This window comes from Aliiroseovarius sp. B-4, from assembly GCF_056857795.1.
Map to the genome: position 1 here is coordinate 110409 of NZ_JBSXNV010000042.1, position 113544 is coordinate 223952.

Sequence of the window (113544 nt, forward strand, 5' to 3'; positions counted from 1 at the left end):
CCTCGTGCGAAAAGACACCGACCACTGCCAGCCCCTTTTTGTGAACCGTTAACATAAGCTCGAACGCCTGCGCGTGGTTCATGCCGAAAAACCGTTCAAGGACCATGACGACAAACTCCATCGGGGTGAAATCGTCATTCAAAATCAGCACTTTATACATCGGCGGCCGTTTGGTTTTCGGCTTTGTGACCACCGCAAGGCCTGCATCGCCATCATCGGCGCCGTCGCCTTGTGACAAGATGAAGGGCAGTTTGGCCATTTGGGCGTTGCTCCGATTGCTATGATTGGGTCGCTTGGCTCACAGAATATATTGCCGATGCCGCCAAATAAAAGGGGCAAGGTGCAGGGTCTTGTTCAAGCCACATACAAAATGGAGGGCAAAGTCACAACAATTGGTTTCGACGCCGATGATGCCCGGTGACATAACGCAGCGTTGCGAAAAAGCGCGCAGGCGTTTCAGTCGGGATTGGGCAATGCAATTCAAGATATAGACCCGAAATCGGCGACCGCCACAACACTTGCGATCCGTGTCCCACGAGCCACGAATTAGCGCATTGAAAATAAGGTGTTTTCTCGCGCGCAATCTTCGTGTTACGCTGAAAAAAACAAATCAGCCGGACAACAAGATCCAGGCGATTGAGGCAGAAAAGGTGGACGACGTGCAATTACGTCCGTGGCAGTGCGCCCGTATTGGGCTATTTCTTGCAGTGATTATCTGTGTCGTGCAATTCGCGCCAAGCCGTGCGCAAGCCGCGCCCTATGCGGCGATGGTGATGGACGCGCGCACCGGCGAGGTGCTGCATTCCCGCAACGCCGATACGCAGCTTCATCCAGCGTCCCTGACCAAGATGATGACGCTTTACATCGCGTTCGAAGCGATCAAGCGTGGTGAGATATCCCCCGATACGGTGGTGACAATCACCAGTAAGGCAGCCGCAGAGCCACCGTCGAAGCTGGGATTGCGCGCCGGGCAGAAAATCAAGTTCCGTTACCTGATCCGGGCGGCTGCCGTGAAGTCAGCCAATGACGCGGCAACTGCCATCGGTATCGCAATTTCCGGGTCCGAGGCGGCGTTTGCCCGCAGGATGAACCGGACCGCGAAAGCACTGGGTATGACACGGACGCAGTTTAAGAACGCACATGGTTTGACCGAGAACGGGCACCTGTCCACCGCGCGTGACATGACGACTTTGGGGCGTCACCTGTTTTTCGACCATCCGCAGTATTACAACCTGTTTTCACGCATTACGACGGATGCAGGGGTGCGCGCGGTCTCCAATACGAACCGCCGTTTTCTGAACAGTTACAAAGGTGCTGACGGGATCAAGACCGGTTACACCCGTGCGGCTGGGTTCAACCTTGTTGCCTCTGCCGAACGTGGGGGCGAACGGATCATCACAACGGTGTTTGGCGGCCAGTCCACTGCGTCCCGCAATGCAAAGGTTGCCGAGCTGATGGACCTTGGCTTCCGCCGTGCGCCAAGCCGTGCGCCGATACGCAAACCGGCCTTGCCTGTCTATGCCAATGTTGATGCCGAACCCGCTCAACCCGGTGCGGCGGGCAAGACCATTCGCCTGGTCGGCGCAGTCAAACTAAGTCCGCGCCCCACCCCGCGTCCGATCGCTCAGGAACCGGCAGCGCAGGCTCAACTTGCAGCTCTGACCGAAAGCATCAAGGACGCGGTTATAACTGCGATCGCGGAACCAGAGGATGAACCTTCGGTGGTGGCGGAAGCGGCACCCGAGTCGCAAGCCGCGACCAAGACAGCAGAATCCGTTGCCGAAATCGTCATGGCAGCGGCGCCTGCGCCCGCCGCAAAACCAATCGCGCAACCTCTCGTTGGCACGACGGCAGCGCCTGCAAGCGCTGCACCGGAAACTGTCGCAGCACCGCGTTCGCGTCCGGCGGCGATTGTCTTGACCTCGCTGCAACCACAGACCGAAACAGTGGCCGAACCAGAAGTCGTCACTCGCATGTCGACCTCGGGCGGTCGTCACTGGGCGATCAATGTGGGTGTGCTTGGATCCCGTTATCAGGCCGAGCGTGTTCTGCTGAAAACCGCGTTGAAAGAGATTGACACGCTGGATGAAGCCTTGCGCAAGGTTGTGCGCCAGTCGAATGGCTGGCACGCAAATTTCGTTGGCATGTCCGAGGCACAGGCTGATCTGGCGTGTCGCCGGTTGAACGCCCGCAACACGCGCTGCAAGGTTCTGGGACCGGCCAAAGTCGCGGACTTGAACTAGTCTGACACACCCTCAACTGCTTCGATGTCGAAGGCTGCGGCCATCAGGGCGCGCGTGTAGTCGGTTTGCGGATCGTCAAAGATTTGATCTGCGGGACCGCTTTCCACCACATCGCCCGCGCGCATGACCAACACCTTGTGCGACAAGGCGCGCACCACGCGCAGGTCATGCGAGATAAACAGATAGGCCAGCCCGTGTTTCTTTTGCAGTTCGCGTAACAGATCGACGATCTGCACCTGCACTGTCATGTCGAGAGCCGAAGTTGGTTCATCCAGAACCAGAAGTTTGGGCCGCAGGATCATCGCCCGCGCAATCGCGATACGCTGACGTTGTCCACCCGAAAACTCATGCGGATAGCGGTCCATGGTGGTGGGGTTCAACCCGACCTCTTCCATGATCTCAGCCACCATTTCACGCCGGTCGCGGCCGGGTTCCAATCCGTGAACCGACAGACCTTCGGCAATGATTTCTTCAGCTGTCATACGGGGTGACAATGAACCATAGGGGTCTTGAAAGACGATCTGCATATCACGGCGCAAGGGTTGCAACTGGCGCGATCTGCGTCCTTGGATATTTTCGCCCAGGAACACCACCGGCCCGTCTGAACTGATCAGTCGCATCACCGCCAGCGCCAACGTCGTCTTGCCGGACCCGCTTTCGCCGACGATCCCGACGGTTTCCCCCGCCCGGACCGCGAAGCTGGCGGCGTTCACCGCCTTCACGTGCCCGACGGTGCGGCGCAACAGGCCGCGCTGGATTGGGAACCAGATTCGCAAGTCCTTGGTGTGGGCGATTTCGGGTGCGTCTTCGGGGACGGGATCGGGGCGGCCCTGTGCCTCGGCATTGATCAGGGTACGGGTGTAATCGTGGCGCGGATTGGCAAACAACGCGGCGGTCAGCCCTTCTTCGACAATCACGCCGTCTTTCATCACGCAGACCCGGTCCGCAATCTTGCGCACAATGCCCAGGTCATGGGTGATGAACAGAAGGCTCATTCCCTCGCTGTCTTTCAACTCGGCCAGCAGGTCGAGGATCTGTGCCTGAATGGTCACGTCCAGCGCCGTGGTGGGTTCGTCTGCGATCAACAGTTCCGGCCCGTTGGCCAGGGCCATGGCGATCATCACCCGCTGCCGCTGTCCGCCCGACAATTGGTGCGGATAATGGGCCAGCCGGGTTTCGGCGTCTCGAATGCCAACCTTGTTCAGAAGCTCAAGAATACGCGCGCGCACGGCGTCGCCTTTCAGCCCCTGATGCAGCTCAATCGACTCGGTCAACTGCTTTTCGATGGTGTGCAACGGGTTCAGCGATGTCATCGGTTCCTGGAAGATGAAGCTGATGTCATTGCCACGCACGTCGCGCAGCGCCGAGGTCGTGGCGCCGATCATCTCGCGCCCGTCATAGGTGATCGACCCGCTGATCTGTGCGCTGTCTGGCAGAAGCGAGACGGTGGACAGGGCGGTGACGGATTTGCCCGACCCGCTTTCGCCGACAATGGCGACAGTTTCGCCTTTGCCGACCTCGAAACTGACACCGCGCACGGCGGGGTGAAGCTGGCCATCCTGACGGAAGCCGACATGCAGGTCTTTGACGTGAAGCACGCTCATTGGAAGGTCTTTCGCGGGTCGAACGCGTCGCGCACGCCTTCGAAGATGAAGACAAGCAGGGACAGCAGGATCGAAAAAGTCAGGAACGCTGTGAACCCCAGCCACGGCGCTTGCAGGTTGGCCTTGGCTTGCCGGGTCAATTCGCCCAGCGATGGGGCCGATGAGGGCAGGCCGAAGCCCAGAAAATCCAGAGTGGCAAGGGTTGATATTGTGCCGGTGATGATGAAGGGCAACATGGTCAGAGTGGCAACCATGGCGTTGGGCAGCACATGTCGGAACATGATCACCCGGTTCGCCACTCCAAGCGCGCGGGCGGCGCGAACATATTCGAAATTGCGCGCGCGCAGGAACTCGGCCCGCACGACACCCACCAGGGCGGGCCAGCCAAACAGCACGGTCACAAAGACCAAAAGCCAGAAACTTCGCCCCAATATGGCGAACAGGATGATGATGACGTAAAGGGAGGGGGTCGAACTCCAGATCTCCAGAATGCGCTGGAACACGAGGTCCACCCAGCCACCGAAATAGCCTTGGATGGCCCCGGCACTGATGCCGACGACCGAAGTCAGAACCGTCACGATTATGGTGAAAAACACAGATAGTCGGAAGCCATAGATCACGCGCGCCGCTACATCGCGCGACGTATCATCAGTGCCAAGGATGTTTTGGCTGGTGGGGGGCGACGGAACCGCGCCGCCCGTGTCCACGATGGTCGTGTAGCTATAGGGGATCGGCGGCCAGAGGAGCCAGCCCGATTGAATATCGGACCCGGCCACCATTCCGGTCTCGGCCTGCGCAATGGTGTCTTCGGGGTCATCCCAGCAGGCTTCAGAGCCACCGGATTTGATCAGGCATTGAACTTCGATATCGCCGTAATTCGCCTCGGTTCTGAAATCGCCTCCGAAGGTGGTTTCGGGATAAAACTTGAAGATCGGCGCGTAAAGCTCGCCCTGATAGCTGACCAGAATGGGTTTGTCGTTGGCGATGAATTCGGCCAGCAGCGACAGGCCAAACAGGAAACAGAACAGGATCAGCGACCAGAAGGCGCGACTGTTGCGGCGGAAGTTGCGCCAGCGGCGTTTGTTCAGGGGGGACAACGCCATAATCAGACCTCGCGCCCTTCAAAGTCGATGCGCGGATCGACAAAGACATACATGAGGTCGGACAGGATGCCGACCAGAAGGCCGATCAGGCCAAAGACAAAGAGCGTTCCGAAAATCACCGGATAGTCGCGCTGCAAGGCCGCTTCGAACCCCAGACGGCCAAGCCCATCCAGCGAGAACAGCGTTTCGATGATCACCGAGCCGCCGAAAAAGACGCCAAGAAACACGGCAGGGAAGCCCGCGATCACGATCAGCATGGCATTACGGAAAACGTGCCCATACAACACCCGGTGTTCGGTCAACCCCTTGGCGCGAGCGGTGACGACATACTGCTTCTTGATCTCGTCCAGAAAGCTGTTCTTGGTCAGAAGTGTCAGCGTCGCAAAGCTGGCGATGGTAGAGGCAAAAACCGGCAGGGTGATGTGCCAGAAGTAATCGACGATCTTACCCCAAAGGCTAAGCTCGCTCCAGTTATCGGATGTCAAACCCCGCAAAGGGAACCATTGCAGGTATGAACCACCTGCAAAGACCACCAGCAGAAGAATGGCGAACAGAAAGCCGGGGATGGCATAGGCAACGATGATCACGCCGGACGTCCAAGTGTCGAACCGCGACCCGTCCCGCACCGCTTTGCGCACACCCAGCGGGATCGAGATGAGATAGGCGATCACGGTGGACCACAGCCCGAGCGTGATCGACACCGGCAGCTTTTCGGCGACCAGTTCGAACACGCCTATTGACCTGAAATAGCTTTCACCGAAATCCAGCCGGATATAATTCCAAAGCATATTGAAGAACCGTTCGACCGGCGGCTTGTCGAAGCCAAACTCTTTCTCCAACTCTGCAATGAATTCAGGCGGCAGGCCCCGCGCACCCAGGTAGCGTTCATCGCCACCGCCGCCTGCCCCCCCGGCATCCCCGCCACCGCCTGCAATTGTGGCGAACACATCGCCTTCGCCCTCCATCTGGGCGATGATCTGTTCAATCGGTCCACCGGGGACGAACTGGGTCAGGGTGAAGTTGATCACCATGATCCCAAGCAGGGTGGGGATAATCAGAAGAAGCCTGCGCAGAATATATGCGCCCATTTGGGTCTCGCTCTCTTATTCGTGCCTTGGTCGTGCGGTGCGGGTCAGCGCAGCACGCCGTCTGCCTTCAGTTTTTCTGCTTTTTCTGCGTTAAACCACCAAAAGTCCAGATAGCCCAGATCATAAGGAGGCATCGGATCGGGGTGTTCGAACTGGTCATAGTAAGCGACGGTATGCTTGTTCTTGTACCATTGCGGAACCATGATCCGCATTGCGCGCATAACCCGGTCCAGGGCTTTGGTTGCAGTTTCAAGCTCTTCTTTGGTATCGGCGTTACGAACAACCTCGATCAGACCGTCCACAACCGGGTCCGCGACGCCGGGCGAGTTGAAAACGGAAACCGCAGCCTCTTTCGAGCCGAAAGCCTGCGCCAGGTTGCTGCCGGGTTCAGAGCCGAATGCCAGGCTGTCGGTAATGATGTCATAGTCGAACGCGTAGCGGCGATCGACGAATTGCGACGTATCCACCCGGTTCAGAACCGCATCAACGCCGATCTTGCGCAGATTTTCGACATAGGGCGTGATGACCCGGTCGAAGGTTGGCGAAAAGGTCAGAAACTCGACCCGCAGCGTTTTGCCTTCAGCGTTGCGGCGCATTCCGTCGTTGCCGACGGTCCAGCCTGCATCCTCAAGCAAACGTGACGCTTCACGGGCATTTCGCCGGTCAAACTGTTTGTCACCCGACGTCGGGGCCATGATTGCCTCGCCCAGAGCGCCCTCGGGCAGCTTGTCGCCAAACGGCTCCAACAAGGCCAGTTCTTCAGACGAGGGCATGCCGGTGGCTTCCAGATAGGAGTTTTCGGCGAAGCTGTTCACCCGCTCGTAGAGGCCATAGAAAAGAGCTTCATTGGACCATGTGAAGTTGAACATAAGGCCAATCGCTTCGCGCACTCGAACGTCCTGAAACTTCTCGCGGCGCAGATTGAACACGAAACCCTGACCCGAGGCCTGATTGCCGTCATCCAGCTCTGCCTTGATCACCTGTCCGTTCTTCACCGCAGGAAAATCGTAGGACGTCGCCCATTCCTTCGAGCTGTTTTCGACACGGAACGTATAGCTACCGGATGAAAATCCTTCGAGCGCGGCGTTGCTATCTGCAAAATACTCAACCCGGATCGTGTCAAAGTTCCAGCGCCCGATATTGATTGGCAAATCCGCCCCCCAATAATCCGGGTTGCGTTTGTAAACGATGCGCTGGTTGATCTGATAGCTGTCCAGCATATAGGGGCCGGTGGCCATCGCTTGTTCCAGCCGGCTTTCATCCAACCGCGCACCGGTCTTTTCAAACCACGCTTTTGACAGGACCGGTGTTGAACCGGCCTGTCCAATACGGTCACGGACCGAACTGTCAGGATGAAAAGTGAATTTGACGCGGCGTGCATCAAGGGCTTCGGCATTGGCAATTATCCTGCTGACACCTTCGCGGAAGCTGACCAACCCTTGTTCCATGAACAGATCATGAGTGAACACAACATCTTCGGCGGTGACAGGGGTTCCGTCGGCAAAGCGGGCTTCGGGCCGCAGGGTGAAGATCACCCAGCTTTCGTCCTCGGGATATTCCAGGCTTTCAGCGAGCAGCCCATAGGATGTGCCGATCTCGTCCGCTGTGCTGGTCATCAGCCGTTCAATATTGCTGGAGGCCAGCGCCCCCGGCACCCCCTTGCGTGCGAAGGGGTTGAAGCTGTCAAATGTGCCGTTCTCGGACGATATGACGATCTCGCCACCCTTGGGCGCGTCTGGGTTCACATAGTCAAGATGGGGGAAGTCCGGTCCATATTTAGGCGTGCCGAAATACGAGTAGGCATGGGATTTAACAGTCGTCTCGGCCTGCGCAAGAACCGGTGTGAGCAGCAGCACCAGTCCGACGAGCAAGCCCCACGAAGCCTGCACAAGAGGATTGGATTTGGCGGCGATGGTGCGTGTCCGGACTTGCTTCATCAGGGTCTCCTTCAGCGGATCGACGAAAATCGTTTTTTCCAAGCTAAAGGGGCAGCTGGATAAACTGCAAGGCGCGATTTGGTGATCGGAGTAAGATCAGGCCAAATCGGTGATGGGAACGCAAAGAAAAAGGCCGCCCCGGCAAGGAGCGACCCAGAAACACGGATAGGTCAGCGTTCAGCCGCCAATGGATTGAAGATAGGCAATCAGATCGGCGCGATCGGATTCTTTTTTCAAACCGGCAAAGGTCATCTTGTTGCCCGGCGCATAGGCTTTCGGGTTGGCCAGCCATTCGTTCAACTCGTCCGGTCCCCAACTGCCGCCATGCTCGACCAGAGCATCGGAATAATTGAACCCGTCAACACTGGCCACTTCGCGACCGACAACACCGTAAAGGTGCGGCCCGGTGCCGCTGGCGCCATCTTCCAACTTGTGGCAAGCTTTGCATTTGCCCCAGACTTTTTCACCTTTGGCAGGATCAGCCGCAGCCAGCAGGTCTGCGAATGGCACGGCCTCTTCTTCTTCCTCAGCCTCGCCACCTCCAGTGTCGGTTGCGATCATGTAGCCGGTTTCGGCAACACCGTCTTCGCCGACGTGGTCAGCGGATTCGGTCGAATACAGGCTGTCTGCTGCCCAAGAGCCCAGCAGGAAGAACAGGAGGGCACCGATTACAGCGGCCCCGGCTTTTGTCGTTGTCATTGTGTCGAACATGTCGCGTTCCGTCTCATCCAAAGTCAAAAGCCTTCTAGCCGCTTCCATTGCCATGTTTCAAGCGATATGAGGCGCGACAAGGTGCACTTTAACACAATCCGCCAAAAAGAGGGCCGCGAAATGACCAGCCGTATCGCCTTTCAGGGGGAACCTGGTGCTTATTCGCATGAGGCCTGTATCGCCGCCCGTCCCGACCTTGAACCGATGCCCTGCGAGTCCTTTGAAGAGGTGATCGCGGCGGTGCGCAGCGGCAGTGCAGATCAAGCGATGTTGCCGATTGAGAACACCACATATGGCCGGGTTGCCGATATTCACCGTTTGCTGCCAGAAAGCGGGCTGCGCATTCTGGACGAGGCCTTCGTGCGTGTGCGTATCAGTCTGCTGGGCCTGCCGGGCGCAAAGATTGACGACATCAAGACTGTGCGGGCTCATTTGGTGCTGATCCCGCAATCGTCGGCTTTCCTGAAAAGCCACGGCATTCGCGGGGTCTCTGCGGCCGATAGCGCCGGGGCCGCGGCGAAGCTCGCCCAGTCAAAAGCTGAAGGCGAGGGCGTTCTTGCTTCGGCCCTCGCTGCCGAGATCTATGGGCTGGATGTGCTGGCCGAGGACGTGGAAGATCACGGTCATAACACCACGCGCTTCGTGATCATGGGGCGCGAAGCCGATCATACGCGTCGTGGCGATCACGGCATGATGACCACTTTTGTCTTCGAAGTGCGCAATATTCCTGCCGCGCTTTACAAGGCGATGGGTGGATTTGCGACCAATGGCGTCAACATGACCAAGCTGGAAAGCTATATGGTGGACGGATCATTCACTGCGACCAGGTTTTATGCCGATATTGAAGGCCATCCCGACGATCGCCCTGTCCAGCTTGCACTGGAAGAACTGGCCTATTTCACATCGACGCTTGAAATTCTTGGGGTCTATCCACGCGATCCGGCTCGCGACTGATTGCTGACAGTTCAGCGAATCGGGTGAACGGTGGTGCGATACCGGTTTTCGATGGATTGCGCGTAATTCGCTACTCGCTTGCGATAACGCCGCACCAATGACGCGCGTGCCAGCTTCATGGATTGCAAAAGCAGTCTGGCGGGAATGGTCTTGGGCCGCATGTCGATACTCATTGTCATGCGGGTGCGGTTGCGCGACAGCGACAGAAGTTCGACTTCAACCGTTGCTTCGATCCCGGACACTTTCGAGAACAGCTCGATCTGATGCGGTGCATCATAGGTTTTCAACAGCATGTCGGCTGTTCGCGTGCGATTGCGAAACGGGAACGCGGCGTGCCAGGTCATACCTTGTCCCGGTGATGTCAGGTTGTCGGTGCGTGTGACTTCGGCCCCGCGGCGCAGGGCGGCCCGTTCCATCCCGTCGAAGTCCGACACAGCTTCGAACACCTGCTCCAACGTGGCCTCAATGTCTTCGCGGGTCTTGAACTTCATGCGGGGTCTCTTTGGTTTCCGACGCTCTTTGGCAGGTTGTGGTCTTAATCAAGCCGGTCTGCAAGCCAGTTTGACAGCAGAAAATGTGCAATTGATCCCTTTCTGGCAGGCAGCATATCAGGCTTTTGGCCGGCGAACACCTCCAGCATCTGCTCACGTGTGACCCACTGCGCCTGCTCCAACTCGTTGGGGTCGATGGTGATTTCCGTCGTGGTCGCCAATCCACGGGTGCCGATCATCAGGGAGGATGGATAGGGCCAAGGTTGGGACGCCAGATACCCGACAGTGCCAACACGCACGCCGGTTTCTTCAAAGACCTCCCGCCGGGTGGCGGCTTCGATGGTTTCTCCCGGTTCCATAAATCCCGCCAACAGCGAGTACATGCCCGTCGGCCACAGGACGTTGCGCCCGATCAGAACCGCGTTGCCGTGGGTGATCAGCATGATGACTACCGGATCGGTGCGCGGAAAATGTGGCCGCGCGCAAGCCGGGCAATCACGTTGCCAGCCTGCTTGCACGGGAACGCTCTTCGTCCCGCAATTGGCACAGAAACCGTGGATGCGATGCCATTCCAGAATGCTGCGCGCGGTGGCGGCGACCTCCGCCTCCGACGGGGTAAGCTGCGTCATGACACCACGCAGTTCGGCAAATCCCTGCGTGTCGGGCGTGTCGGGGAAATGTTGCCATGTCTGATCGACGAAGGCGCTTGGGTCAGGGGCGTTCCCTTTGGCCGTCCAGTCCGAGACATCCACCGCAAATATCGGGCCGTGGTCGTCGCGGCCCAGAAATACCAAAAGGTCTTGCCGCAAGAGCAGTTGGGGATGGTCCAGCGTCAGGTAAGCCAGTGTGGTATGGTGTTCGGTTCCCCGGTCAAACATCGGCTTGCCGCGCCAGACAGGAAGAATGCGTGCCATCCGGGCCGAGTGTAGCAACCCTTTGCTGTCTGTGCGCAAGTTTGCCGCACGGTCCAGAAGACCGGTGCCGAAAGTGACCTGTTCGGCGATTTTCATACGCACCTCGTCTTTGCTGGTCGCTTTTTGGACACGCTAGCAGGACATCCGGGGTTTGGCACCCGCATTCGAAGTATTCGGATTTAAGCACGCTAAAGTTGCAAATGATCTCTTTCAAATTACCTTTGAATGTTTTTCAATGGCTCGAACGCGAATCCCGAAGAGAACGCGCCGCAAATGGGCAGGAGGGTCATTGGTGTTGACGCAATTTGAGCAAACCACCGGTTGCGAGGACACGATCCGCGCTCGCTTGCGCATTCTTGCGACCACGGACCTGCATATGCACATCCTCCCCTATGACTACTTGTCCGACAGGCCCGTGGATGGCTGGGGCTTGACCAATACGGCACAACTGATCGCTGACGCACGTGCCGAAGAACCGAATACGATCCTTCTGGACAATGGGGATTTCCTGCACGGCACCGCGATGGGCGATCTGGTCGTCGAACAGTATCGCGCCGCAAGTGGGGCAGACGCCCCGACCGTGCATCCGATGATCGCCGCGATGGACCATCTGGGGTATGACGCGGCCACTCTGGGCAATCACGATTTCGACCGCGGGATCGAGGTCTTGTTCGACGCCATCGAGCAGGCAGAATTTCCAGTCGTATCCGCCAATACCATCGTGCGACGGGCTGCGACGCCTTTGCAGGACGCCACCCTCGTGCCGCCCTTCACGGTTCTGAACCGCAAAATCACCGACTCAACGGGTGTAGAGCGCTGCATTCGTATCGGCGTGATCGGGTTTCTGCCTCCCGGCTCTCTGAAATTTGGGCATAACTCAGGGACTGCTCCGCAGATACGTGACATCATCCAGACCGCGCGGTCTTTTGTGCCCTATCTGAAGGCGCGGGGGGCGGATATCGTCGTTGCGCTGGCGCATTCTGGATTGGGTGACGACACCCATGTCGAAGGGATGGAAAATGCGCTGCTTCCGCTGTCGCGCGTAGCGGGGATCGACGCGATCGTCGGCGGCCATTCGCATCAGGTATTTCCAGAGCCGGGCGCGTCCATGGTCGGGCCGGACGGGCTGAGTGACCACCTGAACCAGGTGCCAACCATCGTGCCGGGGTTCTGGGGGTCGCATCTTGGAGTGATCGACCTTGATCTGGCGCATGATGGGGTCCGGTGGTTCGTCGCGTCGGGCCGGGCCACATTAAGAAAAGTAACGAGGGCTGAAGATTCGGGTGTCGCGCCCAAAGCGCCAAAGCAGTTTCCGAACTGGGTTCAGCAACTGCATGAAAGTACGCTCAACCATATGCGCACACCGATTGCCCGCTGCGCAAAAGATCTGGACAACTATTTCGCGCTTGTTGGGGGTGACCGTGCGACCCGCCTTGTGCAAGAGGCAATGATGGCGCACGCCCAGCAATTTCAGGCCGACAAACCGGGATTGGTTCTGCCGGTTCTGGCTGCAAGCGCGCCGTTCAAGTCTGGGGGGCTGGCTGGGCCAAACTATTATTCCAGCGTGCGTGCGGGGCAGATGACCCTGCGGTGCCTGTCCGATCTGTATGTGTTCCCGAACGAGCTAGTGTTGGTTCGCGCAACCGGTGCTTATCTGAAGAACTGGTTGGAGCGGTCCGCGAGCCTGTTCAATCAGGTGTTGCCGGGGGAACGGGCAGTTGCGTTGAAAGACGATGGAACGCCGGGCTATCTGCTCGAATCCGTTCTGGGACTGACCTATAAGATTGACCTGAGCCAACCGGCACGGTTCACGCCGGATGGCGCGGCGTCGGGGTCAAGCGGTGGACGTATTGTCGATCTGCGGCACAAGGGAAAACCGGTTCGGGACGAGGATGAATTCCTTCTGGCCACTAGCGATTTCAGGGCTTGCGGAGGCGGCGGCTATCCGCCCGTCCCGGAGGACCGGATCGTCGCCATTCCTCCACTGGCCATCCGGGATGTTCTGAAAGGATATGTGCAGAGGGTGGGATCCGTCGATGTCCCCGCCGATCCGGTCTGGCGGTTCGCCGAGGTGGCCGGGGCCAGCGTCCGGTTCAAGTCGTCGCCTGCGGCCTGTATATCGCGTGCGCACTATCCTTGGTTGCCCATCCGTTGTGTAGATATGTGTGACCACCAAGGGTTTGCACATTACGAGATGGAACTCTGAGGCTTGCATCGGTCAAAGCTGCCTCATATATGAGGGGCGAGAGGTTGGCGCGGGCAGGCGCCTCGCCAATCTGGTCAGGTCCGGAAGGAAGCAGCCACAACGAGCCCCGCTTGGGTCGTGTTCAGCCTCTCACCCGGTTTCAGTTGCAAGGCAATTGAAGCACCGACAGGCAGAACAGCTTTTTTGTCGAACCGGGATACTGAATACGGTTTGCGCCAGCGCGGATCAATGAACGGAGGGCTTTCATGATTGTCGTCACCACCCTTCGGGCAGGAATTTGCTAAGCGGGACTATCCCCTTTCTGCCTGAGCACGCACATCCCAAGCCGCATTTGCGCGCGGGGTGAAATGCCATGCTGAGACAGGCAAACCAATGACAAATCTTTTGACGGACCTTGGATGGTCTTCTTTTTATCAAGCCCAATGCGACGACGCAGCGGGGCTGACCCCCTATCGACTTACGGAAATTCATCGAAGTCAAATGAGCGCGCTGGGCGAAGCGGGAGAGGTTAGTCTGACCTCACCCAAACTGGCGGCGGGCGAACTGGCGGTGGGCGACTGGGTTCTTGCAGACCCCGAAATGCGCATACAACGGGTGTTGGAGCGGAAATCGCTGTTGCAACGGCGCGCGGCCGGGACGGATGCGCAGACGCAGTTGATCGCGGCGAATGTGGACACGTTGTTTATCGTGACCTCGTGCAATGACGATTTCAACATTGCGCGGATCGAGCGATTTCTGGCCCTTGCGCACGAGGCCGGGTGTTATCCCGTGTTGGTGCTGACCAAGGCCGATCTATGCGATGATACCCGCGCCTATGAGGCCGAAGCGCAGGCGCTGGACCCGATGCTGACAATCCTGACCGTGAACGCGCGCGATCCCGAAGCGGCCAAAGCCGTAGCTGCGTGGTGCAAACCGCCACAGACGGCGGCGTTCATCGGGTCGTCTGGCGTGGGAAAGACCACTCTGACCAACGGGCTGACCGGGGGCGACGCCGCGACGGGCGGCGTTCGTGAGGATGACGCCAAGGGGCGACATGTGACCACGGCGCGCAGTATGCACCCAATGCAGCACGGCGGCTGGATCATCGACATGCCAGGGATGCGGGCCTTGCGCCTTTTGGACACACGCGAAGGGATCGACAGCGTTTTTGACGATCTGGCCGAGTTGGAAACGCAATGTCGGTTTTCTGACTGCGCCCATGAGACAGAACCGGGTTGCGCGGTGCGCGCGGCTATTGAGGCCGGAGAGTTGGATCTGGAAAGGTTGCAACGCTGGCGCAAGCTGCGGGCGGGCGAGGCGAAGAACACCGAGACTGTGGCAGAAAGCCGGGCGCGGGAGAGAAGGTTCTCGAAGATGGTGAAAGGTGTCACAAAAGGCGCGGGAAAGCGGAAAGGTCGCTAAGGGAAGGGGCGTTGCCCCTCTGCGCGTTGCGCATTCACCCCAGGATATTTTGGGCCAGAAGAAACACGGATGACGGTGCAGTCAGCGCGCTGGCTGGGTCGCCCAGAGCATCTGCGCCTCGGTTTCGACCGCGCAGGGGCGCGCGTGGCGCAGGCGGGCCAGGGCTTTGTCCGGGTCTTCTCCCATCTCGACCATCAAGCGCAAGAGCATCATGCCAGAGCGTCCGCACCCGCCTTTACAATGGGCCAGCACTTTGCCACCTTGGGATAAAGCATGCTGAGCGAGGGATGATACCTCGGTCCAACGAGCGACTGTCTCTGCATCTGGTGCACCGAAGTCGCGAATGGGCAGGTGATGCCAAGCGATGCTGCCTGAGGCCAGATCAGCCTTTAGGCTGGATGCCCCATGTGCGGCCATTTCGCCGGCAGTGGTCATGGACAGAACAAGCGATGGGCGCCATTTCTGTATTGTAGCAAGGTCATCAGAATATCTGCCCCAGCGCCCCGGAAGCGGGCAGATGCCCAGGTGTCCGCTTCCCAGCGCAAGGTCGGATATGGTGAAGCTGTTTGGCATATTGCGCGTTTATCATATGGGCAGGCCAGCTCCAACCCAGAGTTCGGTGGACGCCGTGTGATGCCCGGCTTAATCTGGCCCGGATACGAATCCGGCACCGAAGGGTCACATGTCAGACGCAGCTTCCTCAGATACGCCAAAGGCAAAGCCCTATCAGGTTCTCGCCCGGAAATACCGTCCCGAAACATTCGCCGATCTGATCGGGCAAGAGGCGATGGTGCGCACGCTGAAAAACGCCTTCGAAGCAGACCGGATTGCGCAGGCCTTCGTGATGACGGGTATTCGGGGGGTCGGCAAGACCACGACTGCACGGATCATCGCCAAGGGCATGAATTGCATTGGCCTGGATGGTCAGGGCGGCCCGACGGTCGAACCATGCGGTCAGTGCGAGCATTGCGTCGCCATTGCCGAAGGGCGGCACGTGGACGTGATGGAGATGGACGCGGCCTCGCGCACCGGGGTGGACGACATTCGCGAGATCATTGAAAGCGTGCATTATCGTGCGGCTTCGGCGCGGTACAAGATATACATCATCGACGAGGTGCACATGCTGTCGAAGAACGCGTTCAACGCGCTTCTTAAGACGCTGGAAGAACCGCCGCAGCATGTGAAGTTCATCTTTGCGACGACCGAAATTCGCAAGGTGCCGGTCACGGTTCTGAGCCGGTGCCAGCGGTTTGACCTGCGCCGGATCGAGCCCGAGGACATGCTGACCATGCTGCGTCGGATCGCCGATGCAGAAGGGGCTGCGATTGCCGATGATGCGCTGGCCTTGATCACACGTGCGGCGGAAGGGTCGGCGCGGGATGCGCAATCGCTTCTGGATCAGGCGATCAGCCATGGGGCGGGTGAAACGACTGCTGAGCAGGTGCGCGCCATGTTGGGGCTTGCTGACCGTGGTCGGGTGCTGGACCTGATGGATTTCATTATGAAAGGCGATGCCGCTGGGGCGCTGGTCGAACTTGGTGGCCAATACGCCGATGGTGCTGACCCCATGGCGGTACTGCGCGATCTGGCCGAGGTGTCTCATTGGGTCAGCGTGATCAAGATCACGCCCGAGGCCGTCGAAGACCCCACCGTGTCGTCGGACGAGCGCCGCCGTGGTCAGACCATGGCGGAAGCGCTGCCAATGCGGGTCTTGTCGCGGATGTGGCAAATGCTGCTGAAAGCAATTGAAGAGGTGTCGGTGGCGCCCAACGCGATGATGGCGGCCGAGATGGCTGTTATTCGATTGACCCATGTCGCGGATTTGCCGTCGCCCGAGGAACTGGTGCGCAAGTTGAAAGATCAGCCGGTGCCGCCCGCAGGCCCGTCGGGTGGCGCACCCGCACCGTCCGGGGATGGCAGCGGAGCAGGCAGCGGAGCAATGGAGAAGTTGACGGCTGCGCCTCGGATATCAGGCGGGTCGCCTCGATCGGGACCAGGCGCGACGGCGTTGGCCGTGTCGCAGGCGCCGGAAAACGCCTTGGCGCGCTTTGCTCGCTTCGAGGATGTGATCGAACTGATCCGGGCCAACCGGGACGTGAAGCTGCTGGTCGAGGTTGAAGGAGGCATTCGGCTGGCCTCTTATGCGCCGGGGCGGATTGAATTTACGCCCAGTGTCGATGCCCCGTCCGATCTTGCCGCCCGTCTGGCCCAGCGACTGCAAGGCTGGACCGGGGTGCGCTGGGGTGTGACGCTGGTCAACGGGTGTGAGGCGGCAACCATCACTGAAACACGGGATGGTGAGAAACTTGCTTTGGAGCAGGAAGCGGCGACCCATCCCTTGGTTCAGGCGGTGATTGCCAGCTTCCCGAAAGCGCGGATCACCGAGATACGCACTGCGGACGATATGGCGGGCGAAGCCGCAACCGAAGCGTTGCCCGAGGTGGAAGACGAATGGGATCCGTTTGAGGAAGAGTAGATGCCGAAATCGACGCGTTCCGAGATTGCAATACTTGAAGAGGTCAAATCCCTTGCCGTTGAATACTATCAACTGACCGGCAAGCCTCTTGGTGTAACGGGCGAAATTGCCGAGATGGAAGCCGCCAGATTGCTTGGCCTGGAACTTGCAGAAGCCCGCACAGCCGGTTTTGACGCGTATCGCACAAGAAAAGACGGAAAGGAGAATATTCAGATAAAGGGACGCTGGAAGAAGGATGGGACGTCCTGGGGCAGAGTTTCGCAGATAAACACGGATCAGGAGTCCGATGCCGTTCAGCTTGTGTTAATGTACGGAAACTACGACGTCTTTGAAATCTGGGAAGCCTCGCGGAGCGATATTGTCGAAAGGCTTGATGCTCCTGGTTCCAGGGCGCGCAATGAACGCCGGTCCATGGGGGTTTCACAGTTCAAGACCATCGCGGATCTCGTCTGGTCCAGCCACGCCTTGTAAGCCCCGCCCGCTGACCGTATCTAAGACGGGAGCGATGAGATTTTTTCGAGGAGCATGAAATGCTGAAGGGACTGGGTGGTCTTGGCGATATGGCCAAGATGATGAAAGCCGCACAAGAGATGCAGACCAAGATGTCGGACCTGCAAGACAGCCTGTCCACGATGACCGTGGTGGGTGAAAGCGGCGCTGGTCTGGTGCGCGCCACCGCCACTGCCAAGGGGGTGTTGACGGGGCTGGACATCGACCCCTCGATCTTCAATCCCGACGAAAAGGAAGTGGTTGAGGATTTGATCCTGGCCGCGATCAAGGATGCGCAAGCCAAGGCACAGGACCGCAGCGAAACCGAGATGTCGCGCCTGACAGAAGAGCTTGGTCTGCCCAAGGACATGAACCTGCCGTTCTAAGGCAGATCTCCGCATGTCAGAAGCCCCGCGAGATATCGAGCACCTGATCGAGCTGATGGCGAAGTTGCCGGGGCTGGGTCCACGTTCGGCTCGGCGTGCGGTGCTGTATCTGATCCGCAAGCGGGCGCTGGTGCTGATACCGTTGGCGGATGCAATGCAAGCCGTGGCGGAAACCGCGCGTGAATGCGTAACCTGCGGCAATGTCTCGACTGCGGATCGTTGCGATATCTGCCTGTCGGAAAAGCGCGCGGTGGGTGAAATTTGTGTGGTCGAAGATGTTGCCGATCTGTGGGCGATGGAGCGGGCGGGTCGGTTCAAGGGCCGGTATCACGTGTTGGGTGGCACCTTGTCGGCACTGGACGCGGTTGGCCCTGACGATCTTGGCATCCCGCGCCTGATCCAGCGCGTTCGGGATGAGGGCATCACCGAAGTGATCCTGGCGCTGAACGCCACTGTCGATGGTCAGACCACGGCGCATTATATTGCTGAAGAACTGGAAGGGCGGTGCGAGGTTTCATCGCTGGCACAAGGCGTTCCCATTGGGGGCGAGTTGGATTATCTGGACGAAGGCACGATTTCGGCGGCTTTGGCGGCGCGCAAGCGGTTCTGAGCATGTCGCGAACCGGGGTTGATCAGAACTGATCCAGCAGGCGTTTCAAATAGTCGCGTTCCAGATCCGGGCGGTCGCCCTCGCCTGACCGGCGGCGCAATTCTTCCATCAATTCCTGTGCGCGGCGATAGACGTCTTCCCCGTCTTCCAGTGGGCTGTCTGTCGCGGTTGCGCCGTTCTGACCGTCCGGGCTGCGACCAAGCGGGTCGCGCTGGCTTGACCGTCGACCTTCGCCCGGATTGCTGCCCTGTTCACCTTGCCGCTGCGCTTGCTGGTTCGCCATCGCTTCGTCGAACTGGCGCATTCCTTCGCGCAAGGCTTCCATGGCGTCGGCTTGGCGGTCCAGCGCCTCGGGCAGATCGTCTTGTTCCAACGCGTCTGCGGCGTCCCCCATTGCGCGCCCGGCCTCGTCCAGCGCGTCGCGGGCGGCTTGTCCGGCTTCGTCGCTGGCACCGGGCAGGTTGCGGCGTTGGGCGTCCAATTGTCTTTGCAACTCGCTTTGGCGTTGGGCCAGGTCACTGCCTTGGCTGCCGCTGCCTTGTTCCGGGCCAGCGCCTTGGCCGTCCTGCCCCTGCTGACCGTCTGCGCCATCATGGCTTTGCCCACGTCCCTGACCGCCATCGCGGCCTTCATTACCTTCTGACTCGCCCGCCTGCGAGCCCTGACCTTGTTCCTGAAGATCACGGAACGCCTGATCCGACAGGCCTTGTTGCTGGCGCAGCGTTTCCTGAAGACCTTCGCGGGCGCTTTCGCCAGGTTGGTTCGACGGTCCGGTCTGCGCCATCTGCATATTTTCCATCATCTGGCGCAATTGGTCGAGCATCTGCATCGCCTCGTCTTCGCGTCCCTCACGCATCAACTCTTCGATGCGGTCCATCATGTCTTCGATGTCGGCCATGCTCATCTCGATCCCGTTCTCGGCCGGGGGCTGATCGGATTGCGGGCCGTTTTGCTGGTTTTCGGCCAGTTGTTCCAGATAGTCGCGCATTGCTTCGCGCACTTCGTCCATCAGTTCGGCCAGTTCTTCTTCGCTGGCCCCGTCGCGCATGGCTTGTTCCAGCCGGTCCTGCGCTTGTTGCATCCTGGCCAGCGCGTCGGCCAGGCGACCGTCATCAAGTTCAACCGCAACATCCCACAACACCCTGGCGACCTCGTCCCGCAATTCTTCCGGCAGGCCCGAGGGCAGGTTGGAAAACGCCAGACCGCTTTCCAACCGCCGAATGGAGCTGCGCAGGCGCAGATAGACGCCTTCGGGCAGGCCCAGATCATCCGGGCGGTTCAACACGGCACGCAGGATTTGCGCCACACGGCGTCCATTGTCGCGCGACCATAACAGATCACGCCGCTGTTCGATAAGCGCCTTGGCGACCGGGTGCAAAAACCGGCGTGCGGGCAGGACCATGTTGAGGGGCGGGGTGGTGCCGGACTGTTCGGCGCCGTCCTCAACCCTCAGTATCAGGTCAATCGGCAGCCCTGCCCATGGATGTTCAATCAGGTTTTCTTCCAGCAGACCGTCGATTTGCGTTCGTGCGCCGCGATAGGGCAAAGGCAGGTCAACGATCAGCGGCGGACGTTCCTCGGGAGCCGTCGCAAGCCCGTGGCGGCGGTCGACACGCTCCAACCCAAGATTCGCTGTGGCGTTGCCTTGGGTGACGGCGTAGTCATCCGTTGCCGTGAACGGCAGCGAGAAATCGCCAGCGAGGCGGCGGGTTAACTCACCCTCGATGTTGACCGTCGGCGGGGTGTCGCCAATCGCGGTGATCTGCCAACGCGCCGCACCCGGTCCGGTGATGTCCAACGGGCCGCTTTTGGTGATGACTTGCAGATAACTTTGCTGGGTCGGTCCGGTGATCGGCGCATCTGACAGATCAGCCGTCACCGCGAGCGTGTCAAGATCGCCGTAAAGCCGCAATGTCAGACGGCTGCCTTCAGGCACCGCCAATGGGCCCGGCGGCTGGTCGGCCAGATACAGGCTGGGACGTCCGGTATAGCCGGGCGGTTCGATCCAGCCTTCCCAACTCGCGCTGGCAACGGGCTGTGCGCTGGCGTCACCGCTGGTCGCAGTTGGTGCGCCGATGCGGTCCAGCCAGGGTGTAAATCCGATGGCCAGCGCCGCCCCTGTCGCCGCGATCAGACGCAGGGCGTAGGGGTCGTTGCGGGCCACGCGCAGGTTGGGTGAAATAGGGCGAACACCCTTAAGACGTTGGGCCATGCGCGCAAGGTGCGCCTGCCAGAGACGGCGCGATGCCATATCGTCGCGCCCGGTTGCCTGGTCGTCCATCAAGGCGGCAATCGGGTGGCCGGGCAGGCTGTCATCCAGCCGGGCAAGTTGCTCTGATTGGCTGGGCCACGAAAATTTGCGCGCACCCCAGACCAACGCGCTCAGCATGGCGATGATGCCCAGAGCCATCACGCCAGTCCCCACGCCTGACGAGCCAATGGTCCAGAAGCTCCACACTGCGAATGCTGTCAGAAGGACCGAGGCAAGCGGCCAGAAGGCACCCCAGAATCGTTCCAAAACCATACCCGCCCCTGTCAGTCGCAAGGGCCATTTGAGGTGCGGCTGCACCTCGTCGGGTAAGGTGGGGCGAGTCATTGGACTCGCGATGGGTTCACAGCCATGAAGGTATGGTATCGCGTCCCAGCATATCTTCATAGGTCGGGCGGGCGCGAATGACTTCAAATTGATCGCCCATCACCAGAACCTCGGGGATCAAGGGCCGGGAATTGTATTCCGACGCCATAACCGCGCCGTAAGCCCCCGCCGAACGGAAGGCGATCAGATCATCGGCTTCAAGGCTGTCCAGATCACGGCGTTTGGCAAATGTATCACCTGTTTCGCAGATCGGTCCGACAATGTCATAGCGCGCTTTCTCCTGACCCGGCGTGGCCTCGATCACCGGGATGATATCGTGATGGGCTTCATACATGGCAGGGCGCACAAGATCATTCATCCCCGCATCGACGATCAGGAAATCCTGACCTTCGCCCTTTTTCACATAGATGACGGATGTGACCATCAGGCCAGCGTTGCCAGACACCAGGCGCCCCGGTTCAATCTCGATCTCACACCCCAAATGTCCCACGGTTTCACGGACCATCTGCCCGTATTCGAGGGGCAGGGGCGGGGCGAAGTTTGAGCGTTCATAGGGAATACCAAGCCCACCGCCGAGATCAAGCCGCGTGATGTCGTGGCCATCCGCCCGCAGGGCTTCGGTCAGTTCCGCGACCTTCTGATAGGCTTGGCGGAACGGTTCCAGTTCGGTCAGTTGGCTGCCGATATGCACGTCGATGCCGACGGCTTTCAGGCCGGGCAGGGTGGCAATCTCGGCATACACATCGCGGGCGCGGGCAATCGGGATGCCGAACTTGTTTTCCGACTTTCCGGTCGAGATCTTGGCGTGGGTTTTCGCATCCACATTCGGGTTCACGCGCACCGTGACGGGGGCAATCACGCCCATCTCGGTTGCGACATGTGACAATGCCCGCATCTCGGGCTCGCTTTCCAGATTGAACTGACGGATGCCGTGGGTCAGCGCCAGACGCATCTCATCGCGCGTCTTGCCAACACCGGAAAAGACGATCCGATCGCCGGGCACGCCGGCGGCAAGGGCGCGGCGATATTCACCTTCGGACACCACGTCCATGCCCGCACCCATATCCCCCAGCAGCTTCAGAACCGCAAGGTTCGAGTTCGATTTGACCGCGAAGCAGACCAGATGTTCGGCCCAGTCCAGCGCCTCGGCAAACAATCCAATATGACGTCTCAGCGTGGCGGCGGAATAGACATAGAAGGGCGTGCCGACCCGGCGGGCGATTTGGGGAATGGCCACGTCTTCGGCATGCAGGATGCCATCGCGATACAGAAAATGATCCATGGGCGAGCCTTTCTGCCGGCGGGTCTACTGCCGGGCCTGTTGTTCGGCGATATCTTCGGGGCTGCCGGGGCGCAGGGGTTCGCCATCTGCGCCGCAGGCGGCCAGACCAAGAACGGCAAGGATCAGGGTGACGCGGATCATGACAAGGCCTCTTTCCAACGAGTGATTTGTTTGCGGACCTCGGACGGGGCAGTGCCGCCGTAAGATGTGCGGCTGGCGACCGAGTTATGCACGCCCAATATGCCAAACACTTCGTCGGTGATGGCGGCATGAACCGATTGCATGTCTTCCAGTGACAGGTTGGGCAGGTCGCAGTCGCGTGCTTCGGCCATGGCGACCAGCGATCCGGTGACATGATGGGCATCGCGGAACGGCATGTTCAATGCGCGCACCAGCCAGTCGGCAAGATCGGTCGCGGTCGAGAAGCCGGACGAGGCCGCAGCCTCCAGCGCATCGGTGTTGGCTGCCATGTCCGACACCATGCCGGTCATCGCAGCCAGTGCCAGCATCAGGTTGTCCGCGGCATCAAACACCTGTTCCTTGTCTTCCTGCATGTCCTTGGAATAGGCCAGCGGCAGCCCCTTCATCACGGTCATCAAGCCGATATTGGCGCCCATGATCCGCCCGATCTTGGCGCGGATCAGTTCGGCGGCATCGGGGTTGCGCTTTTGCGGCATGATCGACGAACCTGTCGACCATTTGTCCGACATGCGCACGAACCGGAACTGGGCCGAGGACCAGATCACCAGTTCTTCGGCAAACCGGCTGAGGTGCATGGCGCAGATCGTGGCAGACGAGAGAAACTCCAGCGCGAAATCACGGTCCGCGACAGCGTCCAACGAATTGGCGGTGGGTCGGTCAAAGCCCAGAGCTTCGGCCGTCATGTGCCGGTCGATGGGGAAGGACGTGCCGGCCAGAGCGGCGGACCCAAGCGGGCATTCGTTCATCCGGGTGCGCGCGTCGCGAAAGCGCGACATGTCGCGGGCGAACATCTCGACATAGGCCATCATGTGGTGGCCCCATGTCACAGGTTGCGCGGTTTGCAGATGGGTGAAGCCGGGCATGACCCAATCGGCACCCGCCTCGGCCTGCCCCAACAACGCGCGCATCAGTGCCTCCAGCCCGTCAATTGCGGCGTCCATCTGGTCGCGGACCCAAAGGCGGAAATCGGTAGCGACCTGATCGTTGCGCGACCGGGCTGTGTGCAGGCGGCCCGCCGGTTCGCCCACGATCTCTTTTAGCCGGGCTTCGACATTCATATGAATGTCTTCAAGCGTGGTCGAGAAGGCGAAGCTGCCGCCCTCGATTTCGGTCAACACTTGCGACAGTCCTTCGCGGATCGCTTCGGCATCCTTATCGGTGATGACGCCAACCGCCGCCAGCATCGAGGCATGCGCGCGCGAGCCGTCAATATCCTGCTGCGCCATGCGTTGGTCATAGCCGATCGAGGCATTGATCGCCTCCATAATCGCGTCGGGGCCTGCTGAAAAGCGGCCGCCCCACATGGCGTTGGCTGATTTGCTGTCGTCACTCATGGTCGGCCTTTCGGGACTTGGGTCTTGTTTTGCCTGCTATACGCGGCGCGGGACAAAGGCGCAATTGGGCAGCGTTGTTTGGCCTGCGCCGCTGTTGCGATAAACACGGTTTTCGCTGCGTCAGCGTCAGATTGCCGATCCGAACCGTGCCGCTTTGTGGTGCGCTTAAACAAGCGTATTGTGCGCCACCGATGCACAGTGAGGGTGCGCGGATGAGGCTGCGATGACAGGGGTGTCGAAAGACATGCACACAGGAACATACACTCGGCGGCAAGCAGCGGGGCTGCTTTTGGCCGCGAGCTTTACGCCCAAGGCGGTGATGGCCAATGCAGGGTTTGACGCATGGCGCGCTGATTTCCGTGCCCGCGCTGCGGCGGCGGGTGTGCCCTCTGACACATTGCGGGCGCTGGACGAGGTGCGGTTCCTGCCCAAGGTCGTCGCATCGGATAATGCCCCCGCAGAAACCACCAGAACATTAGGCGATTATGTTGCGTCGGCGGCCTCGCCGCAGCGAATCAAGGCCGGGCAGGTCATGATGACGCGCTATCCGACCCTTCTGGGACGGATCGAACGGGAATACGGCGTGGCGCGCGAAATCATTGTTGCTATCTGGGGGATGGAAAGCAGCTTTGGTGCCGTGCGCGGGTCGGCACCGGTTTTGTCGACCTTGGCATCACTGGCTTTTGAAGGACGCCGTCGCGCCTTGTTCGAAAACGAACTTCTGGCCGCCTTGCAGATCCTTGCGGATGGCGATACCTCGCCTTCACGGTTGACCGGTTCCTATGCCGGGGCCATGGGACATACCCAATTCATGCCAACTTCGTTTTTGCGCTATGCCGTAGATTTCAACCGTGATGGGCGGCGCGACATCTGGGCCGATGATCCGACGGATGCGTTGGCGTCGACTGCGGCTTATCTGCGGATGAAAGGATGGCAAGAGGGTCAGCCATGGGCATACGAGGTGCACCTGCCGAAAGGGTTTGATCTGGCCCGCACGGGGCGTGTGTATGCGCGACGCCTGCGCGAATGGGCGCAGCTTGGTGTAACACATGCCTCGGGCAAGAAACTCGGCGGGGCGGCCATGGGGGCGCTGATCCTGCCTGCCGGTCCCACTGGTCCCGTGTTCATGGTTTTCGACAATTTCCATGTGTTGAAAACCTATAATTACGCTGACAGCTATGCGATCGGCGTGGGCCATCTGTCTGACCGTTTGGCGGGTGGCGCGCCGATAGTTGCAAAATTTCCCGGCAACCCCTGGGGCATGACCACCGCCGAACGGCAGGAGCTTCAGAAGCGTCTGAACGCGCTGGGCTTCAAGGCCGGGCGCCCCGATGGCGTGATCGGCGAGATGGGTCGCGCGGCGATAAGGTCTTATGAATCCGCGCGTGGTGTGCCGGTTACAGGCGTTCCCAGCCGGGACTTGTTGGTGGCACTTCGCTAGCGACCTGATCGAACCGAAAACACCCGGTGACATGGTCGTTGAACAACCCACAGGCCTGCATCCACGCATAAACGATGGTGGGGCCACAAAATTTGAACCCGGCTTTCTTCAGGTCTTTCGAGATCTGCGTGGTCAAAGGGGTCGAGGCGGGGATATCGGCCAGGCTGGCATAGTGCCCAACCACCGGCGTTCCATCGACATATCCCCATATCCAATCTGCGAAGGCCTGTGATCCGCCAAGATCAAGATAGGCTTGCGCATTACCAATGGTCGCCACGATCTTGCCGCGATGACGGACGATACCGGGATTGCCCAGCAGACGGGCCACATCATCATCGTCCCACCGGGCAATCTTTTCAGGGTCAAACCCCTGAAAGGCATCGCGAAACGCATCGCGCTTGCGCAGGATGGTGATCCAGCTCAGCCCGGCCTGAAACCCGTCAAGGATCAACTTCTCCCACAGCGCCCGCCCGTCAAATTCCGGCACCCCCCATTCGGTATCGTGATAGGCGACATAAAGCGGATCGTCTCCGCACCACGTGCAGCGTTGGGTCATGGCAGCTCCTGTCTGATCATCAGTAAAATTATCCACAAATCCGGGATTTTACAGCTTGTTAGCATATGTGACGCATCAATGTCCCATCGCTGCGACGGAGATTCAATGATGCAACACCTGAAACGGGACGAGATGCCAGTATCGGCACCGATGAGCGATCCACTGTCCGTCGCGGTCGATTTGCGCGATAGCGAGGCATTGGACCTTGTGCGCCACGCATTGCGCCACAAACAGGTCAAACTGGCCTATCAGCCTGTGGTGCAGACGGCCAATCCCGACCGAATGGCGTTCTATGAAGGCTTGCTGCGCGTGCATGACGCCTCGGGCCGGGTGATTCCCGCCAAAAGTTTCATAGATGCCGTCGAAGACACCGAGATGGGGCGCATTCTGGACGCGCTGGCTCTGGAAAAGGGGCTGGAGGTTCTGGCGGCCGAACCGGGATTGCGGCTGGCCATCAATATGTCGGCCCGTTCCATCGCCTATCCGGGCTGGACACGCGTTCTGGAACGCGGTTTGCAGGACAATTCGACGGTGGGCGAACGGTTGATCCTTGAAATCACCGAACGCACTGCGATCACCATGCCCGATCTGGTGCAGGTATTCATGGCCGACCTGCAAAAAAAGGGGATCAGCTTCGCGCTGGACGACTTCGGCGCTGGGTTCACTTCTTTCCGGTATCTCAAAGACTTCTATTTTGACATCCTTAAGATTGACGGCGAGTTCATCCGCGGCATTCACCAAAACGCGGACAATCAAATCCTGACCGAAGCTATGCTGTCGCTGGCCAGGCATTTCGACATGTTCACCGTGGCGGAAAGCGTCGAAAACCATCTGGATGCCGCCTATCTGGCCTCGATCGGTGTGGATTGCATGCAGGGGTATTATTTCGGTGCCCCGACGATAAATCCCTATTGGCAAAAGGTGGCCTGATCCAAGGGCGCAATTGGTCCTTACGGTCGCAACCCGCGCGTGCGACTTGATTTCCTCTGCGATGCAGCACAGGATACGTCCAACATCGGTTTCCCGCTTGAAAACCGTCCCTTGGCGACGACTTGAAAGCATGGAACCGTCAGTTCGGAGGAAAAGGACCCATCATGACCAACGTTGTAATCGTATCCGCCGCGCGGACTGCCGTCGGCAGCTTCTCGGGCTCATTTGCCAACACACCTGCCCACGATCTTGGTGCCGCTGTGCTTGAGGCCATCGTCGCCCGCGCCGGAATCGACAAGTCCGAAGTCAGCGAGACCATTTTGGGCCAGGTGCTGCAAGCCGGTCAGGGTCAGAACCCCGCGCGTCAGGCACATATCAATGCAGGGCTTCCCAAGGAAAGCTCGGCCTGGGGGATCAACCAGGTTTGCGGGTCTGGTCTGCGCACCGTGGCCCTTGGTGCCCAGCATGTGATGCTTGGGGATGCGGCCATCGTCGCCGCTGGAGGACAGGAAAACATGTCGCTCAGCCCCCACGTGGCGCACTTGCGTTCCGGTCACAAGATGGGCGATATGAAATTCATCGATTGCATGATCAAAGACGGTCTGTGGGATGCCTTCAACGGCTATCACATGGGTCAAACCGCCGAGAATGTTGCCCAGCAATGGCAAATCACCCGCGATATGCAGGATGAATTTGCGGTTGCATCGCAAAACAAGGCGGAAGCCGCCCAGAAGGCGGGCAAGTTCGCCGATGAAATCATTCCGTTCACAGTGAAGACCCGCAAGGGAGAGACCGTTGTCGATCAGGACGAATACATCCGTCATGGCGCAACAATGGAAGCCATGCAGAAACTGCGCCCAGCCTTTACCAAGGACGGATCGGTGACCGCCGCGAACGCGTCGGGCATCAACGATGGTGCGGCAGCTGTGCTGCTGATGACCGCCGATGAAGCCGAAAAGCGCGGGTTGGAGCCGTTGGCGCGCATTGCCTCCTATGCGACCGCCGGGCTGGACCCGTCGATCATGGGTGTCGGCCCGATCCACGCCTCGACCAAGGCGTTGGAAAAGGCGGGCTGGAAAGCGCAGGATCTTGACCTTGTGGAAGCGAACGAGGCATTTGCGGCTCAGGCCTGCGCCGTTAACAAGGAAATGGACTGGGATACTTCCATCGTGAACGTGAACGGCGGCGCGATTGCCATCGGCCACCCGATTGGCGCGTCTGGCTGCCGCATCTTGAATACACTTCTGTTCGAGACGAAGCGCCGCGATGCCAAGAAAGGTCTGGCGACCCTGTGTATCGGTGGCGGTATGGGTGTGGCCATGTGCCTTGAGCGCCCGTAAAACATCGGAACAAATTGAAGAAAAGGCGCCTTCGGGCGTCTTTTTTGTCAGATTGCGGTTATGCCGGAAAATATATCTGCATTGCGGCAAAATGTTTGCGCAACAATATTGCGCAGCGGGTATGTAAAAGGTAACAGTGTTTCCATACCTAGATTCTATAACGGAGGATTACATGGCTCGAGTTGCACTGGTCACAGGTGGGTCGCGCGGCATTGGCGCGGCAATTTCCAAAGCCCTGAAAGCAGACGGCTACGACGTGGCTGCCACTTATGCAGGCAACGACGAAAAGGCCGCGGCCTTCACCAAAGAAACTGGCATCAAGACATATAAATGGAACGTCGGCGACTACGAAGCCTCCAAGAACGGGTTGGCGCAGGTCGAAGCGGAGGTCGGGCCGATTGATGTCGTGGTCGCCAACGCGGGCATCACGCGGGACGCTCCGTTTCACAAGATGACGCCCGAACAGTGGCAAGAGGTGATCGACACCAACCTGACGGGTGTGTTCAATACGGTTCACCCCGTTTGGCCCGGTATGCGCGAACGCAAGTTTGGCCGGATCATCGTGATCAGCTCGATCAATGGGCAGAAAGGTCAGTTTGGTCAGGTGAATTATGCCGCGACCAAGGCGGGCGATCTGGGGATCGTTAAGTCGCTGGCCCAGGAAGGTGCGCGCGCGGGCATCACGGCCAACGCAATTTGCCCCGGCTACATCGCCACCGAAATGGTGATGGCTGTGCCGGAAAAAGTGCGCGAGTCTATCATCTCGGGCATCCCGGCGGGGCGGCTTGGCGAGCCCGAAGAAATCGCGCGCTGCGTGACCTTCCTGGCATCAGATGATGCGCAATTCATAAACGGGTCGACCATCTCGGCCAATGGCGCGCAATTCTTCGTCTGATCACGCCGGACAATCGCAATTCAGGGGCTGGCTGAGTTGGCTGGCCCCGTTTGCATTTGGCCAAGGCCGCCACAAAACCGCGTGCATCCGTCGAAGGGCTGCTGTGACATATTCTGCACGTTGTGCATGTGCGCGATCATAGGCACGGCGAAGGTTCGGATCGTTTGTGGCTGTCTCTAACATGGCCTTGTCCTTGATAAGCTATTTTGACTTGACCAAGTATCTGGTGCTTGAAAGAAATGCACAAATGAGACTTTCGATGCTTTCGCATAAGTGATACTTAACTGAATGACTGATCGACTGCCACCACTGACCGCCTTGCGCGCCTTTGATGCGGCTGCGCGCCACATGTCGTTTCAACGTGCGGCGGCTGAATTGAACGTGACCCCGGCAGCGTTGTCGTTCCAGATCAAATCACTTGAAGAGCATTTTGGTGCACCGCTGTTCAACCGGTTGAATCGCGCAGTCGAACTGACCGAAGCAGGACGCATCCTGGCCCCCGGTGCAGCCGAGGGGTTTGGGGCGCTGACAGCGGCATGGCGTGCGGCCCGCCGCAGCGTAGAAGCTGATGTTCTGACGGTGACGGCTGGACCGGCCTTCACGGCCAAATGGCTTGCGCCGCGCATGTTTGCCTTCGCCCAAGCCCACCCGGACATTGAGCTAAGGTTCACCGCCGGTTTGCGAATGATGGATCTGAACACGGACGAAGTGGATGTGGCCATCCGTTTCGGGTATGGCCCTGACGATGGACTTTTTTCGCAACCTCTTGAGCCGGAGTGGTTGGCGCCGGTCATGCTGCCCGAATTTGCCAAACGGTTCACGACACCGCAAGAATTGCTGCAAGCGCCGTTGATCCACAACAGCTCAGATGATTTTCTAAATCCCGCGTGCGACTGGCAGGCTTGGTTCAAGGCGGTTGGTATCGAAGGAGTGCCGCGAATTTCGTCGAGTTTTTCACAGTTCGATCACGCTCTGGACGCTGCTTTGTCCGGCGCTGGTGTGGTGCTGGGACGCCGGGCATTTGTCGTAAAATATCTTGCGGATGGGCGACTGGTGGCACCTTTCAAGATAGCGTTGGGGACAGCAGCGAAATTTCGATTCCTATGCCGTCTTGGGCAGGAGAGCCGACCAGACATTGCAGCCTTCCGAGATTGGATCCTGGCTGAGATGACCAAGACGGCCTCCTGCGCGACGGATATGACGGTCATTCCGGTCGAGGACCTGGCATGACAAAAGGAAAGGCGACTGCGATCGGGTTTGTGGCTGTGCTGCTGTGGTCGCTGCTGGCCTTGTTCACCGTGGGAACCGTGCCGGTGCCGCCGTTCCAACTGGCCGCGATGACGTTTCTGGTTGGCAGCGCGGTCGGGCTGGTTTGGATCGGTTGGGCGGGTGAGTTTCGCGTGTTGCGCCAGATCAGTTGGCGCGTCTATCTGTTCGGCACGCTGGGCCTGTTTGGCTATCACGCGCTGTATTTCTCGGCGTTGCGCATGGCGCCCGCGGCCGAGGCTGGGCTGATTGCCTATCTGTGGCCGTTGTTGATCGTGTTGTTCTCGGGCCTCTTACCAGGGGAGCGGCTCGAACCTCTGCACATTTTAGGCGCAGTGATCTCGTTCATCGGCGCGGCGATCCTCGTGCTTGGTGGTGCCACCGGGTTTGCCACCGACGCGCTTCCGGGGTTTGGTTTGGCCTTTCTAGGTGCGCTAACGTGGTCTGGCTATTCCGTCTTGTCGCGCCGGTTGGGCAACACACCGACAGCCTCTGTCACTGTGTTTTGTCTTATGACGGCGGTTCTTTCGACGGGCGCGCATTTGCTTTGGGAAACAACGGTATGGCCGCCCAATGCACTGGGATGGACTGCCGTTCTGGGGCTTGGGCTGGGCCCGGTTGGGCTGGCGTTCTATGTGTGGGATGTTGGGGTAAAGCAGGGCGACATCCAACTATTGGGCGTCGCCAGCTATGGCGCGCCCTTGTTGTCGACGCTCGTCCTTATCGTTGCCGGTGTGGCAGACCCCCGACCGTCATTGATTCTTGCCGGTGTTCTTATCACATTCGGCGCGGCGATGGCCGCGCGGGCCAGTTCGGCACGAAGCGCAGGCAACTGACCCGGTCTGATTGGCCTTAGGCGGTTGCGAGACGCTCAATTTCCTCTTTGAGCAGGAGTTTCTGCTTCTTAAGCTCAGTAATCTCGTGGTCGCTGCTGCCGGGCGACCGTTGTATCGCCTCGACCTTTTCAGAGAGAACCTCGTGTTTTCTCCGCAGCTCTTCAAGATGCGAACTCATGCTCATGGCGCTCCTCCTCTGATGTGTATGGACAAGTTAAGTGCACCATATATTTGGTGGCTTGTCACTAAGAGTGAAGGGGTGTTGGTGAAAAAACATTCAGCAAGCGGCGCAAAATCGCGTGTTTATCAAAGAGGCAAGGCGCCACCCTTGCGCAAAATCGCAGCGACTTCCGGCGTGTAGTGCTCGTGATCCTCCGTGTGATGAGATCCTTCGTGCACGACAAGAGGCGCTGCCAGACGAAACGCTCCGCGCGCACCCTTGCGCGCCTGCACGATCACCAGCGATGCTGCGCGTCCGATCCGGGGACACAGGGGTTTCACCACGATTGACCCCAGCCTGCTGTCCATCGCGCACAGAACCTCGGGCAAACGCTCAGCGTTCTGGATCAGCGTCATGTAACCTCCGGGCAGCAAGCGGCGGGTGGCGTGATCAAGCCACGCGGTCAGCGGTGTAACCTCGCCCAATGCGCCTTCGCGGATCCCGTCGGGCGATGACGTGCCGCGGTCGCGCCGAAAATAAGGGGGGTTCATGATGACATGATCGAACCGGTCCTGCCGAAGGTCCGCGGGCATGTTTTCCAGATCACCTTGATAGATGGTCAGTGGAATGGCATTCTGTAGTGCATTGCGCTGGGCCAGATCGGCATAGATTGCTTGCCGCTCAAGCCCTACAATGCGCAGCCCAGCCACGCGTCGTCCAAGGCAAAGACTTGCCGCACCCGCCCCGCAACCCAGTTCCAAAACCGATTGTCCGGATCGAGCGGGAGCGGCAGCGGCCAGAAACACCGGATCAACGCCGGCACGATAACCGGACGCAGGCTGCGTCAATGTCAGTTGTCCGCCCAGAAACGCGTCATTCGTCAGATCTGAGGTGGCAGAGGTCATGGGTCAGCCCTCGAAGTCCACACCGTTGTCGCGCAAAACGGCACGTGCCCGGAACAGATCCCGCTCAAGAACCATCAGGCGCCGCGGCAGTATTCCGATCGAACCTTCCAGCGCGCTCATATGGACGTCCATCGTAAAGCAGTCTATATCCTCGCCATCAAGCAGGGCTGTGACAAAAGGGATCAATGTTGGGTCTGTTGTCCGAAGAAGCTCTCTCATAGATATGGACTTAATGACAGGGCCACGGATTTGTCGAGCCGGTTGTCGGGCAAGTTGACGGGAAGGTGATCATGCTGATCGAAGCTGCACATAAACCGCACGAACGTTTGGGCGCGTATCTCAAGGACGAGATGGCAGCAGTGAATGCCCTGATCAGTCAGCGTATGGCATCGAAAAACGCGCCACGCATTCCCGAGGTGACAGCACATCTGGTGGACGCGGGCGGCAAACGGCTGCGCCCCATGCTGACATTGGCGGCGGCGAAGTTGTGTGGCTATAGGGGGCCTTATCACATTCATCTGGCCGCAACGGTCGAGTTTATTCACACCGCCACGCTGTTGCATGACGATGTTGTGGACGAAAGCGGCCAGCGTCGCGGACGACCCACCGCCAATCTGTTGTGGGACAACAAGTCCAGCGTTCTGGTTGGCGACTATCTGTTCTCGCGTAGTTTCCAATTGATGGTCGAGACAGGTAATTTGCGGGTGCTGGATATTCTGGCCAACGCTTCGGCCACGATTGCCGAAGGTGAAGTGCTGCAACTGACCGCCGCACAGGATCTGGCCACGGACGAGGCGATTTATCTGCAAGTGGTGCGCGGCAAGACCGCCGCGCTGTTTTCCGCAGCAACCGAGGTGGGCGGCGTGATTGCCGGCGCAGGCGAGGCGCAGGTCAAGGCGCTGTTCGGTTATGGCGATGCGCTGGGGGTGTCATTCCAGATCGTCGATGACTTGCTGGATTTCACCGGCGGCGATGCGATTGGCAAGAACATCGGTGACGATTTCCGCGAACGCAAGCTGACGCTTCCCTTGATCAAGGCCATTGCCAAGGCGGATGCAGAGGAACGTGCGTTCTGGACCCGGACCATCGAAAAAGGCCGACAGCAAGATGGCGATCTGGATCATGCGCTGGCACTGATGCACCAGCATGGCGCTTTGGAAGACACGCGCGCAGATGCGATGGTCTGGGCTGACAAGGCAAAGGCGGCGTTGGCGGTGCTACCGGATGATCCCATTCGCGACATGCTGCACGACATCGCGGACTATGTGGTGGCGCGGATCAGCTGAGGCGGGCGGGTTCGATCCACCAGGCTGGCTGTTGATCCGAAAGCAATTGGGCCGCGCCTTTTGCGGCCTTGTCAGTTTCAAACAAGGCAAAACAGGTTGCCCCTGACCCGGACATGCGGGCAAGTCGAGCCTCGGGCAGCGACGCAAGCGCTTGCAATACGTCAGCGATCACCGGGGCTGTCGAAAGAGCCGGAGGCTCCAGGTCGTTGCGTTGGCTGGCCAACCAATCGATGAACTCGCGTGTCTTAATGCCGTGCGGCAGGCGCTTGGGCATGGGTGGGTTTGCCTTGTTTGAAAGCGCCTTGAAGACCGCAGGCGTCGGCACCTCGATGCCGGGATTGGCAAGGACGGCGAAGAGCGGCGGCAGACCGGGGCAGGGTATCACATCCTCGCCAATGCCGCGCATCCGCGCCGCCTGCCGCATCAGACATACCCGCACATCTGCTCCCAAATCGGTGACGCCTTCGGGCAAACAGGTGTCGCCAGTGATTTCGGACAGCGCGAGGATGGTCGCAGCGGCGTCTGAGCTGCCGCCCCCGATCCCGGCAGAGGCGGGAAGGTATTTGGACAGGATGATGTGAGCCGGGATGTCGAACAGCGCGGCGGCACGCACCACAAGATTGGTGTCATCCGTCGGTACACCTGTGGCGCGTGGTCCTGTGACCTCGAACAATGGTTTCGGTGCGGACATGACCGTCACCCGGTCGCCGACATCGGCGAACATCACCAGACTGTCCAGCAAGTGATAGCCATCCTTGCGCTGACCCGTCACATGCAGCGTCAGGTTCACCTTCGCGGGGGCGAAAACCTTGGTGATCGTCATTCGGCGGCGTTAAGGGGGGGCGCCCCTTCTTCTTCCAACACTACGTCCAACCCGACCTCAAGCTTGCGGCGGACTCGATCGGGGTTCATTTCTTCCAGATCCGTATCGTCGGTGACAAAGCTCAAGGCGCGGCTCCACTGGAACTCGGCTTCGCGTTGGCGCCCCACCGCCCAATAGGTGTCGCCCAGATGGTCATTCAGGATCGGATCAACGGGAATAAGTTCGACCGCACGTTCCATCTGTTCGACGGCTTCGTCATAGCGCCCCAAACGGAAAAACACCCACCCCAGGCTGTCAACGATATAGCCGCTGTCGGGGCGTGCGGCGACGGCGCGTTCGATCATGTCCAACGCCTCGTCCAGATTTTCTTGTCGCTCAACATAGGTGTAGCCAAGATAGTTCAGGACATTCGGCTCGTCGGGGCTAAGTTCCAGTGCCTTGCGGAAATCAGCCTCGGCAGCCGGCCATTCGTCAAGTTTGGACAGCGCTATCGCGCGCTGGAAATAGGTGGCCCACTGACCAGGCAAGTCTTCCGAGAATTCGGCGATGGCCTGATCATAGGCCGCACGCGCCTCTTTGAAACGGTCCAGTTGCATCAGCGTATCACCCAAGGCAACCCTGAACCGTAACGTCTCGGGATAGGCATCGGCCAGGGCGCTTAGCTCTTCGATGGCTTCATCAAATTTCTCGGATCGGCGCAGGACATCGGTGCGCCCCAATGCGGCCTCCTGATACAGAAGACTGTCCTTCGGGACGCGACCGTAAGCCTCGACCGCGAGGTCGTGACGCTCCAACTGCTCCAACAGTCGTGCAGACAGCAAGGTGGCCGTGGCGTTTTTCGGATTCAGGTGTTCTGCAAGGCGGCTGAAGATCAGCGCGATGGTCGGGTCGCTGTCGACACTGCGACTTTCGGCCACCGCGAAAAACAGTTCCGCAACCCCGTCATTCGGCGAGGTGATTCCGGTGAATGGCAATACTTCGCCCGCTTCCAGCCGGGCGATGATGTCGTCGACCTCCGGGTCGACCAGCGGAGAGGCATTGGCCTTCAAAAGCTCCAAGGCATCGGCGTGGCGATCAAGCTGGCTCAACACCTGTGCATAAGCCAGAATACCGCCGCGGTTCAGTTGCAATGCACCTTGATCACCTCCAAGAATGCTTGCGGCGCCTTCAAAATCGCCGACATGAGCCAGCGCGAGCGCCTTCTGGAATTGGGCGAAAGAACGGCTGTTGGGATCTTGCGACAAGGCGTCGAACACCTCAAGCGCCTGTGACATCTGGCCTTGGCCCAGATTGGCCCAGGCCGTGATCATCTGGTCGACCACGCCGGCCACTGAAATACCGCTTTCCAGCAGAGCAATTGCTTCTGCCCATTTTTCGCTGGCCAGTGCATCGCCCAGAAGAACAAGGCCCGCCAGTTGATTGTCGGGATTGATCGAGGCCAAGCGGTGTGCATACGGCAAGGCCTTGTCAACTTCGCCCAAGGCCGTATGCGAGACAACCAACCCTTCCAACACATCTGCGCGGTCCGGGTTTTCCACCAGCGCGCGCGTTCCATATTCGACCACTTTGGCGAAATCGCCGGACAGGTCGGCCTGCCGCGCCGCCAGATAGGGCCCCGCCGCATTGGCCTGCGCCATGAGGGGCGTGAAACCGGAAAGATAGATTGCTGCCGCCATGGCGGCGACAAGTTGGCGAGAGGCGGAAAATCTAAGGGGCACCACGGACAACTTTCATATTAGATGGCTTCGCAGGTCGAAGCATTGAGTTGGAACCTAATCGGCAAGCACGGCGAAAACAATGAGGGGTGGCACATGGCCACCCCTCACTTTTGCGTTTTTTCGGAACAGGGTGTTACATGTTCGGATAGTTCGGCCCATCGCCACCCTGCGGAACAGTCCAGGTGATGTTCTGGCTTGGGTCTTTGATGTCACAGGTTTTGCAGTGCACGCAGTTCTGAAAGTTGATGACGAAGCGAGGGTCTTTGCCGTCTTCCTCGACCACTTCGTACACGCCTGCCGGGCAATATCGCTGCGCAGGTTCGGCGTATTCGGGCAGGTTGACCTTGATTGGCAGATCGGGGTCGGTCAGCTTCAGGTGACAGGGCTGGCTTTCTTCGTGGTTGGTCGCCGAAAAGGAAACGTTGGTCAGGCGATCAAATGACAGTTTGCCGTCAGGTTTCGGATAGTCGATGATCGGAAAATCGGCCGCCTTACCGGTGGCCTGTGCGTCGTTCTTGCCGTGCTTGACCGTGCCGAAGGGCGAGAAGCCCAAAAGCGACTGAACCCACATGTCAAACCCGCCCAGCACCAGCGATGCGGTCAGACCAAATTTCGACCAGAGCGGTTTGACGTTACGCACCTTTTTCAAGTCTTTGGCAACGTCACCTGTGCGCAGTTCGTCTTCGTATTCGGCAAGCTCGTCGCCTGAACGGCCGGCAGCAATGGCTTTCAGGGCAGCATCCGCAGCAGCAATCCCCGACAACATGGCGTTGTGGTTGCCCTTGATGCGCGGCACGTTCACCAGCCCGACCGAACAGCCCAGCAGAGCACCGCCGGGGAACGAGGCTTTGGGCATCGACTGATAACCACCTTCGGATATTGCGCGCGCGCCGTATGCCACGCGTTTGCCGCCCTCAAGCAGCTTTGCGATCTCGGGGTGATGCTTGAAACGCTGGAATTCCATATAGGGATACAAATGCGGGTTCTTGTAGTTCAAGTGAACCACGAAGCCCACGAACACCTGATTGTTCTCAAGGTGATAGATGAACGAACCGCCACCGGCATTCTTACCCAATGGCCAGCCCATTGTATGAGTCACGGTGCCTTCGTGGTGCTTTTCTGGATCGATCTCCCAGATCTCTTTCATGCCAAGGCCGAATTTCGGCGCGTCGCGCCCCGCTTGCAGGTCATACTTGGCAATAATCTCTTTCGCCAACGACCCACGCACGCCTTCCGAGATGAAGACATATTTGCCGTGCAGTTCCATCCCCGGTTCGGTGTTGGGGCCATAGCTGCCGTCTTCTTCCAGCCCGAAGACACCGGCGACAACGCCTTTGACCTCGCCGTTGTCGCCGAAGACCAGATCAGAGCAAGCCATGCCGGGAAAGATCTCGACACCCAGTTCTTCGGCTTGCCCGGCCATCCAGCGGCAGACATTCGCCATTGAGACGATATAGTTGCCGTGGTTGTTCATCAGGGGCGGCATTGGCCAGTTGGGCACGCGCAGGTGGCCTGCCGGGCCAAGCACAAGGAAATTGTCTTTCTTAACCGGCACATTGATCGGTGCGCCCTTGTCTTTCCAATCCGGGATCAGCTTGTCCAACCCACAGGTATCCAGCACCGCGCCAGACAGGATGTGCGCCCCGACCTCGGACCCTTTTTCCAGCACAACCACATTCAGATCGGCGTTTTGTTGCTTCAGGCGTATGGCCGCTGACAGGCCAGCCGGGCCTGCGCCCACGATGACCACATCGTATTCCATGCTTTCGCGTTCAATGTCGCTCATTTTCTGTTCCCCGGATGGTCCGTTTCGCAAGATCGTTAGCTTGGCCCACCCGGCGGGTCAATCGGGACACTGCGTTACAACCGCATCCAAGGAGTGTTTTGCACCGATTTTCCACCTGTTTGCGCTGACATTCCCATTCGGCAATGTCGTGCCCATTTGCGACCACTTTGCTGAATAATGCCGTTGCAAATCGCGCGTGTTTGCTAGATTTTCGGCACAACCGGGTCGATTGCCCGCCAGAATGATCAAGACGATCCGATAATAACACTGTCAATGTGTCTATACGCATTGGCCACGGCAGAACGATAGGTCTCATGGATAAGATACCGCTGACGCGCGCGGGTCACACTGCGCTGAACGATGAATTGAAGCAGCTCAAATCCGAGGAACGCCCGGCCATCATCCGCGCGATTGCGGAAGCGCGCGAGCATGGTGATTTATCCGAGAACGCAGAATACCATTCCGCCCGCGAAAAACAGAGCTTCATTGAAGGTCGGATCAAGGAATTGGAAGGCGTCTTGTCGCTGGCCGAGGTGATTGACCCTGCGACCTTGTCAGGCGCGGTGAAGTTTTCGGCCACCGTGACGATCGTCGACGAAGACACGGACGAAGAAAAGACCTATCAGATCGTGGGCGAACCGGAAGCCGACATCGAGAACGGAAAGCTGAACATCAAGTCCCCGCTGGCGCGTGGATTGATCGGCAAGGAAGAAGGCGACAGCGTTGAAGTGCGCACACCCGGTGGCGAAAAGGCTTATGAGATCCTGAAGATCGAATGGATCTGACGCCGCGCGTTGCGGACACGAGGGACAGGATGAACGACAAGACGAAAAGCGGATCCGGAAGTCTGGGAACGGGACGTATGAGTGCGCTGAACGCACAGGTTCCGTCGCTCAGCGGGGGCGAGGTCATCGGCCTTTTGCTGTCCGGCCTGTGGCTGGCCGGGTGCATCCTGTTCTTTCTGGTTCTGGGATTCGGCAGCAGTGATGGCGAAGGCTTGTCCCAACCGTTGCAATTTCTGATGACGCTGGTGGCGGTGATTATGCCTGTTGCCGTGATCTGGGTCGCGGTTGCCGCGCTGCGGTCGGCACGGATCATGCGCGAGGAAAGCGTCCGCCTGAGCGCCGCGATTGACGCAATGCGCACGGCCTATATCCAGCAACAGCAGGGTTTCACAGGCACGCCTGCTCAGGCGTCTAAGGTCGAACAAAAGCTGGAAGAGATTGCAAAGGTCAGCCGCAAGACCGAAAGCGCGCTTGCGACTTTTACCTCGATCCGGCCCGGCATGCCGACGCTGGCCAACCCAACGCCTGTCAATCCAAGCCCGGCCATTGCATCCGATGCGGTGGGTCAGACCACTGCCGACCAAACAAGCCTTGCGCTGGGCACCCCGGTCGAAGACCTGAACCCACCCTTGTCGATCGAGGATTTTATCCGCGCGCTGCATTTCCCCGAAACCGCTGAAGATGCGGATGGGTTCCGGGCATTGCGCCGCGCACTGGATGACCGACAGGTCGCCGGGCTGGTGCAAGCTTCGCAAGATGTGCTGACCCTGTTGTCGCAGGATGGGATATATATGGACGACCTGCGCCCCGACCGTGCGCGCCCCGAAATCTGGCGCAAGTTTGCGGCGGGGGAACGTGGGCGCAGTGTGGCCGCGCTGGGTGGCGTTCGAGACAGGTCTTCTTTGGCCCTGACCGCCGGGCGCATGAAGCAAGACCCGATCTTCCGCGATGCGGCTCACCATTTTCTGCGTCGGTTCGATCAGACCTTTGCGGGCTTTGAAAAGAATGCCTCTGACGCGGATATTGCGGCTTTGGCCGACACACGCACAGCGCGGGCCTTCATGTTGCTGGGGCGCGTGACCGGGACGTTCGACTAAGCCCGGTTTGACTAGGCCCGGTTTGACTAGGCCCTGCGTCCACGCAACGCGACCGCACCGGCCAGATAACCCAGAACCGCGATACCTGCACTGATCAGCACGAAACCCGCGATGCTTTGCGCGCTTAGCCCCCAGATCATCACTGCCAGCGCGAAGGCGGCCAGCATCGCCAGTGCTGCACCAGCGACCAGCAAGGTTGCCGGTTTCAGCCCCTTGCGTGCACGCCCCCGCCACACCCGTTTCAGGGCATGAACCATTCTGCTCATATCTGCCTGTATGGCCACCAGCGCGGGCACCACCAGCAGCACAAGCACCATGCCAAAGCCCAGCCCATAGGTCAGCGTGATCACAGTGGGTTTCAGGAATTGAGCTTGTCGCGATGTTTCATAAAGCAACGGCCCAAGCCCCAGCACTGTCGTCATCGTGGTCAGCATCACAGGCCGCAACCGGTCTGCCGCCCCGTCAATGATGGCAGGCACCAATCCGCGTTCACGTGCGTATTCATCTATGGTCGTCACCAACACGATTGAATCGTTGATGATGATGCCCGTCATGCCAATCAACCCGACGACCGAGAACATGGACAAGGGCACCCCCCATTGCACGTGGCCGAAAATGGCACCGACCAGACCGAAGGGGATGATCGCCATGACCACCAATGGCCGCGTCCAGCTGGAAAAAATCCACGCCAGTGTCAGAAATATACCCAACAGCACCAGGATCAGGCCGGATTTCGCGTCCGACAGGAATTCCTGCTGTTGCTCGGCCAAGCCGCCCAGTTGGAAGGCGATGCCAAAATCCTCGGCCAGTTCTGGCAGGATTTCGGTTTCAATGGTGCGTTGGATTTCCTCGGCGCGGGCGGCGTTGTTTTCGTCGATATCGCCGGTCACATTGACCAGACGGATGCCGTTTTCGCGCTGAACGCTGGCAAACCCGGTGCGTGATCGGACCGAGACGAGATCAGCCAGGTTCACATAGGTGCCGCTGTCCGTGCGCAGCTGTGTGCGTTCCAGGAAGTCCGACGTCTGTTCGGTTTCGGGCAATTGCACCCGGATCTCAGCCGACCGGGTGCCATCGGGATAGCTGGCCGCCTCGATCCCGTTCAGGCGGTTGCGCAGCACGCGCCCCAGACCGTCGATGGTAAAGCCAAGCGCCTGCCCCTGCGCCGTCAGATCAAGGATCAACTCCTCTTTGTCATAAGACAGGCTGTCCTCCAGCGCCGAGACTTCGGGAAAGGCCGACATACGGGTGATAAACGCCTCGGATGCGGCTTTCAGCTGGTCAGATGTCGCGCCGTAAAACTCGACATCCAGACTATCGCCACCTGGGCCATGGCGGTTGCCACGGAATGACAACACCTCAAGCAGAGGGTGGCTTGCAACCGCTTCTTGCAGCGCGCCGACAAAGGCAAACGCACTATAGGGGCGCAGGTCCGCATCAATCAGTTCGACCGACACGGATCCAAGCAGATCGGTATCTTTGCCATCCACGCCGGACAGTCCGCGCCCGGCATTGCCGCCAATTTGTGCCAAAGCATGCACCACCGGGTTACGGCCGTATTTGCTTTCAAACTCGGCTGCCGTATTCTCGACCGCGTCCTGAACAAGCCGCATCATGTCGAGCGTGTCATCCTTCGTCGCGCCGGACACCATCGCAAAGTTCCCCGTGACAGATGACTGTTCAGGGGCGTTGAAGAAGCGGAACGCCAGATCACCGCGGATAAAGATCGACGTCTGGCTGGCAAGGATCATCAGTGCCATGGCAATTACCGGATAGCGGGCCTTGATCACCCAGCCCATCAAACGCCGGAATGCGTGATCACGCACCCACCGAAACCCTTTGTTCACCTGACGCGACGGCCAGTCGTACCAATGTTCCTTCACGGTGTGGGTCAGGGCGTGCGCCATGTGGTGTGGCAGGATCAGGAAACATTCGACCAGCGACGCCACCAGCACCACGATCACGGTAAAGGGAATATCGGCGATCATATCGCCAAACCGTCCGCCAATGGCGGTCAGGCCAAAAAATGCGATCACCGTGGTCAGAGTTGCAGAAAACACCGGCGGAAACATGCGTTTGGCTGCATTTTCCGCCGCCTCGATCGGGCCTTCACCCAGCCTGCGGGCGCGAAAATCTGCGTGTTCGCCTACCACGATGGCATCATCGACCACGATCCCCAGCGTGATGATCAGCGCGAACAGCGAGATCATGTTCAGCGTCAACCCCGACATATACATCAGGAAGATCGCGGTGGTCATCGCGACAGGAATACCCGCTGCCACCCAAAACGCGGTGCGGGCGTTCAGAAACAGGAACAGCAGCAAAAGCACAAGGGCCAGCCCCTGCAAGCCGTTTTTCATCAAGATGTTGATCCGGGCCGTGATCAAATCGGACCGGGTGCGCACCAGCGAGATTTTCACCCCATCGGGCAGCGTGGGCAGCAGTTTGGCGCGGACCTCTTCGACAATTTCCTGCATTCGGATGGCATCGCCTTGGGCCGAGCGGGACACGTTCAGCGCAATCGCCGCATCGTCGCCGACGAAATAGGATCGGTTGCGGTCAACACCTTCAACATTCACCTGAGCCACGTCACCAACGGTCAGTTTCGATCCGTCGGGGTTTGACCTTAGAACAATCGCCTCGATCTGGTCGGCGCTGCGTTTGGCGACGCCTGTGCGCACACGCGCAGCACCGGACGCCACGTCGCCCGCCGGGGCGGCGCTCACTTCGCCCGCGATGGCCTCGGCGATTTGGGCCATGGTAACGTCGTGCTCGATCAGCGACAATGAAGTCACTTCGACTACCGTTCGTGGCGCTTCGAACCCGCGAATACCGGTCCGTGTGACGCCACGTTCGAACAGGCGGATGATCATCTCATCGGCGAAACGCCCAAGTTGTTCGATCCCGACAGGGCCGGAAATGACAACATCCGTCACACTGTCGCGCCACGCGCCGCGCCTGACCTGCGGTGTGTCGGCATCTTCCGGCAAGTCTGACAGTTCATCCACGGCGGTTTGCACATCATCGGCCGCACGGGCGACATCCCAGCCGGGTTCAAACTCCAGCGTGATACTGGCGCTGCCTTCGAAGGATCGTGAGCTGACGCTTTCCACGCCTTCGACCGCCAGAAGGGCGGGTTCCATGACCTGCACAATCGCCTCGTCCACGTCTTCGGCACCGGCGCCCTGCCACGTGGTCTGCACCGAGACGCTTTCGATCACCACATCGGGAAAGAACTGCGCCCGCATCCGGGGGTAGGCGAACAGGCCAAGGGCGATCAGCACCACCAGAAGAAGGTTCGCCACTGTGGCGTGGCGCGTGAAATAAGACAGAAGGTTCAGATCGCGCCCCATTATCTAGTGTCCCATCCGCTGTTCCAGCCGCGCAAGCGTGTCTGCGGGCAGGATGCCAGTATCCAATTGGGCCAGAATGCGTTCCCGTGCATCTTCGGGCATCCGGTCATTGCTTTCCACAAAGCTGCGCAGAAGTGCGACCCGTTCGGGGGCAAGCGTGACCATCTCGGCCTGAGGCTCGGGTGCAATGCCTTCGCCTGAACGGACGGGACGGACACGGATGCCAGCCCCCAACGCGGGGGTGCGTTCGACCACGATTTCCTGCCCCTCAAGCGCCGTCGCGCGCACGATGACGTCATTGTCCTGACGGCGCAAAAGCTCGACCTTCGCGCTGCTCAGGCGATCCTCTGGCCCCAATACCAGAACCTCGTTCTGGGCGCTCAGCGCCGATGCCGGCATCAGGACAGTGTCCGGCAAGGCAGGTTCGGCCACGATAACGGTGACAAAGTCGCCCGGTCGCATACCGGGCGAGGGTTCAAGCGTGGCAAATATCTGGCGTCCGGTCTGGCCATCGCCGACATCCGCGCTTTCGCGGTCAATCCGTCCGGTTGCGGTCAGGTTCAGGCCAGCGGCCGCCAGCCGGACGGTTACATCAGTGTTTGCCAACCGACCATCGGCCCCAAGCAGGCGCGCATACTGGGCCGCCGAGACACGGAACCGAACCTCAAGTGCTGAAGGGTCAATGATGCGCCCGATCTTTTCGTTCGCGGCTACGACTCCGCCGCGCAACACTGTGACGTCCGTCAGAATGCCGCTGATTTCTGCCGTAATCTGTGTTTCTTCAAGACGCCGCTCGGCTTCGTCCAGCTGGATTTCGCTGCGTCGCAAGGCCGCCTCTGCGGTCGAGACGCGGGCCTGCGCCGTGATCACCGATTGACGCTTGCCCAGCACCGCCTGCTGTGCAGCCGATGCCGCAAGTGCTGCCGTTTCAACCGCCGCTTCAGTGCCCACGCCACGTTCGACCAGATCGCGCTGTCGGGTCAGGGCGGCTTCGCGCAGATCGGCCTGCCGTGTGGCATTGTCCAGATCGTCCCGCGCCAGTTCCAGTGCCGCGCGTGCGTCCCGCAGCTCTGCTTCGGCCTGTGACACGTCGGTTTTTGCCAGTTCCAGCGCAAATTCGAAATCCGTCGGATCAATCCGCAGAAGCGGATCGCCTTCGCGCACCGCCCCGCCGGTTTCGAAATTCGGTGCGATCTCGGTCACGGTGCCCCCGGTCAGGGCGCGCACGTCCAGTGCGCGCCGCGATGACAGCTCGCCATAGGCGGTTAACTTTGGCGCTATGGTTTGCGCCGTGACCGTCATGACATTGGCCGAAAACACCCGCTCGCTCGCGCTCGGTTCTGCGCTGTCGCGTTCAGCCCGAGCCTTGAAGGCTGAAGTTACCATGCCGGCAGCCAACGCAAGCAACCCGACGGTTAAGGCCAGAAGGAACAATCCGGTCAGGCTGCGGCCCAAAAATCGCATGTTACTACTCCACTGATCGCCAAAACATCCTGTCCTGCTCTGCCTTTACAGGCAAGTGGCGCGTAGTCACAGTTTCGGCACGTCGACGGTGTGCATATCTAGTAAGCTTCAAACGAACGAGAAGATCATTTCCGTCGCTTATGTTCGTCCAATCGCGGAAAAATTTCGACGAAATTGCACGGCATGTGACGATAATCCAGCTGATGCACCAAAATGTCGTCCCACGCGTCCTTGCAGGCACCGGTGCTTCCGGGCAGTGCAAACAGGTAAGTTCCATTGGCAACGCCACCTGTGGCGCGGCTTTGCACCGCAGATGTTCCGATCTTGTTCATCGAGATGATTGTGAACACAGTCGAAAACGCCTCGATTTCCTTTTCATAGACATCGCGATGCGCCTCAACCGAGACATCGCGCCCCGTCAGCCCGGTGCCACCGGTCGAGATGACTACATCAATGTCAGGGTCCAGTGACCAGGCGCGCAGTTGATCCGCGATCTGGTCGCGTTCATCGGGGCAGATCTTACGGTCCGCCAGAATGTGGCCCGCTTGTTCCAAACGCGTTGCCAGCGCGTCGCCAGATCGATCCTGCTCCATCTTGCGGGTATCGGAAACCGTCAGGATGGCGATCCGCACCGGAATGAAATCACGCGTGGCGGCTTGGGCGGGTGTGATGTGGGACATGGGATGATCCTAGTTGAGTGTAATCCAGTTGGGCGTCGGGCCGAGGTTCATGACCTTCGATGCCCCGATCTGGCCGCGCGCGCCCCACGCATCGTGAATGTGACCGCACAGCACCCATTTGGGTGCCAGTCGCGTCACCGCCTCCAGCACGGCGTGCGAACCAAGCGACCCCAGTTCGGAATGCTGATCCGCCACACCTTTGGGTGGCGAGTGCGAGATCAGGATATCGGCACCTGTGATGGGTGTCAGCATCGACCGGGCTTCGTCCTCGGTCAGGTCGAACGAACGCCAGGGGATCGCGGGCGGTGGTGGGATGGCCGCGCCGATACCAGCGATGGTCAAACCGCCAATCGTTGCGGTTTCGCCGTGCAATATCGTCACGTCGCTTCCCGTGAATGCGGCGCGAAGCTCGGTTTCCGTTTCGTTGTTGCCGGGCACGAACACGGCACGTGTGCCCCAATCGGCGAATGGGGCGACATAGTCCACCAGCCCGTCGCGCCGATGCGCATAATCGCCGACGCCAAGGATCAGATCGGCGTCGCTTGCGGCATCCAACAGGTTTCTTGCCGCAAGGTTGCTCAGGTGCAGGTCTGAAAAGGCGAGGATTTTCATGCCAGGTCTTTCATGCCAGGTCCCGGAGTTTTGCCTGAATGGACAAAAGATCGGCCCACGCTTCACGTTTGGCGGCGGGCGTGCGCAACAGATAGGCGGGGTGGGTCATTGGCATTACGGGTTTGCTCCATGCCTCCTCCCACCTGCCGCGCATACGCATGATACCTTTACGCCCCAACACTGCCTGACACGGTGTGTTGCCCATCAAGACAAGCACATCAGGGGCCACCAGTTGGACGTGGCGTTCCACAAATGGGACCATCATCGCAATTTCGTCAGGGCTGGGGTCACGGTTGTTGGGCGGGCGCCATGGCATCACGTTGGTGATGTAAATCGCGTCTTTCGACAGCGGCGCGTCGCGCCCCATACCGATGGCGGCGAACATCTTGTCCAGAAGCTGGCCTGCGCGCCCGACAAAGGGTTTTCCTGCAATGTCCTCGTCCCGTCCGGGGGCCTCGCCGATGATCATCACACGCGCGGCGGGGTTTCCATCGGCAATCACCGTGTTCCGTGCGCCGCGTTTCATCTCGCAGCCATCGAACGCTTCGATGGCGCCCCGCAGCGCGTCCAGATCTTTGACCGCTGCCGCCGCTTGTTTCGCCGACGCGACATGGTCGCGCCGCGGGGCGGCGGGCGGTTTTGCCGCGGTGACGGGGGTCGATCCGTCCGGTGCTGCCATGCGGGGTTTCGGCAAGGTCGGTTCAAGCGCGTAGCGGTCCACAGGCGTATCGCTGATCGCGTCCACCGCACCCAGTTCGATATACCATTCCAGAAGCGCTTTTGCGCTGTGCCAGTCTTGTGCCGATTCCATGGCTCACAGCCTATGTCCGGGCGCGGGGAAGGTAAACGGGGCGATATGCATTCCGGCGCGCAGGGGATGGACGCGACGCCCGCCCGATCCTATAAGCGCATGGAAACAGGACGGAGGCCCGTATGACATTCCGCCAGCGCCATCTTCTGGGCATCGAACAGCTTCGCCCGGAAGAGATAAAAACCGTTCTCGATCTGGCCGACAGCTATGTGGATCTGAACCGCTCGACGCAGAAACGCTCGGACGTTTTGGCGGGTCTTACCCAGATCAACATGTTCTTCGAAAACTCGACCCGCACACAGGCCTCGTTCGAGATAGCGGGCAAGCGTCTGGGCGCGGATGTGATGAACATGGCAATGCAGGCGTCGTCGATCAAAAAGGGCGAGACGTTGATTGATACGGCGCTGACGCTGAACGCGATGCACCCCGACCTGCTGGTCGTGCGTCACCCCCATTCGGGTGCGGTGAACCTGTTGGCTGACAAGGTGAATTGCGCAGTCTTGAACGCAGGTGACGGCAAGCACGAACACCCGACGCAGGCGTTGCTGGATGCGCTGACGATCCGGCGCGAAAAGGGACGGCTGCATCGCCTGACCATTGCAATCTGTGGCGACATCGCCCACAGCCGGGTGGCGCGATCCAACCTTATCCTTCTGGGCAAGATGGAGAACCGCGTGCGCCTTGTCGGTCCGCCCACGCTGATGCCCTCGCAAATCGACCAGTTCGGGGTCGAGGTTTATGGCGACATGGAGGAAGGTCTGAGAGACGCCGACGTGGTCATGATGTTGCGCCTACAGCGTGAACGGATGGACGGCGGCTTCATCCCGTCCGAGCGTGAATACTATCACCGCTTTGGTCTGGACGCCGAGAAGCTGGCCCATGCCAGGCCCGATGCGATTGTCATGCATCCCGGCCCCATGAACCGGGGGGTCGAAATTGACGGCACAATCGCCGACGACATCAACCGGTCTGTCATTCAGGAACAGGTCGAAATGGGGGTTGCCGTGCGCATGGCGGCCATGGACCTTCTGGCCCGGAACCTGCGTGCCGAACGTGCCGCCCAACCCGAGGATGTCTATGTCTGATCATGACTTCGAATTGGAACCCCGTTTGGAAAATCAGACCGGCCCCGAGCTTGAGCCGGGCGAGCGCCTGATCGAAAGTTTTTCCGGCAACCTGACCACCTATGTCAAAGAACATGTTCTGCTGGCTGCGCTGGGGTCGGTGCTGATGTCAGGCATCCTGATCTATCTGGGCAATCCCCATGCCTGGACCGGTGTTGTCGGGGCCGTCGCAGCCATCGCTGTGCGGGGGCTCTATGTCGCCCGCGAGCAGTTGGGATTTACGTGGTATCTGACCAACCGGCGGTTGATCGGGCCGGGCAATCGGACGATCCTTCTGGGCAATGTTCAAAAGGTGAATGTCATCTTCTCGGCCGCTCAGGTGGTGACGCGGACCGGCGACAAGTACATGTTGAAATATCAGGCCGACACCAAGGCCACTCAAGCCGCGATTGACCGCGCACGCGGGGTGATGGGGGACACTGCATGACAACGACTTTCACCAATGCGCGCCTGATTGATCCTGATACTGGCACTGACGCGCTGGGCTGTCTGACCATCGAGGATGGCTTGATCACCGGTGTAAATGATGGGGAAAACGGCGAGGTGTTCGACTGTGGCGGAAAATGTCTTGCCCCCGGCATTGTCGATATCGGCGTAAAGATCGGTGAGCCGGGGGAACGCCACAAGGAGAGTTTTCGCAGTGCGGGGCTGGCGGCGGCGGCGGGCGGAGTCACGACAATGGTCATTCGCCCGGATACGACACCGGCCGTGGACACCCCTGAAGCGCTGGCATTCGTGGCGCGGCGGGCTTCGCAGGCTGCACCCGTCAACGTGCATTCCATGGCCGCACTGACCAAGGGACGCGCAGGCCGCGAGATGGTTGAAATGGGCTTCATGCTGGACGCCGGTGCTGTCGCCTTCACCGATTGCGATCATGTCGTCACCGACAACAAGGTGTATTCCCGCGCCATGACTTATGCGCGCAGTCTTGGCGCATTGATCATCGGCCACCCCCAAGACCCGAACATGTCCAAGGGGGCCGCTGTGACCTCGGGCAAGTTCGCGTCGTTGCGCGGTTTGCCCGCCGTCAACCCCATGGCCGAGCGGATGGGGCTGGAACGTGATCTGGCCTTGGTCGAAATGACCGGCGTCTCCTACCACGCCGATAACCTGTCCACCGCCCATGCGCTGCCTGCTTTGGAGCGTGCCAAAGCCGCCGGGCTGGACGTGACCGCCGGTGTCAACATCCACCACCTGACGCTGAACGAGTTGGACGTGGGCGACTATCGCACCTTCTTCAAGGTCAAACCACCTCTGCGATCCGAAGAAGACCGGCTGGCGATGGCCGAAGCCGTGGCGATGGGTCTGATTGACGTCATCTCGTCCATGCACACGCCGCAGGACGAGGAAAGCAAACGCCTGCCGTTTGAAGAAGCGGCCTCGGGCGCAGTGGCCTTGGAAACGCTTCTGCCCGCAGCCATGCGGTTGGTCCATGCTGGATTGATTGACCTGCCGACACTCTGGTGTGCGCTGTCCCTGAACCCTGCGCGTCGTTTCAGCCTGCCGGGTGGCGAGCTGTCCGTGGGTGCCCCTGCTGATCTGGTTCTCTTTGACCCCGATGCGCCCTTCGTGCTGGACAGGTTCAAGCTGAACTCGAAATCCAAGAACACGCCATTTGACGGCGCGCGGATGGAGGGGCGGGTGCTTGGCACATGGGTCGGTGGCGAACGCGTATTTGGGGGCGTCGATGCCTGAGTTGCTCACCCAACTGCCCGTGCTCGTGGCGGTCGCGGCCGTGGGCTATCTTCTCGGCTCGATCCCTTTCGGCATCGTCATGGCGCGTCTGTTTGGACTGGGCGATCTGCGTCAAATCGGATCAGGCAACATCGGCGCAACCAACGTGCTGCGCACCGGGAATAAGCCTGCTGCCTTGCTTACCTTGCTGGGTGATGCTGGAAAAGGGGCGGCGGCGGTGTTGATTGCACGGGCGCTGTTTGCGGATGACGCTGCCCAAATCGCCGGGTTCGCGGCCTTTCTGGGCCATTGTTTCCCCATATTTCTGGGTTTCAACGGTGGCAAGGGGGTTGCCACTTGGCTTGGTACGATGTTGGCGCTGGCCTGGCCGGTCGGGCTGACCGCCTGTATCACTTGGCTTGTGGTCGCCCTGTTGTTCCGCGTCTCGTCGCTTGCCGCCTTGGCGGCGGCTGCCTTGTCGCCGATTTGGGCGATGTTGCTGGGCTTTCCGAGTTACGTGGTTCTGTCGATCGCGCTTGCGTTGTTGATTTTCCTGCGTCATCGCGCAAACATCGAACGACTGATCGCCGGGGACGAACCCCGTATCGGCGGCAAGAAGTAACCTGCACAGGGGACAGATCATGAGCTTTATGGAATCAATTCGGGCGTGTTTTTCGAAATACGTTACATTCAGCGGGCGCGCCCAAAGGTCAGAGTTCTGGTTCTTTGCGCTTTTTGTTTTTGCCGGGCAGATCATTCTTGGCATTTTTGACAGCTTCCTGTTCGGAACCGTGACAACCATGGAAGGCGGATTCGAAGCGCAAACCTCCACCCCGATATTGTCCGGGCTGTTTGGCTTGGCGACCTTGCTGCCCATGATCTCGGTGGCGGTGCGCAGGCTGCATGACACAGATCGCAGCGGTTGGTGGTATTGGCTGGCCCTGATCCCGCTGATCGGTATCATCATCCTTATCGTCTGGTATGCCAGCAAGGGCACGAATGGCGCCAACAAATATGGCCCCGATCCGTTGGGTGGGGGTGGCTATGATGACCCAAACGAGGGATCTTATGCCGCGTCGTCCATTCCGCGTGTGGGTGATCAGGGTTAATCAATCCGAAACACTTTGTCCCGGGATCTCGCGCCTTGGATCAGAACAAGGCGCGATGTCGCGATCCCCAGCACCTGTGCCAACAGCTTGATGACGGCTTTCGTCGCCTTGCCATCCTCTGGGACGGTTGTGACCGAGACGCGAATCTGACCGTCCCGTTCTTCAACTTGATTGCGCGCGGCCTTGGGTGTGACACGCACCGACAGCAGCGCGCCCGGTTTGGCCAGATATGACAGGTCGCCTTTCTTCATGGCGTAATCCTGTCGTGTGGGGCTGGACGATGCAAGCACACTGGGTCACTCTGCTTCAAGTAAGGGAGACTGGCATGGCGAAAACCGGCTTTTTCTGGGACGAGAAATGCTTTTGGCATTCTGGCGGCAACTATGCGGGCAATCTGCCCGTGGGCGGGCTGGTGCAGCCCCTTGCGGCAGGTGGACTGCCCGAAAACCCCGAAACCAAACGACGCTTGAAGAACCTGATGGATGTAACCGGCCTGACCGCTGCGCTTCACGCCCAATCAGCACCCGAAGCTACGCGCGAGATGTTGGCGCGGGTCCATCCGACCTTGTTTCTGGACAAGTTCAAGCGGGTGTCTGATGCGGGCGGCGGCGAACTTGGCCTGCGCACACCGTTCGGGCAGGGTGGCTATGAAATCGCATGCCTGTCCGCAGGATTGTCCGTTGCGGCGCTTGAGGCCGTTCTGCGGGGTGAAGTGGACAACGCTTATGCTCTGTCGCGCCCGCCAGGGCATCATTGCCTGCCGGAGTTTCCCAACGGTTTCTGCCTGCTTGCCAACCTTGCTGTTGCGATCCGCAGCGCGCGGGCCAACGGGTTGGCCAGACGTTTCGTGGTGCTGGATTGGGACGTGCATCACGGCAACGGGACCGAAGCGATCTTTATCGAAGACCCCGAAGTCCTTACCATCTCGATCCATCAGGAACGCAACTATCCGACTGACACGGGCGATGCTGATATGCGCGGTGAGGGGGATGGGCTGGGCGCGAACATGAACATTCCACTGCCGCCGGGGGCAGGGCACGCCACTTATCTTGAAGCGATGGAGCGGCTGGTGATACCTGCCATCCGTGCCCATGAACCGGAGGTAATTGTGATCGCGTGTGGCTATGACGCGGCGCTGATTGATCCGCTGTCCTGCATGCTTGCGACGGCGGACACGTTCCGGCGAATGACCCGCATGGTCATGGATTTGGCAAATGATCTGTGTAATGGACGCCTGATGATGGCGCATGAGGGCGGATATTCCGAGGTCTACGTGCCCTTCTGCGGTCACGCGGTGCTTGAAGAAATGTCCGGCGCGAAGATCCACGCCCCCGATCCGCTGGCAGAAACATTCGCTGCCCGCCAGCCCAACACGCATATGCTGGGCGTGTATTCCGATCTGATTGCCGGGTTGCAAGATTTTTTTGATGTTAAGTGATGTAACATCTTGACGGGAACCACCCGACACCCGACATGTGCACCAAGCCAGCCGCGTTCGCGGCCAAGCCTGCCTTTTGCCAGACCGAGGACAGAACCATGCCTGACCGCAATCAAGCTGCGCTGGATTTCCTGCTGACCCGCCGTTCGCGTCCCGCCAAGACCCTGACCGGACCGGCCCCTGATCGCACTGCGCTTGACCCTGTTTTGACCGCTGCGGCGCGCAGTCCGGACCATGGAAAACTGGAGCCATGGCGGTTTATCGTGCTGGAACGCGGGGCCATGGCTCGGCTGGCGGAATTGGTCGGCGAACGGGGTGTGGCGCTGGGTGAGCCACCGGAACAGATCACCAAAGCGCAATCGGCGTTCGCCGACAGCCCGCTGGCTGTGGTGGTGGTGTCATCACCCGTCGACTCGCCCAAAGTTCCACAGATCGAACAGACCCTGTCCGCCGGAGCGGTCTGTCTGTCGCTGTTAAATGCCGCGTTGGCCTCGGGCTGGGGGGCAAATTGGCTGACCGGTTGGGCCAGCCATGATCGGCAATTCATGCGTGACGGATTGGGGCTGGGGGATCACGAAATGGTGGCGGGAATCATCCATATCGGCACCGAAACAAGCGCGCCGCCTGAACGGCCCCGCCCGGATGTTGCAGCGATCACAACGTGGGTTGAAACATGATCCTGGACGATTTTTTCCGCTCGGTCGGACAGATGAGCGATCCGCGGTTTCGCAGCGTTCTGATGAAAGGTCTGGCGCTGACCATCGGCCTTTTGATTGCTGTAACGGTCGCGATGACATGGCTTGTCGGTTTTTTGGTGCCTGATACGCTGTCGCTCCCCTTTATCGGCGATGTGTCCTGGGTGGACGGCCTTGCGTGGTGGGCGTCGTTTTTGCTTATGATCGTCCTGTCGGTTGTGTTGATGGTGCCCGTGGCGGGTGCCTTCACCGGCATCTTTCTGGACGATGTGGCCGACGCGGTCGAGGCGCGGCATTATCCCGAATTGCCGCCTGCGCCAGATGTCCCGATGGTCGAAACCATCCGCGACAGCCTTGGCTTTCTGGGCGTCATTCTCGGGGTTAACCTGATTGCCCTGATCTTGTTTTTCTTTGTCGGTCCGCTTGCGCCCATTTTGTTCTGGGCGGTGAATGGCTATCTTCTGGGGCGCGAGTATTTCCAGCTTGCGGCCATGCGCCGTGTGGGGCGGGCGGAAGCAAACCGTTTGCGGTCGCGCAACAACCTGCAAATCTGGCTGGCGGGCACACTGATGGCAATACCGCTGTCGATCCCATTGGTGAACTTACTGATCCCCATTCTGGGGGCGGCCACCTTTACCCATCTGTTCCATCGGGTGTCGCGTCGATAGGGAAAAAACGGGCGGCGAAAAATGTCGTTCGAAGTGATCCAGTTTACAAAGCGCCTCGTATTGAGGTTATGTTGACACTGACCCTTGACCACCCGAGCACCCGGCCCCCTGCGCCACCAGTGCGTCGTCTTGAAGGAAAACCGGTGCCGCATACCAAGACCGAAATTTCAGAGCAAACCATCTGGATGCTCGCCGTTCGGGACAAGCAGGATCGAGACGCGTTTTGCGCGCTATTTGATCACTTCGCACCGCGTCTGAAAGGGTTCATCATGCGGACGGGGTGTTCGGCACCGCAAGCCGAAGAGATCGTGCAAGATGTCATGCTGACTGTTTGGCGCAAGGCGTCGATGTTCGATCCCCACCGGGCGCAGGTGTCGGCCTGGATCTATCAGATCGCCCGCAACCGGCACATCGACATCATGCGCAAGGAAAGTCGCCCGGTGCCGGACGAACTGGCTGAAGACCCCGGAGCCGAACCAGATGCCAGCCAGATCCTTGCGGTCGAGCAGGAGGCTGGAAAACTGAAAATTGCTCTGTCATCGCTGCGGCCAGAGCAGCGAGAAATGATCGAAAAGGCCTATCTGGGCGAGTTGACCCATCAAGAGATCAGCGACCAGACCGGCCTGCCACTTGGAACAATCAAATCCCGCATCCGACTTGGCTTGGAGCGGTTGAGACACGAACTGAAGGGACTGCGCGAATGACCGCAATCACCCATCATATCCCCGATGCCATTCTGGCCGCCTATGCCTCGGGCAGCTTGCAGCATCACTATGCGGTGGCCGTTGCCAGCCATGTGTCACTGTGCGTGCAGTGCCGCGCATCGCTGGAAGCCCATCAGACCATGGGTGGAGCGTTGCTGGAAGTGACCGAGCGTGTGGCAGTCTCGGGAAATATGAAGGCCGATCTTATGGCGCAACTGGATGCGCCGGTAAAATCCGAGCCGGTATATACCCGCCGCGGGATTTATCCTGGCCCGGTGGTCGCGGCATTGAAAGGGCAGGAGCCGAAGTGGAAATCCCTTGGCATGGGGGTGCGCCAGTCGATCTTGTCGCAAGACAAGCAAGGATCGGTCCGCTTGCTTTACATCCCCGGCGGGCAGGCCGTGCCCGATCACGGGCATAACGGGCTTGAAATGACGCTGGTGCTTCAGGGCAGTTTCAGTGACGACACGGGTCGCTTCGGCGTTGGTGACATCGAGATCGCGAATGAAGATCTTGAACATACGCCAATTGCCGATCCCGGCGACCCATGTATCTGCCTTGCCGCCACAGATGCACCGTTACGGTTCAACGCTTTCGTGCCACGCCTGTTGCAGCCGCTGTTTCGGATTTAAGTCACCTCACCACCACCAGTTTGACGAAACGGAACCAGCATTGATCCTCTGGATCCTTTTTTTATCAAGCGGTTGGAGGAATATTGCTGACGTTTGTGTGATCTTCCAAAATACGGTGAACCGCAGGTGCAGGCCACCCGTAATCCTGTCATAGGTACGAGTTAACCAACGGACATTTTGCCAGCCAACAAAGAGATCAACTTAAGAAATCGTTGTTCATAACCACCGCTGCTGCGCTTGCAATGACCCTTGCCGCAAACGCCGCACACGCGGATACTATCGTCGAAATTGCTGCCGCAGACGATCGCTTCTCGACCCTCGTCGCGGTCGTCACGGTCGAAACCCTGCTAAAGCCTGAGAACAGGGGTAGGCTGACGGATATTCTGCTGTATCACGTTGATGACCGCAAACTGACGGCCGGCATGATCCACGTGATCGGCAAACTCCTGTTGCCGGGTGCGCGTCCTGCCTGCAACCAGTCGGTAAGCCTCAAAAAAACACGTTACCGACGAAAATGTTACCCGGTTTGGGCGGCACTACCTTCTTGGTCAGGCCGATGTGGCGCGCAACTATTTCCCGCGATAGACGACGAGGTCGGGAAGATACTCCAACAGACGAATGCCCCAGGAAAAAGGGGCTGGGAAATCGGTGCGGAACCGCGTTGTCCGCATTGCTTTCAGCACATGTTTCGCAGCTTCCTCGGGCGTCATCAGCATCGGCATCTTGAACGTGTTCTTCTGCGTCAGGCGGGTCTCGATGAAACCCGGATTGACGACCCTGACCACGACGCCGGTGTCTTTCAGATCAAACCGCAAGGTCTCGGCCAGGCTGACAAGGGCGGCTTTGCTAGCGCTGTATCCGACGGACGCAGGCAGGCCGCGATAGCCTGCCAGCGATCCGATCAGGGTGATGTCCCCCCGTCCTTTCGCGACCAGCGCAGGCACCATATGCCCCAGCACATGCATCGCGCCGATGAAGTTGACGTTGCACATCATCATCGCAGATTTGCTGTCCCATTCGGTGGCGCGCACCGGGTCATAAGCGCCTGCGATATAGACAACGCCATCAACCTCACCGACCTGTTCGACCGCGCTCTGCACCATTTTCGGGTCCGTCACGTCGATCGGAACAACACGGGCGTCGGTCAACTCATCGGCCAGCTGTTGCAGGCGATCTTGGCTGCGCGCGGACAACACCAGCCTGGCCCCGTCCGTGTCCAGATCATGCGCCAATGCGCGGCCAAGACCTTCGCTCGCGCCGATCAACCAATAGGTTTTACCCTTGAAATCAATCATCACTCGGTGCCTCGATACGTCTTGCTGTCAGAGATCAGAGGCTCGGGCGGGGCGGGTTTGCGCAGGAAGGGAGCGCACTTGAGATACAGGATCAAGGCCTGCCAATAGATCAGTGCCACAACGCGCAGCGCGCCAAACGGGCGACGCACAGCAGCCCAAGCCAGCGATCGGTTGGTGGCTGGCCTCCGGTCGCCGGCCAGCGTGGCCAATACACCGTCATCCCCGTTTTCATACAGAATACGGATGTCGAATTGCCCCTCGGTCATGCCAAAGTTAAACCGATACTGGCCCTCGACCTTCTGGAAGGGGGATACGTGCATCAGCTTTTCGGCAAAGATCGCATCACGCTTTTCGATGGGCCGGAAATCATCATGGGCGCAGAAATAGCAGTGACGGTGCCCGAAAGTGTTGTTCACCTCGGCGATGAATGCGCGGGGCGTGCCGTTCTTGGTGGCGATCCAGAAACTGACCGGGTTGAAGTGAAAACCAAGAAAGCTTGGTTGTGTCAGCAGGCACAGGTCCAGACCATCGTCTGGCAAACCGCGCGCGCTCAATTCGTCGCGAAACCATGCCACACCGCGCCCATCGCCGCGCGGGCCGCCATGGTGTTTGTCCCAAAGCGACCAGAGGTTGAAGTGATTGCGCGAGAGCAGGGTTGGCGCTTGGTCCTTTTCCAGATCACACAACACATAATCAACGCCGTAAGTGAAGGCGTTCTTCAGCTTGCCACGTCTTGCGTGCAGCGTGTGGGCTTGGACATGTTCGACCATTTGTTTCGATTACGCACCATCGTTGCTTCTGGATCACGATTATTGTCTTGGCGGCACAAAAAACTGAACGGCTTAATCATGTTAAGCACATTTTCTGTCGTTCTTACTGATCCAAGTCGTTCCGCGCTCCGTAATCCATTCATGTGGTTTGGAAAAAAGAGGCGTCAATGCTTGATCAACAGCTCGGCCCGCGTAGGAAGATTGCGATTGTCGGCGGAGGTATTTCCGGCCTGTCCGCGGCCTATTACCTGTCACCGCACCATGACGTGACGATCTATGAGGCTGCACCCCGTCTGGGTGGGCACGCCCGCACGGTCATGGCGGGCAAGCATGGCGATCAGCCAGTCGATACCGGTTTCATTGTGTTCAATTACGTCACCTACCCAAATCTCACGCGCCTGTTTAGAGAGCTGGATGTGCCGGTTATCAAAAGCGAGATGAGTTTTGGAGCGAGCATCGACGATGGCTGGTTGGAATATGGTTTGAGTAATCTGAGATGTATTACGGCGCAAAAACGCAACCTTCTGCGCCCCCAGTTCTACAAGATGATCGCGGATATCCTGCGGTTCGGAAAACATGCCGAGGCAGCCGCGAACGACGACGACAAGACCATCGCCGAGTTGGTGGACGAGTTGGGCCTTGGAGAGTGGTTTCGCAACAATTATCTGATGCCGATGTGTGGTGCGATCTGGTCGACGCCCCTGAAGGAGGTTGATCAGTTTCCAGCCCGGTCGCTTGTGCAGTTCTTCCGCAACCACGCGCTTCTGGCGGGGTTGGGCGAGCACCAATGGTGGACCGTCAAAGGCGGCAGCATCGAATATGTGAACCGGCTGGAGGCTGCGCTGCGGACGCGTGAGGTCGATATTCGTCTTGGTGCCCCAGTCATCCGCGTCGCGCGGATGCCATACGGTGTCACAGTGCGAACCGCCGAGCCCCAGGATAAGGGTTATGATGACATCATCCTTGCCTGCCACTCCGATCAGGCACTTGCGATGCTGGGCGATGGCGCGACCGAACTTGAAGCCAGCGCACTGGGCCACATCCGATATCAACCGAACAAGGCAGTGTTGCATTGCGACGCTGGCCAGATGCCGAAGCGGCGTGCGGCGTGGTCCAGTTGGGCCTATCGGTCCCAGGACGGAGCGATTGGCGTCACCTATTGGATGAACAAGCTGCAAAACATCCCCGATGATGATCCGCTTTTCGTCACGCTGAATCCCTCTACTCCCATAGCGGCGGACAAAATTTATGACGAGGTAGAGTTTGCCCACCCTGTCTTCGACAACGCTGCCCTGCGCGCGCAGCAAGAGTTGCGTGCGATGCAGGGTATGAACCGTACATGGTTTGCCGGCGCTTATCACCGGCACGGGTTTCATGAGGACGGCATCGCCAGCGCGATGCGGATCGTGCGGATGATCAAACAAGACCACTTAGTGAAAGGATCGGACATTGTATTTGACGAACAAAGCCCTGAAGTCGGAATTCCTGTCCACCTGTGAGCGACTGCGCGACGGGCAGTTGACCCTGCACACGCCAGAGGGAGCGACCTACCACTTTGGCTCCACAGGCCAGGCGGCAGAAATGCAGATCAATGATTGGGCCGCTGTGTCGGCCATGGCTGCGCATGGGCAGGTCGGTTTGGGTGAAACCTATGTGCAGGGCATGTGGGACACCCCGTCAATTGAAACACTGATGTCGGTTGCCATGCGCAATCGGGATTACCTTGGCAGCTATGATCAGGCCAGCGTGTTCAACAGGGCAAAGTTTCGTCTGGTCGATACGATGTTGCGCGCCAATTCCCGTCGCGGGTCGCGCAAGAACATCCGGTCGCACTATGATGTCGGCAACGAGTTTTATCAGCTATGGCTGGACGAGGGCATGACCTATTCCTCGGGCCTGTTTGCCCATGGAAGTGATGACCTGAGTGATGCGCAGACGCGCAAAAACGCGCGCGCCCTGTCCCGGCTGGGTGGCGGCGAACGCGTGTTGGAAATCGGCTGTGGCTGGGGCGGGTTTGCAGAACATGCAACCCATCAAGGGCGCGATGTGACTGGTGTCACGATCTCGCGCAACCAGCACAGCTATGCGGAATGCCGTTTGGATGGGCGGGCTGATATTCAACTGCGCGACTATCGCGACATCAACGGCAAATACGACAATATCGTCTCGATCGAAATGATCGAGGCCGTGGGTGCGCGATACTGGCCGAGCTATTTCTCGGTCCTTAAGGATAATCTTGCGGAAGGCGGACGCGTTTTATTGCAGGCGATTACGGTCAAGGACAGCTTCTTTGAAACCTATAAAGCTTCGTCTGACTATATCCGACAGTATGTCTTCCCCGGCGGGATGCTGTTGTCGGACAGCGTGATCGACGACCAAGCGCGCCAGGCGGGTTTGCAGGTGCAGGACAACTTCGCCTTTGGTCATGATTACGCCAAGACCTGCCGCATCTGGGCTGAACGATTCACCGCGCAGAAGCGCAAGATCGCCGAAATGGGTTATGGCGAAACGTTCCTGCGCAACTGGCAATACTATCTAGAGATATGCGCCGCGTCCTTCGCTATCGGACACACCAACGTCGTGCAGGTGGAACTGGCCCATGCACGCGCTTAACGTTCTTCTGACGCTGACCAGTATGGCCGCGACACCCGCTTTGGCGCAGAGCAATGTTGCCGCCGCTGCTCTTCCGGGGGCAGAAGTGCGCGGCACGGCGACGCTCCGCTTTCTTGGCCTGCCCCTGTATCAAGCCCGTCTTTTCACTGTTGGTGGTGCGGCGCTGGATTGGAGGCAGGATTTTGGGATCGAACTGACCTATCTGCGCGATCTGACGCAATATGATCTGGTCGAAGCCACGATGCGCGAATTCAAACGCACCGGCGGGGCATTGCCGCTTGAGGTGCAGTTGAGCGGCTGTTTCGACGCTGTGACCAAAGGCGATCGTTATCTGGCCATCTCTGACGGGGCCGACAAAATCGGGTTCTGGCGCAATGGACAACGCAGCTGCACATTGGCTTATCCGCAAATCAAAACCCGCTTCATGGGGATATTTGTGGGTGATAACACGCGTTCTAGATCGTTCACACGAAGGCTGACGGGGGACTAGATGGTCTATCCGCGCGTCAGCCTTTATGCCCTGATGCTGGCCGCGGCTGGCATTCCGTTGTATATCCATTTGCCGCGGTTTGCGTCGGTCAATCTGGGTGTTGAGCTGGGTGTGATCGGGGTGATCTTGCTGTTCATCCGGCTGGTCGATCTGGTGCAGGATCCTGTGCTGGGGTGGGCGATTGACCACTGGCCAAAGGCGCAGCCGCTGTTTGCGATGCTGGCCGCCGCCGGGCTGGCCGTCGGATTTCCCATCCTGTTCTCACTCGAACCGGGTGGGGCTGTTGCGATCAGGTTGTTGGCGATTCTGATCTTTCTGTTTTCGGCCTATAGTCTGGGAATGATCCTGCTGTATGGCCGCAGTGCGACGCTTGCGAAATCAACGAATGCGGATGACTTGATGACCCTTGCCGGGTTTCGTGAAGCCGGGATGCTGGCGGGCGTCATCGTTGCCGCCATCGCACCGGCGATGTTTAAGGGCCTGGGGGCGAGCGGGCAGGGCTATCCCGCCTTTGGATGGTTCTTGGGCGTGGTTGCCGTGACCGTCGCGTTGGTCAGCTTTCCGATCTGGCGGCGCACGCCGGTCATGGGCGAACGGCTGTCCTTTTCCGGTTTGATCGGTGCCGGGGCCTTGCGCCTTCTGGTGCTGGCATTGATCAACAGTCTGCCCGTCGCGGTGACATCCACCTTGTTTCTGTTCTTCGTCGAAGACCGGCTGCAATTGCCCGGCAAGGCGGGCCCATTGTTGATCCTGTTTTTCCTGAGCGCCGGGCTGAGCGTGCCGATTTGGACGCGGCTCAGCCGTCGGGTGGGCCCCAAAATGACACTGGTCATTTCCATGCCGCTTGCGATCCTTGGCTTCATCGGGGCCGCGTTTCTTGCCCCTGGCAGCCTTGTGGGATTTGCGCTTATCTGCGTGGCATCAGGTGCGGCACTGGGCGCGGATATGGTGGTTCTGCCCGCCATGTTTTCCGTCGTGTTGACGAAAGCGGGGCTGAACGCGTCGGCCGCATTTGGCATCTGGTCATTTGCAGGAAAGCTGGGGTTGGCGCTGGCGGCATTTGCCGTCTTGCCGCTGCTCGAAAGCCAAGGCTTCCAGCCCGGGCAGGCCAACAGCGAGGGCGCCCTGACCACGCTCAATATCTCCTATGCCATTGTGCCCAGCATCCTGAAACTCTGCGCTTTCGGCCTTGTGCTGGCGCTTCCAACAGAGGACGGACCCCAATGAAACTTTTAACCGCATTTTTGCTTCTGATCCTGGTTGCCACGTTTGCCAAGACCGTCCTGCTCAGCTTCCGCGCCCAAAGCCCGGACGACTATACCGGAACCAGCCCCGCTTTTTCGTTGAAAGAGCATCTGTCCGGCACATTTACGTCCGAGGGGGTGATCTTTGGACCCACCGGAAAGATGTCCAACAGCTTCGTTGCCCAAATGGTTGGGGAATGGGACGGCGATACGGGCACATTGACCGAGACGTTCACCTATTCCAATGGTCGCACCCAGAACCGGAAGTGGTTTTTGAAACTGGGCGAAGGCAACAGGTTCACCGCCACCGCCGATGACATCGTAGGTCAGGCGAAGGGCGTTGTGTCCGGGTCAACCGTGTCGATCAGATACAAGATTGTTCTGCCACCCGAGGCTGGCAGCCACACGCTCAGCGCCACCGACTGGCTGTATCTGACCAAGGATGGCGTTATCATCAACAAGTCCGAGATGCGTAAATATGGACTGAAAGTGGCTGAACTGATCGCCACAATGCGCCCGGTTGAAGGAACGAATCCCTGATATTTGCGTTGATCAGCACAGAAGAACAGCCAAAACAGAAAGTGTCTCATGTCCCGTCAAGTCCCCTATTTGGCCATCGCCGTTTTGCTTTTGTCGGTCCTTTTTGCGGTGTCCCCGTGGTTCAGCAGCAATTTCGCCGGGTATTCGCCCGACCAGTTTCCCAGCGTCGAAACCTTTTGGCCCGTGCAGCCCGCGGGCTGGGCCTTCGGGATCTGGGGGCTGATCTATCTGTGGCTGATTGTCGGGGCGGCTTGGGGCCTTTGGAAAGCGCCACAGGAAAGGGACTGGCAGCGGATGCGCCGCCCGCTGGCGATCAGCTTGCTGTTGGGCTGTTTCTGGATCGCGGCAGCCAATGCCTCGCCGGTCTGGGCGACGGTGATGATATTCGTGATGGCTGTGACTGCCATTTTGTCGATGCTGCGTGCGGGCAACCAAGATCCGTGGTGGCAGTTGCGGCCCGTGGCGCTTTATGCCGGTTGGTTGACCGCCGCGACGGGCGTGGGCACCGGGGTGGTGCTGGGCGGTTACGAGATTTTATCCCATCAGACCGCAGCCTTGGTGATGTTGGTCGTCGTGCTGATCGCCGCGCTTTCCGTGCAGGCGCTGCGACCGGATGCCTGGGCCTATCCCGCTGCGATCATCTGGGCCTTGTCTGGCGTGATTGCCGCCAATTGGCCATCGCAGAACTGGTCGGTGATCGGGGTGGCGACGCTTGGCATTTTGCTTCTGGGTTGGCGCACGGTGTCCGGTGTCAGGGCGGCCTGACCCTTGGGTCACACCGGAATGGGTGAGTGTTTCTTGATATCGCGCAGCACCACATTGGTCTGCGCGCTTTCCACCGCAGTCTGTTTGAACAGGAACCCCTCCAGAAACGCGTTAAAGGCCACCAGATCACGACACAGCACCCGAAGATGATAATCCGCCTGACCCGTGGTGGCGAAGCATTCCACCACATCCGGGCGACGGTTCACCGCATGAATGAAATCCTCGACCTTGTCGGGGTCATGGCGGGTCAGTTGCACGTGCACAATCGCCTGAAAACTTAGCCCAGCCTTGGCGGGGTTAAGATAGGCACCGTAGCGTTCGATGATCTTCGCGTCCTCCAAGGCACGCACCTTGCGCCAGCAGGCCGAGGTTGACATCCCCACGGCATTGGCAAGCTCTGCGTTCGAGATTGTGCTGTCGCGTTGCAGCATATCCAGAATACGACGGTCTTTGCTGTCCAGCTTCATGGTAAAAATATCATTATAGCTGCCTGCCTTCGGTTAATCTTACCAATTATCGCATTATAGCCGGTGCTGAAAGGTATGAAACACCACGCGGGATGAAATATATTGACCTGGAATCTGTGGAGCCAGCCATGACCCGCCAAGACCCCGACTTTTCAACCTATCAACTTGCAGATCGCTACGCCCGCAAAACGGGCCGTGTCTTTCTGACCGGCACGCAGGCGTTGGTGCGCATCATGCTGGATCAGGCGCAACGCGACCGGGCGGCGGGGTTGAACACGGCGGGCTTCATATCCGGCTATCGCGGGTCGCCCCTTGGCGGGCTGGACCTTGAGTTGTGGCGCGAGAACAAGCGGGTGGCAGATCACAACATCACCTTTCTGCCCGCCGTAAACGAAGACCTTGGTGCAACGGCGGTGCTCGGCGCGCAACAGGCCAGCCTTGACCCCGATTGCGAGGTCGAGGGCGTGTTTTCCATGTGGTATGGTAAAGGGCCGGGGGTGGATCGGTCGGGCGATGCGCTGAAACACGGTAACGCCTATGGATCGGCCCCGAAGGGCGGGGTCCTGGTCGTGGCGGGGGATGACCATGGCTGTGTGTCCTCATCCATGCCGCATCAGTCCGACGTGGCATTCATGTCATGGTTCATGCCGACGCTGAACCCGGCTTCTGTGGCGGAATATCTGGCTTTTGGGGAATACGGCATCGCGCTGTCGCGGTTCAGCGGCACATGGGTCGGGTTCAAGGCCATTTCTGAAACGGTCGAATCCGGTCAATCGGTCGATCTGCTGCCGGATCGTCAGTTCACGTATCCCGAGATCGAGGTGCCGCCCGGTGGATTGCATGTTCGGCTGGCTGATCTTCCCAGCCCCGAGATCGAGACACGGATCGGTCACAAGCTCAACGCTGTGCGCGCCTTTGTCGAGGCCAACCCGATTGACAAAGCCATCTACGACCTCGCCGATGCGACCTTCGGTTTCGTCACCACCGGCAAGGGCCATCTGGACCTGATGGAAGCCCTGCGGCTGCTGGGCGTGGACCAGGCCAAATGCCGCGCGCTGGGCATCGACATCTACAAGATCGGGATGGTCTGGCCGCTGGATCGCCGTGATGCGCTGCGCTTTGTGCGTGGCAAGACCGAGGTGCTGGTGGTCGAGGAAAAGCGCGGCATTATCGAAAGCCAGTTCAAGGAGTATTTCTATGATTGGCCCGGCACCAAACCCAACCGTATGGTGGGCAAATACGACAGTCAGGGCGAGCCGCTGATCCCATGGACGGGCGAGCTGAGCCCGCTTATGCTGGTCCCTATCGTGGCGGCCCGTCTGGACAAGGTGTTTTCCGGCGAAAACTTCACCGCGCGGGCCAAGGCGCTGACGGCGCAGCCCCCGTGCATCCTCAAGACCGATGGCGCGACCCGCACGCCGTATTTTTGCTCCGGCTGCCCGCACAACACCTCGACCAAGGTTCCTGATGGCAGCGTTGCGGCGTCCGGCATCGGCTGTCACGTTATGGCAAGCTGGATGGACCGAAACACCACCGGCTATGCACAAATGGGGGGCGAGGGCGTGCCATGGGTCGCCCGGTCTCGCTTCAATGGCGGCAAGCACATCTTCCAAAATTTGGGCGAGGGCACGTGGTATCACTCAGGCTCGCTGGCGATCCGACAGGCCATCGCGGCGGGCACGAACATCACTTATAAGATCCTCTATAATGATGCGGTGGCTATGACCGGTGGGCAGCCGGTGGATGGGCCGGTCAGCGTGGCGGGTATCATTCAGACCTGCCGTGCCGAAGGAGTCCAGCGGATCGCACTTGTGTCCGATGATATCGGGAAGTTCACCCGCGCCGAGTTTCCGGGCGGCGTGACCTTCCACGATCGGTCCGAGATGGATCAGGTGCAGCGCGAGTTGCGTGACACGTCCGGTGTAACGGTGCTGGTCTATGAACAGGCCTGCGCCACCGAAAAGCGCCGCCGCCGCAAACGTGGCACGATGGAAGACCCTAAAACCGTGCCCTATATCAACCCGCTGGTTTGCGAGGGTTGCGGCGATTGTTCGGTCGAAAGCAACTGTCTGAGTGTCGAACCGCTGGAAACCGAGTTTGGTCGCAAGCGCAAAATCAACCAATCCAGTTGTAACAAGGATATGTCCTGCCTGAAGGGATTCTGTCCCAGTTTCGTGACCATCGAAGGTGCAAACCGGCGCAAGCGGGACACCTCGGGGCTGGATCTGGCGGCGTTGCTGGGCGATGTGGAGCCGCCGAAGCTACCGGACATGGACGACCCTTATGACCTTTTGGTCACGGGCGTCGGTGGCACGGGCGTCGTGACTGTTGGCGCCCTGATCACCATGGCCGCACATTTGGAGGGCAAAGGCTCCAGCGTGCTGGATTTCACTGGGTTTGCGCAGAAGTTCGGCACGGTGCTCAGCTATATCCGGCTGGGTGCGTCGCCAGATCAAGTGCATCAGGTGCGGATTGATACCGGTTCGGCCGATGCGGTGATTGGCTGCGATATGGTCGTGTCGTCCTCGCCCAAGGCGTCCGTGCATTATCGCCCTGGTAGCAAGGTTGTGCTGAACCGGGCAGAGATGCCGACCGGCGATCTTGTCCGGTCGCGCGACGCCAGCCTGCGGATCGACGCGCGTGAACAAGCGGTCAGGGCAGCAGTCGGGTCAGATAATGTGTCGGGTCTTGATGCCAACCATGCTGCCGAAACCCTTTTGGGTGACGCCGTTTATGCCAATGTCATCATGCTGGGTTATGCGTGGCAAATGGGGTTGGTGCCGGTCTCGGAAACCACGCTGAAACAGGCCATTCGGTTGAATGGTGTGAAGATACCCGAAAACTGCCGTGCCTTTGATCTTGGCCGCGTATTGGCCGCTGTACCGGATCGGGTCGCTTTGACCGATCCGAAACCCGCCGAAGGCCCGACGCCAGAGGATCTGATTGCGGTGCGCGCGGACTTCCTGACCGGATATCAGGATGCGGCTTACGCAGACCGTTTTTGCAAAACGCTGTCCGCGTTTGCGGCGCGGTTGCCCGAAAGGATGCGGGACGAAGCGTTGACCATCGCGGCAAAAAGCCTGTTCAAATTGATGGCCTATAAGGATGAATACGAGGTTGCACGGTTGCACACTCAAATGGGGTTCGGTCAGCAGTTGGAACAGGAGTTTGAACCCGGTTTCTCGGTCAAATACCATTTCGCTCCGCCGCTGCTGCCCTTGGGAAAGGACGCGCGGGGACGGCCGCGCAAACGGGCCTTCGGCCCGTGGGTGACACCGGTTTTGACCCGGCTGGCGCGGTTGAAACGCTTGCGCGGCACCATGTTCGACCCGTTTGGCTATACCGCCGAGCGCCGTGAAGAAGTGGCGTTGATCGGCTGGTATGAAAACGGCCTTGCGCAACTGACTGGTAAGATCACCGAGGACAATATTGATGACGTGATTGCTTTTCTGTCGGCCCCGCTTGAAATGCGCGGCTATGGCCCGGTCAAACGAGATGCCGTGGCCGAGGTGAAACCCAAAGCGGAGGCCGCGCTTGGCCGGGTTCTGGCGGGTTGATCCACCCCATCATGTGTTGAGGGTTTTCAGTTTTGTCGGGTCCACCCTTGTTGCCGTTCGCGTAAGACTTATCATGTGTCCACAAACACAAAGGAACATGGCATGGGATTGCTGCAAGACGGCAAATGGGTCGATAAATGGTATGATACGAAATCCAGCGGCGGGCGTTTCAAACGGAAAGACGCGCAGTTTCGCAACTGGATCACTCCCGATGGATCGGCCGGCCCCAGCGGCAAAGCCGGGTTCAAGGCGGAACCGGATCGCTATCACCTCTATGTCTCGCTCGCCTGCCCTTGGGCACATCGCACGCTGATCTTCCGCGCCCTGAAAGGGTTGGAGGAAATGATCCCGATTTCAGTTGTGCACTGGCACATGGCTCAGGATGGCTGGACCTTTCATCCGGTCGACGGCGCGATACCAGACACGGTGAATGGCGCCGAGTTCCTGCACCAGATCTATACCACCGCACAGGCCGATTATTCGGGCCGGGTGACGGTGCCGGTTCTGTGGGACAAGAAAACCAGCACCATCGTGTCCAACGAAAGCTCGGAAATCATCCGCATGTTCAACTCGGCCTTCGATGGCGTCGGGGCGAAAGGTGGTGATTTCCATCCCGCGCCGCTGCGCGATGAGATCGACGCGCTGAATGACCGGATCTATGACACCGTCAACAACGGTGTCTACAAGGCGGGTTTCGCGACCACGCAGGACGCGTATGAAGAAGCGGTCGTGCCGCTGTTTGAAACGCTCGACGGTCTTGAAGAACGGCTGGCCACGCAGCGATACCTGACCGGAACCACAATTACCGAGGCCGACTGGCGCCTGTTCACGACGCTCGTGCGGTTCGATCCTGTCTACGTGGGTCATTTCAAGTGCAACCTGCGCCGGATCGTCGATTATCCGAACCTGTGGGGGTATCTGCGCGACCTGTATCAACAGACGGGCATCGCAGCGACGGTCAACATGACGCATATCAAGAACCACTATTATGGTAGTCATGAGACCATCAATCCCAGCGGTGTGGTGCCGAAAGGGCCGGTAATCGACTTCGACACGCCACATGACCGTGCAGCGCTGGGTTAGTCCAGCCGGGGAAACACCGCCGTTTTCTTGACTGTGCCATAGACGAAGCTGGTGTCGATTGATCCAATGCCACCGATCGGGTGGATGCGGTTGCGGATGAAATCCTCATACGCCTCCAGATCGGACACGACCACGCGCAGTTGGTAATCGGTTGCGCCGGTCAGCACGTGGCATTCCAACACCTCGTCGATTGACAGGATGCGCCGTTCGAAATGCTGCACGTCTTCTGCGTTGTGACGCTCCAGCCGGATGCGCACGAACACCGTGATCGGAAGGCCATAGGCGGCGGCATCGGCGTCCACGGAAAAACCCCGAATGGCCCCAGAAGTTTCAAGATTGCGCAAGCGCCGCAGGCAGGGGGATGGCGACAGGTTCACGGCCTCGGCCAGATCCTGATTGGTCATGCGCCCATTCTGCTGCAAGGCACGGATGATCTGGCGATCTTTTTGGTCCAAGCGCGCCTCCCTTGGCATAATCTGCTAATATGTGAGGCTATCGTGGCATGTTTTGCAATCTTCTGAAAGCCTGGATGCGTCATTCTACGGGCAGGATTCGAAAAGGAAGTTTGCCATGACCTCGTCCCCCACATCCGGTTTTGCCACCCGCGCCATCCATCACGCCTATGAACCGCAGGACAACCAAGGCGCGCTGACGCCGCCGCTTCACCTGACCTCGACCTTCGCGTTTGAAACTGCCGAACACGGGGGAGAGATGTTCGCGGGCGAGCGCCCCGGCCACATATATTCGCGCATCTCGAACCCGACCTGTGATTTGCTTGAGCAACGCATCGCGACGTTGGAAGGGGCTGAGGCCGGGTTGGCTTTGTCCTCTGGCATGGGCGCGATTACTGCAACATTGTGGACTCTGTTGTCGCCGGGCGACGAGGTGATCGTGGACAAGACGCTTTACGGCTGCACCTTCGCCTTCATGCAGCATGGGCTGACGAAATGGGGCGTAACGATTACCCATGTGGATATGAGCGACCCGGAAAACCTGCGTGATGTGATCAGTGACAAGACCCGCGTGGTGTATTTCGAAACCCCGGCCAACCCGAACATGCGTCTGGTGGATATTGCCGCCGTGTCGGACATCGCCCATGGGGCAGGGGCGACGGTGGTGGTGGACAACACCTATGCCACACCTTACCTGACCCGACCGATTGAGCATGGCGCGGACATCGTGCTGCACTCTGCCACCAAGTATCTGGGCGGCCATGGCGACGTTGTGGCCGGACTGGTGGTTGGCACGTTGGAGCAGATTACCGAAATCCGTCTTGTGGGCATGAAAGACATGACCGGTGCGGTAATGGCCCCGTTTAACGCGATGCTGATCCTGCGCGGTCTGAAAACCTTGGCCCTTCGGATGGACCGGCACTGTGCGTCGGCTATGGTGGTCGCGCGCTGGCTGGAAGCCCATCCAGCCGTTGGCACCGTTCACTTTCCCGGGCTGGAAAGCTTCCCGCAACATTCGGTCGCCAATGGCCAGATGGCGCAACCCGGCGCCATGATCGCGTTCGAGGTCGAAGGAGGACTTGCCGGCGGAATTGCCATGATGAACCGGTTGTCGATGGTCCAGCGTGCCGTCTCTCTGGGCGATGCTGAATCGCTGATCCAGCACCCAGCCTCGATGACACATTCGACCTATACGCCCGAGGAACGCGCCGAGCATGGTATCTCGGACGGGTTGATCCGCTTGTCCGTCGGGCTGGAAGAGATCGAGGACATCCTGGCTGATCTTGATGCAGCCTTGCCCCCCGCGATGCAGCACGCAGCAGAGTGATCCGGGTCAAGACTTGATACGGTCAGCCCGTAAAGTGGGGAACTGGGTGTGTGCCGACCGCGATAATTTGACTGGCTCCAACTACCAAAAAACAGCCGCCAAGGCGATTGTCGAGAAAGTCCAGGAATCGACTGCTGGCGGCCCCCTGTGACCGCTACAAACGTAGCGTCAGCGCCGCGCTTGCGGGCAGAGTTGCATTTAATCCGATGTGCGGCTTGCCACGTGACTCCGGGCTGTCATAATCTGCCCCCAATAGAGTAAGCCTGCCACTCGCACGGTGGCGGGCAGTTATTTGAGGCGTAATTTGTATGGCAGGATCAAGCCGCGACATGCTGCTGGATGACAGCGGCCCGGTTCAAAAGGGTCGGCCCCTGATCTCGTTGATCATTCCTGTCTTCAACGAAGAAAATAGCATTCGTGTCTTTCTGGAACGCACAGCCGATGCGCTGGTTTCGCTGCGGGATGCGTTCGATATTGAATATCTGTTTGTCAATGATGGCAGCCGCGACGCGACCGAACGGACGATCATGACCTGCCGAGAAGAGTGGCCCGAGATTTCCCTGGTGAACTTGTCGCGCAATTTCGGCAAAGAGGCCGCCTTGTCTGCTGGTCTGAACCATGCAAGCGGTGATGTCGCGATCCCCATCGATGTGGACCTGCAAGACCCGCCCGAGGTGATCGTGCAGATGATCGCGCATTGGCAGCAAGGGGCCAAGGTAGTCAATGCCCGTCGCGCGCGACGTGATGCAGATACATGGGCCAAGCGCACCAGCGCGGGCCTGTTCTATCGCCTGTTCAACACGCTGGCCGATCATCCCATTCCCAGCGGTGTTGGCGATTTCCGCCTTCTGGACCGTGAAGTGGTGGATGCGATCTGCGCGATGGGAGAGCGGTCACGCTTCAACAAGGCCATCTTCAGTTGGGTCGGATTTGAAACGGCCGAGATCGAATATGATCGACCCGCTCGCGCCGAGGGTGGCAGCCAATGGTCATACTGGAAGCTGTGGAAACTGGCGCTCGACGGGATTTTTGCCTCGTCCACCACGCCGCTTAGAATATGGACCTATGTTGGCCTGTCGATGGCGGTGGCCTCGTTGCTCTATTCCGCTTTCCTGTTCTTCCGGACCCTTTTGTTCGGGGTCGACACGCCCGGCTATGCGTCGACCGCCATTCTGATCCTGACCTTCGGCGGCATGAACATGTTCGCACTGGGGATTATCGGGGAATATGTCGGTCGCATCTATACGGAAGTGCGCCAGCGCCCGCTCTATATTGTGCGTTCATATATCCAGCTGGACACCGGCGAGGGGGAACAAGATGGATCGTGATGTCTATGAGCGTATGAACGAGTTGGAGGCGCATCATTGGTGGTTTGTCGCACGCCGGGATATGATCGAGACGCTCATCCGCCGTCGCACCAATCTTCCGGCGGATGCTCGGATACTGGAAGCCGGGTGCGGAAGCGGCGGAAATTTGGCGTTGCTTCAGCAATTTGGCAAAGTCGATGGATTCGAGTTTGATGACACCGCCCGCGCGGATGCGATCAGGAAATCGGGTCTCGGTCTCGTCTTTGGGGCATTGCCGGATGAGGTGCCGTTCGAGGGTCAGGAATACGATCTGATCGGCCTTTTTGATGTGCTGGAACATGTCGAGCCTGATGTGGCATCGCTGCGCGCGCTTTCACACCACCTGCGCCCCGGCGGCAAGCTGCTTGTCACCGTACCTGCCTTTCCCTTCCTGTGGTCCAAACATGATGAAGCGCATCACCATTATCGTCGCTATACCCGCACCAGCCTGGCCAAGGTCGCGGCAGAAGCGGGCTTGAAAGTGACCTATAGCAGTTATTTCAACACATTGCTGTTCCCGCTTGCCATCACCGCACGCGCTATCAAGAAGATCACGGGAAGCGATGCGCCGGACGATAGTATGCCGCCCAGATGGCTGAACAGGTTGATGCGGCAGATATTCGGGGCAGAACGGTTTGTGCTGGGGCGAATACCTCTTCCGGTTGGCCTGTCGCTTGGCGCCGTGCTTGAGAAGGTCTGACCCTTGTTTGCCCAATTGCTTCGTTTCATTGGCGTCGGCGGATTGGCGACGATCACACATGTACTCGTGGCAACCATCGTCCACAAACTGTTTTCCATGCCGGAAATGTGGTCCAATTTCAGTGGGTTTTGTGCTTCGGTACTGATCTCGTATTTCGGCCACTCAAACTTCACATTCGCCGCTGAACCAAACCATAAGCAGCATTTGCCAAGATTCATTTTTGTATCGCTGACCGGTTTGGCGGCCAGCAGTTTCATTGTCTGGCTGATCAGCACCTTCACAGAAGGCAGCTTCTATCTGGCGATGGTGTTGGTCGCGCTGATGGTACCGTTGGCCACATTTCTGGCGTTAAGATTTTGGGTATTTTCGCATCGTGGTACGCCATTTTTGCCGACCTGGCAGATGGTCTTTGTCACGCTTGGCGGAATGTTCTTGTTTATCGGCATCTATTGGAACTGGCCGGCCAATCACGATACGGCGTGGTACCTGGTTGCGACGCGCAAGATGCTCGGTGGTGCACAGCTTTACGTCGACCTGATCGAGGTCAACCCGCCCCTGAACTTCTATCTGACCATTCCGGCCATTCTGATCGCCGATTTCCTGAAGATCAGCGACGCCAACGGTCAATACTTCTTTGTGGCACTGCTGTATGGCGTCAGCTTGTTGTGGTCCGGCGCCATTCTGCGCGGTGCTGTTGATATAAGCGCTCTGCGCCGCACCGTGTTCTTCGCGTTCATGGCATTGGTCTTTGTTTTAGGCGCAGCAAATAATATCGCGCAGCGCGAACATCTATTGGTGCTGTTTCTGTCCCCGTGGTTGATGTGGTATCTGGTTCGCCCAGAGAAAGGTCCGTCATTGGCCAGCAGCGCTTTCGGCGCGATTGGGATCTGCATAAAGCCATTTTTTCTGGTCTTTCCAATTGCTTTTCTGATTCGAGATATGTGGCGCACGCGATCGTTTGCACCCATTCTGTATCTCCGCAATCTGTTGATGCTCGCGATTGGCGTGATCTATGTGGCACTTGTCGTCGCTTGGCATCCTGAATACCTGGATGATATCGTTCCGATGGCGGGACAGGTCTATGCGGCATACAAGAACACCTTCTGGGGTGTCTTGGTCATTTCGTTACCGCCGAAGATACTGGGTCTGATCATCATGATGCCGCTTGTTTTCACGAAACGGCAGGATGTCGGCGACACGACATTTGCCTTGGCGGCGGCTGCGGCCTTGTTCAGCTACGTCGTGCAAAGCACTGGCTTTGGATATCAACTGGTCCCATTCATCATATATTCATTGCTGGCGGGTGCATGGTGGTTGATCAATGCACGAACCTTGTCGTTGGGCGTCGTCCTGACATCCCTGGCCAGCGCGCTGTTGATGGCCGGGCTGTATGAGCGTGGAAGGTATCGTAACAAGACAACTGACGAAGTGCTCTATATTGCTCAGAAATTTGGGCCAATCGACAGCATGATGGCCGGTTCCATGCAATTGGATATCGGTGCGCCCGTCGCACTGCGCCTGGGGATTGATTGGGTCAGCCGCTATCCTGCCAATTGGCTGTATCCCGGTGCGACTAACAAGCTTGCGAACACCGATTGCGCAAAGGAAGCAGAGCTTTGTGCAGATCTGCAAGCGATTGTGGAGCGTAATCGAACAGACAACCTGAATGATATCCTCGACCACAAACCTGATCTGATCGTCTCAGATCGGGCCGTCACGATTTTTATGGTGAACCCGTTTACCTGGATGACCTTCATGAAAGCCGATCCGCGATTTGTAGAAGAAATGAAGAACTACACGCTGGTTTACAAGGCCGAGCGGTTTGACTTTTACCGGCGCAACGAAGAGTAATGTGGCATGTGACCCACTAGTCCAGCACGATAACCTGACCTGTCGTTAAACCCTTTTCCATACCGCCGTCGCGTATCCAGATCTTGTTGCCGCGAATGCGGGCCACCCGCATGCCGTAAAAGCTGGTGCCTTTGGTGGCCTTGATAATGCGCCCGTCACTCGTTTCCAGAAGCGCCCATGGGGCTGTGTCCGTGTCGTATATTCCGACAACCGACATCCGGTCGCGCCCGTCATCCGACCTTGTCGGCGCGGTCACGGGCGCTGATGCGGGCGTGACCACGGCAACTGTCGGCACGGTTGACGGGGGTGACGGTTCGGCGATCTGATCTGCGGCACGTGGCGGCGTCGGGTCGATGCGCTGTCTTTGCTGCGGGCGCGGGGAAGCGGTTGGTGCATAAAGTGGTCGAACGCTGTCCTCTGCGCCGGGCAAAGGAAGAGGCGCCGCGGCCAGAACCTTTGCGATCTGAAGGACCAGATCATCGTCGTTTTCAAGCGAAACAGCCGAAGGTGGCGGAAGGTGCAGATCGTCTGAAACCGCGGCCAACTGTATCGTCGGGGCGATCATTGGCGTTGGCGATTTTTGCGGTGACTGTTGGCGGACAATCGCAGCGGGTGAGGGCGCAGGGACAGAGGCAAGGTCCGGCGTGCTCAGCGATTGCGACACGGACTGCACCGCAGCTTGGTCGACCCTTTGTGGCCAAATGTCAGGTTCAGACATGACAAATACAATCTCGGGCAAAGGTTCGGGCGCGTTGCTGGCCAAGGCAAATACCTCAACCGGAAGCGGAGGTGGGATCGGCGTGTCAATCGGCTGGGCCAAGGCGGCAATCCGCATGTCCAGTTGATATTCGGCATCATCCATGGCTGGAACGGATTCACTGGCCACTGACGCAGTCAAATCTGCGAACGGATCGTCCGAGGGGTCGGCGGGGATGTCTGCAACCGGTGTCCCCATGGAGAAGACCGATACCGCCTCATCATCTTCGGCGTGTTCCCCCACCTCAGACGGTGTTGCCTGCGCGATGAGGACAGGGAGTAAATCGGCTGTGTCATTGCCTGGCATCAGGGGCGGCCCAAAACTGTGCGGGTCAATCAATGCGGTCGGTGCGCGCAACGGCGTATCTGAAGCTTGAGAAGTAATGGCTGGATGCGGATCGCCACCGGAATTTGGCATCTCAAGCATGTCGAGCGCGGCAACCAAATCCGGGATATGGGAAGAAAGCGGCGGATTGTTTGGGGTCGACATAGGACTGGGCCGTTCGGCAGCAGACAAGTGGTCCGCGATTAATTTGTCGGAAGCAAATTCTTGCGCGAAATTCTGTGGGTTCGGCCAGATCAGTTTTGACGCATAGATTGCCAAGGATACGAACAGCCCGCCCGCAATGAACAGAACCGATACAATAGACCATGCCAGTCGATGCGATCTTGTTCCTTTCATAAATCCAACCTGTCTGCCGGTAAAATTCGCCTTCGCTGATCAAGCGCCCCGACGGGCAGCTTGTCAATGTCAGCAGATTACAGACTGGTATCAATGGGTCTTGTTGTTACGAACTGTTGCGGGAAAACAAACAAAAAAGTTTTCGGTCCCCGCCGCTGGTCGCTGCATATTGGTCTTTTCCAACATTTTCGCGATTGACCTGCCCGGCCTGATCGGTGCGCAGGGCGATAGGGGACGACATGGGGGCGTCGGCTCGCCTGAGAGACAAATTGATTGAAGGACTTGGTCGGGCTGAGAGGATTCGAACCTCCGACCCCCTGCTCCCGAAGCAGGTGCGCTACCAGGCTGCGCTACAGCCCGACCGTGACGCGCGGGATATCCTCAACCGGGCGTAAGAGCAAGACCCAAATTACCGTGTGCAAAGGGTCAGGACCATTTTGGTGGCGCTGTTGAACCCCAGAAGCGGTCGCAATGGCCCGGTCATTTCCCTGCCCGTTGCGACGAAGCCAAGCCGTTCATAAAGCGCCTTGGCACGGGGGTTCGTGTCGATCACATCAAGCGTCACGCGTTTGAAGCCTTGGTGCCGCGCAAAGGTGAACATTGCGTCAAAAAGAGCCGACCCAACGCCTTGACCGCGTGCGGCGCCCGCAACGCAGATGCCGTCCATCTGAAGCGTGTCTTTCGGCGCGTCCCGCTCTAGCATCGCCAATGGGATCAATCGCCATAGTGCCCCCAGCCCATAGTGTTGAAACAAGTCCGTGGTTGTCGCTGTCGAAAACCCCTGACTGCCCGCCTTGTGGGCCGCAATCCCCAAAAGGTTGCCCGCATCATCCGTGGCCGCGATCACCGCGTCCGGATTGACAGTGTCTGCAAACAACCTGCGCGCTTTGTCATCCGGCCCCAACAGTTTACCCAGCTTTTCGCCGAAGGCCTCCCAGTACAAGGCGGCCGCTGCCGGCTCCAGGCCATCCGGCAGTCGGGAATGCAGGGTGATGGTGTTCATAAGGGGAATATGGGGCCTGTCTTCGTAAAAGAAAACCGGCGCGCAAAGGTGGTGGGCCGGTTTCCGAAAACGATGCCGCGTGGGCTTAAAGGCTGGCGTCCAACGCCGCAATCACCGCGTTGCCCATTTCCGATGTCGACGCGGGTGTCACGCCCGCGTCGTTCAAAAGGTCGCCGGTGCGAATGCCATCGGCCAGAACCTTTTCGACAGCAGCTTCCAGACGATCAGCTTCTTCGCCCATGTCGAAGCTGTAGCGCAGCGCCATTGCAAAGCTGAGGATGCATGCGCAGGGGTTGGCCTTGCCTTCCCCCGCGATATCTGGGGCCGAGCCGTGGACGGGTTCGTAAAGCGCCTTGGGACGGCCATTGGCCATCGGGGCGCCAAGCGACGCCGACGGCAGCATGCCCAGCGATCCGGTCAACATCGCGGCGCAATCTGACAGGATGTCGCCGAACAGGTTGTCGGTGTAGATCACGTCGAATTGTTTGGGCGCGCGGACCAGCTGCATGGCTCCGTTATCGGCATACATGTGGGACAGCTCGACCTCAGGATAGTCTTTCCCCACATGCGTCACGACTTCACGCCACAGGATGCCGCTTTCCATCACGTTGGCCTTCTCCATCGAGCACAGCCGCTTGCTGCGCTTCATCGCCAGTTCAAAAGCCGAGCGCGCACCGCGCTCAATCTCGCTTTCGGTGTAGCGTTGCGTGTTGATGCCCACACGCTCGTTGCCTTCTTCGAAGATCCCGCGAGGTTCGCCAAAATAAACACCCGAGGTCAGTTCGCGAACAATCATGATATCAAGACCCGACACGATGTCTTTCTTCAGCGACGAAAAATCGGCCAGCGCGTCAAAACACTGCGCCGGGCGCAGGTTCGAATACAGGTCCATTTCCTTGCGCAGGCGCAACAGCCCGCGTTCGGGCTTCACCGAGAAATCCAGATCGTCGTATTTCGGGCCGCCAACCGCCCCCAGCAGCACAGCATCAACCTTTTGCGCTTTGGCCATGGTTTCGTCGGCAAGTGGGACGCCGTGTTTGTCATAGGCAGCACCGCCCACCAAATCCTCGCTCACATCAAATGTTACGCCGCGCTTATCGCCCATCCAGCCGATGATCTTGCGCACCTCGGCCATGACTTCGGGGCCAATGCCGTCACCGGGCAGGATAAGGAGGGAGGGGTTGGTCATGGGTCTGTCCTTGCTGAGAAATACATCGCGGATCGGCCTAGCCTGTCAGGGATGTTCCGTCAAGAAATGAAGGGTCAGAAGCGCAGATCGACCCAGACCAGCCGATGGCGCGATGCAGTGTTGACCGTATCCAGCATCGGGTCGCCATCCGCAGGCCAGAACACGCCTGCGCTGATCACATCAAGGTCGCTTGCAGGCAGGACATAGCTGACCCGCAAGTCGCCCGGGGATGGTTCCGGCCAGTCGACCGTGTCCAGCGCCGGTTCGCCCGCTTGACCGGTGTCGCCTACCGCGATCTTGCCCGTCCGACGGGGTTCGGGGTCTTGCAGCCGAGGGTCGTTCAGTAGTCTTTGAATAGCGGCACGGCGGCCCTCGCCGTCGACTGGATCGAGATTGGCGACACCCGCTATGATCACCGGTCCGTCCGGGGCCGGGAAGGGGAGCGCGCCATCCAGATACCGTTGCCAAAATGCGATCTCATCATGGTTGCGCCGCCCGTTGCGGTCTTCGTCACCATCGAAGACAGGCGTGGTCGCATGAAATGTCAGCAGGTGCAGGTTTGTGCCATTGGGTAACTGCACTGGCACATCCCAATGGGCCACGCTGCTCAGCCGCTGAATGGCAAAGGCGCCAGCCGTGGGGAAGGGGATGCCATCACGGCTAGGAGGGATGGCGCCCGGCAGGTCTTTCCACAGAAAGGGTGCGAAATCCCGCGCCTCTCCCAGCGGATAGCGGGACAGGACCGCCATGCCGCCCTGACCGGTAAAGCGCCCATATCCTTGGGCGTCCCGGGGCTCGCCGGTGCGACCGTCGCCATCCATGTCCAACCCCGTAACAAGCCCGGCATTCGGCATGGCCGCAAATGCGTATGGCATCGCATGATCTTTTTCAGCCAGTGCGGATTGGAAAGCACGCAGGGCATGTCCTTCGACGTCGTTGTCAAAGCCCTGAAGGGTCAGGATGTCGGGTTTTGCTGTGGCGATCACGGTCAGCGCGGCGGTGATCTGGTCGTCCGTCCCCGCCAAGATGTCGCGCAGCAAAAGACCCGGGCCTTTTCGATCCAGCTCGGCATTATAGGTGGCGACGCGCAGGGTCATCGACTGTGCAGTAACGGGCGCGGCGCTCGCCATCAGGGCAAGCGCCACGGTAACGATCCAGTTGAAAGGACGTGTGGGCCGACCCTCAGCGTCGATCAGGCGTGGGCCAATCCACCATCGCCGGCGCGACGCTTGTTGCGCTTGCGCTCGCTGTTGATCATCAGGGCGACGCGCAACATGGCAATGCCGCGCATGAAAAGGCTTGCGGGAAGAAAGGCCCATGCGGCAACCGTCCAGATCATGGTTTGATGGTTTTCCACCGATACCGAACCAAACAGCGACACGGCGGCGGTGATGATGATTGGCGTGGCGAAGGGCAACAGGAACCCAAGTGCAATGTTGAACCGGGCGTCGCGCACCAGGCGGCGGACAACATCGCCTCCGGTAGTGGGGTCAAACGTGGGCAGGTTGACCCACACGTTGAACGCACCCGTCGATTTCGACGGCCATTCGGTGAAGCGCAGCGCCATCAGGAACACAGCCATAGACAGTAGAGAGATCAGATAGCTCATCCCGGCAGCGGCGCGCAGCAGTGCCATATCGTTGAAGCTGGCCGTGTCGGGCAGCATCGAGACAACGAAGCGCACGGGGCTATAGGGGAAGTCGATGGCCTGGCCAATCAGCATCCCGACCGACGTCATGAACTGGGTTGCGGTCGAATGGTCGGTCTGTCCACGAACGATCACAGACAGGCTGAACACCGTTACGAACAGGGCGGCGAAGCGGATGCGGTTGAACGGGGGGGCATCGCGAAATTCGACAAGTCCGGGATAGGTCGAAGCATATTCGAAGATGGTCAACGCCGCCGCAAACAATGCAACGATGGTCACGATCTGGCCGGATTCCTGACTGACACCCGGCACCAAAATGGATGGCGTTGCAATCAAAATCACCATCAGGAATGCTCGCGCTATTGCGCCAATCATTCGGCTTACCACTACCTTAATCCTTCCACCTGGACGGGTGCTGTTACCTGCCGCACCCTTTATCCATGTCAGCGTTTCCTCATTCAGCGGGTCACTGCTTCTTATTGCAACATACTGCGTCGCATATTAGTCCCACTTCAAGTTGTGCCTAAAATGCGTTGCCAAATGTGGTCGATTTAAGGGGAAACTGGTGCGACTTTGCACCAAATTAAGGTAAAAATGGGGCCAACCTTGCGGATGACCCCATGATTCAATCGCCTTTTCAGATGTTTAGACCCAAGGGCGTTGTGTGGCAGCCTTTGCCTCAAATGATTCAATTGCCCCTTGTTTTTCCATCGTCAGACCGATGTCATCCAGTCCATTCAGCAGACAATGCTTTTTGAAGGCGTCAACTTCGAAGGGAATCACCTCTCCATCCGAGGTGGTGATCTCTTGTGATTCGAGATCTACTGTCATTCGGGCATTGGCGCCCTTCTCGGCATCGGCCATCAGAATGTCGATCTGGTCCTGCGGCAAGATGATGGGCAGAATGCCATTCTTGAAACAGTTGCTAAAGAAGATGTCGGCAAAGCTGGTCGAGATCACACATTTGATTCCGAAGTCGGCGATGGCCCACGGGGCGTGCTCACGCGATGAACCGCACCCGAAATTGTCTCCGGCCACCAGAATTTCAGCGTCACGGTATTGCGGTTTGTTCAGGACGAAATCCGGGATCTCGTTGCCCTGACGATCATATCGCATCTCGTCAAACAGGTTCACGCCAAGGCCGGACCGTTTGATGGTCTTCAGAAAGACCTTGGGAATGATCATGTCGGTGTCGATATTCACCAGCGGCATCGGCGCCGCGATCCCATGAAGTTTTTGGAACTTGTCCATAGCACGCACCTTTCTGCATCTGCCACGTCGGTTGGGTCGTGGCTGCGTCATTCAGTCCATTGCTTTATGCAGGTTTTGGCGACGAATCCAAGGCGGCCGCGCATGAAAAACCCGGCGCCTGTGTAAAGCGCCGGGTTGGTGTTCAAATGGGCAGTGCTCAGGCCTTCCGGCGGCGGCGCGTGATAGCACCCATGCCAAACAGCCCAGTTACCAGAAGCATACCCGCAGCTGGCAAAGGAACCGGCGATACGGTGACAAGGTTTTGCCCGGTATAACGCCCACGGTTCGCGTCGCCATCAACTTCAAAGAAGGACAATTTCCACACGGCATCACCCGAGTAACCGGAGGCAGCCATCAGATACCGATTGGCCAGTGTGGTGCTGCCAGAGCTTGTGGCTTTGAACAAACCGGATGAAACACTGAGTGCAGCGTTGTCATCTTCGTAAGCGGCTTCCCACAAGGCCATTTGAAACGCGGCAGCCTGATCACCGTTTGTTGTGTCAATCCGATCATAGTTGGCGTCAAACACCGACTGCAAGCGGTCGCGGGCAATCGCGGTCAGGCCAAAGCTGTTCGAAAACGGATCATTGGTCTGGGTGTAGTTCTGACTTGCGCCTTTGTTCATCATATAGTGAGCAATATCGAGGCACCAGCCAACGAAACTTCCCATATCACCTGTGGTGTCGGTCAGGTTGAAGCCCGTGGCCCCAACGGTTCCCGGCGTATTCGCGACCGGTGAAGAGCCGATCGAAACGGACTGAACCGAGGATGTATAACCATCCAGTCGCAATACGGCTGCATCAGATGTTGTCGCGAAACCTGCTGCGATGACCGCAGCTGTTAATAAATTTCTCATAGTTACCCCTTCAATACTTGTAACCGAGTTAAATGTATCCACCGCGTCCCCAACACGGTTATGGAATACAAACGAATCTAGCACTGCGGCTGCACCGGCTCAAAGAAATTCGTCAGAAATGTGGCAGTATCAATCCAAAGTAGTGACGAAGGAATAGGGGCGGTCGCAAAGCGTGCGCAACCGTTTCCCGGTCGCGCACAATCGTTGCGAATTGGCTGCTTTAGTGTCGCAGCGTGTTGTCGGTCGAATCACATCAAATCGCGCACATCGGTCAAACGACCCGTCAACGCAGCCGCCGCTGCCATTGCGGGTGACACAAGGTGGGTGCGGCCCTTGTAACCTTGACGCCCCTCGAAATTCCGGTTCGAAGTCGACGCGCAGCGCTCCTTCTCGGACAGTTGATCCGGGTTCATGGCAAGGCACATGGAACATCCTGCCAAACGCCAGTCGAAACCGGCTTCCTTGAAGATGTCGGCCAAGCCTTCTTCTTCGGCCTGCGCGCGCACAAGGCCCGACCCCGGCACGATCATCGCCCGCAGCCCGTCCTTGACCTTCTTGCCTTTCACGATTTCCGCGACGGCGCGCAGGTCTTCGATACGCCCGTTGGTGCAAGATCCGATAAAGACTGTGTCGATCTCGATATCTGTCAGCTTTTGGCCGGGGGTCAGACCCATATACTCGATGGCGCGCTTGGCCGCTTCGACCTTGCCGCCGGTGAAATCGTCGGGGCTGGGCACGGTGGCCGAGATCGGCAGAACATCCTCGGGCGACGTGCCCCAGGTCACGACCGGTTCAATCTCTTCGGCTTTCAGGGTGATCACCTTGTCGAAATGCGCGCCTTGGTCGGTGTAAAGCGTCTTCCAGTATTCCAAAGCCTGTTCCCACTGACCGGCTTTGGGGGCATGAGGGCGGCCTTTGACATACTCAAAGGTGGTTTCATCAGGCGCAATCAGACCCGCACGGGCGCCACCTTCGATGGCCATGTTGCAAACTGTCATGCGGCCTTCCATCGACAGATCGCGGATCGCTTCGCCACAGTACTCGATGACATAGCCGGTCCCGCCGGCGGTGCCAGTCTTGCCGATCACGGCCAGCGTGATGTCCTTGGCGGTCACGCCGGGCTTCAGCTTGCCGGTGATCTCGACCTTCATATTTTTCGATTTCTTCTGGATCAACGTCTGGGTGGCCAGAACATGCTCGACCTCGGACGTGCCAATGCCGTGGGCCAATGCACCGAACGCGCCGTGGGTGGCAGTATGGCTGTCACCGCAGACGACGGTCATGCCGGGCAGGGTCCAGCCCTGTTCAGGACCAACGATATGCACGATCCCCTGGCGCACATCGTCAACGGGGTAATAATGAATGCCGAAATCCTTGGCGTTCTTATCCAACGCGTCGACCTGAATGCGGCTTTCTTCGTTCTCGATCCCTTTGGCGCGGTCCAGCGTGGTGGGCACGTTGTGGTCCGGCACCGCGATGGTCTTGTCGGGGGCGTGAACCTTGCGGCCCGCCATACGCAGCCCCTCGAAAGCTTGCGGACTGGTTACTTCGTGGACCAGATGGCGGTCAATATACAAAAGGCAGGTGCCGTCATCGGCCTCGTGGGCCACATGGGCGTCCCAGATTTTATCATAGAGTGTCTTCGGGGCGGTCATTTCGCTCTCCGTGGATGGGCGTGGATATGTGTCAGGTTGCAATAGGTCGGGGGCGCCACCTTATAGGTGGGCTTGCACAGTCCGTGCCGCACCAAAAAATCGCCAGGGCAGGCGCGCGCGATCATCCATATCGAAAACCCGAGTCATGCTGCTGAGATACTCTTTTGCCAGCGTCGTCGCAAGGGTGGTCGGACGATGTGGTGTGTTCGGCCACTGGACGCGGAGAAAGTCGCGTGTAAAAGTTACAGCATGGAGCCCGAACCAACGCCGCACCCCGGCACATCACCCACACAAGGCAGCGGCGCGGATAATCTGCCAGAGCTTGCGACAGATACATTCGATACACTGCGCGATCAGTTGATGCCGCTGTGGAATGATGGCGCGGCATTTATCGTCAGCCTTGGTCAGACATGGCGTCTGTATCAGATCGCTATCGTTGTCTTGTTGGCGCTGATATCGTGGGCGGTCGGCAAAATGCTGAATCCCAAGATCGACCATTGGCTGCGGTCGCGCGAAGGGTGGTCAAAGCGTCGATTGCGTTTTGCAATTCACACCAAGCGTCGCGTGCCGATGATGCTGTTTGTCGTGATGTCTTGGCTGATCGTTTCCGCGATGCGCGAGATCACGTGGCCATCCCGATCCTATCTGATCGCAGCCATCGGCACCCTGGCGCTGGCGTGGGTGTTGGTTGGCTTTGCCTCTGTCATCGTGGAAAACCGCGTCTTGAGGCGTACGACCAAGTGGGGATTATGGATCTATGTGACGCTGTATTATCTGGGCATTACCGATGAGATCGGCGATGTGCTGGACAATATCGCCATTTCGGCGGGCAGCTTCCGCATTTCTCTTTTAGATGTGATCAGCGCGGTGGCCGTTACGGCGGCCCTGTTCGCACTGGCGCGGATTTTCAGCCGTGCCTCTTCCGAGAGGGTCAGAAACAACGAAGATATCTCACCTTCGATGCAGGTGCTGACGGTCAAGTTTATCCAGCTTCTTTTCTATGGGGCGGCGTTCTTCCTTGGCCTTAAGGTGATAGGGGTCGATCTGACCGGACTTGCCTTTCTGTCCGGTGCAATCGGTCTGGGTCTTGGTTTCGGTCTGCAAAAGGTCGTGTCCAACCTCGTGTCTGGCATTATCATCCTGCTGGACAAGTCGATCAAACCCGGTGACGTGATCAGCCTTGGCGAAACATTCGGCTGGATTCAGCAACTGGGTGCGCGCTATGTCTCGGTCGTGACGCGGGATGGGCGGGAATACCTTATTCCGAACGAAGATTTGATCACCGGACAGGTGGTGAATTGGTCGCATACAAACGCCTTTGTGCGGCTCGATATCTATTTTGGCACGGCCTATGGGGATGATCCTCACCAGGTTCGCAAGATCGCGATTGAGGCTGCCAGCAATGTGTCGCGGGTGCTGAGCTTTCGCCCCCCGGTGTGTCACATCGTCGGGTTTGGCGACAGTTCCGTCGATTACATCCTTCGCTTCTGGATCGACGACCCGACTGGCGGGCTGACCAATATTCGTGGCAATGTCTATCTGGCACTGTGGGATGCGTTCCACGACAACGGCATCTCATTCCCCTTCCCGCAGCGCGAAGTGCGACTGTTGCAGGACGATTTGGCAAACGATGCAGAAACTGGCGAAAATCCGCAGGCGTGACCGATTTGCACTGCTGTTTCATCCCTGTTGCTTGACGAGCGTTGAGATCGCCCCCATGTGATGTTACGATTCTTATGTGCCCAGCGTCGGGGCGGATCGGCGCGCATCGATAGGAGGACAATGTCCTGTCTCCGCAAACAGAGGTCGCAGAAGATGCGACTGCAGGGAATTCCGCAATGACGGCGGCCCCTCAGACCAATGTCAGCGACGATATCCTGTCGCTCGTTTTACGCTCACTTGAAGATGACAAAGCCGAAGATGTGGTGATCATAGATTTGCGCGGCAAATCCGAGATGGCCGATCATATGGTGGTCTGTTCTGGTCGTTCGACCCGTCAGGTCGCGGCGATCTCGGAAAAACTGACCGAGAAGCTCAAGCTGGACATGGGTGTCTTTTCGAAGATCGAAGGCAAGGATCAGGGCGATTGGGTTCTGATCGATGCAGGCGATGTAATCGTCCACGTGTTCCGCCCGGAAGTGCGCGAGTTCTATCAGCTTGAAAAGATGTGGTTGGAGCCCGGCACGACCGGCGCCGCGACCTGATCTTTAAGGACGCGACGACATGAAGGTGCATATTTGCGCCGTTGGCCGTTTGCGTGGCGGCGCTGAACGCGACCTGATCAATGACTATCTGACCAGGTTTGATCGCACCGGGCGGGTCTTGGGGCTAGGCCCTGCCGATATCCACGAAGTCGAAGACAAGAAGGGTGGCGGGATGTCCGCTGAAGCTGCCTTGCTAGAGCGCGCGATTCCCAGAAGCGCGCTGATCTGCACGCTGGATGAACGCGGCAAAGTCTTGTCGTCGCCCGATTTTGCAAAGCTACTTGGCCGCTGGCGCGATGACGGGTGCGGTGACGTGGCTTTTGTCATCGGCGGTGCGGATGGAATCGACCCCGCCCTGCGCGCACAGGCCGATGCCAGCCTGTCCTTTGGTAAAATGGTCTGGCCGCATATGCTGGTTCGCGTGATGCTTGCCGAACAGCTTTACCGCGCCGCGTCGATATTGGCAGGCAGCCCGTATCACCGCGCCTGACCGCTTGCTGGTGGTAGCTTGCCTTGCACCCGGACTTGTCGCGCAATAGACAGTCTGTAAGCAGCCAGAGGATCCTTTGATATGACCACGCCCAAGCCCGTCGTTCTGTGTATTCTAGATGGCTGGGGGCTGCGTGACGCCCGTGACTATAATGCGCCGGTGCTTGCCAACACGCCCAATTATGATTGGTTGATGGCCAATTGCCCGAATAACACGCTGATCACCCATGGGCCCGATGTTGGCTTGCCGACCGGACAGATGGGCAATTCCGAAGTGGGGCACATGAATATTGGCGCAGGCCGCGTCGTGGCGATGGATCTGGGCCAGATTGATCTGGCGATCGAGGATGGGTCGTTCTTCAAGAATGAAGCTCTGCTGGACTTCGCAGTCAAGGTAAAGGCCGCTGGCGGTATTGCCCATATCGCCGGTCTGGTCAGCCCGGGCGGGGTTCACAGTCATCAGGATCATCTTGTCGCGGCGGCCAAGGCTTTGACCGATGCGGGGTTGTCCGTAGCGGTTCATGCGATCACCGATGGGCGCGACGTGCCCCCGCAATCCGCGCGCGAGCAGATCGCGGCGTTTGAAGCCGCGCTGCCCGATGGCGCACGGATCGTCACCGTGGTCGGGCGCTATTTCGCGATGGATCGCGACAGTCGCTGGGATCGGGTCAGCCGGGCCTTTGACGCAATGGTCAAAGGGCAGGGTGATGCCGTTGCGAGCGCAGATGACGCCATCGCTGCCGCCTATGACAAGGGCGAAACGGACGAGTTCATCCAGCCCGCAGTGATCGGGGGCTATCCAGGTATGAAGGACGGCGATGGGCTGTTCTTCGTGAATTTCCGTGCCGACCGTGCCCGCGAGATTCTGCGCGCCATTGGTGAACCGGGCTTTGGTGAATTTACCACCGGCCCGCGACCGGCCCTGTCGGCGCGACTGGGCATGGTCGAATACTCTGACGCCCATAACGCCTATATGACCACCTGTTTTCTCAAGCGCGACATCGTGAACACCTTGGCCGAATGGGTCGCCAAGCATGGTAAAAACCAGTTTCATATCGCCGAGACCGAGAAATACCCCCATGTCACGTTCTTCCTGAACGGCGGCAAGGAAGAACCGGTCGAGCGCGAGGTCCGCTATATGGCGGCCAGTCCAAAGGTCGCGACCTATGACTTGCAGCCCGAGATGTCGGCACCCGAAGTTACCGAGCATTTCGTCGGCGCAATTCGCGATCAGTTTGACCTGATCGTCACCAATTATGCCAACCCCGATATGGTCGGGCATACCGGTGATCTGGATGCAGCCGTCGCAGCCTGCGAAGCCGTTGATGCTGGGCTGGGGCAAGTGCTGGCCGCACTGAAAGAGGTTGGCGGCGCGATGATCGTGACTGCCGATCACGGCAATTGTGAAACCATGTGGGACGACAGCACCAACGGCCCGCACACAGCGCATACTACCAATCTGGTGCCGGTCATCATGTTCGGCGGACCGGAGGGTGCCACGCTCGCCCCGGGTCGGTTGGCCGATCTTGCCCCGACATTGCTTGAACTGATGGGGCTGGAACAACCTGCCGAAATGACCGGCGAAAGCCTGATCCGCCGGTGATGCGAGCCGGACGCCTCATACCTCTGCTGACGGGAACGGCACTGTCAGTGCTGGCGCCCACCCTGGCGGTGCGCGCGCAGACGAACCCGATTGAAACGGCGCAGGCTGCGATGTTGGCGCTGGACAAAGCAACTGTCGCTCTGGCCGAGGCCGAGAAATCAAACGACCGAATCTCAGCCCTGACGCAAACCGTTCTGGCCTATGAAAAAGGGTTGGGCGCATTGCGGGACGGATTGCGCCGCGCGAGCCTGCGTGAGGCGACGATCCAAGGGGCATTGACTGCCGAAAGCGAGAAATTGTCCCAGCTTCTGGGCGTCCTGCAAACCATCGAACGCGCGCCGGAACCTGCCTTGCTGGTCCATCCCGCTGGCCCGATTGGCACCGCTCGGTCCGGTATGATTCTGTCCGATGTCGCCCCTGCCTTGCTGGCCAAGGCGGAACGCCTACGCCGCGATCTGGAAGAGCTTCAAACCCTGCGCGCCTTGCAGGAAAACGCGGTCGATACCTTGAAATCCGGGCTGGAAGGGGCGCAGGACGCCCGATTTGAACTCAGCCTTGCCGTTGCCCGACGCACCGAACTGCCGCGCCGCTTCGTCGCTGATGATGCACGAATGCAAACGCTTGTCGAAAGCGCAGACACCTTGGCCAGTTTCGCCGACGGTCTGATGTCAGAACCCGTGCCGCAGGGCAATGCCGCCGATACGCAGGATTTTACCAGCGTGAAAGGGCGACTGGCCATGCCTGCCCTGGGCCAGATCATTCGCCGCTTCAACGAGGTCGATGCCGCCGGTGTGCGTCGCCCCGGATATGTCATTGCCACCCGACCCATGGCCATTGTGACAACGCCATGGCCCGCGACGATCCGGTATCTTGGCCCGCTGCTGGACTATGGCAATATCGCCATCATCGAACCAGGCGACGGCTATTTGATGGTCTTGGCCGGGCTGGGCCAATTGTATGGCGAGGTGGGGGAAGTGCTGCCGCAAGGCGCGCCCATCGGCCTGATGGCGGGTGCCACGATCAGCGACGATCAAGCGTTTTTGATCGCTGCGGAGGAAGGAACTGGCGCAGACGCGTCGGAAACGCTTTATATAGAGCTAAGAGAGAACGGAACGCCCGTGGACCCCAACGACTGGTTCGCGGCAGGCAAGGAATAAACTGATGAGGAAATTCGTAATGGCCGCCCTTGGGGGCACCTTGGCAGGCGCAGTGCTGACCACGCAAGTGGCCGGGCCGCTACTTGCGCAGGACGCCGCCAAAAACTCCAGCGTTTACGAGCAGTTGGACTTGTTTGGCGACATCTTCGAACGTATACGCGCGCAATATGTGGAAGAAGTTGACGCGGCGGACCTGATCGAAGCGGCGATTGATGGGATGCTGACCTCGCTTGATCCGCATTCCAGCTATCTATCCCCCAAAGATGCCGCCGACATGCGTGTGCAGACGCGCGGTTCCTTCGGTGGGCTTGGCATCGAGGTGACGCAGGAAGAGGGCTTCGTGCGCGTCGTGTCACCGATGGATGGCACGCCAGCGGATGATGCCGGTGTGGAATCCGGTGACTATATCACGCATGTCGATGGCGAAGCCCTGATAGGGCTGACATTGGACGAGGCGGTCAACATGCTGCGTGGCCCGGTCGGATCCGAGATTATCATCACCGTGGTGCGTGAAGGCGTGGATGAACCGTTTGACGTGTCAATCATCCGCGACACGATCAAGCTGACTGCGGCCACAGCCCGATCGGTCGGCAATACCATTGTTTTGCGGGTGACGACTTTCAACGATCAAACCTATTCCAATATGGCCGAAGGGCTGGCGCGCGAGGTCGAATCCTTGGGCGGGATGGAGAATGTCGATGGCTTCGTATTGGATTTGCGAAACAATCCCGGCGGCCTTCTGAACCAGGCTATCGAAGTGTCGGACGCCTTCCTTGAAAGCGGCGAGATTGTATCGACTCGTGGTCGCAACCCCAGTGAAAGCGAACGTGTGAATGCCGAAGCAGGTGATCTGGCCGAAGGAAAGCCGATGGTCGTTTTGATCAATGGCGGCTCTGCGTCAGCCTCCGAGATTGTCGCAGGCGCGCTTCAGGATCACCGTCGCGCCATCGTGGTTGGCACCAAGAGCTTCGGCAAAGGGTCGGTGCAGACGGTTATGCCGCTGGCCTCCGACGGCGCGATGCGTCTGACCACGGCGCGCTATTACACTCCATCGGGGCGTTCCATCCAGGCGCTCGGCGTATCCCCGGACATCGTGGTGCAGCAACCCCCCCGCCTGCCGGAAGCCGAGAATGAGGACGAGGATGCGCGCCCGCAGCGGACCGAAGCCGATCTGCGCGGCAGCCTGAACAATGACAGTCTGACCGAGGACGAACAACGCCAGATCGAAGAAGAGCGCGAGGCGGCAGAAGAAGCCGCCAAGCTGCGCGATGACGACTTTCAACTGTCCTACGCGGTCGATCTGATCAAAGGCCTGTCAACCATTGCTCTGGCGCAGTAGGCGGGTGTGAAAATTCTCGAAGGGCCGCCCAGAAGGGTGGCCCGTTTGCGTTTTCACCCGCTACGCCAACGCTGTATCGCCAACAAAGCTTCACCGAAATACGAGGTCGTTATGACACCTGCAGATATCGAAAAGCTGCCTTATCGTCCCTGCGTCGGCATCATGCTTGTAAACCGTGACGGAAAACTGTTCGTCGGACAGCGGCTGGACGCGCCGAAGCTGGGCACCAAAACGGCCTGGCAAATGCCTCAGGGCGGGGTGGAAGCAGGCGAAGACCCGCGTGAGGCAGCCTTGCGCGAATTGTGGGAAGAAACCGGAGTAACACGCGACCTTGTGCAGATCGAAGCCGAACTTCCCGACTGGTTGCCCTATGATCTGCCCCATGAGGTGGTGCCGCGCATCTGGAAGGGGCAATTTCGCGGACAGAAACAGCGTTGGTTTCTTGTGCGTTTTTTGGGCGATGACAGCGCTGTGAACATCGAAACCAAACACCCCGAGTTCAGCCAATGGGCCTGGATGGACCCCGACGAAGTGGTGGCCAACATTGTGCCATTCAAGCGCGATATTTATGATGCCGTGATCAAGGGTTTCCGGGGCCATCTGTGATGCGAGGTCCGCTGCTTGCCGCACTTTTCATGGTGCCGGATACCGCGCTTGCCCTGTCCTGCCAGCCATACAATGCCATTGCCGCGTTTATTGAGGCCGCCGACTCCGACGATCAGTATGTCGCCGTATTGGGTCGGCTGAGCTTTGATGAAAGCAAGGTGCCTGAAGTGGATTGGCCTCGGCAACAGGACGTCAGACCAAACAATTTCCTGACCGGTAGGATCAAAGGCAAAAGTCTTACCCCATCAGGGTTTGATGCTCCCTTCGCACGCGACATGAAGATCAACTTGCAATGCCGGGGGCCATGGTGTGCCCGGATCCAGAACGGTGCCGAACATCTCGTGTTTTTGAAACGGAAAAACGGGCACTATTTGCTTCAGGTCGATCCTTGCGGGGAATTTGCTTTTGGCAAACCGGATCGGAAAACCATCCGCAAAATCGAAAGTTGCATGCAAGGCAAAAAATGTGATCCCGAATTGCCGCGTCGCTGAGGTGTTTCGCCCTTCGCAAATGCGATATTCCCGCTATAAGGACGGCACACATCGCTGCCGGAGATCCCATCATGTCCTTTGACCGTTCCATCAAGATCGCCCCCTCGATCCTTTCTGCCGATTTCGCCAATTTTGGGCAGGAAATTCAGGCTATTGAAGCTCAGGGCGCGGATTGGGTGCATGTGGATGTGATGGACGGTCATTTCGTTCCAAACCTGACCTTCGGCCCGCCCGCCGTGAAAGCCTTTCGCCCGCATGTAACAACCTTCATGGATGTGCACCTGATGATCGCGCCGGTTGATCCCTATATCGAAGCCTATGCCGAGGCGGGCGCCGACATGATCACAGCGCATGTCGAAGCCGGACCCCATATCCACCGCACGCTGCAAGCCATCAAGGCGCAGGGTGTAAAAGCAGGCGTCAGCCTGAACCCCGGCACGCCACTAGACAGCATCGAACATGTGCTCGACTTAGTGGACATGGTGCTAATCATGACCGTGAACCCGGGTTTCGGGGGTCAGAAATTCATCCACTCGGGTGTCGAGAAAACCCGTCGTTTGCGCCAGATGATCGGCGATCGCCCGATTCATATCCAGATCGACGGCGGCGTGACCACCGAAACCGCGCCTCTGGTCGCCGAAGCGGGTGCGGACGTGCTGGTCGCAGGCTCCGCCGTGTTCAAAGGCGGCTCCGTCGACACACCAGAGGTCTATGGCCAGAACATTCGCGCCTTGCGCGCTGCCGCCGAAACCGCGCGTCCCTGACCGTTTCTTCTGGCTGGAAATATCCCGGGGTAGGTCCAATCGGAAGATTGGACCGTAGGGGCAGCGCCCCTGCCTAGACTCTGGATAATCACATTCGAATGTGACAATCTGATCCGAACAGATTGCCGGAGGACTCCATGTTACGCTTCTTCACAGCCGTTTTATCTCTGATCACACTGGCAGCTTTTGCCGATCAAGAAATCCTCGACCAGTATCCTGACTCGGTGCTTTATGAAAAACCGGTCGAGGTGATCCCGGATGTCTGGTCGGCCATCGGGGCCACCGCACCTCCGGGTTATGAGAATGCAGGCCATAACAACAACCTCAGTTTCATTGTGACTGGCGATGGCGTCGTGGTGATCAATGCAGGTGCCAACGCCAAGCTGGCCGCGGCATTACATGAAGAAATCAAGGCGATCACGGACCAACCCGTCAAGCTCGTAATCAACGAGAACGGACAGGGGCACGCAATGCTGGGCAACAATTACTGGATCGACCAAGGGGTCGAAGTGCTGGCCCATGTCGATGCCGCCCAAGAGTTCGAAGAATATTCTGCCCAGATATATGACGGCATGACACGCTATGCGCGCGAAAACGCAGAGGGGACGGTGCCGATGGGACCAACCCGCACGTTTGAAGAAAAAGAAACCATCACAATGGGCAACAAGACTATCGAAGTGCTCTATTCCGGCCCGGCCCACAGCCCCGGCGATATTCAGGTGTGGCTGCCGGATGATGGGTTGGTGATTGCAGGCGACATGGCCTTTCACAACCGTATCCCGCCAATTTTCGAAGACACTTGCACAAGCTGCTGGATCGAAACCTGGGAAACCACCTTTGCCCCGCTGGGTGCGACCTATGTGATTCCCGGCCACGGCTACCCCACCAACATGGCGCAGGTCGAAGAACACACGATCGGATATCTGAAACATCTGCGCGCCGAGGTCGGCAAACTGCTGGACAACGGCGGCACGTTGGAAGACGCCTATTATGTCGACCAGTCACCGTTCGCGCGTCATGACACGTTTGAAGAGTTGGCCACCAGGAATGCCGGTCAGGTTTTCACTGAGATGGAGTTCGAATGACCGCTGATCAGCCATCCTCGGCGCGAAGCCGGTCAAGTATCGCGCCGGACCCGAACCCGTCTGCGACCAATCCGCGGTCGCGTTGATAAGATCGCAACGCAGCCGCGGTGTTGGGGCCGGGGAACCCATCGACGCCTTGCGTGTCATATCCGGCTGTCGTCAAACGCTCCTGCACTTCGCGCATCCTGTCGCGCGTCAACACAACAAGATCGCCCGGGCATCTGGTTTTGATCGGTCGCCCGCCCTGCACTCGATCCGCCAGATACCCGGCGGCGATGGCATAGGCTTCGGCACGGTTGTAAGTCAGCAACACCTCGAAATTGCCAAATGTCATGAAGGCAGGACCACTTGCCCCAGATGGCAGAACGACCGAGGCGTCGCCATAGTCCGGAACCGGTCCGCCATCTGCCGAGCGGACGCCCATCCCCGCCCAGTCCAGGACCGGTCGCTTCGTTTGACGGCCCGCCAAAGCATAGTCGAACCCGCTGGGCAATGTGACCTCGACGCGGCAGGGGCGGCTCATGCGCCAGCCATGTTCGGCAAGGTAGTTCGCGATTGAGGCCAACCCGTCTTGCGGATCGTCGCCCCAGATATCGCGCCGCCCGTCCCCATCACTGTCGACCGCGAAGCGTTGATAGCTCGACGGCAGGAACTGCCCATGCCCCATGGCCCCGGCCCAGGATCCCAGCATGGAAGCGGGGGCAATGTCACCGGCATCAATGATCATCAATGCGGCAATCAGCTCATCTTCGAAAAACTCGGAACGGTGTCCGGATTGTGCCAGGGTTGCGAGCGCGGTCAGAACCGGCCAATCGCCGCGCGTCGCACCGTAATCGGTTTCCAGCCCCCAAATGGCCAGAATGACCTGCGCGTCCACACCAAATTGTTCTGAGATACTGTTCAAAAGCGCGCGGTTGGCTCGAAACCGCGCGCGTCCCTTGCGAATGCGGTTATCCGTCACCGCGCGATCAAGATATTGCGAGATGTTGAGCGTGAATTCGGACTGATTTGATTGCCTCTCAAGCACGCGCGGATCAGGTCGCAAGTAACTCGCGCAAAACTCTAACGTCTGGGCCGAAACCCCAGCCTGATCAGCGCGTTTCTGGAAGGCATGACACCATGCCTTAAAATCTGTTTCTAACATCGTACTGTTCAACACCAACTCAAATCAATTGTCCCACATGGACATTACCAACTACTTACGAGATCGCTTCACTTTCTTTTTTGTCTTTGCGGATTTCCGCTTTGTGGTCATGGGTTTATTTGGCACCGACTTCCCCCCTTTTCGGGTTCTGCTGGGGGTCAGTTTGCGCCCTTCAATGTTCAGAAGTTCAAGCGTCAGCCCGCCGGTCGTGGGAATGGCTTCGGCCAGTCGGACGGTCACGCGTTGCCCAAGACCGATCACCAACCCGGACCGCTCGCCCACCAGCACCTGTTCGTCTTTATCATGGCGGAAATACTCGTTGCCCAGCGAACTGATGGGCACCAGCCCGTCGGCACCTGTCTCGTCCAGTTTCACGAAAAGGCCAAACCGCGCGATGCCGGACACGCGCCCGGTAAACTCGTTGCCGACCCGTTCGGCCAGAAAGGCCGCCAGATAGCGGTCGGTGGTGTCACGTTCGGCTGCCATCGACCGCCGCTCGGTTTCCGAGATGTGCTGGGCCGTGGCCTCAAGCCGTTCGATATCCTCGGGGCTAAGGCCATCCTTGCCCCAGCCATGGCCAGAGATCAGGGCGCGGTGCACGATCAGGTCGGAATAGCGCCGGATGGGCGATGTGAAATGCGCATAAGATTGCAGCGCCAGCCCGAAATGCCCGAAATTCTCGGGATAATAATAGGCTTGCGACATTGATCTTAGGGTGGACAGGTTAACCAGTTCGTCAAACTCGGTGTCCTGAGCCTGAGCCAGCAGGTTGTTCAAGTGGCGGGTTTTCAGCACTTGTCCCTTGGCCAACGTGAACCCGGACGCTTGTGCGACCTCACGCAGCGCCTCCAGCTTCTCGGGGCTTGGTTCTTCGTGAACCCGGAACAAAAGCGGGCGACGCAAGCGGGTCAGTTCTTCGGCGGCGGCGACATTGGCAAGGATCATGAATTCCTCGATCAAACGGTGCGCGTCGAACCGTTCGGCATAGGCGACCGATGTGACCTTGCCTTCGTCGTCCAGAATGATCTTTCGTTCTGGCAGATCCAAATCCAGCGGTTGGCGTGACGCACGCGCCTGTTTGGTCACTTCATACGCGGCAAATAGTGGCGCGATGACATCGTCCATCAAAGGCGCGCATTTCTCGTTGGGGTTTCCGTCCTGCGCGGCCTGAACCTCGGCATAATTCAGCGACGCGTGGGACTTCATCAGCCCGCGAATGAAGCTGTGGCTGAGTTTGTGCCCTTGTGCGTCCAGCACCATACGCACGGCGATACAAGCGCGCGGCACGCCTTCGTGCAGGCTGCACAGATCGCCTGACAGCCGGTCAGGCAGCATCGGCACCACACGGTCGGGGAAATAGGTCGAGTTGCCGCGCCGTCGGGCCTCGAAATCCAGATCCGAGCCGGGGGTCACGTAATGCGCGACATCCGCTATGGCGACCCAGACCACATGGCCGCCGGGGTTTTTCGGGTTGTCGTCAGCGTGCGCATAGCAGGCATCATCATGGTCACGGGCATCCGAAGGGTCGATGGTGATCAGCGGCAGGTGGCGCAGGTCTTCGCGCCCTTTCAGTCCCGCAGGTTTCATCGCGTCGGCTTCTTCAATCACGTTGTCTGGAAACGCGTCGGGGATACCATGTTGGTGGATCGCGATAAGACTCACCGCCTTGGGGGCGGTCGGATCGCCCAGCCGGGCGACAATACGCGCGCGCGGCAAGCCCATACGGGATTTCGGACCGGATTGCTGTGCCTCGACCAGTTCGCCATCTTTCGCGCCTTCATCGGCACCGGGGTCGACCCGCCATTCCTTGTCCTGCCCCTTGTCGACCGGCACGATACGTCCGCCGTCCGACCCTTTTCGATAGATGCCCAGAATGCGGATCGGATTGGTGCCGATGCGACGGATCAGCCGCGCCTCGTAGCCATAGGGCTCGTCCTGCACTTCGGTCATGCGAGCCAGAATACGCTCGCCTTGTTCCAACGCGGGGTCCGAGCTTTTCATCACCAGAAGCGCGCGGGGGACGGCCCCTTCGCCTGCCCATTCCATCGGCGTGGCATACATGTCGCCGTCGGCATCGGCTGCGTCCACCCGCAGAACCGCGACGGGCGGGAGTTTGTCAGGGTCACGGTAGGTCTTGCCGCGCTTTGCCAGATGGCCTTCGGCTTCCAACTCTTTCAGCAGGCGTTTCAGGTCGATGCGCGCTGCCCCCTTGATCCCGAAGGCCCGCGCGATGTCGCGCTTGCCGGTTTGGGTCGGGTTTTCGGAAATCCAGTTCAGGATGTCCTGTTTGGTAGGGATCTGGCTCATGCAAAATAATCCCGGATAATGCGTGAATATATGGTTTTCAGCTGTCCGATCTGGGCCACTTCCACCCGTTCGTCCACCTGATGCATGGTTCTGCCGACAAGGCCAAACTCGACGACTGGGCAGATATTCTTGACGAAGCGTGCGTCGGAGGTGCCGCCGGTTGTGGACGCTTCTGGCCGTCGTCCGACCTCGGCTTCGACCGCATTGGCAACAAGATCCGAAAGCGCGCCGGGTGGCGTGATGAAACTTTCGCCCGACACTTTTGTAGTCATCTCGATATCAACGCCGGTGGCCTTGCCAACGCGGGCGGCTTCTGTGGCGAGCCATTGGATCAGGTCGTCTGAAGTGTGGGCATCGTTGAAGCGGATGTTCACTGTCGCCTTGCATTCGGCAGGAATGACGTTGGTGGCAGGGTTTCCGGTGTCAAAGGTCGTCACCGCCAAAGTCGAAGCGTCGAAATGGTCGGTGCCCTTGTCCATCTCGTGCCCTGTAAGGTCGGCGATCAACTGCGCCAGCGCGGGCACCGGGTTCAGAGCGCGGTGGGGATAGGCGGAATGGCCCTGCACACCGCGCGCCGTGAAAAACGTCGTCATCGACCCGCGCCGCCCGATTTTCATCATTTCGCCCATTATGTCTGGGCTGGTTGGTTCGCCAACGATGCAGTCGTCCATACCCTCGCCCGTATCGGCCATCCAATCCAGAATGGCGGTCGTGCCATCGGTGGCGTCGCCTTCTTCGTCGCCGGTGATGGTGATGACCAGCGAGGCGTTTTCGGGCGCATCCGCCACAAAATCAATGGCTGCGGCGACCCATGCGGCCACGCCGGATTTCATGTCCGTCGCGCCACGCCCGTAAAGATACCCGTCCCGAATTTCCGCCCCGAAAGGGTCAACGGTCCAGGCATCCGCGTCGCCCACCGGTACCACGTCTGTATGGCCGTTGAAGCCCAGCGTGCGGGCATTTCCCGAGCCCCATCGGGCAAACAGGTTCGACACGCCGCCCCGGTCGATCCGGGTGCAGGCAAAGCCCGCATCCGACAACAGTTTCTCAAGCAATCGCAATGCCCCACCTTCTTCCGGTGTCACCGATGGGCATTGCACCAGTTGCTGTGTCAGGGCCACCGGGTCGACCGGTGTATGGGATGTGTCGGGCATGTTTGCGTGCTCCTTTCCAACATCTGTAATAGGTTGGTGGGGGCAGGGCAATCTGTGGTCGCCGAGGTGTGTTGCAATGGTCAGGCTGGACCTTGGGTGGGGGCCGTTCTAACCTGCGTGCAACCCTTTGTGGCCGTTTCGGAGCCTTCTATGAAAAAACTACTGTTCTTTTTGGTTGTCCTTCCCCTGTCGGCCTGCTTCAACGCCGATCTGGATTTTGTCGTGCATGACGATGAAACGGCAACCATGTCGGCGCATATGATTTTGGGACCAGAGATGTACGGAATGATCGTCCAGAGCGGGCAAGACCCGTGCGAGGAAGGCGTCGGTACACCGAATGCAGACGGGTCGTTCAGTTGCCGGGTGGAAAAGACCGACACGATAGACAATCTGATTGCCGAGATCGAGACCGGCAAACAGAATGCAGCGAGTGGCGGAGTGAACCACAATCAAGGTGTTACCATTGAACGGATGGATGGCCCCTATGTTAGGCTGATCTTTGATCTGGCCGAGGTGAAGCAGGCCGCTGCCGAAAGCGGTGTGGATCCGTCGATGATGGGAATGCTGCAACAGGCCTTTCAGGGCCGCCGCATCCATATGACAATCACCGGCAAGGAAATTGTCGAGACCAATGGCATATTGTCAGAGGACGGAAAAACTGCCGAAATCACCATCCCGCTGCTTGCGTTGATTGAACCGGACACCAACCTGCCGAATCAATTCCTGACCATTGTGCGGACCGAGTGATCGGTAGTTTCTAAGCCAAGAACTGATCGACAATACCCGGCAGTTCACCGGGTGTGTTCACATGGGCATCTGCATCTGACAGATCGTCCGCTCCGCCATAACCCCATTCGACCGCAACAAACTTCATGCCGACGGCGCGGGCGGCGTTCAGGTCATAGTGCCGATCCCCGATCATGATGCAGTGCGCCGGATCATCCCCGGTCTGCGTCAGGGCATAAGCCAGCAACTCGGCTTTGTCATTGCGAGTGCCGTCCAACTCGGGGCCGAATTCTTGAGCCATGAATTTCGACAACCCAAAATGAGCCGTGATCTTCCGGGCATAGGCGTGGGGTTTCGCGGTGGCGATGTGCATCACGTGACGCGCGCCGATGGTGGTCAACGCCTCTGGGATCCCGTCGTAGACGGTGCAATCATACATGCCGCCCTTATCTTCATAAAACACCCTGTAATGTTCCAGCGCGGTCTGGGGGTCCGGCGTGCCGAGCTTTTCGAAACTCCATAACAGGGCAGGGCCGATCACCCATTCCAGATTGTCAGGCGAAGGCGCGTTCAACCCAAGTTCGCGAAGCGCTTTCACAACGCTGCCGGTGATGCCGCGTTTCGGGTCGGTCAAGGTGCCATCAAGGTCCCAGAAAACGGTGCCCATCTAGCTGTCCTCGTCAAAAAACGGGGTCATCTGGGCAACGATCACGCTGTTTTCCTTGAGCGCCCGGCCCATCAGGGTGCGCTCGTCTCCGGGAATGTCATGACCTTCGGCCAGACGCTCATCCAGACTCCCATAGCCGTTTACATCCAGAGGCGCCAGATCGGCCTGCTTCAGGATGGCGACAGTTTCGCGCACCGCTTCGGCCTCGTCCACGCCCGAGGCATAGCAAACCAATGCAGCACCGGTCGCGCCCTCGGGCAGCCCGTCCCCGTCTTTGCGACCAACCTCGACCAGCAGGGTATAGACCTGATGCGGTTTTTTCGGTTTTTTCTCTTTTTCCATGCGCCGGGCTTAGGCTGCATCCGCGCGGGGATCAAGCCTTGCCGGTTCAGACTGAATATGTGCAGGCCGAAGGGGGTTGCGCGCTGCGAGTCTGTGCGGCTTCGGCGGCAAAACCGACGGCAATCAGACCACTGAGTAGCAATATACGTATCATGATAACCTCCCATTGTTCGAAGGTGATACGCAGGAGAGCGGGAAATACGTCACTTTTTTATCAAAAGCTACGAAAAAAGGCGCGCCGACTGTCTGCGGCGCGCCCTGGAATGCAGATATGCCGTCGTCAATCGCGCAGCAGGTCGTTGATCCCGGTTTTCGAGCGGGTCTTGGCGTCGACCCGTTTCACGATCACGGCACAATACAGGTTGATCCCGTTTTTTGAGGGCATCGAACCTGCGACCACAACCGAATAGGGGGGCACTTCGCCATACATGATGTCGCCGGTTTCGCGGTCGACGATCTTGGTCGATTGGCCAATGAACACGCCCATGCCAAGCACCGATCCTTCGCGCACGATGCAGCCTTCGACCACCTCTGACCGCGCGCCGATGAAGCAATTGTCTTCGATGATCGTCGGGCCAGCCTGCATGGGTTCCAGCACGCCACCGATGCCGACACCGCCCGACAGGTGCACGTTCTTGCCGATCTGGGCGCAGGAGCCGACCGTCGCCCACGTGTCGACCATCGTGCCTTCATCCACATAGGCACCAAGGTTCACGAAGCTGGGCATCAGGACGACGCCGGGTGCGATAAAGGCAGATTTGCGCACGATGCAGTTCGGAACCGCGCGAAAACCTGCGGCCTTCCACTGATTATCGCCCCAGCCTTTGAACTTGCTGTCGACCTTGTCCCACCATCCCGCGCCTTGTGGGCCACCGTCGTGCTGTTCCATGTCCTTCAGTCGGAACCCAAGCAGCACGGCTTTTTTCGCCCACTGGTTCACATGCCAGTCACCGTTCTTCTGACGTTCCGCCACGCGCAGCCCGCCGCCATCAAGCGCGTTCAACGTGTCTTCGATGGCTTCACGAGTTTCGCCGGTGGTGCTGGGGGTGATTGTATCGCGCGCCTCCCAGGCGGCTTCGATGGCGGCTTCGAGTTGGGCATTCGACATGGGAAGAGGCTCCGTGCTTGGCGTTGGGCGAAATTGGTTTCGATTGGGCTATAAGCGGGAACGAAGGTTTGTGCAATGAATTGCGCCTTCGCGACTCGGTCGCGCCAAGGTGAAAACGCAACACTGGTTCTTCATCGTCAAAGGCGATAGCTCTTGGAAGAACGCATTAGTGACAGGATCAGTGAGCATGAAAGACGAACGCAACCACCCGTTCCGCGACAGCGAACAGGATCGCAAGGCCGCCCATCATACGCCAGATACGCCGCAGACGCGCGCGCAGGCCTATAAGCTGGCCTATGACGACCAGGAATTCATGTGCCGCGACGACCTGCGCCCAGTGCGCTGGCAGTTGGAACTGATGAAACCTGAACTGTTGATGCAGGAATATGGGGTGGACAGCACTGTTGTCCTGTTTGGTGGCGCGCGCATTCCCGAGCCTGCCAAGAAGGACACGGCGCGGACCCAGACGCTGGCCGATCTGTCACGGTTTTATGATGAGGCGCGCGAGTTTGCGCGGCTTATGACCCTGCGTTCCAAAGTGAACAACCACCGCGAAAATGTGATCGTCACCGGTGGCGGGCCGGGTGTGATGGAAGCCGGGAACCGCGGCGCGGCTGATGCGGGTGGCGTGTCCATCGGCCTGAACATCGTGTTGCCGCATGAACAGGCGCCGAATGAATACGTGACACCCGACCTGTGTTTCAACTTTCACTATTTCGCCATCCGCAAAATGCACTTCCTGATGCGCGCCGAGGCGATCGCCATCTTCCCCGGCGGCTTCGGCACGCTGGACGAAATGTTCGAAAGCCTGACCCTGATCCAGACCGGGCGCATGAAACGTGTGCCGTTCCTGCTGTTCGGCCGCGAATTCTGGACCCGGATTGTGAATTGGGAGGCCTTGGCCGACGCAGGCACGATCAGCCCCGACGATCTGGACCTGTTCCGTTTCGTCGAAACCGCGCAGGAAGCGATTGAGGTGATCGACGGCTGGGACAATCCGGGCAAGCGCACGGATATTCCGGGGCGGTAACACCTTTCGGGCCGGTCTGTATCAGCTTTCGACTTCAAAAATCGGGTCGAACCCGGCCCAGATCATGCGTTTGCCGTCAAATGGCATCTGGGCCATTTCTTTCCAGCGCGGGTCGGATTCCATGCGTTTTGCGGCAGCCTCGCAGGTGTCTTTGTCGGGCCATTCGATCCACGAGAATACAACCGCTTCATCAGGCGTCGCTTTGACGGCGCGCTTAAAGTCCGTGACCTTGCCGTCTGGTGTCGTCTCGCTCCATGTCTCGACAATTCGGGTTGCGCCATATTCCTGAAATATCGGCGCGGACTGGGCCGCAAGGTCGCGATAGGCGTCCTTTTTGTCGATCGGCACAGGGATGAGGAATCCTTGAACATAGCTCATGCGAAATCTCCCTTTATCCAGAGGTGATGCGGGCCGAACTGGTCTGCATCACACAGGGGCAATGTTACGCGATCACGCGAAATCTGCCAACTATACCGGATCATGGGCAGTTATTCGCCCAAGCCTGCCTCTGCCTCGATCTGGCGCTTCGATTTCCGCGCGCGTTCGGTTGCCGATTTCAACTGTCCACAAGCGGCCATGATATCTTCGCCCCGCGTTTTGCGGATAGGACTCGCGTAGCCCGCCTGATAGATGATGTTCGCAAAAGCGCGGATGCGGTTGTTCGATGACCGTTTGTAAGGTGCGCCCGGCCATTCGTTGAACGGGATCAGGTTGATCTTGGCGGGGATGTTGTGGCGCTTGATGTGGTCGATCAGACGATGCGCGTCATCATCACTGTCATTCACGCCGTCCAGCATCACATATTCAAACGTGATCCGTTCTGAATTCGAGACTTTGGGATAAGTCGCCAGCGAGCTTAGCAACTCCTCGATATTCCAGCGCTTGTTGATCGGCACCAGCTTGTCGCGCACCTCGTCTGTTGTGGCGTGGAAGCTGATCGCCAGAAGGCAGCCGATTTCTTCGGCAGTGCGGGCGATTTCGGGGACGACGCCGGACGTGGACAAAGTGATCCGACGGCGCGACAGCTGAATGCCTTCCGGGTCCATCGCGATCAGCATCGCGTCGCGCACGTTTTCGAAATTATAAAGCGGCTCGCCCATGCCCATCAACACGATGTTGGACAGCAGACGGGTTTCATCCTTGGGGGCACCGGGTTCGGGCCATTCATCCAGATCGTCGCGCGCGACCATGATCTGCCCGACAATCTCGGCCGAGATCAGGTTGCGCACCAGTTTCTGCGTGCCTGTGTGGCAGAAAGAACAGGTCAGGGTGCAGCCGACTTGCGAACTGATGCACAGCGTTCCGCGACCCTCCTCGGGGATATAGACGACCTCGACCTCGTGCCCGCCTGCGATGCGGACAAGATATTTTCGTGTGCCATCTTCGGACACTTGGCGGGTTACGACTTCGGGAATCTCGATCACGAAATGTTCGGCCAGAAGCAAGCGATAGGTCTTGGCGAGGTTGGTCATGGCATCGAAGTCACGCACACCCCATTGGTAAATCCACTGCCAGACCTGCCCGGTCCGCATCTTCGCCTGTTTTTCCGGCGTGCCGACGGCGATCAGCACATCACGCAATTGATCACGCGTCAGGCCGACGAGGTTGCGTTTGCCACCTTCGTCGACTTTGCGTGGGATGGTCATAACATCCTGAGTGATCGGGGCGGTCGGTTCCATGGTGCGTTCCATTCTGTGCAAGCCGGCAGTCTATAATGGACCAAACGCTGATTGTCACGCCATGGAATGCCCCATGGCGTGTCAGAATGTCGTGAAGACCAGACGGCTTAACTGCCGCAGCGTTTTCCAGCTTCTTCAACGGCGGCGGTGAATCCAAGCAGGCTGAATGTATCCTGTGTTTTGGTCCCACGCGCGCTTTCTGCGTTCGCAACCGCACTTGCGCCACGTTTCATGGCTGCAATGATCTTGGCGTCATCGTCCTTCGACGCCGACCAGGCCCATTCGCCATCCGTGAACAGTTGAAAGGTCGCATCGCCAATCACAAGCGATACGGTGGATCCCGGTGCGAACGGATAGCCGCCGGTGAACGACACTTCGCCGTTTACCTTCGCGGTGGGGCGGTAGCTGACGAACAGCAGTATATCGCCGCGTTTCACCGCAACCGAACGCCCGTTTCTTGTGTTCACGGTTTCTTTCGGACTCGAAACGCTCCAACATTCTGTCGGGTTGTCTTCGACAAACACACTCCAATCGGTGTTTGCAGCGACCCGGTTCGAGCTTTCCTGAGCGAAAACACCCGTCGCCGCCAGCGACAGGCCCAGTGCGCAAATCGCGCCTGAAATCATTCGTTTCATGTCTAACACAGCCTCCAGCTGCTTCTGCCTCAAGCCCTTGCGTGTCCCAACCGTCTGCCGCGGCCCTTGACTGTTGCGCTTGGGTCGTTTCCAAGTCTGTTTCTAAAGCTTAACGCGAAATGTGCGAGTAATAAAACCCCCCTGCGGCGGTTTTTCGCGCGTTTCGTTTCGAAAGGAGCAACCAATGGGTCACTCAGAGCGTCTTGTCGAAGTTTGGCGTGGCGATGTCCTTGAAAGCCAACACCATGGCCATGCTGTCATTTGCAACGCCAAGGGCGACATCGTGGATGGCTGGGGCGATCCCGATCAGGTCATTTTGCCACGCTCCTCGGCCAAGATGTTGCAGGCTTTGCCACTGGTGGAAAGCGGCGCGGCGGATGCGGCCGGGCTGACCACCGAGCAACTGGCGCTGTCTTGCGCCAGCCATCAGGGGGCGGCGATCCATACCGATCGCGTGACACGCTGGCTGTCGGATATGGGGCTTGGCAATGATGATCTGCTATGCGGGCCGCAGATGCCCGATGATCGCGAGACCCGGACCGAACTGATCAAGGCGGATGCAAGCCCCTGTCGGATTCACAACAACTGTTCAGGCAAACATGCGGGCTTTCTGACGCTCAGCCGTCATCTGGGGGGCGGGGCGGATTATGTCGATCTGGACCATCCGGTGCAGCAGGCGGTCAAGGCTGCATTTGAAGAGATAACGGGGGAAACCAGTCCCGGCTTCGGCATTGATGGTTGTTCAGCCCCGAATTTTGCCGCGACCCTTGCAGGGATGGGGCGTGCGATGGGGGCGTTTGCCGGGGCCAAGCCCGGAGGTGACACGCGTCAGCGAGCGGCGGTCCGACTGCGCGAGGCGATGATGTTGCACCCGGACCTGGTGGCTGGCGAAACCCGCGCGTGCACCGAGTTGATGCGCGCGGCAAAGGGCAAGGTTGCGCTGAAAACCGGGGCGGAGGCCTTTTTTGTCGCGATCCTGCCAGAGCAGGAGCTTGGCGTGGCGCTGAAGATTATGGATGGGGCAGAGCGCGCGTCGGAATGCGCGATTGCGACGATCCTTGTGAGTTTGGGTGTGTTGGATGCAGACGATCCGATGGTGAAGAAGCGAATGAACCCGGTGGTGAAGAGCCGCGCGGGGCAGGATGCCGGCGAAATCCGGCCGAGTGCGGCATTGCTGAGGGCGTGAGGGGCGTTGCCCCTCTTGGCTGCGCCAATTCACCCCAGGATATTTTAGGCCAGAAGAAGCAACGGGTTAAAGAAGGTCTGTTATAAGTTTCAGCGCCATGGCAGTCGAGGCGATGACCAGAAGCGGTTTGATTAATCGGGCGCCGATCCGCGAGGCAAGGCTGGAGCCAAGATAAGCCCCCGCGATCTGGGCTGCGCCCATCGCAAGCCCGATGGCCCAAAGCGGTGAGAGCACGATCAGGAAGCCGGCTAACCCTCCGACATTCGAGGCGAAATTCAGGAGTTTTGTGTGCGCCGTGGCGCGCAGGATGCCGTGACCCGCCATGGCGACAAAGGCCAACATGAAGAACGCGCCGGTGCCCGGGCCAAGCAGCCCATCGTAAAATCCGATCAGCGGCACGAAGGTTAGCGAGAAAACGGCAGGGGTGAGCCTTTGGTGGCGGTCGGTGTCGTCTAGCCCCGGTTTCAGAGCGAAGAAAAGCGCGATCGCAACCAGAAGAACAGGCAGGATCCACCGAATCAGGTCGGTGGGCAGCGCGTTGACCGAAAGCGCGCCAAAGAGAGCTGCGAAGAAAGACAGGACAGCCGGCTTCAATTGCCGTCGCAGGTTCACATGCCCGGCACGCGCATAGGTGATGGCCGCCATCCCCGCGCCGAACAGCCCTTGAATTTTATTAGTCGCGAGCGCCGTGACGGGTGGCACCCCGGCCAGCAGGAGCGCAGGCAGGGTGATCAGCCCGCCACCGCCTGCGATTGCATCCACGAACCCGGCAACAAAGGCCGCACAAATCAACAGCAGCGTGATTTCAGTCGTCAGTTCAAACACCTGCGAAGTCAGCCTTGGCGTAGCCTTGTATATAGAGAAGCGCGGTCAGGTCGCCGTGATTGATGCGAATGTCACATTGGGCCGCGACTGAGGGTTTGGCGTGCAGGGCCACGCCTGCGCCGGCCAGTTCCAACATACCCAAATCGTTGGCCCCGTCGCCGACCGCCATCACCTCGTCATGGATCAGGCCAAGCTGGGCCGAAATCTCTTCCAGCGCGGCCACTTTCGCGTCGCGACCCAAAATGGGCAGACCAACCTTGCCAGTCAGCTTGCCATCTTCAATCAGCAACCTGTTGGCGCGGTGCTCGTCAAAGCCGAGGCTGTCCGCGACATGGGTTGTGAATGCGGTGAACCCGCCTGATACCAGTGCGGCATAAGCCCCGCCGGCTTTCATCGTGGCCAAGAGTGCCTGCCCGCCCGGCGTTAGAGTGATGCGTGTGTCCAGCACTTTTCCGATGACTGTTTCGGGCAGACCTTCCAGCAACTTCACTCGTTCGGTCAAGGCGCCATCGAAGTCCAGTTCGCCATTCATCGCACGGGCGGTGATGTCCTTGACGCGGTCGCCGACCCCGGCTTCGTCTGCCAATTCGTCGATGCATTCCTGCTGGATCATGGTCGAATCCATATCCGCCAGAAGCATGCGTTTGCGCCGCCCGTCCATCGGCTGGACGACCAGATCGACCCCCAGCGATTGCAGGTCTTCCCAGACCTCCCAGAGGTTCGAGGGCATCTGGCGCAAGGGAAACTCGGCGGCTTCGTCCGGGGACAGCCAATCGGCATCGCCGCCACCCCAGGCATTGCGCAGGCTTTCAACGAGAGCGGCATCAAGATGGGGTTGGGTGGGGGCAGTCAGCAGCGTGGCGATGAACATGCTAAAGTTTCCGATCGTAGACATTCGGCGTCATTTTCCGACGCTCGGCGCGGCTATAGCGACATTTTCCATCTTGTGCCAGCGCGTTTCCCCCCTTAGTCCGATCCGTGGGACACCCCTCCCCAACGAGGGGCTTATATCTGGAAGGGTATCATGACTGATATTGCTCAACCGGCGACGCGGCCGGCCAATCCGCGCTTTTCATCTGGCCCCTGCGCCAAACCCCCCACATGGACACTGGATGCCTTGTCGGACGCCGCCCTTGGCCGTTCGCATCGCGCGACTGTCGGCAAGGACAAGCTGCAAGCCGCCATCGAAGGCACGCGCGAGGTTCTGGGCATCCCCGCCGATTACAAGATCGGGATCGTGCCTGCCTCGGACACCGGAGCAGTGGAAATGGCGCTGTGGTCGCTTCTGGGCGCGCGCGGGGTCGAGGTGCTGGCTTGGGAAAGTTTCGGCGCGGGTTGGGTTACGGATGTGACCAAACAGTTGAAACTGGAGGCTGTTGCCAAGACTGCCGATTACGGTGAGTTGCCTGACCTGACTTCGGTCGATTTCACGAATGATGTCGTGTTCACATGGAACGGCACCACCTCAGGGGTGCGGGTTCCGAATGGTGACTGGATCCCGACAGACCGCGAGGGGCTGACCATTTGCGACGCGACTTCCGCTGCGTTCGCAATGGACCTGCCGTGGGACAAGCTGGATGTGACCACGTTTAGCTGGCAGAAAGTTCTGGGCGGCGAGGCGGCACATGGCATGCTGATCCTGTCCCCGCGCGCAGTGGAGCGTTTGGAAAGCTATACCCCCGCATGGCCGCTACCGAAGATTTTCCGCCTGACCAAGGGCGGCAAGCTGATCGAGGGCATCTTTACCGGCGCGACCATCAACACACCGTCCATGCTGGCGGTCGAGGATTATTTGTTCGCGCTGGATTGGGCGCGCTCGGTTGGCGGGCTTGCGGGTTTGATCCATCGTGCGGATGCAAACACTAAGGCGATCGCGGATTTTGTCGAGATGCGGGATTGGATCGACTTCCTGGCCCATGACCCGGCGACGCTGTCGAACACCTCGGTCTGCCTGAAGTTCACCGATGACCGCATCAAGGACGGAGCGGCTTTTGCCAAGTCCGTTGCGAAACGGTTGGAAGCAGAAGGTGTGGCGCTGGATGTCGGTGCCTATCGTGATGCCCCTCCCGGCCTGCGCATCTGGTGTGGTGGCACGGTTGAGACGTCAGATGTCGACGCCTTGATGCCGTGGCTCGACTGGGCCTTCAACGCCGAGATTGCAGCCCAATAAGATACCTGCCCGGCGCACCGATGCGCGGGGCTTCCCCCTACATCTTTGTGAAAAGGACCAGACAGATGGCCCCCAAAGTACTCGTCTCCGACAAGCTGTCGGAAACCGCCGTTCAGATTTTCCGTGATCGCGGCATCGATGTTGATTTCGAACCTGCGCTGGGCAAAGACAAGGACGCTTTGCTTGCTCGCATCGGCGACTATGACGGACTTGCCATCCGGTCGGCGACCAAGGTGACTGACAAGATTCTTGAAGCTGCCACCAACCTGAAAGTCGTTGGTCGCGCCGGGATTGGCACCGACAATGTGGACAAGGTTGCAGCCTCCAAGAAGGGCGTGATCGTGATGAATACGCCGTTTGGCAACATGATCACAACCGCCGAACACGCCATCGCGATGATGTTCGCGGTGGCCCGTCAGATCCCCGAAGCGTCCGCCTCGACCCATGCGGGCAAGTGGGAAAAGTCCAAGTTCATGGGGGTCGAGCTGACCAACAAGACGCTGGGCGTGATCGGGGCTGGCAACATTGGCGGTATCGTTTGTGACCGCGCGCTGGGTCTGAAAATGAAGGTCATCGCCTATGATCCGTTCTTGTCCGAGAAGAAGGCCGACAAGATGGGCGTTGAAAAGGTCGAGTTGGACGAGCTTCTGCGCCGTGCGGATTTCATCACCCTGCATGTTCCGCTGATCGACCAGACCCGCAACATCCTGAGCCGCGAGAACCTTGAAAAGACCAAGAAGGGCGTTCGCATCATCAACTGCGCCCGTGGTGGCCTGGTGGACGAGGAAGCTCTGGCCGACCTGCTGAAATCGGGTCACGTGGCGGGCGCGGCCTTCGATGTGTTCGCTGTGGAACCCGCAACCGAGAACCCTCTGTTTGGTCTGCCCAACGTGGTCTGCACCCCGCACCTTGGGGCTGCAACAACCGAGGCGCAGGAAAACGTGGCACTTCAGGTGGCCGAGCAGATGTCGGATTACCTGCTGACCGGGGCCGTGCAGAACGCGCTCAACATGCCCTCAGTCACCGCCGAGGAAGCCAAGGTCATGGGACCGTGGATCAAACTGGCCGAGCATCTGGGTGCATTTGTCGGGCAATTGACCGAGGGGCCGATCAAGGCGGTGAACATCCTTTATGACGGTGTCGCATCCGAGATGAACCTGAAGGCACTGGATTGTGCCGTGCTTTCGGGGCTGATGAAGCCTGTTCTGCCGGATGTTAACATGGTGTCTGCCCCCATTGTGGCCGCTGATCGCGGCATCAAGACCTCGACCACCACGCAGGCAAAAGGTGGGGCGTTCGATGGGTATATCAAGCTGACCGTGGTCACGGAAAAGCGCGAGCGGTCTATCGCGGGCACGGTGTTCTCGGATGGCAAGCCGCGTTTCATCCAGATCAAAGGCATCAATATCGACGCCGAGATCGGTAGCCATATGCTGTATACCACCAACAACGATATGCCGGGCATCATCGGCACCTTGGGGGCGACGATGGGTCAACAGGGTGTCAACATCGCCAACTTTACTTTGGGTCGGAAAAACACTGGCGGCGATGCGATTGCCTTGCTTTACCTGGACGAAGCCATTCCGCAAACGGCTTTGGAAAGCCTGCTGGCGACAGGGATGTTCCAATCGGTCAAGCCGCTCGCCTTCGACATCTAACGGCAGTGAAAAACGGAAAGCCTCGGCCAAGCGCCGGGGCTTTTCATTTCTGGCCTGCCCGTTACTGTCTGCGCAAACAGGAGAGACCCATGCGCGCCTATGCGATCGGAGATATTCATGGACAGCTTGATCTGCTCAGGGCAGCTCATGCGCTGATCGACGAAGATCGCCAGCGGACAGGTGATGCGGACGCGCCTATTGTCCATATCGGCGATCTGGTGGACCGTGGCCCTGACAGTGCGGGCGTGATCGCGTATCTGATTGACGGACTGGCGCAAGGGAAAAACTGGATCGTCCTGAAGGGCAACCATGACCGGATGATGGAGATGTTTTTGCGCGACCACCCTATGGTCGATACGCAGCTATTGATCGACTATAATTGGCTGCACCCCGGCATTGGTGGGATCGAGACCTTGGGCAGCTATGGGGTCGAGGTGCCGGATGGCATTCGCACTTATCAGCTTCACCCCAAGGCGCGCGTTGCGGTGCCCGATGCGCACCGCCAGTTTCTAGCTCAACTGTTTGCTCTGTATCGCTATGGCGATCTGTGCTTCGTCCATGCGGGTATTCGCCCCGGTGTGTCGCTTGAGGATCAGACCGAGGATGATCTGTGTTGGATTCGCGGCGCATTTCATGCCTCAACTGCCGATCACGGTCCACTGATCATCCACGGTCACACCCCGGTGGACGAGGTGACGCATTACGGAAACCGTGTGAATATCGACACCGGGGCAGGGCACGGTAAAGCCCTGTCAGCCGTGGTGATCGAGCGGCGCGAGGTCTGGTTGCTGACCCCTGATGGCCGGGTGCCGGTGGCGCGTGCCTGAACGCGCGCTAGTTTGTGTCCTCCAACCGATTGAACCAGTCGATATCCTCGACCGAAATCCAGCCGGACAGGATGATTCCCGCGACAATAGCCCAAACCACTGTGCCGATGATCGTCACAATAATCATGGTGCGCGCCAGTTTGAAATTTGCGGGCGCACCGGCATGGGTGCCACGCACCACCTCGCCTTCGTCGCCTTGTGTGCGCAGACCTATGGGCAGAACAACAAACATGGTCAGGAACCAGATAACCACGTAAAGGACGATGGCGGCGGTGATGGACATCAGACCTGCTCCAGTTCGACCAGTGCGCCGTTGAAATCCTTGGGATGCAGGAACAGGACCGGCTTGCCATGGGCGCCGATTTTCGGCTCTCCGGTGCCAAGAACACGCGCGCCGGCCGCTTGCAGCCTGTCGCGGGCTGCAATGATGTCCTCCACCTCGTAACAAATGTGATGGATGCCGCCCGACGGGTTCTTTTCAAGAAACCCCGTGATGGGTGAGTTCTCACCCAGCGGATAAAGCAGTTCGATCTTGGTGTTGGGCAGGGTGATGAAGACAACGGTGACGCCGTGGTCTGGTTCGTCCTGCGGGGCACCAACATCGGCGCCCAGCGTATCGCGGTATTGCGCGGCGGCGGCGTCAAGGTCTGGCACCGCGATGGCCACGTGATTGAGACGTCCGATCATGTCTTCTCTCCCTGAGTAATCTCGGGTTGGTTATGCCGGGCTTGCCGCGTTCGGGCAAGTGCTGCGGTGCCGCGTATGAAGAAAGCGACGCCGCGTTTGCAGGATTAACCAGTTGTTAGGCAGTTCTCGCGCAGGCTGATCCCAGGAAAGGAGAACGCTGATGAGCGATGATCTTGAACAATTCATGATGGGACACCCCCCGACCCCCGAGCGCCCGTTGCAAGGGTTGACCGTGCTTGTGGTCGAAGACAGCCGGTTTGCGTCCGAGGCTATTCGATTGCTGAGCCTGCGGTCAGGCGCGCGCATTCGACGGGCCGACAGCCTGCGTGCCGCGCATCGACATTTGCGGGTTTATCGTCCGTCGATTGTGATTATTGATATGGGTCTGCCGGATGGCTGCGGGGCGGATCTGATCGCACAATTGGCCGCTAATCCTCTGCGTGTCCCCGTTCTTCTGGGGATGAGCGGTGATGAAACCACCCGCGACCAGGCGTTGCAGGCTGGTGCTGACGGGTTTTTGGCCAAGCCCGTCGAGAGTCTGGCCGTGTTCCAGCAAAGCATCCTGTCGGTGCTGCCACCTGCCGAAGGCCCGGTCGCGCCGCGCGCCCTGCCGCAAGACATCATCGCGCCGGACCAGATCGCGCTTCAGGACGATCTTTGCCACGCCGCTACATTGATGCGGGAAGGTGCGGATGGTCCGATGCAGGACTACATTGCCCAGTTTCTGGGGGGCCTTGCGCGCAGTGCCCATGACAATACGCTGGAGGTCGCCGCGACGGGGCTGGCGCAGGCTCGCGCGGCCGGTCGCGGAACCGTTGCGGATCTGGCGCGTGTGCAAGGGCTTGTGCAGGATCGCCTGGCACATCGGCGCGCGCTTTAAGCGATGATTTGACCTGGTCACTTACGCTCAGACAGGTGACGTAGCGGCAGCCCGCATTGCCCAGAAAATACCTTCGCCGTGCACGAAATTGGCCGGGCAAGACCTCATTTCCGCCCAATTCTGATGACAGAAAAAGCATCAGACGGGGTGAACAAAGTGTTAAGACGAGGGTTGTATTATGAGAAGCCTGATTAAACGTTTCGCTGATGAAGAGTTCGGCAATGCTGTGATCGACTGGACTGTTTTGGTCTCTGGCGCGGCCATGTTGGCTACGGCGCTGGTTTTGACTGTCGCCTGATCGCGACCTCGGAAGGACGACACAATAGATGATATGATCGAGACCCGTCCGGTAATCGGTTAATTGATAAGAGTGCGATTTCAGCGAGCTGCCGCTGAAACAACAAGGGTGCGTGTTAATCACACGCACCCTTTCCTGTTGCGCAGGACGACGGGCGCCCGCCTGTATTATTCCTGCGGAATGACGCGCAGATGCAGTTCACGCAGCTGTTCATTCTGCGGTTCACTTGGTGCGTTCATCATCAGATCTTCGGCGCGTTGATTCATCGGGAACATCACCACCTCGCGGATGTTGTCCTGATCGGCCAGCAGCATTACGATACGGTCCACACCAGCGGCACAACCACCGTGCGGGGGCGCGCCATATTGGAACGCGTTGACCATGCCGCCGAACCGCTTGCGCACTTCATCCTCGCCATAGCCTGCCAGTTCAAACGCTTTGAACATGATCTCGGGTTTGTGGTTCCGGATCGCGCCCGACACCAACTCATAGCCGTTGCAGGCCAGGTCATACTGATACCCGCGCACCGCGAGGGGGTCGCCCTCCAACGCCTCCATCCCGCCTTGCGGCATCGAAAACGGATTGTGGTCGAAATCCAGCTTGCCGGCTTCATCGTCCATCTGGAAGATGGGGAAATCGACGATCCATGCGAAAGCAAAACGGTCTTTGTCGGTCAGTCCCAACTCGTCGCCGATCACGGTGCGGGCACGCCCAGCAACGCCTTCGAACGCTTTCGGCTTGCCGCCAAGGAAGAAGGCCGCGTCGCCAACTTCCAGCCCCAGCTGCTGGCGGATCGCCTCGGTCCGTTCGGGGCCGATATTCTTGGCAAGTGGTCCGGCGGCTTCCATGCCGCCTTCGACGTCACCGGATTTCAACTTGGCCTGCGCTTCCTTGACCGAGATACCCAGATCCTGCGCCACCGCATCTGCGGTTTTTTCACGCCAGAAGATATAGCCCATGCCAGGCAGACCCTGTTCCTGCGCGAACTTGTTCATCCGGTCGCAGAACTTGCGCGACCCGCCGGTTGGCGCAGGAATGGCGCGGATCTCGGTGCCGTCCTGTTCCAGCAATTTCGCAAAGATCGCAAAACCCGAGCCGCGGAAATGCTCGGACACGATCTGCATCTTGATCGGGTTGCGCAGGTCCGGCTTGTCGGTGCCATACCAAAGGGCCGCGTCCTTGTAAGAAATCTGCGGCCAGTCCTGATCGACCTTGCGTCCGCCGCCAAATTCTTCGAACACGCCTTTCAGCACTGGCTGGATCGTGTCGAACACATCCTGTTGGGTGACGAAGGACATTTCCATATCCAATTGATAGAAATCGGTCGGCGACCGGTCGGCCCGCGGGTCTTCATCTCGGAAACACGGCGCGATTTGGAAATACTTGTCAAAGCCCGCCACCATCATCAGCTGTTTGAACTGCTGCGGGGCCTGCGGCAACGCATAGAACTTGCCCGGATGCAGGCGCGACGGCACAAGGAAATCGCGCGCACCTTCGGGGCTGGAGGCCGTGATGATCGGAGTTTGATACTCGCGGAAATCCTGTTCCCACATCCGCTTGCGCATCGAGGCGACAACGTCCGAACGCAGTTTCATGTTGTCCTGCATCACCTCGCGGCGCAGGTCGAGGAAGCGGTATTTCAGCCGCGTTTCTTCCGGGTATTCCTGATCGCCGAACACCATCAGGGGCAGCTCTTCCGAGGCGCCCAGAATTTCGAGGTCACGCACGAACACCTCGATTTCGCCAGTCGGGATCTTGTCGTTCACCAGATCGGCGTCGCGGGCTTTCACGTTGCCGTCAATACGGATGCACCATTCCGACCGCACCTTCTCCATCTCGGCGAAGACGGGGCTGTCGGGGTCGCACAGGACTTGCGTGATGCCGTAATGATCGCGGAGGTCGATGAACAGGATGCCGCCGTGATCGCGGACCCGATGGACCCAACCAGACAGGCGAACCGTGTCGCCAACATTCGATTTGTTCAGTTCAGCGCAAGTATGGCTGCGAAAAGCGTGCATGGGTGCCCCCGTCGAGCGGTTCATATGTATCGCGCCGATACACCTGCCTTGGCGGGTAAAGTCAAGCCGAAGCGGAGATTTCCATAGTAAAAGTCCTCGCAACAGAAGAAA

General features: G+C 59.0%; 108 protein-coding genes, 1 tRNA gene and 1 other RNA gene (1 of these 110 cut by a window edge). 57 read left to right on the forward strand and 53 right to left on the reverse strand.

The genetic code is table 11. The annotated features are described in order from the left end of the window. On the reverse strand, nt 1-259 hold the 5' portion of the coding sequence (clpS, locus tag AC13C8_RS18995) for an ATP-dependent Clp protease adapter ClpS (protein WP_091431660.1). The gene continues 83 nt to the left of window position 1, outside the view; the window shows 259 of its 342 coding nt (coding positions 1-259); its start codon is at nt 257-259; its stop codon lies off the left edge, out of view. A 400-nt stretch (nt 260-659) separates the two neighbouring features. On the opposite strand from clpS, the gene AC13C8_RS19000 reads away from it, so the two are divergent. Continuing rightward, nucleotides 660-2243: a D-alanyl-D-alanine carboxypeptidase family protein gene (locus AC13C8_RS19000; protein WP_091432681.1), complete on the forward strand. Its 1584-nt coding sequence runs from the start codon at nt 660-662 to the stop codon at nt 2241-2243. Here AC13C8_RS19000 and AC13C8_RS19005 read toward each other — a convergent pair. The 5 genes from AC13C8_RS19005 to AC13C8_RS19025 all read right to left on the reverse strand — a co-directional run bounded on the left by AC13C8_RS19005 (nt 2240) and on the right by AC13C8_RS19025 (nt 8686). Then, nucleotides 2240-3847, reverse strand: coding sequence for an ABC transporter ATP-binding protein (locus tag AC13C8_RS19005; protein WP_482848715.1), 1608 nt, complete (start codon nt 3845-3847; stop codon nt 2240-2242). The two genes, AC13C8_RS19000 and AC13C8_RS19005, sit on opposite strands and share 4 nt — an antisense overlap. Continuing rightward, nucleotides 3844-4950, reverse strand: coding sequence for an ABC transporter permease (locus AC13C8_RS19010; protein WP_177179357.1), 1107 nt, complete (start codon nt 4948-4950; stop codon nt 3844-3846). Before AC13C8_RS19010 ends, AC13C8_RS19005 begins: the two co-directional genes overlap by 4 nt. A gap of 2 nt (nt 4951-4952) precedes the next feature. Continuing rightward, nucleotides 4953-6038, reverse strand: a complete 1086-nt coding sequence (locus AC13C8_RS19015; RefSeq protein WP_091431654.1) for a microcin C ABC transporter permease YejB — start codon at nt 6036-6038, stop codon at nt 4953-4955. A gap of 44 nt (nt 6039-6082) precedes the next feature. Further along, nucleotides 6083-7975 carry an extracellular solute-binding protein gene (locus AC13C8_RS19020; RefSeq protein ID WP_482848716.1) on the reverse strand — a complete coding sequence of 631 codons (1893 nt, stop codon included), beginning with the start codon at nt 7973-7975 and terminating at the stop codon, nt 6083-6085. Nucleotides 7976-8152: 177 nt separating this feature from the next. Next, the gene (locus AC13C8_RS19025; RefSeq protein ID WP_091432676.1) at nt 8153-8686 is read right to left on the reverse strand and encodes a c-type cytochrome; all 534 of its coding nucleotides are present in this window, start codon (nt 8684-8686) and stop codon (nt 8153-8155) included. 120 nt (nt 8687-8806) lie between these two features. Here AC13C8_RS19025 and AC13C8_RS19030 point away from each other — a divergent pair, with 120 nt between their 5' ends. Next, complete coding sequence (locus AC13C8_RS19030) at nt 8807-9640, forward strand: prephenate dehydratase (protein ID WP_482848717.1); 834 nt, start codon at nt 8807-8809, stop codon at nt 9638-9640. An 11-nt stretch (nt 9641-9651) separates the two neighbouring features. Here AC13C8_RS19030 and AC13C8_RS19035 read toward each other — a convergent pair whose 3' ends face one another. Together AC13C8_RS19035 and nudC are read right to left on the reverse strand one after the other, a co-directional pair. Next, nucleotides 9652-10131, reverse strand: a complete 480-nt coding sequence (locus AC13C8_RS19035) for an SRPBCC family protein (protein ID WP_091431652.1) — start codon at nt 10129-10131, stop codon at nt 9652-9654. 44 nt (nt 10132-10175) lie between these two features. Beyond that, complete coding sequence (nudC, locus tag AC13C8_RS19040) at nt 10176-11141, reverse strand: NAD(+) diphosphatase (protein ID WP_482848718.1); 966 nt, start codon at nt 11139-11141, stop codon at nt 10176-10178. A 196-nt stretch (nt 11142-11337) separates the two neighbouring features. On the opposite strand from nudC, the gene AC13C8_RS19045 reads away from it, so the two are divergent. The 3 genes from AC13C8_RS19045 to rsgA all read left to right on the forward strand — a co-directional run bounded on the left by AC13C8_RS19045 (nt 11338) and on the right by rsgA (nt 14652). Then, on the forward strand, nt 11338-13251 hold the full coding sequence (locus AC13C8_RS19045; protein ID WP_482848719.1) for a bifunctional 2',3'-cyclic-nucleotide 2'-phosphodiesterase/3'-nucleotidase: 1914 nt from the start codon (nt 11338-11340) through the stop codon (nt 13249-13251). A 37-nt stretch (nt 13252-13288) separates the two neighbouring features. Continuing rightward, nucleotides 13289-13386, forward strand: an RNA gene (gene ffs / locus AC13C8_RS19050) — signal recognition particle sRNA small type. Nucleotides 13387-13731: 345 nt separating this feature from the next. Continuing rightward, entirely contained in the window at nt 13732-14652 is a 921-nt protein-coding gene (gene rsgA / locus AC13C8_RS19055; RefSeq protein WP_482848720.1) for a ribosome small subunit-dependent GTPase A, read from the forward strand. An 81-nt stretch (nt 14653-14733) separates the two neighbouring features. On the opposite strand, the gene AC13C8_RS19060 is transcribed toward rsgA, so the two are convergent. Continuing rightward, a complete protein-coding gene (locus AC13C8_RS19060; protein ID WP_482848721.1) occupies nt 14734-15225 on the reverse strand; it encodes a phosphatase domain-containing putative toxin in 492 nt (163 codons plus the stop codon). A 109-nt stretch (nt 15226-15334) separates the two neighbouring features. Here AC13C8_RS19060 and AC13C8_RS19065 point away from each other — a divergent pair, with 109 nt between their 5' ends. The 4 genes from AC13C8_RS19065 to recR are packed head-to-tail and all read left to right on the forward strand — an operon-like array spanning nt 15335 to nt 18613. After that, complete coding sequence (locus tag AC13C8_RS19065) at nt 15335-17128, forward strand: DNA polymerase III subunit gamma/tau (protein WP_482848722.1); 1794 nt, start codon at nt 15335-15337, stop codon at nt 17126-17128. Further along, nucleotides 17129-17599: a DUF6998 domain-containing protein gene (locus AC13C8_RS19070; RefSeq protein WP_482848723.1), complete on the forward strand. Its 471-nt coding sequence runs from the start codon at nt 17129-17131 to the stop codon at nt 17597-17599. A 59-nt stretch (nt 17600-17658) separates the two neighbouring features. Further along, nucleotides 17659-18003 carry a YbaB/EbfC family nucleoid-associated protein gene (locus tag AC13C8_RS19075; protein ID WP_091431639.1) on the forward strand — a complete coding sequence of 115 codons (345 nt, stop codon included), beginning with the start codon at nt 17659-17661 and terminating at the stop codon, nt 18001-18003. A gap of 13 nt (nt 18004-18016) precedes the next feature. Further along, a complete protein-coding gene (recR, locus tag AC13C8_RS19080) occupies nt 18017-18613 on the forward strand; it encodes a recombination mediator RecR (RefSeq protein ID WP_091431637.1) in 597 nt (198 codons plus the stop codon). 22 nt (nt 18614-18635) lie between these two features. On the opposite strand, the gene AC13C8_RS19085 is transcribed toward recR, so the two are convergent. The 3 genes from AC13C8_RS19085 to argH form a co-directional block, all read right to left on the reverse strand. Then, nucleotides 18636-21209 carry a TIGR02302 family protein gene (locus AC13C8_RS19085; RefSeq protein ID WP_482848724.1) on the reverse strand — a complete coding sequence of 858 codons (2574 nt, stop codon included), beginning with the start codon at nt 21207-21209 and terminating at the stop codon, nt 18636-18638. 16 nt (nt 21210-21225) lie between these two features. Beyond that, complete coding sequence (lysA, locus tag AC13C8_RS19090; protein WP_482848725.1) at nt 21226-22491, reverse strand: diaminopimelate decarboxylase; 1266 nt, start codon at nt 22489-22491, stop codon at nt 21226-21228. Nucleotides 22492-22628: 137 nt separating this feature from the next. After that, on the reverse strand, nt 22629-24026 hold the full coding sequence (argH, locus tag AC13C8_RS19095; RefSeq protein WP_482848726.1) for an argininosuccinate lyase: 1398 nt from the start codon (nt 24024-24026) through the stop codon (nt 22629-22631). Between the two features lie 244 nt (nt 24027-24270). Here argH and AC13C8_RS19100 point away from each other — a divergent pair, with 244 nt between their 5' ends. Further along, nucleotides 24271-25467 carry a lytic murein transglycosylase gene (locus AC13C8_RS19100; protein ID WP_482848727.1) on the forward strand — a complete coding sequence of 399 codons (1197 nt, stop codon included), beginning with the start codon at nt 24271-24273 and terminating at the stop codon, nt 25465-25467. Here AC13C8_RS19100 and AC13C8_RS19105 read toward each other — a convergent pair. Next, complete coding sequence (locus AC13C8_RS19105; RefSeq protein WP_482848728.1) at nt 25424-26023, reverse strand: DNA-3-methyladenine glycosylase I; 600 nt, start codon at nt 26021-26023, stop codon at nt 25424-25426. The genes AC13C8_RS19100 and AC13C8_RS19105 overlap by 44 nt on opposite strands. Before the next feature lie 105 nt (nt 26024-26128). Between AC13C8_RS19105 and AC13C8_RS19110 the strand changes: the two genes are divergently transcribed. From AC13C8_RS19110 to phbB, 3 genes are all read left to right on the forward strand, one after another. Next, nucleotides 26129-26953 (forward strand): EAL domain-containing protein, encoded by an 825-nt coding sequence (locus tag AC13C8_RS19110; protein ID WP_482848729.1) that lies wholly within the window; start codon nt 26129-26131, stop codon nt 26951-26953. Nucleotides 26954-27117: 164 nt separating this feature from the next. After that, nucleotides 27118-28293, forward strand: coding sequence for an acetyl-CoA C-acetyltransferase (locus tag AC13C8_RS19115; RefSeq protein ID WP_482848730.1), 1176 nt, complete (start codon nt 27118-27120; stop codon nt 28291-28293). 172 nt (nt 28294-28465) lie between these two features. Continuing rightward, entirely contained in the window at nt 28466-29188 is a 723-nt protein-coding gene (gene phbB, locus AC13C8_RS19120) for an acetoacetyl-CoA reductase (protein WP_091431623.1), read from the forward strand. Here the strand turns inward: phbB and AC13C8_RS19125 are convergent, their stop codons facing one another. Continuing rightward, nucleotides 29189-29371: a hypothetical protein gene (locus AC13C8_RS19125; RefSeq protein WP_143064345.1), complete on the reverse strand. Its 183-nt coding sequence runs from the start codon at nt 29369-29371 to the stop codon at nt 29189-29191. A 105-nt stretch (nt 29372-29476) separates the two neighbouring features. On the opposite strand from AC13C8_RS19125, the gene AC13C8_RS19130 reads away from it, so the two are divergent. Both AC13C8_RS19130 and yddG read left to right on the forward strand, forming a co-directional pair. Next, nucleotides 29477-30418 (forward strand): transcriptional regulator GcvA, encoded by a 942-nt coding sequence (locus tag AC13C8_RS19130; RefSeq protein ID WP_091431621.1) that lies wholly within the window; start codon nt 29477-29479, stop codon nt 30416-30418. Next, nucleotides 30415-31290: an aromatic amino acid exporter YddG gene (gene yddG, locus AC13C8_RS19135; protein WP_091431619.1), complete on the forward strand. Its 876-nt coding sequence runs from the start codon at nt 30415-30417 to the stop codon at nt 31288-31290. The genes AC13C8_RS19130 and yddG overlap by 4 nt, the downstream gene beginning before the upstream one ends. A 16-nt stretch (nt 31291-31306) precedes the next feature. Here yddG and AC13C8_RS19140 read toward each other — a convergent pair whose 3' ends face one another. The 3 genes from AC13C8_RS19140 to AC13C8_RS19150 all read right to left on the reverse strand — a co-directional run bounded on the left by AC13C8_RS19140 (nt 31307) and on the right by AC13C8_RS19150 (nt 32574). Then, complete coding sequence (locus tag AC13C8_RS19140) at nt 31307-31474, reverse strand: DUF465 domain-containing protein (RefSeq protein WP_091431617.1); 168 nt, start codon at nt 31472-31474, stop codon at nt 31307-31309. A 122-nt stretch (nt 31475-31596) separates the two neighbouring features. Beyond that, complete coding sequence (locus AC13C8_RS19145) at nt 31597-32355, reverse strand: tRNA1(Val) (adenine(37)-N6)-methyltransferase (protein WP_482848731.1); 759 nt, start codon at nt 32353-32355, stop codon at nt 31597-31599. A 3-nt stretch (nt 32356-32358) separates the two neighbouring features. Next, nucleotides 32359-32574 carry a putative signal transducing protein gene (locus tag AC13C8_RS19150; protein WP_091431613.1) on the reverse strand — a complete coding sequence of 72 codons (216 nt, stop codon included), beginning with the start codon at nt 32572-32574 and terminating at the stop codon, nt 32359-32361. 71 nt (nt 32575-32645) lie between these two features. Here AC13C8_RS19150 and AC13C8_RS19155 point away from each other — a divergent pair, with 71 nt between their 5' ends. Beyond that, complete coding sequence (locus AC13C8_RS19155) at nt 32646-33641, forward strand: polyprenyl synthetase family protein (protein ID WP_091431611.1); 996 nt, start codon at nt 32646-32648, stop codon at nt 33639-33641. Here AC13C8_RS19155 and AC13C8_RS19160 read toward each other — a convergent pair. From AC13C8_RS19160 to AC13C8_RS19170, 3 genes are all read right to left on the reverse strand, one after another. Next, nucleotides 33634-34458, reverse strand: a complete 825-nt coding sequence (locus AC13C8_RS19160; RefSeq protein WP_482848789.1) for a 4-(cytidine 5'-diphospho)-2-C-methyl-D-erythritol kinase — start codon at nt 34456-34458, stop codon at nt 33634-33636. The genes AC13C8_RS19155 and AC13C8_RS19160 overlap by 8 nt on opposite strands. 2 nt (nt 34459-34460) lie before the next feature. After that, entirely contained in the window at nt 34461-36182 is a 1722-nt protein-coding gene (locus tag AC13C8_RS19165; RefSeq protein WP_245744748.1) for a tetratricopeptide repeat protein, read from the reverse strand. Nucleotides 36183-36315: 133 nt separating this feature from the next. Beyond that, on the reverse strand, nt 36316-37968 hold the full coding sequence (locus AC13C8_RS19170) for an electron transfer flavoprotein-ubiquinone oxidoreductase (protein ID WP_482848732.1): 1653 nt from the start codon (nt 37966-37968) through the stop codon (nt 36316-36318). 314 nt (nt 37969-38282) lie between these two features. On the opposite strand from AC13C8_RS19170, the gene greA reads away from it, so the two are divergent. Both greA and AC13C8_RS19180 read left to right on the forward strand, forming a co-directional pair. Then, nucleotides 38283-38753 carry a transcription elongation factor GreA gene (gene greA, locus AC13C8_RS19175; RefSeq protein ID WP_091431606.1) on the forward strand — a complete coding sequence of 157 codons (471 nt, stop codon included), beginning with the start codon at nt 38283-38285 and terminating at the stop codon, nt 38751-38753. Between the two features lie 77 nt (nt 38754-38830). After that, nucleotides 38831-39850 (forward strand): hypothetical protein, encoded by a 1020-nt coding sequence (locus tag AC13C8_RS19180; RefSeq protein WP_245744781.1) that lies wholly within the window; start codon nt 38831-38833, stop codon nt 39848-39850. Between the two features lie 26 nt (nt 39851-39876). On the opposite strand, the gene AC13C8_RS19185 is transcribed toward AC13C8_RS19180, so the two are convergent. The 5 genes from AC13C8_RS19185 to AC13C8_RS19205 form a co-directional block, all read right to left on the reverse strand. Then, nucleotides 39877-43203, reverse strand: coding sequence for an efflux RND transporter permease subunit (locus AC13C8_RS19185; protein ID WP_482848733.1), 3327 nt, complete (start codon nt 43201-43203; stop codon nt 39877-39879). Between the two features lie 3 nt (nt 43204-43206). Beyond that, nucleotides 43207-44667: an efflux RND transporter periplasmic adaptor subunit gene (locus tag AC13C8_RS19190; RefSeq protein WP_482848734.1), complete on the reverse strand. Its 1461-nt coding sequence runs from the start codon at nt 44665-44667 to the stop codon at nt 43207-43209. A 125-nt stretch (nt 44668-44792) separates the two neighbouring features. Beyond that, nucleotides 44793-45347: a molybdenum cofactor biosynthesis protein B gene (moaB, locus tag AC13C8_RS19195; protein WP_482848735.1), complete on the reverse strand. Its 555-nt coding sequence runs from the start codon at nt 45345-45347 to the stop codon at nt 44793-44795. A gap of 9 nt (nt 45348-45356) precedes the next feature. After that, nucleotides 45357-45959: a metallophosphoesterase family protein gene (locus tag AC13C8_RS19200; RefSeq protein WP_091431598.1), complete on the reverse strand. Its 603-nt coding sequence runs from the start codon at nt 45957-45959 to the stop codon at nt 45357-45359. Nucleotides 45960-45969: 10 nt separating this feature from the next. Then, on the reverse strand, nt 45970-46770 hold the full coding sequence (locus tag AC13C8_RS19205) for a uracil-DNA glycosylase (RefSeq protein ID WP_091431596.1): 801 nt from the start codon (nt 46768-46770) through the stop codon (nt 45970-45972). Nucleotides 46771-46892: 122 nt separating this feature from the next. Between AC13C8_RS19205 and AC13C8_RS19210 the strand changes: the two genes are divergently transcribed. The 5 genes from AC13C8_RS19210 to AC13C8_RS19230 are packed head-to-tail and all read left to right on the forward strand — an operon-like array spanning nt 46893 to nt 50677. Further along, nucleotides 46893-47855, forward strand: a complete 963-nt coding sequence (locus AC13C8_RS19210; RefSeq protein WP_482848736.1) for an aspartate carbamoyltransferase catalytic subunit — start codon at nt 46893-46895, stop codon at nt 47853-47855. After that, nucleotides 47848-48321: a hypothetical protein gene (locus AC13C8_RS19215; RefSeq protein ID WP_091431593.1), complete on the forward strand. Its 474-nt coding sequence runs from the start codon at nt 47848-47850 to the stop codon at nt 48319-48321. The genes AC13C8_RS19210 and AC13C8_RS19215 overlap by 8 nt, the downstream gene beginning before the upstream one ends. Continuing rightward, nucleotides 48318-49589: a dihydroorotase gene (gene pyrC / locus AC13C8_RS19220; RefSeq protein ID WP_482848737.1), complete on the forward strand. Its 1272-nt coding sequence runs from the start codon at nt 48318-48320 to the stop codon at nt 49587-49589. The genes AC13C8_RS19215 and pyrC overlap by 4 nt, the downstream gene beginning before the upstream one ends. After that, the gene (gene plsY / locus AC13C8_RS19225; protein WP_091431590.1) at nt 49582-50190 is read left to right on the forward strand and encodes a glycerol-3-phosphate 1-O-acyltransferase PlsY; all 609 of its coding nucleotides are present in this window, start codon (nt 49582-49584) and stop codon (nt 50188-50190) included. Before pyrC ends, plsY begins: the two co-directional genes overlap by 8 nt. Before the next feature lie 19 nt (nt 50191-50209). Next, complete coding sequence (locus AC13C8_RS19230) at nt 50210-50677, forward strand: DUF805 domain-containing protein (RefSeq protein ID WP_482848738.1); 468 nt, start codon at nt 50210-50212, stop codon at nt 50675-50677. Here the strand turns inward: AC13C8_RS19230 and AC13C8_RS19235 are convergent. Next, complete coding sequence (locus AC13C8_RS19235; RefSeq protein WP_091431587.1) at nt 50674-50928, reverse strand: DUF167 domain-containing protein; 255 nt, start codon at nt 50926-50928, stop codon at nt 50674-50676. The genes AC13C8_RS19230 and AC13C8_RS19235 overlap by 4 nt on opposite strands. Nucleotides 50929-51002: 74 nt before the next feature. Here AC13C8_RS19235 and AC13C8_RS19240 point away from each other — a divergent pair, with 74 nt between their 5' ends. From AC13C8_RS19240 to AC13C8_RS19260, 5 genes are all read left to right on the forward strand, one after another. Then, nucleotides 51003-52115 (forward strand): class II histone deacetylase, encoded by a 1113-nt coding sequence (locus AC13C8_RS19240; RefSeq protein WP_482848739.1) that lies wholly within the window; start codon nt 51003-51005, stop codon nt 52113-52115. A 98-nt stretch (nt 52116-52213) separates the two neighbouring features. Beyond that, a complete protein-coding gene (locus tag AC13C8_RS19245; protein WP_091432663.1) occupies nt 52214-52792 on the forward strand; it encodes a nitroreductase family protein in 579 nt (192 codons plus the stop codon). Beyond that, nucleotides 52789-53478 (forward strand): EI24 domain-containing protein, encoded by a 690-nt coding sequence (locus AC13C8_RS19250; protein WP_482848740.1) that lies wholly within the window; start codon nt 52789-52791, stop codon nt 53476-53478. Before AC13C8_RS19245 ends, AC13C8_RS19250 begins: the two co-directional genes overlap by 4 nt. A gap of 68 nt (nt 53479-53546) precedes the next feature. Beyond that, complete coding sequence (locus AC13C8_RS19255; protein WP_482848741.1) at nt 53547-54182, forward strand: sigma-70 family RNA polymerase sigma factor; 636 nt, start codon at nt 53547-53549, stop codon at nt 54180-54182. Further along, on the forward strand, nt 54179-54814 hold the full coding sequence (locus AC13C8_RS19260; protein ID WP_091431580.1) for a ChrR family anti-sigma-E factor: 636 nt from the start codon (nt 54179-54181) through the stop codon (nt 54812-54814). The genes AC13C8_RS19255 and AC13C8_RS19260 overlap by 4 nt, the downstream gene beginning before the upstream one ends. Nucleotides 54815-55383: 569 nt before the next feature. On the opposite strand, the gene AC13C8_RS19265 is transcribed toward AC13C8_RS19260, so the two are convergent. Together AC13C8_RS19265 and AC13C8_RS19270 are read right to left on the reverse strand one after the other, a co-directional pair. Then, on the reverse strand, nt 55384-56109 hold the full coding sequence (locus AC13C8_RS19265; RefSeq protein WP_482848742.1) for an SDR family NAD(P)-dependent oxidoreductase: 726 nt from the start codon (nt 56107-56109) through the stop codon (nt 55384-55386). Then, nucleotides 56109-56879 (reverse strand): DUF1365 domain-containing protein, encoded by a 771-nt coding sequence (locus AC13C8_RS19270; RefSeq protein ID WP_091431576.1) that lies wholly within the window; start codon nt 56877-56879, stop codon nt 56109-56111. The genes AC13C8_RS19265 and AC13C8_RS19270 overlap by 1 nt, the downstream gene beginning before the upstream one ends. Before the next feature lie 167 nt (nt 56880-57046). Here AC13C8_RS19270 and AC13C8_RS19275 point away from each other — a divergent pair, with 167 nt between their 5' ends. From AC13C8_RS19275 to AC13C8_RS19300, 6 genes are read left to right on the forward strand one after another with little or no spacing between them, the layout of a single operon-like run. Next, the gene (locus AC13C8_RS19275; RefSeq protein WP_482848743.1) at nt 57047-58378 is read left to right on the forward strand and encodes an NAD(P)/FAD-dependent oxidoreductase; all 1332 of its coding nucleotides are present in this window, start codon (nt 57047-57049) and stop codon (nt 58376-58378) included. Then, nucleotides 58329-59492 carry a class I SAM-dependent methyltransferase gene (locus AC13C8_RS19280; protein ID WP_482848744.1) on the forward strand — a complete coding sequence of 388 codons (1164 nt, stop codon included), beginning with the start codon at nt 58329-58331 and terminating at the stop codon, nt 59490-59492. Before AC13C8_RS19275 ends, AC13C8_RS19280 begins: the two co-directional genes overlap by 50 nt. After that, a complete protein-coding gene (locus AC13C8_RS19285; RefSeq protein ID WP_482848745.1) occupies nt 59479-59982 on the forward strand; it encodes a hypothetical protein in 504 nt (167 codons plus the stop codon). The genes AC13C8_RS19280 and AC13C8_RS19285 overlap by 14 nt, the downstream gene beginning before the upstream one ends. Beyond that, entirely contained in the window at nt 59983-61209 is a 1227-nt protein-coding gene (locus AC13C8_RS19290; RefSeq protein WP_482848746.1) for an MFS transporter, read from the forward strand. Further along, nucleotides 61206-61766, forward strand: a complete 561-nt coding sequence (locus tag AC13C8_RS19295) for a DUF3833 domain-containing protein (protein WP_482848747.1) — start codon at nt 61206-61208, stop codon at nt 61764-61766. Before AC13C8_RS19290 ends, AC13C8_RS19295 begins: the two co-directional genes overlap by 4 nt. Before the next feature lie 48 nt (nt 61767-61814). Further along, on the forward strand, nt 61815-62531 hold the full coding sequence (locus AC13C8_RS19300) for a tryptophan-rich sensory protein (RefSeq protein WP_482848748.1): 717 nt from the start codon (nt 61815-61817) through the stop codon (nt 62529-62531). 8 nt (nt 62532-62539) lie between these two features. On the opposite strand, the gene AC13C8_RS19305 is transcribed toward AC13C8_RS19300, so the two are convergent. Continuing rightward, nucleotides 62540-62998, reverse strand: a complete 459-nt coding sequence (locus AC13C8_RS19305) for an Lrp/AsnC family transcriptional regulator (RefSeq protein WP_482848749.1) — start codon at nt 62996-62998, stop codon at nt 62540-62542. Between the two features lie 128 nt (nt 62999-63126). Between AC13C8_RS19305 and AC13C8_RS19310 the strand changes: the two genes are divergently transcribed. After that, nucleotides 63127-66555: an indolepyruvate ferredoxin oxidoreductase family protein gene (locus AC13C8_RS19310; protein WP_482848750.1), complete on the forward strand. Its 3429-nt coding sequence runs from the start codon at nt 63127-63129 to the stop codon at nt 66553-66555. A gap of 102 nt (nt 66556-66657) precedes the next feature. Further along, nucleotides 66658-67638, forward strand: a complete 981-nt coding sequence (locus tag AC13C8_RS19315) for a glutathione S-transferase family protein (protein WP_482848751.1) — start codon at nt 66658-66660, stop codon at nt 67636-67638. On the opposite strand, the gene AC13C8_RS19320 is transcribed toward AC13C8_RS19315, so the two are convergent. Then, the gene (locus tag AC13C8_RS19320; RefSeq protein WP_091432658.1) at nt 67635-68093 is read right to left on the reverse strand and encodes an Lrp/AsnC family transcriptional regulator; all 459 of its coding nucleotides are present in this window, start codon (nt 68091-68093) and stop codon (nt 67635-67637) included. The two genes, AC13C8_RS19315 and AC13C8_RS19320, sit on opposite strands and share 4 nt — an antisense overlap. A gap of 115 nt (nt 68094-68208) precedes the next feature. Here AC13C8_RS19320 and AC13C8_RS19325 point away from each other — a divergent pair, with 115 nt between their 5' ends. From AC13C8_RS19325 to AC13C8_RS19340, 4 genes are all read left to right on the forward strand, one after another. Then, nucleotides 68209-69417: a methionine gamma-lyase gene (locus AC13C8_RS19325; RefSeq protein WP_482848752.1), complete on the forward strand. Its 1209-nt coding sequence runs from the start codon at nt 68209-68211 to the stop codon at nt 69415-69417. A gap of 308 nt (nt 69418-69725) precedes the next feature. After that, on the forward strand, nt 69726-70745 hold the full coding sequence (locus AC13C8_RS19330) for a glycosyltransferase family 2 protein (RefSeq protein WP_482848753.1): 1020 nt from the start codon (nt 69726-69728) through the stop codon (nt 70743-70745). After that, a complete protein-coding gene (locus tag AC13C8_RS19335) occupies nt 70735-71463 on the forward strand; it encodes a class I SAM-dependent methyltransferase (protein ID WP_091431562.1) in 729 nt (242 codons plus the stop codon). Before AC13C8_RS19330 ends, AC13C8_RS19335 begins: the two co-directional genes overlap by 11 nt. A gap of 15 nt (nt 71464-71478) precedes the next feature. Further along, nucleotides 71479-73314 carry a GtrA family protein gene (locus AC13C8_RS19340; RefSeq protein WP_482848754.1) on the forward strand — a complete coding sequence of 612 codons (1836 nt, stop codon included), beginning with the start codon at nt 71479-71481 and terminating at the stop codon, nt 73312-73314. Nucleotides 73315-73330: 16 nt separating this feature from the next. Here AC13C8_RS19340 and AC13C8_RS19345 read toward each other — a convergent pair whose 3' ends face one another. The 9 genes from AC13C8_RS19345 to leuC form a co-directional block, all read right to left on the reverse strand. After that, nucleotides 73331-74752 carry a hypothetical protein gene (locus tag AC13C8_RS19345; protein WP_482848755.1) on the reverse strand — a complete coding sequence of 474 codons (1422 nt, stop codon included), beginning with the start codon at nt 74750-74752 and terminating at the stop codon, nt 73331-73333. Nucleotides 74753-75035: 283 nt separating this feature from the next. Next, a tRNA-Pro gene (locus AC13C8_RS19350) sits at nt 75036-75112 on the reverse strand. Between the two features lie 49 nt (nt 75113-75161). Then, nucleotides 75162-75755 carry a GNAT family N-acetyltransferase gene (locus AC13C8_RS19355; RefSeq protein WP_482848756.1) on the reverse strand — a complete coding sequence of 198 codons (594 nt, stop codon included), beginning with the start codon at nt 75753-75755 and terminating at the stop codon, nt 75162-75164. 85 nt (nt 75756-75840) lie between these two features. Next, complete coding sequence (leuB, locus tag AC13C8_RS19360) at nt 75841-76944, reverse strand: 3-isopropylmalate dehydrogenase (RefSeq protein ID WP_091431554.1); 1104 nt, start codon at nt 76942-76944, stop codon at nt 75841-75843. Nucleotides 76945-77018: 74 nt separating this feature from the next. Then, nucleotides 77019-78089: an endonuclease/exonuclease/phosphatase family protein gene (locus tag AC13C8_RS19365; protein ID WP_322787733.1), complete on the reverse strand. Its 1071-nt coding sequence runs from the start codon at nt 78087-78089 to the stop codon at nt 77019-77021. 47 nt (nt 78090-78136) lie between these two features. Next, nucleotides 78137-78937, reverse strand: coding sequence for a hypothetical protein (locus tag AC13C8_RS19370; RefSeq protein ID WP_245744747.1), 801 nt, complete (start codon nt 78935-78937; stop codon nt 78137-78139). Nucleotides 78938-79237: 300 nt separating this feature from the next. Next, nucleotides 79238-79843, reverse strand: coding sequence for a 3-isopropylmalate dehydratase small subunit (leuD, locus tag AC13C8_RS19375; protein WP_091431548.1), 606 nt, complete (start codon nt 79841-79843; stop codon nt 79238-79240). A gap of 157 nt (nt 79844-80000) precedes the next feature. Beyond that, nucleotides 80001-80699, reverse strand: a complete 699-nt coding sequence (locus tag AC13C8_RS19380) for a VPLPA-CTERM sorting domain-containing protein (protein WP_091431546.1) — start codon at nt 80697-80699, stop codon at nt 80001-80003. Between the two features lie 248 nt (nt 80700-80947). Further along, nucleotides 80948-82354: a 3-isopropylmalate dehydratase large subunit gene (gene leuC, locus AC13C8_RS19385; RefSeq protein WP_091431544.1), complete on the reverse strand. Its 1407-nt coding sequence runs from the start codon at nt 82352-82354 to the stop codon at nt 80948-80950. Nucleotides 82355-82603: 249 nt separating this feature from the next. On the opposite strand from leuC, the gene AC13C8_RS19390 reads away from it, so the two are divergent. The 10 genes from AC13C8_RS19390 to AC13C8_RS19435 all read left to right on the forward strand — a co-directional run bounded on the left by AC13C8_RS19390 (nt 82604) and on the right by AC13C8_RS19435 (nt 92092). Continuing rightward, nucleotides 82604-84016 carry a mechanosensitive ion channel family protein gene (locus tag AC13C8_RS19390; protein WP_482848757.1) on the forward strand — a complete coding sequence of 471 codons (1413 nt, stop codon included), beginning with the start codon at nt 82604-82606 and terminating at the stop codon, nt 84014-84016. 176 nt (nt 84017-84192) lie between these two features. Further along, nucleotides 84193-84558, forward strand: coding sequence for a ribosome silencing factor (rsfS, locus tag AC13C8_RS19395; RefSeq protein ID WP_091431542.1), 366 nt, complete (start codon nt 84193-84195; stop codon nt 84556-84558). Nucleotides 84559-84577: 19 nt separating this feature from the next. Continuing rightward, entirely contained in the window at nt 84578-85048 is a 471-nt protein-coding gene (gene rlmH, locus AC13C8_RS19400; protein ID WP_091431540.1) for a 23S rRNA (pseudouridine(1915)-N(3))-methyltransferase RlmH, read from the forward strand. An 81-nt stretch (nt 85049-85129) separates the two neighbouring features. Then, nucleotides 85130-86650 carry a 2,3-bisphosphoglycerate-independent phosphoglycerate mutase gene (gene gpmI, locus AC13C8_RS19405; RefSeq protein WP_482848758.1) on the forward strand — a complete coding sequence of 507 codons (1521 nt, stop codon included), beginning with the start codon at nt 85130-85132 and terminating at the stop codon, nt 86648-86650. Continuing rightward, the gene (locus tag AC13C8_RS19410) at nt 86650-87807 is read left to right on the forward strand and encodes a murein hydrolase activator EnvC family protein (RefSeq protein ID WP_482848759.1); all 1158 of its coding nucleotides are present in this window, start codon (nt 86650-86652) and stop codon (nt 87805-87807) included. The genes gpmI and AC13C8_RS19410 overlap by 1 nt, the downstream gene beginning before the upstream one ends. Before the next feature lie 4 nt (nt 87808-87811). Continuing rightward, entirely contained in the window at nt 87812-89146 is a 1335-nt protein-coding gene (locus tag AC13C8_RS19415) for a S41 family peptidase (RefSeq protein WP_482848760.1), read from the forward strand. A gap of 111 nt (nt 89147-89257) precedes the next feature. Next, the gene (locus AC13C8_RS19420; RefSeq protein ID WP_091431533.1) at nt 89258-89752 is read left to right on the forward strand and encodes an RNA pyrophosphohydrolase; all 495 of its coding nucleotides are present in this window, start codon (nt 89258-89260) and stop codon (nt 89750-89752) included. Further along, a complete protein-coding gene (locus AC13C8_RS19425; protein ID WP_482848761.1) occupies nt 89752-90243 on the forward strand; it encodes a hypothetical protein in 492 nt (163 codons plus the stop codon). Before AC13C8_RS19420 ends, AC13C8_RS19425 begins: the two co-directional genes overlap by 1 nt. Nucleotides 90244-90314: 71 nt before the next feature. Continuing rightward, nucleotides 90315-91007, forward strand: a complete 693-nt coding sequence (gene rpe / locus AC13C8_RS19430) for a ribulose-phosphate 3-epimerase (RefSeq protein WP_482848762.1) — start codon at nt 90315-90317, stop codon at nt 91005-91007. Between the two features lie 137 nt (nt 91008-91144). Beyond that, nucleotides 91145-92092, forward strand: coding sequence for an MBL fold metallo-hydrolase (locus tag AC13C8_RS19435; RefSeq protein ID WP_482848763.1), 948 nt, complete (start codon nt 91145-91147; stop codon nt 92090-92092). A gap of 7 nt (nt 92093-92099) precedes the next feature. Here the strand turns inward: AC13C8_RS19435 and AC13C8_RS19440 are convergent, their stop codons facing one another. From AC13C8_RS19440 to dapE, 3 genes are read right to left on the reverse strand one after another with little or no spacing between them, the layout of a single operon-like run. After that, nucleotides 92100-93236: a lytic murein transglycosylase gene (locus AC13C8_RS19440; protein WP_482848764.1), complete on the reverse strand. Its 1137-nt coding sequence runs from the start codon at nt 93234-93236 to the stop codon at nt 92100-92102. A 51-nt stretch (nt 93237-93287) separates the two neighbouring features. Next, entirely contained in the window at nt 93288-95543 is a 2256-nt protein-coding gene (gene rnr, locus AC13C8_RS19445; RefSeq protein ID WP_482848765.1) for a ribonuclease R, read from the reverse strand. Continuing rightward, entirely contained in the window at nt 95540-96697 is a 1158-nt protein-coding gene (dapE, locus tag AC13C8_RS19450; protein WP_482848766.1) for a succinyl-diaminopimelate desuccinylase, read from the reverse strand. Before dapE ends, rnr begins: the two co-directional genes overlap by 4 nt. A 150-nt stretch (nt 96698-96847) precedes the next feature. Here dapE and AC13C8_RS19455 point away from each other — a divergent pair, with 150 nt between their 5' ends. After that, nucleotides 96848-97444, forward strand: coding sequence for a hypothetical protein (locus AC13C8_RS19455; RefSeq protein WP_482848767.1), 597 nt, complete (start codon nt 96848-96850; stop codon nt 97442-97444). Between the two features lie 10 nt (nt 97445-97454). Here AC13C8_RS19455 and AC13C8_RS19460 read toward each other — a convergent pair whose 3' ends face one another. From AC13C8_RS19460 to dapD, 3 genes are all read right to left on the reverse strand, one after another. After that, entirely contained in the window at nt 97455-98090 is a 636-nt protein-coding gene (locus AC13C8_RS19460) for an HAD hydrolase-like protein (RefSeq protein WP_482848768.1), read from the reverse strand. Beyond that, nucleotides 98091-98432 carry a hypothetical protein gene (locus tag AC13C8_RS19465; RefSeq protein WP_091431516.1) on the reverse strand — a complete coding sequence of 114 codons (342 nt, stop codon included), beginning with the start codon at nt 98430-98432 and terminating at the stop codon, nt 98091-98093. It lies immediately after the preceding gene. A 280-nt stretch (nt 98433-98712) separates the two neighbouring features. Further along, nucleotides 98713-99540 carry a 2,3,4,5-tetrahydropyridine-2,6-dicarboxylate N-succinyltransferase gene (gene dapD / locus AC13C8_RS19470; protein ID WP_091431514.1) on the reverse strand — a complete coding sequence of 276 codons (828 nt, stop codon included), beginning with the start codon at nt 99538-99540 and terminating at the stop codon, nt 98713-98715. A 187-nt stretch (nt 99541-99727) separates the two neighbouring features. On the opposite strand from dapD, the gene AC13C8_RS19475 reads away from it, so the two are divergent. Continuing rightward, entirely contained in the window at nt 99728-100570 is an 843-nt protein-coding gene (locus AC13C8_RS19475) for an LOG family protein (protein WP_091431512.1), read from the forward strand. Nucleotides 100571-100591: 21 nt separating this feature from the next. On the opposite strand, the gene AC13C8_RS19480 is transcribed toward AC13C8_RS19475, so the two are convergent. The 3 genes from AC13C8_RS19480 to AC13C8_RS19490 all read right to left on the reverse strand — a co-directional run bounded on the left by AC13C8_RS19480 (nt 100592) and on the right by AC13C8_RS19490 (nt 102884). Next, a complete protein-coding gene (locus AC13C8_RS19480) occupies nt 100592-100948 on the reverse strand; it encodes a DUF1428 domain-containing protein (RefSeq protein WP_091431509.1) in 357 nt (118 codons plus the stop codon). Nucleotides 100949-101058: 110 nt separating this feature from the next. Beyond that, nucleotides 101059-102249 (reverse strand): dual-specificity RNA methyltransferase RlmN, encoded by a 1191-nt coding sequence (gene rlmN / locus AC13C8_RS19485; protein ID WP_482848769.1) that lies wholly within the window; start codon nt 102247-102249, stop codon nt 101059-101061. Nucleotides 102250-102356: 107 nt separating this feature from the next. Further along, nucleotides 102357-102884, reverse strand: coding sequence for an invasion associated locus B family protein (locus AC13C8_RS19490; protein WP_091431508.1), 528 nt, complete (start codon nt 102882-102884; stop codon nt 102357-102359). A gap of 184 nt (nt 102885-103068) precedes the next feature. On the opposite strand from AC13C8_RS19490, the gene AC13C8_RS19495 reads away from it, so the two are divergent. Next, nucleotides 103069-104070: an asparaginase gene (locus tag AC13C8_RS19495; RefSeq protein ID WP_091431506.1), complete on the forward strand. Its 1002-nt coding sequence runs from the start codon at nt 103069-103071 to the stop codon at nt 104068-104070. A gap of 66 nt (nt 104071-104136) precedes the next feature. Here the strand turns inward: AC13C8_RS19495 and AC13C8_RS19500 are convergent, their stop codons facing one another. Continuing rightward, entirely contained in the window at nt 104137-104895 is a 759-nt protein-coding gene (locus AC13C8_RS19500) for a TSUP family transporter (protein WP_482848770.1), read from the reverse strand. Further along, entirely contained in the window at nt 104888-105766 is an 879-nt protein-coding gene (gene serB / locus AC13C8_RS19505) for a phosphoserine phosphatase SerB (RefSeq protein ID WP_091431502.1), read from the reverse strand. The genes AC13C8_RS19500 and serB overlap by 8 nt, the downstream gene beginning before the upstream one ends. Before the next feature lie 153 nt (nt 105767-105919). Between serB and AC13C8_RS19510 the strand changes: the two genes are divergently transcribed. The 3 genes from AC13C8_RS19510 (at nt 105920) to AC13C8_RS19520 (ending at nt 109550) form a co-directional block, all read left to right on the forward strand. Next, nucleotides 105920-107065, forward strand: a complete 1146-nt coding sequence (locus tag AC13C8_RS19510; protein WP_482848771.1) for a phosphoserine transaminase — start codon at nt 105920-105922, stop codon at nt 107063-107065. A 65-nt stretch (nt 107066-107130) separates the two neighbouring features. Then, nucleotides 107131-108723 (forward strand): phosphoglycerate dehydrogenase, encoded by a 1593-nt coding sequence (gene serA / locus AC13C8_RS19515; protein ID WP_091432646.1) that lies wholly within the window; start codon nt 107131-107133, stop codon nt 108721-108723. Nucleotides 108724-108812: 89 nt separating this feature from the next. After that, nucleotides 108813-109550 carry a metallophosphoesterase gene (locus tag AC13C8_RS19520; protein WP_482848772.1) on the forward strand — a complete coding sequence of 246 codons (738 nt, stop codon included), beginning with the start codon at nt 108813-108815 and terminating at the stop codon, nt 109548-109550. A 7-nt stretch (nt 109551-109557) separates the two neighbouring features. On the opposite strand, the gene AC13C8_RS19525 is transcribed toward AC13C8_RS19520, so the two are convergent. After that, a complete protein-coding gene (locus AC13C8_RS19525; RefSeq protein ID WP_091431497.1) occupies nt 109558-109833 on the reverse strand; it encodes a DUF1467 family protein in 276 nt (91 codons plus the stop codon). Next, nucleotides 109833-110237 (reverse strand): methylmalonyl-CoA epimerase, encoded by a 405-nt coding sequence (gene mce / locus AC13C8_RS19530; protein WP_091431496.1) that lies wholly within the window; start codon nt 110235-110237, stop codon nt 109833-109835. Before mce ends, AC13C8_RS19525 begins: the two co-directional genes overlap by 1 nt. Before the next feature lie 160 nt (nt 110238-110397). On the opposite strand from mce, the gene AC13C8_RS19535 reads away from it, so the two are divergent. After that, on the forward strand, nt 110398-111117 hold the full coding sequence (locus AC13C8_RS19535; protein WP_091431494.1) for a response regulator transcription factor: 720 nt from the start codon (nt 110398-110400) through the stop codon (nt 111115-111117). Between the two features lie 465 nt (nt 111118-111582). Here AC13C8_RS19535 and aspS read toward each other — a convergent pair whose 3' ends face one another. Beyond that, nucleotides 111583-113433 carry an aspartate--tRNA ligase gene (aspS, locus tag AC13C8_RS19540; protein WP_482848773.1) on the reverse strand — a complete coding sequence of 617 codons (1851 nt, stop codon included), beginning with the start codon at nt 113431-113433 and terminating at the stop codon, nt 111583-111585. Nucleotides 113434-113544 lie beyond the last annotated feature (111 nt).

Bases quoted from the DNA above. Each gene is read 5' to 3' on its own strand.
- rlmN (WP_482848769.1), bottom strand. From the start codon at position 102,249: ATGGAACCGACCGCCCCGATCACTCAGGATGTTATGACCATCCCACGC.
- AC13C8_RS19330 (WP_482848753.1), top strand. From the start codon at position 69,726: ATGGCAGGATCAAGCCGCGACATGCTGCTGGATGACAGCGGCCCGGTT.
- AC13C8_RS19170 (WP_482848732.1), bottom strand. From the start codon at position 37,968: ATGAGCGACATTGAACGCGAAAGCATGGAATACGATGTGGTCATCGTG.
- AC13C8_RS19495 (WP_091431506.1), top strand. From the start codon at position 103,069: ATGGGTCACTCAGAGCGTCTTGTCGAAGTTTGGCGTGGCGATGTCCTT.
- AC13C8_RS19425 (WP_482848761.1), top strand. From the start codon at position 89,752: ATGCGAGGTCCGCTGCTTGCCGCACTTTTCATGGTGCCGGATACCGCG.
- AC13C8_RS19025 (WP_091432676.1), bottom strand. From the start codon at position 8,686: ATGTTCGACACAATGACAACGACAAAAGCCGGGGCCGCTGTAATCGGT.
- recR (WP_091431637.1), top strand. From the start codon at position 18,017: ATGTCAGAAGCCCCGCGAGATATCGAGCACCTGATCGAGCTGATGGCG.
- AC13C8_RS19460 (WP_482848768.1), bottom strand. From the start codon at position 98,090: ATGGGCACCGTTTTCTGGGACCTTGATGGCACCTTGACCGACCCGAAA.
- AC13C8_RS19060 (WP_482848721.1), bottom strand. From the start codon at position 15,225: ATGCCAAACAGCTTCACCATATCCGACCTTGCGCTGGGAAGCGGACAC.
- AC13C8_RS19520 (WP_482848772.1), top strand. From the start codon at position 108,813: ATGCGCGCCTATGCGATCGGAGATATTCATGGACAGCTTGATCTGCTC.
- AC13C8_RS19065 (WP_482848722.1), top strand. From the start codon at position 15,335: ATGTCAGACGCAGCTTCCTCAGATACGCCAAAGGCAAAGCCCTATCAG.
- AC13C8_RS19085 (WP_482848724.1), bottom strand. From the start codon at position 21,209: ATGACTCGCCCCACCTTACCCGACGAGGTGCAGCCGCACCTCAAATGG.
- AC13C8_RS19325 (WP_482848752.1), top strand. From the start codon at position 68,209: ATGACCTCGTCCCCCACATCCGGTTTTGCCACCCGCGCCATCCATCAC.
- leuD (WP_091431548.1), bottom strand. From the start codon at position 79,843: ATGGACAAGTTCCAAAAACTTCATGGGATCGCGGCGCCGATGCCGCTG.
- leuC (WP_091431544.1), bottom strand. From the start codon at position 82,354: ATGACCGCCCCGAAGACACTCTATGATAAAATCTGGGACGCCCATGTG.
- AC13C8_RS19335 (WP_091431562.1), top strand. From the start codon at position 70,735: ATGGATCGTGATGTCTATGAGCGTATGAACGAGTTGGAGGCGCATCAT.
- AC13C8_RS19130 (WP_091431621.1), top strand. From the start codon at position 29,477: ATGACTGATCGACTGCCACCACTGACCGCCTTGCGCGCCTTTGATGCG.
- AC13C8_RS19525 (WP_091431497.1), bottom strand. From the start codon at position 109,833: ATGTCCATCACCGCCGCCATCGTCCTTTACGTGGTTATCTGGTTCCTG.
- AC13C8_RS19190 (WP_482848734.1), bottom strand. From the start codon at position 44,667: ATGCGATTTTTGGGCCGCAGCCTGACCGGATTGTTCCTTCTGGCCTTA.
- AC13C8_RS19155 (WP_091431611.1), top strand. From the start codon at position 32,646: ATGCTGATCGAAGCTGCACATAAACCGCACGAACGTTTGGGCGCGTAT.
- mce (WP_091431496.1), bottom strand. From the start codon at position 110,237: ATGATCGGACGTCTCAATCACGTGGCCATCGCGGTGCCAGACCTTGAC.
- AC13C8_RS19210 (WP_482848736.1), top strand. From the start codon at position 46,893: ATGACATTCCGCCAGCGCCATCTTCTGGGCATCGAACAGCTTCGCCCG.
- AC13C8_RS19200 (WP_091431598.1), bottom strand. From the start codon at position 45,959: ATGAAAATCCTCGCCTTTTCAGACCTGCACCTGAGCAACCTTGCGGCA.
- AC13C8_RS19310 (WP_482848750.1), top strand. From the start codon at position 63,127: ATGACCCGCCAAGACCCCGACTTTTCAACCTATCAACTTGCAGATCGC.
- AC13C8_RS19300 (WP_482848748.1), top strand. From the start codon at position 61,815: ATGTCCCGTCAAGTCCCCTATTTGGCCATCGCCGTTTTGCTTTTGTCG.
- AC13C8_RS19005 (WP_482848715.1), bottom strand. From the start codon at position 3,847: ATGAGCGTGCTTCACGTCAAAGACCTGCATGTCGGCTTCCGTCAGGAT.
- AC13C8_RS19355 (WP_482848756.1), bottom strand. From the start codon at position 75,755: ATGAACACCATCACCCTGCATTCCCGACTGCCGGATGGCCTGGAGCCG.
- AC13C8_RS19370 (WP_245744747.1), bottom strand. From the start codon at position 78,937: ATGGTGATTTTGATTGCAACGCCATCCATTTTGGTGCCGGGTGTCAGT.
- AC13C8_RS19150 (WP_091431613.1), bottom strand. From the start codon at position 32,574: ATGAGAGAGCTTCTTCGGACAACAGACCCAACATTGATCCCTTTTGTC.
- AC13C8_RS19110 (WP_482848729.1), top strand. From the start codon at position 26,129: ATGATGCAACACCTGAAACGGGACGAGATGCCAGTATCGGCACCGATG.
- AC13C8_RS19510 (WP_482848771.1), top strand. From the start codon at position 105,920: ATGACTGATATTGCTCAACCGGCGACGCGGCCGGCCAATCCGCGCTTT.
- AC13C8_RS19415 (WP_482848760.1), top strand. From the start codon at position 87,812: ATGAGGAAATTCGTAATGGCCGCCCTTGGGGGCACCTTGGCAGGCGCA.
- AC13C8_RS19435 (WP_482848763.1), top strand. From the start codon at position 91,145: ATGTTACGCTTCTTCACAGCCGTTTTATCTCTGATCACACTGGCAGCT.
- AC13C8_RS19265 (WP_482848742.1), bottom strand. From the start codon at position 56,109: ATGATTGATTTCAAGGGTAAAACCTATTGGTTGATCGGCGCGAGCGAA.
- aspS (WP_482848773.1), bottom strand. From the start codon at position 113,433: ATGCACGCTTTTCGCAGCCATACTTGCGCTGAACTGAACAAATCGAAT.
- AC13C8_RS19275 (WP_482848743.1), top strand. From the start codon at position 57,047: ATGCTTGATCAACAGCTCGGCCCGCGTAGGAAGATTGCGATTGTCGGC.
- AC13C8_RS19410 (WP_482848759.1), top strand. From the start codon at position 86,650: ATGCGAGCCGGACGCCTCATACCTCTGCTGACGGGAACGGCACTGTCA.
- rlmH (WP_091431540.1), top strand. From the start codon at position 84,578: ATGAAGGTGCATATTTGCGCCGTTGGCCGTTTGCGTGGCGGCGCTGAA.
- rnr (WP_482848765.1), bottom strand. From the start codon at position 95,543: ATGAGCCAGATCCCTACCAAACAGGACATCCTGAACTGGATTTCCGAA.
- moaB (WP_482848735.1), bottom strand. From the start codon at position 45,347: ATGTCCCACATCACACCCGCCCAAGCCGCCACGCGTGATTTCATTCCG.
- AC13C8_RS19315 (WP_482848751.1), top strand. From the start codon at position 66,658: ATGGGATTGCTGCAAGACGGCAAATGGGTCGATAAATGGTATGATACG.
- AC13C8_RS19030 (WP_482848717.1), top strand. From the start codon at position 8,807: ATGACCAGCCGTATCGCCTTTCAGGGGGAACCTGGTGCTTATTCGCAT.
- AC13C8_RS19250 (WP_482848740.1), top strand. From the start codon at position 52,789: ATGATCCTGGACGATTTTTTCCGCTCGGTCGGACAGATGAGCGATCCG.
- greA (WP_091431606.1), top strand. From the start codon at position 38,283: ATGGATAAGATACCGCTGACGCGCGCGGGTCACACTGCGCTGAACGAT.
- AC13C8_RS19105 (WP_482848728.1), bottom strand. From the start codon at position 26,023: ATGACCCAACGCTGCACGTGGTGCGGAGACGATCCGCTTTATGTCGCC.
- argH (WP_482848726.1), bottom strand. From the start codon at position 24,026: ATGAGTGACGACAGCAAATCAGCCAACGCCATGTGGGGCGGCCGCTTT.
- AC13C8_RS19205 (WP_091431596.1), bottom strand. From the start codon at position 46,770: ATGGAATCGGCACAAGACTGGCACAGCGCAAAAGCGCTTCTGGAATGG.
- AC13C8_RS19185 (WP_482848733.1), bottom strand. From the start codon at position 43,203: ATGGGGCGCGATCTGAACCTTCTGTCTTATTTCACGCGCCACGCCACA.
- AC13C8_RS19035 (WP_091431652.1), bottom strand. From the start codon at position 10,131: ATGAAGTTCAAGACCCGCGAAGACATTGAGGCCACGTTGGAGCAGGTG.
- rsgA (WP_482848720.1), top strand. From the start codon at position 13,732: ATGAGCGCGCTGGGCGAAGCGGGAGAGGTTAGTCTGACCTCACCCAAA.
- AC13C8_RS19255 (WP_482848741.1), top strand. From the start codon at position 53,547: ATGTTGACACTGACCCTTGACCACCCGAGCACCCGGCCCCCTGCGCCA.
- AC13C8_RS19140 (WP_091431617.1), bottom strand. From the start codon at position 31,474: ATGAGCATGAGTTCGCATCTTGAAGAGCTGCGGAGAAAACACGAGGTT.
- AC13C8_RS19235 (WP_091431587.1), bottom strand. From the start codon at position 50,928: ATGAAGAAAGGCGACCTGTCATATCTGGCCAAACCGGGCGCGCTGCTG.
- AC13C8_RS19260 (WP_091431580.1), top strand. From the start codon at position 54,179: ATGACCGCAATCACCCATCATATCCCCGATGCCATTCTGGCCGCCTAT.
- AC13C8_RS19015 (WP_091431654.1), bottom strand. From the start codon at position 6,038: ATGGGCGCATATATTCTGCGCAGGCTTCTTCTGATTATCCCCACCCTG.
- gpmI (WP_482848758.1), top strand. From the start codon at position 85,130: ATGACCACGCCCAAGCCCGTCGTTCTGTGTATTCTAGATGGCTGGGGG.
- plsY (WP_091431590.1), top strand. From the start codon at position 49,582: ATGCCTGAGTTGCTCACCCAACTGCCCGTGCTCGTGGCGGTCGCGGCC.
- AC13C8_RS19230 (WP_482848738.1), top strand. From the start codon at position 50,210: ATGAGCTTTATGGAATCAATTCGGGCGTGTTTTTCGAAATACGTTACA.
- AC13C8_RS19285 (WP_482848745.1), top strand. From the start codon at position 59,479: ATGCACGCGCTTAACGTTCTTCTGACGCTGACCAGTATGGCCGCGACA.
- nudC (WP_482848718.1), bottom strand. From the start codon at position 11,141: ATGAAAATCGCCGAACAGGTCACTTTCGGCACCGGTCTTCTGGACCGT.
- AC13C8_RS19345 (WP_482848755.1), bottom strand. From the start codon at position 74,752: ATGAAAGGAACAAGATCGCATCGACTGGCATGGTCTATTGTATCGGTT.
- phbB (WP_091431623.1), top strand. From the start codon at position 28,466: ATGGCTCGAGTTGCACTGGTCACAGGTGGGTCGCGCGGCATTGGCGCG.
- AC13C8_RS19480 (WP_091431509.1), bottom strand. From the start codon at position 100,948: ATGAGCTATGTTCAAGGATTCCTCATCCCTGTGCCGATCGACAAAAAG.
- AC13C8_RS19010 (WP_177179357.1), bottom strand. From the start codon at position 4,950: ATGGCGTTGTCCCCCCTGAACAAACGCCGCTGGCGCAACTTCCGCCGC.
- AC13C8_RS19535 (WP_091431494.1), top strand. From the start codon at position 110,398: ATGAGCGATGATCTTGAACAATTCATGATGGGACACCCCCCGACCCCC.
- yddG (WP_091431619.1), top strand. From the start codon at position 30,415: ATGACAAAAGGAAAGGCGACTGCGATCGGGTTTGTGGCTGTGCTGCTG.
- rsfS (WP_091431542.1), top strand. From the start codon at position 84,193: ATGACGGCGGCCCCTCAGACCAATGTCAGCGACGATATCCTGTCGCTC.
- AC13C8_RS19295 (WP_482848747.1), top strand. From the start codon at position 61,206: ATGAAACTTTTAACCGCATTTTTGCTTCTGATCCTGGTTGCCACGTTT.
- AC13C8_RS19125 (WP_143064345.1), bottom strand. From the start codon at position 29,371: ATGTTAGAGACAGCCACAAACGATCCGAACCTTCGCCGTGCCTATGAT.
- AC13C8_RS19290 (WP_482848746.1), top strand. From the start codon at position 59,983: ATGGTCTATCCGCGCGTCAGCCTTTATGCCCTGATGCTGGCCGCGGCT.
- leuB (WP_091431554.1), bottom strand. From the start codon at position 76,944: ATGACCAACCCCTCCCTCCTTATCCTGCCCGGTGACGGCATTGGCCCC.
- AC13C8_RS19465 (WP_091431516.1), bottom strand. From the start codon at position 98,432: ATGGAAAAAGAGAAAAAACCGAAAAAACCGCATCAGGTCTATACCCTG.
- AC13C8_RS19390 (WP_482848757.1), top strand. From the start codon at position 82,604: ATGGAGCCCGAACCAACGCCGCACCCCGGCACATCACCCACACAAGGC.
- AC13C8_RS19020 (WP_482848716.1), bottom strand. From the start codon at position 7,975: ATGAAGCAAGTCCGGACACGCACCATCGCCGCCAAATCCAATCCTCTT.
- serB (WP_091431502.1), bottom strand. From the start codon at position 105,766: ATGTTCATCGCCACGCTGCTGACTGCCCCCACCCAACCCCATCTTGAT.
- pyrC (WP_482848737.1), top strand. From the start codon at position 48,318: ATGACAACGACTTTCACCAATGCGCGCCTGATTGATCCTGATACTGGC.
- dapD (WP_091431514.1), bottom strand. From the start codon at position 99,540: ATGTCGAATGCCCAACTCGAAGCCGCCATCGAAGCCGCCTGGGAGGCG.
- AC13C8_RS19380 (WP_091431546.1), bottom strand. From the start codon at position 80,699: ATGAGAAATTTATTAACAGCTGCGGTCATCGCAGCAGGTTTCGCGACA.
- AC13C8_RS19215 (WP_091431593.1), top strand. From the start codon at position 47,848: ATGTCTGATCATGACTTCGAATTGGAACCCCGTTTGGAAAATCAGACC.
- AC13C8_RS19180 (WP_245744781.1), top strand. From the start codon at position 38,831: ATGAGTGCGCTGAACGCACAGGTTCCGTCGCTCAGCGGGGGCGAGGTC.
- AC13C8_RS19075 (WP_091431639.1), top strand. From the start codon at position 17,659: ATGCTGAAGGGACTGGGTGGTCTTGGCGATATGGCCAAGATGATGAAA.
- AC13C8_RS19115 (WP_482848730.1), top strand. From the start codon at position 27,118: ATGACCAACGTTGTAATCGTATCCGCCGCGCGGACTGCCGTCGGCAGC.
- dapE (WP_482848766.1), bottom strand. From the start codon at position 96,697: ATGCCCGACACATCCCATACACCGGTCGACCCGGTGGCCCTGACACAG.
- AC13C8_RS19145 (WP_482848731.1), bottom strand. From the start codon at position 32,355: ATGACCTCTGCCACCTCAGATCTGACGAATGACGCGTTTCTGGGCGGA.
- AC13C8_RS19305 (WP_482848749.1), bottom strand. From the start codon at position 62,998: ATGAAGCTGGACAGCAAAGACCGTCGTATTCTGGATATGCTGCAACGC.
- AC13C8_RS19490 (WP_091431508.1), bottom strand. From the start codon at position 102,884: ATGAAACGAATGATTTCAGGCGCGATTTGCGCACTGGGCCTGTCGCTG.
- AC13C8_RS19270 (WP_091431576.1), bottom strand. From the start codon at position 56,879: ATGGTCGAACATGTCCAAGCCCACACGCTGCACGCAAGACGTGGCAAG.
- rpe (WP_482848762.1), top strand. From the start codon at position 90,315: ATGTCCTTTGACCGTTCCATCAAGATCGCCCCCTCGATCCTTTCTGCC.
- AC13C8_RS19440 (WP_482848764.1), bottom strand. From the start codon at position 93,236: ATGTTAGAAACAGATTTTAAGGCATGGTGTCATGCCTTCCAGAAACGC.
- AC13C8_RS19420 (WP_091431533.1), top strand. From the start codon at position 89,258: ATGACACCTGCAGATATCGAAAAGCTGCCTTATCGTCCCTGCGTCGGC.
- AC13C8_RS19100 (WP_482848727.1), top strand. From the start codon at position 24,271: ATGCACACAGGAACATACACTCGGCGGCAAGCAGCGGGGCTGCTTTTG.
- AC13C8_RS19455 (WP_482848767.1), top strand. From the start codon at position 96,848: ATGAAAAAACTACTGTTCTTTTTGGTTGTCCTTCCCCTGTCGGCCTGC.
- AC13C8_RS19240 (WP_482848739.1), top strand. From the start codon at position 51,003: ATGGCGAAAACCGGCTTTTTCTGGGACGAGAAATGCTTTTGGCATTCT.
- serA (WP_091432646.1), top strand. From the start codon at position 107,131: ATGGCCCCCAAAGTACTCGTCTCCGACAAGCTGTCGGAAACCGCCGTT.
- AC13C8_RS19475 (WP_091431512.1), top strand. From the start codon at position 99,728: ATGAAAGACGAACGCAACCACCCGTTCCGCGACAGCGAACAGGATCGC.
- lysA (WP_482848725.1), bottom strand. From the start codon at position 22,491: ATGGATCATTTTCTGTATCGCGATGGCATCCTGCATGCCGAAGACGTG.
- AC13C8_RS19245 (WP_091432663.1), top strand. From the start codon at position 52,214: ATGCCTGACCGCAATCAAGCTGCGCTGGATTTCCTGCTGACCCGCCGT.
- AC13C8_RS19070 (WP_482848723.1), top strand. From the start codon at position 17,129: ATGCCGAAATCGACGCGTTCCGAGATTGCAATACTTGAAGAGGTCAAA.